Origin of the sequence: Stieleria varia (assembly GCF_038443385.1) — a bacterium.
GTDB lineage: Bacteria > Planctomycetota > Planctomycetia > Pirellulales > Pirellulaceae > Stieleria > Stieleria varia.
The window spans coordinates 7,843,009-7,958,351 of the sequence record NZ_CP151726.1; the positions used below are offsets into that span (position 1 = coordinate 7,843,009).

The following is a 115,343-nucleotide window of genomic DNA, read 5'->3' on the forward strand; positions in this document are numbered from 1 at the left end:
GCTGTTCGGACACGTCAAAGGTGCCTTTACCGGCGCGAATCATGATCGCGAGGGCAAGTTCCAATTGGCCGACGGAGGGACGCTGTTCCTCGACGAGATCGCAACGGCATCCCAAGCCATGCAGGTCAAACTGCTGCGTGTGCTGCAAGAGTTGCAGTTCGAGCAATTGGGCGGAACCAAAACACACACCGTCGACACACGCGTGATCTTGGCGACGAACGAAGACCTGACGCGTGCGGTCGCCAAGGGAACCTTCCGACAAGACCTGTACTATCGCGTCAACGTCGTCAACATCGTCTTACCCGCGCTGCGAGAACGTGCGGGAGACATTCCTCTGTTGGTGAATCACTTCCTACGCGAAGCCGCCCAGACTTGCGGACGCGACGTCTCTGGTTTTGATCATCAAGCCATCCGTCTCATGCAAGCCTATCACTGGCCGGGCAATGTTCGCCAACTACAAAACGTGGTCGAGCGCGCGGTCCTGCTCTCGCGTGACGGGCGATTGACGGTGGAGGATTTGCCGCCAGAGCTGACAGGCAAGTCAGACGGCTTCACGGACTTCGGCGCCATGCCGCTTCAGTCCACCGCCGGCTCCGCTACCCCGGCAGCCCAACACTCAACGAGTCATCACATCCCGTGTGTCTTCAACGGCAAGAGTTTGCGAGAAGCGTTGGAAGCCCCCGAGCGTGAAATCATCCTGCAAGCGCTCCGGCAGTACAACTGGAACCGCGCTGCAACGGCCGACGTTCTGGAAATCAACCGGACGACGCTCTACAAAAAAATGAAGCGTCTGGGGCTGGACGACCCACGACTGCAGTTCTCCGGCGAAACGCTGTAGCCAGCGCATCGTCCAGAATTAGAACGAGGGTTCGATGAACCAGCCGCCACGCGATAGCGTCCGGTTCTCCGCCTGTAATCAGGAACCGGACGCTATGCCGTGCCGGCTGATGAATAACCCGGCCGCTCACGCGTCGCGGCTCACGGCGTTTGGTGGTGTCTATCGATCTGGACGACCGAACGACCAGTAACCTGCCGGTCCGAAAGACGCGGATGGGTTAAACTAGGGTCGGTCGAAATCCGGTCTGGCAAAAAACGGAACTTGCCAGCCATCTTCGATGCACCCATTCACCCGCCCGCTGACTGACAATCGCTCATGAAATACCCTTTCTTTGGTATTGGCCCGCTCGCGGAGCCACTCGATGCTGAAATCGTCCAATGGAGAACATCACGGACACTGCTCAGCGGTGCCTTGTTAGCGATCGTTATCTTCGCGTGCCTTCTCGCACCGACAGCGTTCTCACAATCGCTCGAGTCACGATTGAATGCACGCTCGCTGGAGCAACTCGTCCAACAGTCGTTGACGCAGGGCGACGCGGTTCGTGGCGCGGTGGTTTTCCATCAAGCCAATGTCGGGTGCGCCAAGTGTCATAGTGTCGATGACCGTCGCGATGAATCGCTCGGTCCCAATCTCGCCAAGTTGATCACCGCACAACCTCACGATGATCGACACGTGGTTCAATCCATCCTGGATCCCTCCGCGATGATCCGGGACGGCTACCAAACGATGTCTGTCCTGCGAACCAACGGCACGGTAGTTGCCGGCTTGCTGATCAGTCAAACCGATGAAGCGGTCGTCGTCAGAGACGTGGCGACCGGTCAACCGATTCGAATCGGATCGCACGACATTGACGACGCGGTACTGAGCAAGACATCTGTCATGCCCGGGGGAATCATCAATACGTTCGCGAGCGAGCAGTCGTTTTTTGATTTGGTACGGTACGTGCTCGAAATCCGAGACGGCGGGACTCAACGCGCTCGCGAATTGCAACCGTCACCCGAACTGATCCAGTTTCGCTTGCCCGACTATGAGTCCAAGGTGGATCACGCGGGACTGATTCGCTCGCTGGACAAGGACTCCTTTTCCAGAGGCAAGGACATCTACGATCGATTGTGCGTCAACTGTCATGGCACGGTGGATCAACCGGGATCTCTGCCCACCGCCATGCGTTTCGCTCAAGGAAACTTTCGCGTGGGTGGTGACCCGTTCTCGATGTACCACACGTTGACCCATGGTTTCGGTTTGATGGTGCCGCAAACTTGGATGGTTCCACGTCAAAAATACGACGTGGTGCACTACATCCGCGAAGCCTATGTCAAACCTCACAATCCCAAGCAGTACGAGGAGATCACCGAGACCTATCTTGAGTCTCTCCCCAAAGGCGACACGTTCGGCCCTGAACCGATCGAGTCCAAACCCTGGAGCGACATGGATTACGGACCGTGGATGTTCAACACCGTCGAGGTTGGCAATGACGGAACCAACATCGCCTACAAGGGGCTCTCCGTTCGCCTTGACCGCGGCCCCGGCGGAGTCGCTCGTGGCAATCAGTGGGTCGTTTTCGATCATGACACGATGCGACTTGCCGGCGCGTGGACTCACGACCCCAAGTCGCCCGCACGGTTCATCGATTGGCGTGGGATTCACTTCGACGGTCGACATCAAGCCCATCCGCGTGTCGCCGGAGATATCGTATTGGCCAACCCGACTGGCCCCGGCTGGGCCAATCCGGAAAACAACAGCTTTGCCGATGACGCCCGCGTGATCGGACGCGACGGCAAACGCTACGGACCTCTGCCTCAGTCATGGGCAAAGTATCACGGCGCCTACCAAAAGGGTGGCCGCATTGCAGTCGCCTATCGTATCGGACCCACCGAGATCCTGGAGTCCTTTGACACTCTGAACCAACAAGCCGACTCACCGGCGTTTGTCCGCTTGTTGCAAATCCAGCCGGGTCAAAAGAACCTTATCGTTTCGATCGCAACGGACACGACGGCCGGTGCAACTGTCCGTGTGATCGATTCCAACTCGGTCGCATTCAACAATGACTCAAATCGCCCGGCGAGACCCGAGACAGCCGCGGAGGTGATCTCCAAAGAGAGTACCGGCCGATTCGACGGTTCAGGGTGGCTACAGACGAACGACGACTCCGCTGCGTTGGATACCTTCGGCGATGACTTCACGATCACCGCCCGTGTTCGTACCAAGAGCGATGGCGTCATCTTTGCTCGCACCTCCGACGCTCCAAACTGGGTGCCAGATGGCACCGTTCTGTTCATACGCGGTGGACGACTGTGCTACGACGTTGGATGGGTCGGAGTCGTACAATCCGACAAACGCATCGCGGACAATCGATGGCATGACATCGCGATGGTTTGGAACAAAGACGCACAACGCGTTCGGTTCTTTGTCGACAACAAACCGGCTGGTGAAGGCAAACTCTCACCACGCAAAAGCATCGAGCGGCCGATCGTTCGAATCGGATACGGTGCGGCAAACTTTCCCAAGGAAACCGGGTTCAACGGTCAATTGGCGGACGTGCGTTTTTACCGCAAAGCATTTTCTGCTGGCGAGATCCAACAACCCGCGACAAACGATTCGGCTTTGATTGCCCGCTGGATCTCCGACGACGACACGGGCCCCAAACTTGAACTGCAACGGGATGCAACTGCCATAGAACCGAATTCCAATCGCTTGGTCGCGGGCATGGCCGGTGACACCGATGGCTGTGAGTTTTCTTCACAAGACGGTCGCCTGTGTCTTTCGATCCCCGGCTTGCAACACGTTCGTCGTCTGGCGATTTGGACGGCTCGGCAAGCCGACGGCGATGTGTCATCCGATCTGGCAAGCGCAAACCAACTTTCACAACGCAACCAGCTGGCCGCTGAACTCCTGGACAACGAAGACTGGTGTCAAGAGATCACCGATCAAGACAAACCGTTGTGGCCGAACGAATTGACGACAAATATTACCGTGAGCCCGGCGGATGCGTCGACGGATTCCAGCGGATTTGCCGTGGATGTGCTGACGGCGCCCGAAAGCAATCCCTGGCTGGCACGACTTCGTTTCTCGGGCCTGGACTTCTTTCCCGGCGGCGACGCGATGGCGATCAGCACATGGGATGGCGACGTCTATCACGTCACTGGACTGCGCGGAGGGGATCAAGCAAAAGAGGATCCGAAATCGCCCGCGATCCTGCGTTGGCGTCGAATCGCGTCCGGTTTGTTTCAACCACTGGGAGTCAAGATCGTGGACGAAACGATCTATGTCACCTGTCGCGATCAATTGGTGATTTTGCGAGACCGCAATCAAGATGGCAGCATCGATTTCTATGAGTGTTTTAATAACGACCATCAAGTCACCGAACACTTTCACGAATTTGCGATGGGGCTGCAACGCGACGACCAGGGCAATTTCTATTACGCCAAATCGGCTCGGCACGCATTGACCGCGTTGGTCCCCCATCACGGCACGCTGCTAAAGGTTACGCCGGACGGTAGTCGCACGGACATCCTTGCCACGGGCTTTCGCGCGGCCAACGGTGTCTGTTTGAACCACGACGGCAGCTTCATCGTCACTGATCAAGAAGGCCACTGGAATCCCAAGAATCGAATCAACTGGGTTCATGAAGGCGGCTTCTACGGCAACATGTACGGCTATCACGATGTCACCGACGAGTCGAACGATGCGATGGAGCAACCGCTCTGTTGGATCACCAACGCATTCGACCGTTCGCCGGCAGAACTGCTGTGGGTGGACAGTCCCAAGTGGGGCAATTTGAACGGCGTCCTGCTCAATCTTTCTTACGGCTACGGCAAGGTCTACACCGTGCCACATCAACACCTCGCCGACGGACGTGTTCAAGGCGGAATGTGCGTGTTGCCGATTCCCCAGTTTCCGACGGGAACGATGCGTGGCCGATTCAATCCTGCGGATGGGCAACTGTATGTCTGTGGACTGTTTGCCTGGGGCAGTAGTCAGCAAGCCAAGGAGGGCGGCCTGTACCGAATTCGATACACCGGCCAAGATGCGACGATGCCCGTCGATACCCAAGCCTCGGGAGACAAACTTTCTGTCATCTTCAGTGATCCGATCAAACTCGAATCGGCAACCGATTTGACGCGATACCAATTGAAAACATGGTCGCTGCGTCGAACCAAAAACTACGGCTCAGATCACCATGATGAAACCCAGCAGACGATCACCGATGTGGAAGTTTCCCCGGATGGACGCAGGGTCACGTTAACGGTACCCGATCTGAAACCGACGTGGTGCTATGAACTGAAGTGCGATATCGACCCCGCATCCGGCGGCCCGCCAACACAACGTGTGATCCACGGAACGCTCCACGAACTCTAGTGGGGGTTATTCATTCGCCGCAGATTTCTGTCACCTCTCCTGGCGCAGGTGACTGCTGATTTAGTGAGCCGCAAGGCGCCTAGAGCATCGTCCAGTCTTAGAACGTGGGTTCGGTAGATGAGCCGTTTTGGCGTTAGCCACGGTTTTCGTGACACAACCGTGGCTAACGCCAAAACGGCTAACCCCAAAATCAAGACCGGATGATGCACTAGCCCGGGACTGCTCAAAACTTGGTGTTGTTTCTTTTTGGGTTTGCGCAAGTTTTTGTCCCTACGGCCGGCGAAGCTGGCGACCCCCAGTGAGCCTCAGGCGCTAGCCGTGGGCCTGAGGCGGATTGCGGTGCCGGCCCACGGCTAGTGCCTGAGGCTCACTTTGGTTGCGATGCATGGAACAAAACATGGACTGTAAGAACAATGTCAACACCAAACTTTGAGCAGTCCAGTCGTTACCTACCTACCTACTGATCAGCCCAGCGATACCCACGATTCTCACTTCGCGTCGCATCTCTTGCCCCCAGATGCTTGACACCCCCCAACAAAGCCCCTTAGACTTACTCCCTGAATGAATCACATGTCTTTGAGATGGGGGGAAGTCTATGAAACGCAGGGATCTACTCAAGGGTGTCATCGCATCGACTGCTGCAGCGGGTCTGGCGTCGGCCCAGGAGATCGAGCTGAATGGGCCGGTCGGCGGGCCGTTTTCGTTGCCCACGACGACTTTTCAAAAAGGTCAGCAGCATCATCTCCCCGCGAAAGCGTTCACCGAGCCCCTCCAAATCCCACCGGTTGCGCTCCCGACGCGTGTGGGTCGATTCGAGGACTTGCATGGCAAACCTGTTTTCGGAAATCAGGATCCGCTGCCTTTGGGCGACAGCTTTCACGGCATTGCCAAAGAATGGGCAGAAACGCCGATGCATTGGCAGGCGTATGGATGCGTGCGCAGCACGGACCCGATGGCCAACTGGCAAGACAAGCGTGAGCATTTCGGCAAGATCGAGCACTACCTGGGTGAGCCACCGGTGGAAAACTGGAGTGGATTCAAGCCAAAGTGTTACAAGATCCCGATCGTGGAAACCTATGCAAAGCTTCATCCTGATGCAGAGCACCCAGCTCGGCTGTACAGCTATGCCGGGATGGTTCCGGGACCAACGATCAAGATGCGTCTCGGCGAACCGGTGGTGGTCCGCTTTGAGAATCATCTCGAAGCAGAAACGTCCGTTCATTTGCACGGCGGGCACAGCCCCTCGCACAGTGACGGCTTCCCGGTCTTTTATGTATTGCAAGGAAAGTCACGCGACTACTTTTACCCGAACATCTTGCCGCTCTTTCAAGACGCCGACGGGGAATACGTTCCGGATGTTGGTGAGTCACAATCCACCATGTGGTACCACGACCATGCGATGGATGCGACAGCCTACAACGTCTCCAAAGGCCTCGCCGGATTTGCGTTGTGCTACAGCGAACCGGAATTAAAGCTGATCCATGATCGAGTCTTGCCTGGATACGGCCCGCACTCTTGCATCGATCCCTCCGGCATGCGGTACACGGCGAGCGAAGACGTTTCGGAATCTGATCTGACGGCTCTCGAAGATCCTGAGAAACCGGGTTTTTATCATCCGTCCAAGGAACCCTATCGAAACCCCTTCGATATTCCACTGGTCCTGCAAGACAAGGTGATTGATCAACGGACGGGTCAAATCGCTTACGACCTGACATCCCACGACGGATACCTCGGGGACACCTTTCTGGTCAATGGCGTTGCCTGGCCCAAACTGAAGGTGCGGAATCGCAAATACCGATTCCGAATCCTGGACGGTTCCAATGCTCGCGTCTTTCGATTGCGATTGATGACGGCAGACGACTTTGAGCAAGCCAACAAGAACGGAATCGGCGCGGTGGGGCGAAATTTGACCAACGATGCACAGCCGACGGCGAATGACTCTGTTCCCACCGACGCTGGCTCGGATGACGCTGGCTCGGATGACGCTGACTCGGGTGACTTTGGCATTGACTACGACCGGTGTTCGTTGCCCTACCTGCGAATCGGGAAAGACAGTTGGCTGTGGAGCAAAGCGGTCCAGAAAAAGTCGATTGTCCTTGCGATGGCAAACCGGGCGGACATCGTGATCGACTTTGACGCGATCGCTGGCGGCTTGCAGCCGGGAGAATCCAAAGAGTTCATCTTGGTCAACACGATGCCCCAGTTTGATGGTCGCGGCCCCAAACCCAAATTGGAGGACGGCGGAGACCCACGAGTCTTGCCGGTCCCCTTTGATGTTCAAGGCGATGGTCAGCAAATCCCTAAAACTCCCTTGGTCGAACTCAATCGTCCGATCGGACTGATGAAGTTCGTCGTTTGCCACGCGCCGCCCGGCACGGCCCCCGATGACCCGGCGGGTGATTGCGATGCGTCGATTGAGCATGGCACTCCTCTGGTCCAACATCGTGAGATCCCGGACTCCGAAGTTTCCGCCGTCCGCGAATTCATTTTCGAAAGGGGAAAAGGTGCTTGGAAGATCAACGGTCGATTTTATGACCCATTCATTGCCAATGCGTCGCCACGCATCGATTCAACAGAAGAGTGGATCCTACGCAACGGTGGCGGAGGATGGTGGCATCCGATTCATATCCACCTGGAAAGCCATCAATTGATCTCATACGAAAAGGATTTCGAAGCGGATGAGGTGGTCGACCGCGCCGATCCGCCTGGCCCCAACCTTGTCTTGGGTGGAACAGGCGAGATCCCCGACATCATCGGGCAGATGGATCCGGTGGAAGCACACGGACTGCACGACACTCAAGTCTTAGGCCCCAACACCGTTGCCAGGATTCGAATCCGCACGCGAACTTGGAACGGCCCGTTTGTGTTCCACTGTCACAACCTGGAACACGAAGACATGCGAATGATGTTCAACTTTGAAACGGTGGCGGCTCCCGATCATGATCCAAACATCGCTCCCGATGCGAGGACGCATGGCAACGACTTGACCTTTCAAGGTTCGCGAGAACAACAACATCAATACGTCGGTGAACTGGAGTGGGAATACTCGCCGATCCCCAAGACGCCCGTCGAGGATGCAGGGCAGGATCAGATTCCGCCTCGGGACCCGACCGAGTGATCCGAGAGATCACCAAGATGGACGACAGCCGTTTGGCGGGCTGACAGACGACGAAACCAAATCAACACATCAAATTAGACAACGTGAGGGCATCGGAGATGGGCTTTGGACTGAAATATCTGCTCGACGGCTTGCTGTATCCCGACGATTCGTTGATTGATTCGGGAAGTCGGACAGCCGTCCCCCCGCATGCAAAGATTTCCGATTCGATTCCCAACATCCCCATGACCAATCAATTTGGTCAACGCATCCGTTTTCGAGACGAATTTGTTCGTGCCAGAAAGGCACTGATCATCAACACTGTCTACACCACTTGCAAAGGCTCTTGCCCTGGCACGAGTGCGACGATTGAGCAACTGAGAGAGAAACTGAGTCCTGCGTTTGGAAACTCATTGACCTTTCTGTCGTTCACCGTTGAACCCCATGTGGATACTCCTGAGGTGCTGAGATCGTATGCCGAGATCTACGGAGCAGGAGAGCCCAACCCAGAACTCAGCGACTGGTATTTCTTGCGTGCCAATAAACCGAACACCGATTCATTGAGACGATCCCTTGGCCTATTCGACTTGAACCCGCAAGTTGACCAGGATGTTTCAGAACATGCATCACTGCTTGTCGTTGGCAACCTGGACACCGATCGCTGGTGTTCTCTCCCCGCGGAATTGCGAACGTCCACGCTCATCGAGTCCATTCGGCGCATTGCCGGATTCAGCTTTGAACAACGCTATGGAATCACTCGTTGACCCCTATTCAAGTGTCTTGAACTAGTCCTTCACTCCTGGTGAGAATCGATCATGGTGGCCCCAAAAAACATGATGTTCTTGGTTGTTGTTTTGGTAATCGCCTGCCGCTTGCTGGTGCCTGCACAAGTATCATTCGCCGCCGATTCGACAGACGAGATCGTCACTCCGATCCACCTGGTTGGTCACGAAGACCACGAACTATTGGACCGAGTTCAAGATGTGATCGATGACTGGGATCCCCGCAAGCTGGTCAACCCGGTATTCAAGACAACCGATGTCATTGACTCGTCGGGCGACGCCGTGACAAGGCACCAACTGCTGCGTCCCGACTTGGCGGAGTTTATCGCTGATGTCGAAGCCGCCAACGTGCTCGGAAAAGCTTTCTTTTGGGACATGCAGGCGGGGAGTGATTTCGGCCGTCGAGACGACGGAACCTTTGTCGGCACGGCATGCGCAAGCTGTCACTATCGGCATGGTGCCGACGCGCGCGGTCGACACTCTCGACGTTTCCCCTACGTCGTATGGGACGAATATGAACTGCATCCCGAACACGACCTCGATCCAATGGCCTTCGGCGAAAAACAGTTGCCATTCCCGCTCGACACCGTTGCCACGCAACCGTATTCGTTTGACACAGACAAGTTTGGAAACCTTTCGTTCGTCAATGGCTCGGCGGGGGTGGAACCGCAGGTATTCAAGAAACTGGATGACGCCTATCAATCGGGTTCGCCCGTCGATCTGTCGTCATTGCCAAATGGTTGGCGATCGGAGAACTTTTCGATCCGTCATTTGGAACGCGTCAATCCTCAGTCCGGCACCCCTGAAACACTCGACCGTCTGCCCGAGTGGGCAATGTTCATTCGAGGCCACAACGACGCCGGGCAACGTCTTCGTCAAATCACAGGTCGCAATTCACCAAGCGTGATCAACAGTGGCTTCTCTGATCGTTTGTTCCATGACGGCAGAGCAGAATCCACGTTTAACGGGTATTCCATCTTTGGTGACCGAGACCACCGTCCGGTGCTTTTCCGCGGTGTACCTCTTCGAGACGCACTCGGCCGGATTGTCATTGGTACCGATGGTCGACCCAAATACGGCAAACCCGTCCAGGTCCACGTCGCGATCCCCAAAGCGGCACTGGCCAGCCAAGCAGTCGGTCCCATCGTCAACGATGTCGAAATGTCCTATGTCGGTCGGACGTTTCCCAATGTCGCATGCAAGTTACTGGATTCTCGTGTGCTTGCCGTGCAAACCGTCAAACACGATGACAGCGTACTGGGCAAATGGGCGGCCAAAGGCTTGATCGGTCCGAACGGAAGACTTACTTATCGTGACCTGATTAAAATGGCATTTCGACGCGAATGGTGGGAAACCGGTACAAGCCCACTGCTTGATCAGAACGGTGCCTCGGTACTGGACCAAGATGGCAACCCGAGGGAGAAAGAAAACGTGGTGCCCCTGGTCATGATGGGTTCACAGGAGGAAGACCGCAGAGCGCGAGGAAGCGTGATGGTGGCAAATTTCTCTCTGTATTGGGGACTGAGCATCATGCTCTATGAATCCACCCTCGTCAGCAACCAATCCCCGTTCGATGCCATGATGATGGGGAACCCCCAGTTGGTAAACCAACGCTGGGAGAAGGAAAAACAGAATCTGGGAACGATCCGTCTGGATCGCGGACGACATTTCAAACCTGAGTTGACCGAAGACCCACCGGCACACGAAACAGGAGCCTCCGTCTTTCAGCACGGACTTCGTGTGTTCTTGAGAAGCGACTGTGTGGAGTGTCATGGCGGGCCACTGTTCAGCGAGCTGTATGAGCGACGCCCCGAAGACGTGAAATTCCCCATACACAAACTCATCTCCCATACATTGCTGCCCAATTCTCGGGCCGACGCAATTGCGATTCAACTCTCGAAATTCAGAGAGTCAACGTTGAATGATATTGCCGAGATCCTTGTCAACGAGACCACGATTGACAAACCAACGGCAATCAAATGGGCCAGTGAACTGGACCTGCTGAGAGAGCAGTCGCAAGGCAACGCAAAGAATCTGAATTCACGAGTCAAATCTCGTCTGGAGCCACTGTCCAGCAGCGACTCTGTGTTGACGCGAATTGCCCAGCAAATCACGAACAAGTTGATCGGTTTTGAAAAACAGTTCCCGTCTCAACTCGGCGAACGCCACTTCTTTACCGAAAAAGAACGCGTCGAACTCGCTGCTGCCCTCACAGCGCCCGTGCTGGTTGAATCGATGGTGCTACGTGAAGATCAGGTTCAGCATCGACGACCGCTGCCGATCAAAGATGCCTTCACGACAGAGCCCTACGCGTTTTACGACACAGCGTTTTACGCACTGGGAGTTTCACCCGGTCGATACGACCGGGGCATCGGCGGACGCATCCCAAACGAAGCTCCGCCGGAGGAGGCCATTCAAGAGTCTTTTCAACAAATGAAGATGCTGGAATTCGTTTCCAATCTGCCGCAAGCGACCAAACAAGATGTTGAGGCGTTGGATATCGCTCAACAAACTTACCGTCGAGAGAATTTACCGCAGCAAATTAGCGAGTACCCCGAAGATGTGAAAACGGAATTCAAGCAGTTTCGGGAGAAACTACTTGCCATCGAAGCCTCAGCCGAAGTCAGTGTTGCTCGTGGACAAGCCTATCAGTTTCCAAAACAGTGGGGATCACTGAGCGAATACACGAAAGAACCTGTCGTTGATGCTCCCGAGGACGGCGATCCTGCCCCCGCACGCAAATGCCATGAAGGACCAAGCTACGATCCAGATGAGGCGCTATGGAACACAGAGTTCACCGACACCAGTTGGGACCGAGATGACATTCCAGAAAGCGTCCGGCGATCTTCACTGAGGTTTTTCTCTCGCGCCAGAACACTCGTGGTTGACGAAGACCCTTGGGGATACCGCAAACCCTTGTTGCACGACAATGAACTCGCTTTTTGGGGCTCATTCAAGACGCCTTCGTTGCGCAACGTGGAACTCACCGCTCCGTACATGCACAACGGTCGCTTGCAATCCCTCGGTGACGTGATCGAGTTTTACGACGATGGCGGATTCATCGAAATGGATCGCGAACTCTATCCGGACAAGCATCCCGAAATGCGTGAACTGCACCTTTCGAACAACGACCAAAAAGCGTTGCTGTTCTTCTTGCTGTGTCTAACGGACGAACGCGTGCGACTGGAGCAAGCACCCTTTGATCATCCGTCGTTGAATCTCGTCAATGGCTACCAAGACGGAACTTTTGCCGAATCGATTCAGTCCGTTCGCGCGGTCGGAGCAAGTGGATGGATCGTTGATGGGGAGCCCGACCCAAGTCAGATCCCCTCCCGATTTCCAGAAAACTAACCTCTCATCGATCTTTTTTTCAGGAGCACTTCTCTACCATGGCAATCATCGAATCGAGTGTCGAAGGTCCTATTTCATCAATCACTTTGGACCACTCGGTCTCACCGCCAGGTGTGCTGGTGCGTTGCATGAACATGACCGTTCGCTTCGCACCTGGACTCACCGCCAGCGGACGAGAAAAGGCGATCCGAACGCCAACCACGAAACTCACTCCCGCTCAATTGGCCGCCACATCTTTGTTTCCAGGGCGGAGCGAACAAGGATTCTTGGGCGGAACGTTGATCGCCGAAGGAACAGTGGACACAGCTCAGACGCCCACGATCCTTGAAGCCGACTTCATGGACGTGGAACCTGCCGAATCGGTCTTGCTGGGAACCGTCACCAAAAATGATCCGGGACCGCAACGACAACTGGAAATCAATGGTGTCCCGGTCGCCATGCTGACCGACTCGCGATTGTGCTCCAACGCGGATGACCCCGCATCACCCATCTTTCAGAATCAGTTCGGATTTCCAATCTCGCCGGATTCGATTCAATTGGGAACATCAGAGGCAGTGCCATCGAGCGCAGAAGGGTACTTTGCGTCCGCAACATTTCACGCGTTTCTCTTTGAGTATGGTGGAACGGGAACACTCGTTACCGATCCGGCAACGACTCCGCAGATCAGTATCGAGCGTGCGTCGTTTCGTGATGAAGGAACGCGTGTTCGCTACGAAGCCCGTGGTTTCGCCACCACCGCGCACTCGGCTGCCGGGACGGCACAGGACATCGAACTGTTTCGCCTCGATCTCAATCCCGCAACCGGTCAACTCGAGCCCATGCTCATCGATTCGGCCGACCTGGACGATGTGGAAACCGGTTTCGTCCGTTGGCGAGCGGAGGCACGCGGCAATAAACCGGGTGGCTTTCGAAGCGGAGCCCCACTGTTCCTGATGGTACGCAACAACAACGGTAATGCGACGGAGCAGACCGAACCGGATATCCGTGAGGAGTGATGGAATGTCGGCCCAGAGTGACCGACGTACGATTCGATCGACCACCGGCGAGACCAACAACACCGGCGCGACCAACAACACCGGCGAGGCCAACGTCGTCGGACGCTATCCACGTTTGGGACGAGGGATCTTGGCCCGGCCACTCGGCTTGATCCCCTTGCGTCCTTTGCGTTGCCGGCCCGTCGCGTTGGACGGTTTGGAGTCGATCTCGATTTCCGAAAGCGGCTTGCCGATGTTTTCCTTGAACTGCAACACTCGGTCACGCAATTGCGCGGCGCGTTCGAACTCCAGTCCTTCGGCAGCGGCCAGCATTTCTTGCTCCAGCTTTTCGACCAACTCGATCGTGATGTAAACCGCATCGGAGTTTTCGGCCGCTTGTGCTTCCGTGCGTTTTCGCTTTGCCGCATCGGCTTCGATTCCTGAGCGGATGGACTTGCGGATGGTCTCGGGCGTGATGCCGTGCTCTTCGTTGTACTTCATCTGAATCGCGCGGCGGCGTTCGGTTTCGTCGATCGCCATTCGCATCGAGTCGGTGACCTTGTCCGCGTACAGGATCACTTTGGAATTCGCATTCCGTGCCGCACGTCCGATCGTTTGGATCAAGCTTGTTTCGCTACGCAAGAAGCCTTCTTTATCGGCGTCCAGGATCGCCACCAAAGAAACCTCTGGCAAATCGAGCCCTTCCCGGAGCAAGTTCACGCCGACGAGGCAGTCGAAGTGACCCGCCCGCAGTTCTTGCAGCAGATCGACGCGCTCGAACGCGTTGAGTTCGCTGTGCAACCAACGGCAGCGTACGTTCTGTTCCTGAAAATACGTTGACAGGTCTTCCGCCAACCGTTTGGTCAGTGCCGTGACCAACACACGTTCGTCTTTCGCAGCCCGGATGCGGATCTCCTCCAGCAGATGGTTGACCTGACCACGCGCCGAGACGACGTCCACCTCGGGGTCCAGCAGCCCGGTGGGACGAATGATCTGTTCGACGACCTCGCCTCCGGTGCGTTCCAACTCGTAGTTACTCGGCGTGGCGCTGACGAAACAGATTTGCCCGGTGCGTTGCTCCCATTCCTCGAATTTGAGCGGACGATTGTCCAACGCACTGGGCAATCGAAAACCGTGATTGACCAAGGTTTCTTTGCGACTTCGGTCACCCGCGTACATGGCACGAACCTGCGGCACGGTGACGTGGGACTCATCGACAAAGGTGATGAAATCCTTGGGAAAGAATTCGTAGAGCGTGTCGGGCGAGGCACCCGGTGGCTTTCCAGCAAGCGGTCGCGAGTAGTTTTCAATGCCGGGGCAATGGCCGACTTCGGCAAGCATCTCCAGATCAAAGCGAGTCCGCGCGGACAATCGCTGCGCCTCCAACAGCTTGCCTTGTTTTTGAAATTCCTCCAGTTGCATTTTCAATTCTTCTTGGATCACAGCGATCGCGCGTCGGATCCGATCTTCGGGCATCACAAAGTGTTTGGCCGGGTAAATAAAGAACTGCTTGACCGTGCGGATCGTTTCTCCCGAAACGGGCTTGATGATCGACAACTGCTCGATCTCTTCGCCCCACATCTCGATGCGATAGGCAAACTCCTCGTAGCTGGGCCAGATCTCGATGCTATCGCCACGCACGCGAAACTTGCCGCGTTCGAATTGAATGTCGTTGCGTTGATAGAGGACATCGACCAGTTTCATCAACAGATGATCACGCCGCACGATATCGCCGACCGTCAATCCGACCACGAGTTGCTTGTAATCGTTGGGTGACCCCAGGCCGTAGATGCTGCTGACCGATGCGACGATGACAACGTCCCGCCGACTGACCAGTGAACTGGTGGTCGCCAATCTCAAACGATCGATCTCTTCGTTGATCGACGAATCTTTTTCGATGTAGACGTCACGCTGGGGGATGTAGGCCTCTGGCTGATAGTAGTCGTAGTAGCTAACGAAGTAGTGCACGGCGTTCTCGGGAAAGAACTCTTTGAACTCACCATACAGCTGTGCCGCCAATGTTTTGTTGTGGCTAAGGATCAGCGCCGGGCGACGCAGATTGGCAATCACGTTGGCCATCGTGAATGTCTTGCCGGTTCCGGTGGCACCGAGCAAAACTTGCGCCTCAGCCCCCGACTGAAACCCTTTCGTCAACGCCTCGATTGCGCTGGGTTGATCCCCGGCGGGCGGAAAGGGTTGATTGAGGTGAAAATCTGCCGGTGGCAGACTTTTTTCGGGCAGCGTTAGTTCGTCGCTCATCGCGTCTGGCTCAAAGGTCAAAATCGGGTGCGTTCTGGCTGGCTAGTGATGCACTAGAAAGACTGTAGTGATTCCCCATCGTCCTGGAAACGACAGAAACATCGGCGTCAGCCCCGAATCAGACTTCATCAGGGAACGGAGACCGTGCAATACGGCCGAATGCCCTCCAAAGTTTTTTCACCGATTCCGTGAACTCGGGTGAGATCCTCCAGAGACTCAAACGGCCCGTTTTGCTGTCTTTCCTCAACAATCCGCTTGGCCAAAACGGGACCGACCCGCGGCATCAATGCCCACTGACGCTCTGGAGCGGCATTGATGTCGATCAGCAGAATCGCTGCGTCATCGCCGCTGGGTTTCTGCGGAATCGCAAGGTCAGGTTCGCGTGGCAAATCACTGGAACAAAGAGTGAATGCAACCAGCCCGAGCACGACCAGCGTACAAGGGATCACGAGCACACCCAATGTGCTTCGGCGACAAATGGCGGGGACCGCCGCATCGACACGATTCCCCTCACGCGTGTCTTCGCTGGTTCCGGCCTCCCGTTTCGATTTGCTTGAGTCGGCTGCGATCACCATGCTGCCCGAGAAAGTGAACCACTACGACAGTTGCATCAGAAAACGGTATTATCGTGGCCGACGAACAACCCAATCAAGCCTCCTACGCGTTTTAAACCTGCCGACATGCCTGACTACGTGACCGTGACTGCGGATGAAGCCCTGGAGAGTGACCTGCGGTCGCTCGTCCGTTTGTCGATTGCAGAAGACTTGCTCGACGCCGTTGACTGGACCACGGTCTGCTTGATCGACGACAAGCGACGTGGGGGATGCGAAATCGTGCCGCGCCAATCCGGCGTTTGCGCCGGACTTGCAACATTGGCTTGGATCGTCGACGAGTTCGACGCGGATTTGAAAGTGGAACTGCTGAGCCAAGACGGCGATGAGCTGATGCCTGGTCAAGCCATCGCGAGGGTTCTGGGCAACGTTCGCGATATCCTGACCAGCGAACGCACGATCCTGAATATCTTGTCACGACTGTGCGGCGTGGCAACGTATACACGTGCGTTTGTGGACAAGGTCGCCGGAACCAAAGCACACGTGTATGACACTCGCAAAACAACACCGGGATGGCGTCTGTTGGAGAAGTATGCGGTGGCGTGTGGTGGTGGCCGCAATCACCGCCGTGGTTTGTACGACGGATTTCTGATCAAAGACAACCATCTGCAACTCGGTGGCGATGAAAACGGGCCGATGAAAGCAAGCGTGGGGGCGGAGAAAGCGATCGCGTGGCGTGGTGGCTCGGTCGATCGAATGACGGCACCGCAAATGGTGGAGATCGAAGTGGACTCGCTGGATCAGCTTCGGGATGTCTTGGTCGTCGGCCCCGACATCGTCCTGTTGGACAACTTTGATTTGGATCGAATCCGCCAAGCCGTGCAGATTCGCCAAGAACTAAATCCAGACGTGGAGCTGGAGGTTTCGGGAAACGTCACACTCGATACGATCGCTCAGATCGCGCAAACCGGAGTGGAACGCATCAGCAGTGGTGCCTTGACCCATCAAGCCACTTGGTTGGACCTGGGGCTGGACTGGTTTGACGCAAAGACGACCTAAGGTTGTTGGACATCAGGGCCGGACTGCTCAAAGTTTGGTGTTGACATTGTTTTTTCAGTCCATGTTTTTGTTCCATGCATCGCAATCAAAGTGAGCCTCAGGCGCTAGCCGTGGGCCGGCACCACAATCCGCCTCAGGCCCACGGCTAGCGCCTGAGGCTCACTGGGGGCCACCAGCTGCGCCGGCAGCTAGCCGTGGGCCGGCACCACAATCCGCCTCAGGCCCACGGCTAGCGCCTGAGGCTCACTGGAGGCCACCAGCTGCGCCGGCAGTAGGGACATAAACTTGCGCAAACCCAAAAAGACACAACACCAAACTTTGAGCAGTCCGGGCTCAGCCCCCCATCTCCAACGCCAATCGTCGCCCAAACCATGCAACCAAGTTCAACGATCAACTCCGACCGCCGCTGGTCTGATCTGCTGCAACCGACTCTGGACGCCATCGCGATCATGGGGTCCTTGTTCGTGGTCAAGTTCGCCGCCCGAGGATGGGTGGAGGACGCCGCGGTCGCGATGGGCTTGATCGCCGTCATCGCGTTCCTGATCACCTCACGCGTCACCGGTCTGGGCCGCAACCAGGACCGGGGAAATGCGGACAACGAGATCACGTCCATCGCGATCACCTGGGTACTGACCGTGTTGATCCTGACAGCGATCGGATTTGCCACACGATACAGCCAAAACTTCGCGCGATCCGTGATGCTGTCTTGGGTATTGTTGGCGCCTGCGATGATCGGTTTGGGTCGGATGACACTGCGGATCACTCAGCAGTTCTTGATCCAAAAGGGCATCGGGATCCGCCGGGTCGCCATCGCAGGCCTGAACGAACTGGGTCGCCAAACCGCCAGCAACATCGACGAAGACTCTGGCCTGGGACTCAAACTCATCGGATTCTTTGACGACCGTGTCGAAAAACGAGAACCGACCGATGCCGCCAATGTCGGCGACACAGAGGCTGGCAACACTCATGCTCAGAATTCAGCATACAGCTTGAGCGGCGACCTGCAAGAATTGGTCAATCGTTGCCAGGTCGGTGAAGTCGACACGGTATTGATCACGCTGCCGATGCGAGCGGAGGACCGCATCAAGTACCTGTTGGATCAATTGAGCGACTCGACGGCATCGGTCTACATCGTGCCGGACTTTTTCGTCTTTGAACTCTTGCACTCGCGATGGACCAGCATGGGCGGCTTGCCCGCGGTCAGCGTTTTTGAGAACCCACTATTCGGCGTCGATGGCGTGACCAAACGGATTGCCGACATCTTCCTGGCGTTCTGCGCTTTGTTGGTGGCCGCCGTTCCGATGATGCTCATCGCTACGATGGTCAAGCTCACATCGAAAGGGCCAGTCTTCTTTCGCCAACGCCGATACGGATTGGATGGACGGGAAATCCTGGTCTGGAAATTCCGCTCGATGCGGACTTGTGACAACGGCCCCGTGGTCAAACAAGCCACCAAGGACGATCCACGCATCACTCGCGTGGGAGCCATCCTTCGCAAGACCAGCCTTGATGAGTTGCCCCAGTTGTTCAACGTGCTGGAAGGATCCATGTCGTTGGTCGGCCCCCGACCGCACGCCTCGGCACACAACGAGCAGTACCGCAGCCTGATCCGTGGCTACATGTTGCGACACAAAGTCAAACCAGGAATCACCGGACTGGCCCAAGTCAATGGTTGCCGCGGTGAAACCGAAACGATCGACAAGATGGAACGTCGAATCCAATGGGACCACCAATACATCCGCCGCTGGTCCCTGTGGCTGGACCTCAAGATCCTGTTCAAGACCGTGATGGTCGTTTGGAAACAGGACACGGCGTACTGATTCGACGCGGCTACTTGGACTCACTTCACCGGCAAGTCGCTCGGCGGCATGTCAGGGGCGTCACCGGTGAGTTCCACATAGGATCTCAATTCGATGCCGCTGTTCTGTGTGTCGCCACCGGTGCTCAAGTAAAAATCGCTGCCGGATTGGCCCGCGTCGATGTTGGTGGCCGGATTGGAATCGCCCGTGAATCTTGCTTTGCGAACGGATTGCCATTGCCCCGCCGCATCACGGACCCAAACATTGCCGAACTTTGCCTTGCGAGGCTCCGTCGCTGAGACGCCATTGCGTCGGAAGTCTTCGACGAACGAGTAGTAGCCCTGCATCAATTTGCCACCCGTGATGGTCGAGAAGGTGACCAAGTGCTTCCACTCCTTTTGCTCGGGCAGATAGAAGTATCCTGAGTACTGCGTCCGCTCGCCATCGGCCTTGGCGGTCACCAAACATCGATACGTCTGGCCGGCTTGCCAGTCGAAATCGAACATGCTTTTTCCGCCGGTGCCTTCGCCTCCAAAACGACTGACCTGGACATCGCTGCCCTCGTGCAAGATCCCGACGCGACGATTCGGATCGACTTCGTTGGGATTATCGCCGCGAGAATTGTCCCAGACAGAAAAGATCACGACCTTCTTTCCGGGACGGATCTCTTGGATGCCGAAGTAACCGGTGTTCCAGCCACAGACCATGAAGTAGCTGCCTGCGGCGGATTGCTCCACCGTCGTCTCACAGTAAAACGCATCGCCCACCGGACCTGGATAACTCAAGTGGACCGATCGACAGGCTTTGCCGGCGAGTTTCTCATCGGCGGATACGAAAGACACGAAACCGGTTGCAAACACACAAACGAGGAACACTCGAAACATCAAACGAATCCAAAAACAGGGTAGGGCAGAGCAGGGGAGGGGAATGCAGTTTAACTCGACCGAGATACCGTGACAGCGATCCCTACTCAGTCGTCGAACAGCAGGCCTTGTCTTGGCGTGTCGTCGGGTGTCGCCGGTTGCACGCAACGTTCGTCGTCGATGCGGACACTGCCGACGGTCTTGGCGACGGGTCGGGCAACCAGCAAGTCGTCCGGGGCGGGTACCAGCCATTGTGTGAGCGTATCGGTATCGGCGAACCCTGGATCCAGCCATTGATCGTGTGCCGACTCGGGCAAGAAAACCGGCATGCGATCGTGAATCGATTGCGTGGTCTTGTTCGCGGCAGTGGTGATCACGGTGACACTGAATACCGGCTCACCGTCGCGTCCAAGTTTCTTGTTCAGCTGCCAGAGTCCCGCCATCACGAGCGGCTCGGAGCTGCTGGGTTCGATCAAAAATGGTTGTTTCGCCCCATTTCGAACCGACCACTCGTAGTAGCCGTCCATGGGAACGAGACACCGTTGACTTGCGAAAGCGGATTGAAACGAACGTTTTTGATCGAGCGTTTCCGACCTCGCATTGATCATCTTTGCTCCGATCGCCAAATCGTCCGCCCAAGGAGGCAGCAGCCCCCAGCGGAACAAAGTCAGTTGCCGCGGCCCGCCGATTTCGGAGCGATGGATGCAAGCGATCGACTGCGTCGGCGCGATGTTGAATCGTGGCTTCAGCCCCAGTGCTTCGGCCCGCTGCTTGATTTCATCGGCGCTCCATCCGGGGAGAAAGAGTTGTCCCCAGACCACAGGATTGGTTCGAAGCGTAAATCGACCACACAAGATTTCTGGCCCATCGAAAAGAAGCAGCAAGCGTTCAAGACTGCAGCAGTGTAGCAAATCGGTACAGCAAATTGCGGCGGTTGGTCGGTCACCTCTGGATGACTTTTTTCACGCAGACGAGCAGGAACGCCCCGCCTATTGCGACTCAATTTCCGTCACGAATTCAATCAACAAAGCGTTTATGAGGGCAAAAAACGCGTCCTGCGGACCGAGAGTGGCAAAAAGCGGGCGGCTGACACCGCCTCCAGTGTCAACCGCCCTGTGCCGTCGTCGACCCCTGGGGAAGGGCTTGATTCGGCAGCAGTCCGATATGCAAACTGAGTGCCGAATCGGTACGCTGTTCGACCAGCAGCCGGTTAACGTCTCGCTTCATTGGATTCTTGGGCTCCAGTTGTTTTGAATTATCCGCTTCTATTTCGCGTGCTCGGGATCGTTTGCCTGCTGATCGGCGGGTCGATGTCTTTCAGCCTACCGTTTGCTTTTCCCGCACTGGCCAAGCGGACGCATCTGCCGCCAGCCGAAGCGATCGAGAGCGTGGGGATTCGCGGGTTGGTCTACAGCATGCTGATCAGTGTCCTTGTCGGGGCATTGTTGTTCTTGTTCGGTCGTCGCGCTCGGACTCACGTGATTTACCAGAAAGAGGCGATGGCCATTGTCGGCTTGAGCTGGGTATTGGCGACCATTCTCGGTGCTTTACCGTACTACTTCAGCAACACCGATATCGCGGCGGGCCAACGGATCACTTTCATCGAAGCGATGTTCGAATCGCAGTCTGGGTTCAGCACCACCGGGGCAACCGTGCTGACCGACTTGGAGACTCCGACGGCTGTTCCACACTGCATTTTGTTTTGGCGTAGCTGGACACACTTTCTGGGCGGGCTGGGTATTGTCGTTTTGTTCGTTGCGATTTTAGGACAGGGCTCGGCAGGCAAAGCGATGGTGCGTGCGGAGATGCCGGGACCGACCAAAGAAGGCAGCATGCCGCGGATGCAACACACCGCGTTGGTCTTTGCCGGAATCTATGTCGGGCTCAATGCGTTGCTAACGGTGATCTACATGATCGAAGGCATGACGCTCTTTGACGGGCTGTGCCACGCTTTTGGCACGATGGCCACGGGAGGGTTCAGCACGTATAACCGCAGCCTGGGCGGGTTTGACAGCGCGTTGATCGAATACACGACGATCGTGTTCATGATCCTAGCCGGGACGAACTTCACCCTGCTGTATCTGACGCTCGTCAAAGGCCCGCGACCGCTCTTTGAGGACCTGGAATTCCGCACATTCGTGGGGATCATCGGCGCGGTCACCATCGCGGTGATCTTTTTCGGAATGCGAAACCAGGACGCGGGATTTCTGTCGTTGTCCGACAGCCTCCGCAACGGTCTGTTTCAAGTCGTCTCGGTGATCACGACCACGGGATACGGCACCACCGACTTTGACAAATGGAATCACTTCGGCCGCGGCATCCTGTTGCTGTTGATGTTCATCGGTGGATGCGCGGGCAGCACGGGTGGCGGATTGAAAGTGATTCGGCACATTCTGTTCGTTCGGATCTTGGCACGCGAAGTCGAACGGTCGCACCGACCACGAGTCGTGCGGTTCATCCGCATCGGCGGCAACCCGATCGACGACCAAGACATGCTGCATGGGATCGTCGTCTATTTTTGCTTGATCCTGACGATCTTTATCATTTCCTGGATCGGACTGGTCGCATTGGAACCCTCCAGCACATGGGGAGTTAACTCAGACACGGCGATGGCCGAAGGCACTCTGGATGAAAAGATCCTCGACTCCGCCAGCGCCGTCGCCGCAACACTGAACAACATCGGCCCCGGGCTCGGCGTTGTCGGTGCGACGCAGAACTATGCGGGATTCAGCCAAGGTGCCAAGCTGCTCTTTGTCTGGCTGATGCTGCTGGGACGCGTCGAAGTCTTCAGCGTCCTGGTGCTGACATTTCCGTCGTTCTGGCGTCGGCTGTGATTCTCATCGCCGACTCCCATCGTCATGGGATTCGCCAGAATTCCCGTACTCAACATGCGAAAGGGAATTCTGGCGAATCCCACTACAAAATGCGCTCGTTCTGATTCGAGATCGAGCCTTTGAGCCTCAGGGTTGCAACCTGCTAAAATAAAATCCGACAGAATCCTGCACCTTTCACTGCCCGAATTCGATCTCACGGCCAACCTAATGAATTTCGGAAATTCCGCACCCACCGTTTGGACGCTGATCGGCACGATGTTGATCGCATCGTGCCTCGGTTTCGTCAGCCCAACGCCCCACCTAGTCGCTCAAGATGACGCGTCTGCAGTCACTGCCGATGCCGACGCGGATGCTGTTGCGGCCAAACCTGCCAAGCCGCCGGCGACGCGCGACGCGGTGATCATCCCGCTGCACGAAGACATCAATCCGCTCAGTGGCGAGCTGCTCAAACGCAAGTTTGCACAGGCGGTCGAATCGGGTGTCGACGTGATCATCTTGGACATCTATAGCCCGGGCGGATTCACTTACGTGACGTTCGAATTGATGGACATGATCATGGACGCCAAGGATGTCGAGACCGTGGCCTTCATCCGCAAAGAAGCCATCAGCGGTGCGGCATTGGTTTCACTCGCGTGCGATAAAATCATCATGCTGCCCGACGCGCGGATGGGTGACGCGGGCGAAATCGTGATGGGAGCTGACGGTGCGTTTCGATACACGGAAGCCAAGAGTCGCAGCTACCTGGCCCAAAAAATCCGCGATACCGCGATGACGAATGATCGCCCAGTTAGCTTGGCCGAAAAGATGTGCGACAAAGACATGGTGGTGTTCAAAGCGACGAACAAGACCGATGGTCGCGTGCGTTACATCAGCGACAAAGAATGGGAGTCGATGGAAAACACCGACGACTGGGACAAAGGCAAACCGGTTCGCGAAGCGGGCAAGGAGATGTTCTTTACCGTCAACGGTCGCCGCGCGGTGGAACTGGGCATGGCCGACCATATCGTTGCCGATGAAGACGAATTGGCAGCGACGTTGGGTGTGAAGCAACCGATTCCGGTCAAGCATCGCACCGGAATGGACACCTTTATCCTCTTCCTCAACTCGGGCTTCGTCACGTTCTTGCTGATCGTGATCGGCTTGATCGCTCTGGTGATCGAGATGGGCGCACCGGGAATGGGGATCGGCGGCTTGATCTCGATTCTGTGTTTCGGCTTGTTCTTTTGGAGTCGCTTCCTGGGCGGGACCGCCGGTTGGCTGGAAGTCACGCTGTTTGTGCTCGGGATCATCTTCATCGCCTGTGAGATCTTTGTGATTCCCGGATTCGGGGTCGCGGGAATCGGCGGGCTGGCGCTCAGCGGCACCGCTTTGGTGATGGCATCACGGCGTTTCCTCGTGCCGATCAATTCCGAAGAAATGGCGAGCTTGGGATACGACGTGTTCACGGTGGTCGGTGCCTTTTGTGTTTTCATGGTGGCGATTCTGGTGTTGGCCAACTTCATCGGCGAGATACCCGGTCTGGGACGATTGACGCTCAAACCACAGGTGGCGATGGACGGCGTCGAGCCGACGAGCGCACTGACGGCATCGGACCCAACATTGCCCGGTTGGCAACGCGTCACCGTGGGCGACGTCGGTGAAACGATCTCACCGCTCAGACCAAGTGGCAAAATGCAAGTGGAAGACTACATGGTCGACGTGGTCACCGAAGGAGACTTTGTCGATCCTGGCCAGCGTGTGAAAGTGATCAGCAAGCAAGGTGCGCGAGTGGTCGTGCGGATCGAGAATGCCTGAGCCGGCCAACGACGCGGCGGAAGCCAGCGAACAACCGGCCGGCAATCAGCAGGTGATCAGCGAACAACGCCCCTCATTGATATGGTGGGTTCTGCTGTTCGTGGTGATGTTGGGATCGATCGGGATGTCGTTCGCTGCCAACCAGTTGATGACTCGGGCAGTTGCGCATGGAGATGTTCTCCTGTATGGATGCTCGGGAGCAAGCCAAGGCTTCAGCTATGCACCTGCGTTCGCATTGCTTGTGCTATTCGCGATTCACCATGCAAGTCTCACGCGGCGTTTAACCCTGCTGTTTTGCTTTCTGTTACCGCAAGCAGCCGTCATCGCATTGTACTGGATCATCACATCGCACGTAGACTATCGTGTTTCCACACTAGCGATCGTCGCGTTCACCGGTCCTGTCGTGAGCATCCTGGCATACTGCATGGCGACGTTCTTGAGTTTGATGCAGCGATGGACGATTCGCTCCGCCGGTGACGATCAGGAAACCGGCGGAATCGGGATTAGCAAGTTGTTTGAATCCACGCTGGTGGTCTCCGTCGGTTGTGTGATCGTGCTGAGAGCGGGATGGTTTAGCGATGTTGTCAACGTCATGTCAATGACTTACAGCATCGTGTACGACTGGTTTCCCGCGATCGGACTCTCGATCACCACCTGCTGCCTGTACGCATTGTTTTTGACGTCAATGAGCGCCCGCCGTCGGATTCGATTGGGACTCTTGGTCCTCGCAACGACGGGAACGATTGCCATGATTTCCGTCGGCGTTATTCACCGTTTGGAGGCCCCTTTTGTCAATCCGATTGTCATTCCTTGGCCTGTAGCTTCCTACTCTGTCGCATACATTACATCAGCCACACTCGCTCAGATCCCGATGCTGTGGTGCTTGCGGCGAGCCGGTCTGACGTTGGTCACCAGGCATTCGTAGTGGGATTCGCCAAAATTCCCTTCGCAACATTCCTTACACCATCAACACGTTTGAAAAGGTAGAGCGGTTGATGCCACGGACGCCATCGACGTGGAACGTCGAGCGACAATCGCCGGGCATCTTCCACGTAGTCGCGTCTCTCCGAGACGCGAAATTCCGAGCCTCGGAGAGGCTCGGCTACGTGAATGCAAACCTACTTCACCAATGCGGCAACCGGTTTGCCGTCGGCGGTCAGGTTGCCGGTGGACCAGAGGATGCCGCGGGTGACGAGGTCCAAGTAGCGGTCGTCGCCGACGGTTTCGTTGTTGTGGCCAAGCGTCGTGCAGAAGACTTTCGTTTTGTTCGGCCCGAACTCGTTGGTCCAGACGACAACGGCGTCTGCTTCGTTGGGCTTGGCGTCGGGGTTTTCTTTTAGCTGACGTTTGTTCGGCGGCGTCAGTTGTTTGCCGCTGGCCAGAACTTGCGTTTGACTGAACACGCGAACGTTGTTGTAGAGTTCTTCTTTGATCGTGGTCCAATTCTCAAGCCCCGCGGTGACCGGGTGCGATTGATCGCTGTAAACGATGTCGATCGGCGCCTGGGGGCCGTGACCGGTCGACTGAACGCCCAGCATCTCGTACCAGCCCGCGTTGTCCGCCCCCAACTCGACCGGACTGCGGAAATCACCCCAGCGATAGCTGTGCATCGCGCAATGCAAATTGACGGCGGGGACGCCATTGCGATGTGCGTTCAAGATGCGACCGACATAGGGTTGCTCGGTCACGTTGGCCGAGCACTCGTCGTGCAAGATCACGTCGTAGCCGTCGGCCCAGTTGTCTTTCTCATAGATTTCGAATCGCGTCTCGGTCGTCTTGCTGGGATTGAACTCAACCGTGACAACCGCGTTGATGCGTGCTTCGATTCCCTTTTTCAGCAATTGCGTCTGGGTCGCGTAATCGTGGCAACAACCTCCCGCGACCAGCAGGACCTTGAGGGGCTTGGCGGAGGCTGCCGATTTGTCTTGGCCATTGGTGACTCCAGCGACAGAAACGGTCAGGAACGCGGCGATGAGGGCGGTGCCAAGGACACGGCGGTTGAGGTGAGTTTTCATGGAGGCTTGGATCGAGGGCGTCGTGAATCGAGGAGGTTGTGGAACGTTTCGTCGAAGAAGGTTTGGGCGTCATCGGCTGAAATGGTGGTGTCAGCGCACGAGGATCAGACCTCGTAATGATATCACCCGGCATCACCAAGTGTCGCGGGCGGGGGCGTCTTTTCACCTAGAGTGGCATTAAGGCGCGTCGGCAGGTCACCACCCTAACGGTGCGATTGCTGGAAAAGCAGACGGGAGCTAGGATCTGCAAGAATTGCGTGGCCGGTCTACGCGAGAACCAATGGCCTGGGAATTCGGCCAGATCAGAGCCTTCGCTGGACGAGTTGTCCCCTTGCAATTGACAGAAACAAAAAAAGAAATCGTACGACGTCCCGACATCCGAAACGTTGTCATCATCGCGCACGTCGACCACGGCAAAACCACCCTCGTTGACTGCTTGCTCCGCCAAAGCGGACAGTTTCGTGACACGGAACTCAAGGGCGAGCGGATCCTGGACTCCAACGACTTGGAGCGAGAGCGTGGCATCACCATCTTGTCCAAGAACATCGCGATCCCCTATCGCGGCGTCAAAATCAACTTGATCGACACGCCCGGCCACGCCGATTTCGGCGGCGAAGTCGAGCGAGTGGTAACGATGGCCGACGGTTGCTTGCTGTTGGTCGACGCTGCAGAAGGCCCGATGCCGCAAACCCGGTTTGTGCTGGAAAAAGCGCTCGCGGCGGGCGTGAAACCGATCGTGGTGGTCAACAAAGTCGACCGTCCCGACGGACGCCCATCCGAGGCGCTCGACGAAGGACTTGAGTTGTTGGCGGAACTGGGCGGCGAAGACCAACTGGATAGCGTCGGATTTGTTTTCGCCAGTGCCAAAGAAGGCTACGCGACGACGGATCCGGCTGTCCGTACCGCCGACATGCGACCGCTGCTGGACTTGCTGGTGGACCACCTGCCTGGCCCGGCAATCGAAGCCGATGCGCCACTGCGGATGATGGTGACCACTCTGGATTGGAGCGAATACGTCGGCCGAATCGCGATCGGTCGCATCACCGGTGGTGAGATCCGTCCGGGGCAAGCCATCGATTTGTGGGGTCGCGACGGAAAACGCAAAACAAAGATCGCCGGCCTGCACGTCTTCGACAAGCTCGGCCGAGTGCCCACGGAGATGGCCAGCGCGGGCGATTTGGTGGCGATCGAAGGTCTTGATGACGTTGAGATCGGCGACACGATCTGCGCCCCCGATCAGGGCAAACCGTTCAAGAGACTGACGGTCGACGAACCGACCCTGGAAATGGTCTTCAGCGTCAATTCCTCACCAATGGCAGGACGCGAGGGCAAGTACGTCACGACGCGGCAGATCAAAGGGCGTCTGGAAAAAGAACTGGAACGCAACGTTGCTCTTCGCGTCGAGATGATCCCGGGCACAGAAGCCTATGCGGTGAAGGGCCGTGGCGTGCTGCACCTGGCGATCTTGATCGAAACGATGCGACGCGAAGGATACGAGCTGAGCGTCGGAAAGCCTCGCGTGATCTTCAAAAAAATCGATGGCAAGGACCACGAACCTTTCGAAACACTGCGTGTGGAAGTCCCCACCGAAGCGATGGGCCCCGTGATGGAACTGGTCGGGCACCGCCGAGGCCAACTCGAAGAATTGGCTCAGCGTGGCGAGTACAGCTTGCTCAAATTCCTGATCCCGTCGCGTGGCTTGATCGGATTGCGAACCCGCCTGCTCAATGCCACCCGCGGCACCGCGGTGATCCACCATCGATTTGAAAGCTATCGACCGGTGGAAGGCGATGTTCCCTGTCGTGCCAACGGCGTTTTGATCTCGATGCTCGGAGGCAAGACCATGCCCTTCGCACTTTTTGCCCTCCAGGACCGCAGCGATTTGTTCGTCCCGGCTGGCGTGGAAGTGTACGAAGGCATGATTGTGGGCGAAAACGTCCGGGACAATGACATGACCGTCAATCCCTGTCGCGAAAAGAAGCTCACCAACATGCGCGCGTCCGGCAGCGATGAAAACGTCATCCTGAAACCGCCGCGCGACATGTCCCTGGAGGCGGCCCTGGAGTACATCGAAGACGATGAGTTGGTCGAAGTGACCCCTCAGAGCATTCGGCTGCGAAAGATTCTGATGAAAGAAGCCGATCGCCGCCGAGTCGGCAGAAACCAACGCTAGCATTCGGCCGCTCGCCGAACCCTGAGGTCGTTCGCCCCGTACGCAAGAGTCACGGTGTTTCCTAAACGCAGTGACCTGCGATACTGTATAGGGATATCGCCGTGCGTTCGAGCGCCGTTGCCCACTTCCTCTTGCGTTTGCTGGTGCACTCGCAATTCGATTTGACCACGTGCCGCTGGAAACTTCTGTCGTATCACGATTTTGGCATTTCAGTGGTCGCTCACCTGACCTCAGCCCTTTCCCCATTCAATCCTGGAACCCAATCATGCGTTTCGTTTTTCATCCCCTGATGGCATGCGTGGTCGCTTTGAGCGTTTGTGCGTGGGTCGGATGTGACCAAAAAACCACAACAACGACCACCACATCCTCCCACGATGACGAGCACGAGCACGGCGCGGAGGATCACCACCACGACAGCTTGCCAGAAGCGATGACTGAACTGGCAACCTTGCGAGACCAGATCGCCAAAGCCTTCGCCGACGGTGAACCAAAGTCCGCAGACGACCAACTGCATCACGCGGGCGATCTGTTGACCGATGTCGAAGAGCTGGTGAAAAAATCCGAGTTGAGCGATGACGCAAAGAAAACAGCGTTGGCCAGCGTCGAGACCTTGTTCACGCAGTTCAAAGAAGTTGACAATAAAGTTCACGGTGACGGCGGGAAGGATTATTCCGAAGTCAGCGAAGCGATCGAAGCGGCAATGAAATCGCTCGGTGAGGCGATCAAGTAGCCACCCGCACGTCAGGCTTTCCAGCCTGACGCCTGCTTGTACGTCAGGCTTTCCAGCCTGACATCTGCGTGTACGTCAGGCTTTCTAGCCTGACATCTACGTGTACGTCAGGTTCTCCAGCCTGACACATCCACCCGTACGTCAGGCTTTCCAGCCTGACATCCCCAGCGCAGGTCAGGCTAGAAAGCCTGACGTACTTTCATCATGCAAATCACTCGCCCTTTCGGCTGCGTCCTGCTTGCCACGATCGCCTGCTTCGCCGGTTGTGACTCCAGTGGCGAACGCGGATCCACGTCGGCTTCGGCCGGCAAGCTGTCGGACCAGATGTTGGCGCAGCGAACTCGGTTTTGGTTGACCGAAGAACCCGCAGGCAAGATTCTTTCACCCACCGACATCAAGAATCTAGCGTCCGACGAGACGATCGCTGATCCACCTGGTGAAATCCCCGACGTGGTTGCCACGGAAGTCACGGAGTCGGAACCTGAGGCTGTGGACACAGCAGGCAGCGAGCCAACGAATGTCCAGGAGTCCAGCGACGAATCCGAACCCGCAGCCTCCGACGACGGCACCGTGCTGATTGCCGGCCGGATCAGCACCGGCGAGCTGGAGCCATTCGAACCGGGGCAAGCGTCGTTTGTGATGACTCAACTACCGGACGAAGGCCACGCGGCGGACGATCCGGAGCATGCCGACAACTGCCCGTTCTGCAAACGCGAGCTGAAGAATGCCCCGATGGCACTGGTTCGCTTCAATGACGAGCAGGGCGAAACGCTGCCCATCTCGGCCAAAGACCTGTTCGGCTTGGCTGCAGGCGACGTGGTCGTGATCCGTGGGACCGCTGATTATGTGGACGGCCCCAACATGGTCAACATTCAAGCCAACGGAATCTATCGCCGGAAATGAACGGGACTGGCTGCCTGCCGACCCACCCGGTTTATCAACAAATGGCTTTTTTTTGCCGTGTCAGACGGGGGTTGATTGCCTCAGCGGTGCACGAGTGATAGTCTATGTCGTCCCCCAAGGGTATTCGATGACCGAATGCTCTCTCCTGAAACTGATATCAAGCACTTAAATGTCGGCAATCACCACCCTGACCAACGGCGAGATTCTGGTTGTTGGTTTTTCAGACAGCAAGATTCTGGACAGTCAGCGGATCGAGCAAGTCGGCCGAGAGTTGCAGGAAGTCGTGCCTCAAGCGATCCACAAAAAGCTGTTGCTGAACTTCCGTGGGGTGTCATTCATGTCGTCCGCGATGATCACCAAGCTCGTGATGCTCAACAAGGGCTGCAAGGCACAGGGCGTGAACCTTAAATTCTGCGAGGTTTCGCCTAATGTCTTGGAGGTCTTTAAGATCACGAAGCTGAACAAGCTATTCGACATCCAAGCCACCGAAGAAAAGGCACTGGAAAGCTTTGACAAAAAAGGCTGGTTCAGTTGAACCGGTGACTGATGTGATCGACGCCGAGCGTGCACAAATCGGCCACGAGATCCACGACGCACTGCTGCCGCTGATCTTTGCAGCCAACGCGACGGTTGACCGTATACGCGAGGAGCTACCAGCGGATTCCACGCACGCATCGCGTCTGGAACAAGCATCGCAGTGGCTGGTCCAAGCGATGCAGGTGGGCCGACAGATGCTGACCTGCATTTACCCACCGGAGCTGGAGCAAATGGGCTGGCTCGGTGCAGCCCAGGATGTCGTCCGTCAACTTGCAGGCGAGGGGACGCGGGTCGACTTTGCCATTTCGGACGCTTTTCCGGGACTTCGGCCCAGCATTGATCATGCGGAACCGATGCCAGGAGGCCAACCAGCAGCATCTGACACGACGGGTTCCGCGTCAGCCGGCAATGTGACGCAGTGGAGCAAGCCTGTAGCGGCTGCCGCCTATCGGATTGTGGTCGAGGCCGTGCGAAACGCGATACGACACGGGCAGGCCAGCCAAATTGACGTGGTTTGCGGTCGCAATTCCATCGAGATCACCGACGACGGATCTGGGTTCGAGATATCAGATGTGCCTACCTCGCGATTTGGAATTCGCAGCATGAGGGGGCGGGCAGAGCTTGTCGGCGGACAACTGCAAGTCGAGTCACAGCCGGGAGGCCCCACGAGCGTACGATTTCGCTTTGGCAACAATAAAACCGAGTGATTTTCTAGATCACCCCTGTATCTCAGCCCTCAAATCGCACAAGATGGCCGGCCCTGGCGAACGTTTTTTGCCAAGAGTTTGACGCCCGTCACGCTCCACCAGCGAAAATGGCACGCCGATTGCTTATGGGTCTGACTTCCAGACCAAGCCTGCCAAGTGGGCACGGCGACCCAACGAACAACTATCCATCTTTTCCCTGCATCAGAAAAGGTTTGACCGAGATGGCGACTGCCACCAAGAAAAAGGCCAAAGTGAATTTGCAACCGATCGGCGAACGAATCGTTGTCGAGCGACAAGCAAGTGAAGAAACGACCGCCGGCGGCATCGTGCTGCCCGGATCCGCCCGGGAAAAACCCGCTCGCGGGACCGTGGTTGCGATCGGCAGTGGGCGACTATTGGAAGACGGCTCGCGCGCCGCCAGCCAACTGAAGGAAGGCGATTTCGTCCTGTTCAGCAGCTACGCCGGCGAGCAAGTCGAAATCAACGACGTCGAGTATCTGCTGATGCGAGAAGACGACGTTTTGGCAGTCGTCGAGTAGTCGACACCGAACCCCTGAATCGGCCAGATCGTTCAGGCCAGGTCGATCGTGCATATCGCTCTGGCCATTTTGGGCGTCCGCGTTCGCTCTCACGACAGCCCAGGGTGAATGAAACCTCTGGGCAGATTCGCCAGCGAGCGGATTTTCGGCGTGCTGCGACCAACTCACTGTGAAATACGCACTGTGAGATTCTCGCGGTGAAAAACTAGCCGGGGAAAACCTCGCCGGGGACGTTGCCTGAAACCTTAAAACAACCTCATACCTTTTGTAATCGGACTGAACATTCCATGTCAAAGATCATTGCTTTCGATCAAGAAGCACGCGAGGCGATCCGTCGCGGCGTGTCCAAGTTGGCCCGTGCTGTCAAAGTGACGCTCGGCCCCAAAGGACGTAACGTTATCCTTCAGAAAAGCTTCGGCAGCCCGACTGTCACCAAAGACGGTGTGACCGTGGCCAAGGAAATCGAACTCGAAGACGTCTTCGAGAACATGGGCGCCCGCATGGTCCGCGAAGTCGCCAGCAAGACCAGCGACGTTGCCGGTGACGGCACGACGACCGCGACCGTCATGGCCGAAGCCATCTTTAACGAAGGCCTCAAGGCCGTTGTCGCCGGTGTCAACCCGATTCAAATGAAGAGCGGGATCGAAGCCGCAGTGGCCGACATCACCAAGAAATTGCATGCGATGGCCACCAAGGTCAAAGACAAAGAAGCGATGGCCAACGTCGCAACGATCGCAAGCAACAACGATCGCGAAATCGGCGAACTGCTTGCCGACGCGATGAGCAAGGTCGGAAAAGACGGAGTGATCACGGTCGATGAAGGCAAGAGCCTGAAGACCGAGCAAGAGTGGGTGGAAGGGATGCAGTTCGATCGCGGCTACCTGTCGCCTTACTTCGTCAACGACCCCACCACCATGGAAGTGGTCCTGGAAGATTGCTACATCCTGGTGTTCGAAAAGAAGATCAGCAGCATCAAAGACATGGTGCCGATGCTGGAAAAAGTTGTCCAGCAAGGCAAGCCTCTGTTGATCATCGCCGAAGACGTCGATGGCGAAGCATTGGCGACCTTGGTCATCAACCGCTTGCGTGGAACCTTCAACGTCTGCGCCGTCAAGGCTCCCGGCTACGGCGATCGTCGCAAGGCGATGATGGAAGACATCGCGATCTTGACCGGCGGCCAAGCCATCTTTGAGGCACTGGGCATCAAGCTGGAAAGCGTCGACCTGCCACAACTGGGTCGTGCCAAGAAAGTGATCGTCGACAAGGACAACACGACCATCATCGAAGGCGCCGGCAAGAGCAGCGACATCAAAGCACGTATCGACCAAATCCGTCGCGAAATCGAGAACAGCTCCAGCGATTACGATCGTGAAAAGCTGGAAGAGCGATTGGCAAAGTTGGCCGGCGGTGTGGCCAAGGTCAACGTCGGTGCAGCGACCGAGAGCGAGATGAAAGAAAAGAAGGCTCGTGTCGAAGACGCTCTGCACGCCACCCGCGCCGCTGTGGAAGAAGGCATTCTGCCCGGTGGCGGTGTCGCCCTGTTGCGTGCCAGCAGCCAAGTCAAGCCAGATGCAAGCCTGACGGAAGACCAAGTGGTCGGCTACAACATCGTGCTGCGTGCCTGCCGTGCACCACTGCACATGATCGCAGAAAACGCCGGCCAAGATGGCGGGATCGTTTGCGAAAGAGTCGCCAGTGCTAAAGGCAACGAAGGCTACAATGCATTGACCGACACCTACGAGGACCTGGTCAAAGCAGGTGTCATCGACCCCACCAAAGTGACCCGCACCGCTTTGAGCAACGCTGCCAGTGTCTCGACACTGCTGTTGACCAGCGACGCGTTGATTGCCGAAAAGCCCAAAGAAGGCAAGGGTGGTCACGGCGGTGACCACGACATGTATTGATCCTCCAGTAGTCACTTTGACGAATCATCGCGACGGCCGAGAGTTTGCTCTCGGCCGTTTTTTGTTGCTACCTCCGCAATTCCATCTGGAATGATTTGCCCCAAGCCCTTTCCCCACTTAAACTCGTTGAGCCTGATCGGGGGATCTGCTGATCAGCACCATATGGAAACAGGCACCTGGAAAGGGAATTCTCGGGGCTCGCTGCGGTCCAGGAAATCCGATCAATTCTCCCAATCGGCACTTCGCTGCCCGTGACTCTCCTCGGCTGCCGACTCTTTGCTTGGCCAGATCGACGGTCAGATTAGCCTGGGATAGCGAAGACGAATGACCGCTAGAGGCCATCCCTCGGCTCGTCGTTTGCCAAGATTTGCTCCGAGTTACACACCCAAGCTCTAACGATCAAAGCGGCAACTCCGTGACCACGTCTGCTACCGACACCAATGAATCCTCGGTTGGCGCGAAATCATCGCTTGAGCAATCCATTCACCAGCGAGTGATTCGGTTTGCCGATCAAGCATCCGATCGCTCAGAGTTCCTAAAGCTATTGGCGACGGAACTTTCAGAATCGTTCGCAGTGGAGCTGGTGGCGGTGGCGTCCCATGAGTGGACCGCCCCCATGATGCTTGTTTCGGATCCTGCTGTGGCCCAGCGAATCAACCAGAATGCGATCGGTGGCTTGCTGAGATCGGCAACACAGCTGCCGATTGCCTGTGACGTTCCTTGTCGCAATGGTGACAATCACGCTCGCGGATTACGGGTCGAGATCACAGGGACGCCGGAGCAGTCCGCTTTACTGTTACTTTACGATGCCGAGGAAAGACCCACCGCGACGCGTCAGGTGCAAGACCTGAAACGACTCAGCGAATACGCAAACTCCAGCCGTGACGTGCTGGCGGACCTACCCGCAGGAAGGTCCGCCACGACGGCGGCATCCAAATCACAGGCTCCCAACGACAACGCAGCAACTTCGCTTGGACATCGCCACTCGCTGCAGTGGTTCCATCGCGATTTGGATCTTAATGCGACCGCGTATCGAATCGCCAATGAGACGCGACGCCTGATCGGCTGTGACCGCGTGTCTGTTTTATTTCGAACCGGACGACGCTATCGAGTCCGCGCGGTCAGCGGCGTCTCGGTGGTTGATCGACGCAGCAATTCGGTCACCGCCTTGGAAAGTCTCGCAGTCCGTAGCGCCGTGATGGAACGACCGCTGATCATGCCCGGCGTCGACCCCCTGCCCCCGCAGATCCAACAACCGCTGGACGAATACTTGGACGAGACCGGCGTGCTGTCGACCATCATGCTGCCGCTCCATCGCCCATCGGATGCAAACGACACCGACTCACCGGACTCTGCAGGGGAAGACTTCGGTCACCACGATCAAGAAATCCTGGCGTTGGTTTTCCTGGAGTACTTTTCGGGCGAAGCCCCGACCGCGATCACACCCGCGATGCGTACGATCAATCGCGAAGCGACCTTTGCGATCCGAAACTCGATGGAGCACCACAAGGTGTTCGGGCTCAGATTGTGGAAGCTCCTGGGCACACTGCTGGCCGGCAAACGCATGGCGTTCGCCGTGCTTGCATCACTGTTACTCATGACGGCATTGATCGCATCGCTCGTGATTCAAATCGAGCATGAAGTCATTGCCAGCGGGACCCTGGTGCCAGCGTCGCAACGTCAAGTGTTCGCGCAAGTCGATGGGATCGTCAAGGAAATCTTCGTCGCAGACGGGGACGTGGTCTCGGTCGGCGACCGGTTGTTTCGATTGGAAAACGCGGACCTGGAAACGCGTGCGGAAAACCTTGCTGGCGAGATCCAAACCGCCACCCGTCGCCTAGCATCCGTTCAATCGTTGCGTTTGAGCATGGCGGCCGATCCCAATCAAAGCAACCGACTGGCGATCGAAGAACGGCAACTTGCTAGTGAACTGAGCAACCTAAACGCACAGCAGGAATTGGTGCGACAACAGCAAGAACAACTGATCGTTCGCAGCCCGATCGATGGCACGATCGCCGGTTGGCAGCTTGAGCGACAGTTGTCTGACCGTCCGGTTTCACGAGGCAACCTGCTGGTCAGTGTGGTCGATCACAACGGACCCTGGTCGCTGCGATTAAAGGTACCCGATCAAGATGCCGGACCGGTGCTGGAATCTTTCCGTGAATCCGCGTCTCTGAACGTGCGGTTCGCTGTTGCGACACAGCCCGATTCAACTTATGCCGCCAGGCTGGAAACGATTTCGACCGCAGCACGCATGGCCGACGACGGTGAAAACGTTGTGGACGCCACTGCTGCAGTCATCGAGACCGACGACGAAAGCATTGACTACGCCCAAGCGTCATTCTCCGCCGACGGTGCACGTGTCGGGGCCGACGTGACCGCAAAGATCGCCTGTGGCAAACGAACGGTGCTGCGAAGTTGGTTCGGCGATGTATTCGATTTCGTCAATCGCAACGTGCTGTTCTACTTTCGCTAACGTGACGTCTCCAGTCTGAACCCGTACGTCAGCCTTTCCAGGCTGACACATCAACCCATGTCAGCCTTTCCAGGCTGACGTACCAATCCCATGTCAGCTTGGAAAGGCTGACGTACAATCATGCCCTTCCTGCCTATCCCCGCTCCACGCCGCAACCCTGCCGCCAGAACCGGCAGCAGCGATGCATTACGTGTGCGTTGCCGGCGTGATCTGGTGGTGGTCGCGACCAAGCACAAACATGAGTCCGCTGTAGTCGTCAAAGATCCCATCGCGATGCGTTACCACCGCATGCGCCCCGATGAATACTTTGTCTTGGAATTGCTCGACGGCACACGCTCCTTGACCCAGATTCGAGACGCCTACGAAAAACGCTGGGCACCTCAGAAGGTAAAACTTGCTGAGTTGAATCAACTCTTGTTTCGATTTCACCAAAGCGGTTTGACGGTGTCAGACGCTGCTGAGCAAGGAGACCGGCTTGCGGACCGCCGCGCGACGCAGCGACGACAAGAATGGATGCAGCACCTTTCTGGCATCCTGTTCATTCGCTTTCCCGGAGTCGATCCGGAGCCATTCTTGAAACGACTTTACCCACTGGTTCGACCGGCGATGGGATTGGTCGGTTCGGCGATCGCATTGGTGCTGTGCGTGATCGCTGCGATCACCTTTGTCGTGCACTGGGATCGGTTCCAACTTGAGTTTCCTGCGATGAGCCAATGGATCCGTCTTGATTCAGTGCTGATCCTGGCCGCTGTGATCGGTGGAACCAAGGTGCTGCATGAATTGGGACACGCTCTGATGTGCAAACGTTTCGGTGGCGAGTGCCATCAAATCGGCCCGATGCTGCTCGTGTTCACGCCCGCGTTGTATTGCGACACATCCGATTCATGGATGCTGCCCAGCCGCTGGCAACGCGCGGCGGTCGGACTGGCCGGGATTGGAACCGAAGTCATCTTGGCCGCGTTGGCAACATTTCTTTGGGCGTCGACCGGTCCTGGTCTCCCGCACTACATCGCAATGAACGTGATGCTGGTCTGTGGCGTCAGTACCATTCTCTTCAACGCAAACCCGTTGCTGCGTTACGACGGCTACTACGTCCTGTCGGATTTGTGCGATGTGCCAAACCTAGGAGAGCGATCACGCAAGCTGTTGGCTGGCAACATCAGTCGTTGGTTCTTCGGCGTCGACGAACCCAGCGGCGAAATCTATAGCCGCTTGGAACGATTCTGGATGACCAGCTATGCGGTTTCCGCCACCGCGTATCGATGGTTTTTGACCTTGGCAATTTTATGGTTCTTGTCTTTGATTCTCAGGCCCTACCGTTTGGAATCCGTGGGACGCATCCTGTGTGTCTTTGCGGCGGGCGGCTTGATCTTTACCTTATTGCGACAGCCGCTGACTTTCTTGCGAAATCCGGCACGTCGAAGGTTGATTCGAATGAAACGTTTTCTGCTCAGTGCCGGTGTTCTGGCTTTGTTGATGGTCGCCGCATTCATCAAGTTCCCCGCAGGCGAATCCGCAACGGGACGAGTGATCCCCAGGACGGAGACGTCGATCTATGTCGCGTCCGCCGGACACCTGCAAAAGTTGGTCGCCCAACCCGGCGATCGGGTCGAGAAAGACGATGTGGTGGCGATCCTGGAGAATCCTGATGTGCGACTGCAGTTGCTGCAAACTCAGGGACGCTACGAAACACAACGGGAGCTGGTCGCGGCGCTCAAACTCAGTCAAGTCGAGGATCCCGAGTCCGCCAATCAACTGCCTGCGGCCGAGTCGTTGCTGGCAGATTTGGAATCTCAACTCGCGACACGCCGTCGTCGGGTCGAAGCGCTATCGATCAAGTCACCTGTTGCGGGTACCCTGCTCGCCGCGCCGCGTCGTGACATGCCACCGGTGACGGACACCGAGATTGCGGCGCAATTGGTCAGTTGGTCGGGCGAACCGACGGGACCTGAGAACCAAGATTGTTTCCTGGAAACGGGAACGGAACTGATGAGCGTCGCGGAAAACGACTCCTGGGACGCTGAGTTGGTCATGAATCAAACGCAAGTCGATCGAATCGCGGTGGGCAACGAGGTTTCCATGGTGCTGGAGTCGATGCCCGAGATCGTGATCACGGGACAAGTCACCGATGTTTCTCGCAAACAGTGGTCGGCAAATGATAATGCTCATCGTCGTGACAATCCCGATGCCATTGCGCGAACCCAACCGGTGACGACATCCTACGTCGTGCGCGTTGAGTTGAATCCCACCAAAGCAACGTTGGTGACCGGCGCGGCCACATCCGCACGAGTCACCGCAACTCCAGTCTCCCTCGCCGGACGCATCACCCGTTTCCTAAACCGCTTACTGCGGTTTCGCTGAACACACGATGTTCGCTCAGAGGTCGTTGGACTCATCTTGCGGCAGTGAATCCACATCGATGCCGCAGAGAATGAATTCTCGGGATGGGCGTGCGTGACCCTCGCTCAGTACTTTGGATCGTCCAACGACAATTTCCTCCAGGATGCGTTGCGTGTCCGAATCCGTCGTGGACGAATTGCCTTGCGAATAACCAATCTGCACTCCGCGCCATCCCAATGCCTCCAACGGTCGATGTAACTGATTCAGCAAACCGATCAACTCCGTCAACGCGGCATCCTCACGCAATTCGGTAGATGCCATCTTGGCCCCCAGCACTTGAGTTCGTTCAATCAAGCTGGACCGATGCAAGACTCTTTCCGCGTCCTCGTTTGCCCCCAACTCAGCGAGCGACTGCCCCAACATGAGGTACGCTTGGTGATCGGTCTGATCAAGCAGGACGGATTCACAAAAGCATCGGACGGCACGATCATGTTCCCCCTGGTTGGCTGCGAAGACTCCCCTGGCAAACCAAGCATCTGGGTGCCCCTCATCGGAATCCGCTGCGTTGGCCACCCAAGCCTCCAACGCATCAAGATCATTCAAATTGGCTAGTGTTCGACCGAGCAATGCGGATTCAACAGCGTCAATCTCATTATGCGACTCAAGGCGTTCACGTACACTCTGCCACGCACCTGACGCGAGATCGCAACGTGACGCTCCGAGCACGCCGATTGGATCAATCTCATCTGCATCACCGGGAAAAGGAAATGCGATCATCAACAGAAATCGCAATTCTTCTTCTGTCACATCGCCCAACTCGCAAAGCGAAGCCAGGTGTTCAGCCGCATTGATGCGATGACCTTGCCGCGACAGTAAACCCGCCAAGTTGCGATGGACTTGAACCGACTCAGGCACAGCCACCATGACTTTGCGGTAACGACGCTCGGCCTCCTGCCACTGCCCAGACTGTACCATCCACTCTGCTGTCTGCCCCATCACGGGCAAACGCAGAGACGGTGTCGTTTCCGCCAGTTCATCGAGCATCTTGATCGCTTCGGGAAAACGATTGCGTTTGCCCAGCACCATCGCCATCAAGAAAATCACTTGAGGATCGTCTGGTCTCAGTCGCATCGCTTGACGGGCTTTTTCATAAGCGACCTGCACATCCCCTCGCTGCAACGCCAACAGTCCATCCATGTGCAATCCTGCGGGATCAGGTTCCACGACAGGTTCTGCGAGTCCCGTTGTCGGTGGCTCCAGGAGCACGTTCGCATCAGAGGCAAAATCGCTGCTACCTGCCCCGGACGCTGAGTCTGTTGACACATTCGGTGTCTTTTCAGAGAGTGAATTCGCAGACGCAATTTCAGACACCGCAGGAGAGGCTCCCTGCTGAGAGCATCCAACGACAAACGCAACGACGAACGCAACGACACAGTAAGAAAAGATGGCTCGCCAACGGATAAAGAGTTGGTTTTGGTCAATCAATCCAGTTCTCCTGTAAGATATGCCCCAGAGATACGCAACAGAACTGTGCATCAAGGCAATCGTATGTTTTGTGCACTGACGCTCGCTGGCCGTGTCATTATATCGCAGTAAGTGACATTCCCCCAACAACCTCGGTGGGTTGGTCCCTTCATTTTTTATTCACCGGAGCACCCCATGAATTGTGCCCAAGGCGTGACTGCAGTGTTCGCATTTGCAATCCTGGTTGTGGCCGCGCAATATGCCCCTCGACCCTCAGGCAAAGAAAACGACGGGCCGATCGCCTCGCAACCAGAGAGCCAACCGACATTCGTGGGCCGTGACACCTGTCGCGAGTGCCACGCCGAAAACCACGCGTTGCATTCCAAGCATGGACACGCTTCGACATTTCAACGCGCTGAAACATCGGACTTGGTCTCACTGTTTGCCGGCAAAAGCTTTGACTCTGGCGAAAGCCACGGGACTTACCAATATGACTCAGGTAGCAAGCAGAGGCTGTTTGCAACGCTGAAGTCGCAGTTCGGTGACTCTCCATTCCCGCTGCAATACGTGCTCGGATCGGGACAAAATGCTCAAACCATTCTCACACTTGCTCCCGGCGAAAACGGCCGAACCGAAGGCATCGAACATCGAGTCAGTCGTTACCCTGGCGATCGCCTTGGACTCACTCCGGGACACTCCCAGATGCTTCCTCGTAGCCCGCTTGAGTACTTTGGCTATTCGGTTCACGGAGAACCACTGGAAAGGTGCGTCTACTGCCATACCACCAGCGCCAAGATTGTCGGAGAATCCATCGTGGATCTCGTCCCGAATGTGAACTGCGAAAAATGCCACGGTCCGGGAAGCGAACATATCCGACTGGCAAGATCCAACACCAAACCGCCCGCTTACTCCGTGGGAAAAGACGAGTGGGATGCCGAGGCTGAGCTGCAACTTTGTGGTGACTGCCACCGTTTACCACGCAGTCTTAGTGAAAAGGAACTCCGAGAGTATCCCGATCTATTGACCCGTTTCCAACCGGTCGGAATGTTGAGAAGTCGCTGTTACCTGGAGTCTGACCTGCAACTGCGATGCACCACGTGCCACAACCCACACCGCACGATCGCCGAGATGCCGGCGGAATCTCATATCCAAAATTGCTTGAAATGCCACCAGCCTGAATCAACGACGCACGCCAGTTGCCCCGTTGAATCTGAGTCTGGCTGTATCGAGTGCCACATGCCAGCCATTGAGTTGGACGGTGGAATCATCTTTCACGATCACTGGATACGTGTCATCGAACCTTGATCACATGCGGGCAACAAAAAAACCCCGCCCTCCGTTGCGCAGAGGACAGGGCTTTGTATACCGTCAGATACACCATCATCAAAATGGTCGTGTCTTACTGGTTCAACGACTCCTGGATGACTTCGCTACTCGCCTTGGTACCGAGTGACCCCCACAATCCATAAGGGCTTGGTGCACCGGGCACTCGACCTGGAGGGTTACCAGGTGCGTTACGCCGAACCGCTCCTGCGCGGCGATCACCAGCCTCCACGGAATCCGACATGAAAATCACCGCTCCGTCGGCCATCAGAACATGAGCACCACCCTGGTGCCGACTACCGGCTGGCATGGTGCCCGCCGAATCAACCCACACACCGATGCATAGCTCGCTGTTGGGCGGCAAGATCGTGAACATGCCGGTGGTCGTGTAGCGGAAATTCGCCCAACTCATCCCTCGACCATCGTGCTGACTGGTATAGAGCTGGACGGGCGCCGTACAGCCCGCTTCACCGGCAGCACACCACTTCGTCGGCTTCGTCGGACTGATTTGACCAAGGTCGGCGCAATAGGAAGGACTATCGCTGACATCGTTAGTACCATCTTGCTCCCACGATGCAGCCGTACGAATATCGCGGTCGCCCAAGTCCGACGGGATCTCACCCATGGCAATTGTGTTGGACAAACCGTCCAAGATGTCACGGAACTTGCTCTCCTTTCTGACCATGAAGACGCCACGCGCAACGGCATTGAAGTTCTCTACGTTGCCAGCGTTGTTTGGCCGCAAGTCACCCGTTTTGAAATTGTTGTGCCAAGTACCAGGAGCATCACCCAAACACACTGCGTAGTTGGTTCGTCCCAAACCTGGCAAACCGACGCCGGGATCACTGGGACAACGCAAGGTCGGAATTTCAGTCGCCCAGGGAACGTACCCCGGGTTGCGAGAAAAGTTCCGCGGATTTGGTCCCATTGCCGGCCAACGAGCCGGCCCCGTCAAACCCGTGGTCGCAGGCGGAGCAGCACCGGTAACCGTTTGGGTACTGGGGTTGGAGATCTGTTCCCATAACCCTTGCTGTTCCATGAACGGAAGCATGGGAACGTGTGCACTCAAAGCTTCGTGACTGGCATCATTGCCCGTCTGCCACCAATTGGGACTCTGCAGCCCGATGCCCGTACCACAACCGTGTGTGGGCAACTGCTTGTAATTGGAATGATAATTTTGAATCGCCAAACCAATCTGCTTGAAATTATTACTGCAACTCATGCGTCGCGCTGCTTCACGCGCCGCCTGCACGGCTGGCAACAATAAGCCAACCAAAATTCCGATGATCGCAATCACCACCAACAGCTCCACCAACGTGAAACCGCTCGCTACGTTCCTACGTGACGTAGTCATGTGAAACCCCTTCTATAGAGGAGGACAAGAAAAAAACAACAGCCACGAGGCTATCAGATTGTCGCTGAAGATTCCACTAAGTCGTCGAAAGGTGACATGCGACGCCATTGCGATTTCACGAGCCCCTGCACGCCACCACGCAATGACATCCTGGCCTGACAGAAGGCCGCCATGCACGAGCGCCCAGCGGAAAGCCGGACGATAAAAAGACCCGCCAAATACTGCACCCTGAGATGCAGATTAGGCCGTGCTACTGAAGCTGCAGACGGGATCAGAGTGCTCGGACCACGTCTTTTTGTCAAAAATCGCCGTCATGAGGCGATTTCACGCCAGAACCCTGCTCATTGCCTCATGTCAGCTTCCATCGCCTTGTTGTACTCCTCATCGGTCATGCCCTCCATCGCGGGCTGGTCTTCAACCACTTCCGGAGGCGCTTCCACGACCGTGTTCCCGCTGCTGCCGCAGCCAGAGAACGACAGGACAAAACAGCAACTGGCCGTCATGAGCAGTAAAGAAATTTTTCTCATTTTTTTTCCTTTTTACCGGTCCGAATTGAAAGAACGTGAATCACAGCAGTCTAACACGTCGCGTTGCGCCAAGAAACGCAGCGTTAAGAAAGTCGTTGATGATTGAGATTCAGTTGACGCTGCGCAAGCAGTGCTCGCACACCTTGGCGGATCGTTCGATCCGCATGGTCGACCAAGTCCAACAGCGGCAATACGCCGGCGTCATCTTTTGACTGGGCTGATCAAAATTTGGCGTTGACTTGATGTTTCGGCGTTGATTTCGTTCCATGCATCGCAATCAAAGTGAGCCTCAGGCGCTAGCCGTGGGCCGGCACCACAATCCGCCTCAGGCCCACGGCTAGCGCCTGAGGCTCACTCAATCAACAGACCGCGAGCACCAAGAAGGTTTGCATTGCAAGTGCAAGTGCAAGTGCAAGTGCCGGCAGACTATTTTGCAAATGGATTTTCTTGATTCATTTACCGTGGGCCGTCCAAAGTCGTGGGCCGGAATGGGTGCGATACACTCAGTGCGAAAACGTTTCGCTGCAGAGTTTCGACAACATCAATATGCTTCATCGAATTTGAATTCCGGATCGATCGTTCTCGCTAACTCAACGATCTGATCTTCGCTGTCGGGACGATGGATCGCGCACAACCGAGCAGCGTCCATGTAGGGCAACGCCGTTTCGTTGTCGTCTGCCGTGGCCAGTTTCTGGCATGTCTGGGTAATGTCACCAACGCGGAACAGATTGCGAATCAGGTTGCTGGTTTCCTGGCTCGCAGCTTGATACCCATCAGCATTCAAGATGGGACCAAGATCCGGATTGATGAAACAACGGTTTCTGATCAAATTGCCTCTGCTTTGCCAATAGCCGCCGGAGTCTTTTTCCCGTCCTGACGAGTAATTGCTGAACAAGACCACCCCGATCTCGTTCGGATCGTCATATTGAGTTGGCAATTCGATTGCCAGCCCCCATGACTCCCGAGCCTCCAGGACTTTGCCGTCCCATTCCTCGGGCAACTCAAAGGGAAAACTCAAGTTACCGCCGGCCTCATCGAATGCGAACATCGACATCTCTGGCGGCGGCAACTTACTGTTTGAAATCACCCTCGCGATCTCGTCCAGATCGTCGCCTTCATAAGGGTGGCCGAACTCCAGAAAATCCTCAAGCGGCTTGAACACGCTGGTCGACACCAAGACCCAGCGTTCCTCACGGTGACTTTCTGGGCGACTCTCGTCGTGACTCTCGCTGCGGTGCCCGATCCGTTGGACCAAGGTCGCGGTGTGCACATTGTATCTGTCGAATTTCTCGATTTGCTTGAGCGAGACTCGTAGTTGACGTTGAGCGAATAGCACACGCGGCTCGCCGTCTTTCCGCTTCGCGATAGCGTCTGAGAAACCGTCTCGTCGCATCACCGTTCGCGTCACAAGACTCGTCAACGAATCGTCTCCAGAGTTCATCGACTCAAGACGTCCTTCGCGAGCAGCCTGCACGACAGACTTGAGCGTCGTTAGGAGCGAGTCGATTTGCGGAATCCCAGCTTTATCAATCTCCATCGGCCGCGATTCGACATGTCTGCCGCATCCAGCGAAAAAAAGCAGACAGATGGCGATAGCGACAACGCACCGGCTTACCGACTTGCGTTTCATGGGTTGGATCATCGTTGACTCACAGCGTTCAAACGTAGGAGAACAGTTACCTGTTCACACAAGAGTTTTCGTTTGTATCTTCGCCCAGCCATTCTCGACGTTTTTTGGCTGAATGTCAAAGATTTCCGTTCGCAGCAACTTGGTCAACGTCAGTACGAGCGAACTCAAGTTCCAGATTCGGCGCCGACGCTGTCTGGATCTGCTTGAGGATTCGACGACGGCCAACGTCCCTTTGCTGCAATCGAAATCGCACCCACGCACATCGCGACATAAAGACCTCGCCCCGTGCGTCCAACTTTGATTTCAGGATTGATGTACGACTGAATCAGAATCCAACCGACGACGAGGGCGGTGACTCCCCCAACCATTCGCAGCGCAACAGTACGCCATTTCTGACCCAGGCAGGCCAGTGCGACGAGCATCGGAAACACGCTCATTAATGCGAAGGAAAGCGGGCTCCCCGCAGTCGATTCGGTCAGGGCGAGAAACGCAGAAAGTGATAGTAGCACTCCGGCAAACAATGCGGAGATGATTCCTGCCGCAATCGCGAGGCTGGATCTTGACTTCATGGTACAAGGCTTCCGAGCTTAGGGGTATTTCTGACGAATGGTGCGTCATTCGCTGATGAGTCGTACATTGCCGATAGAAGGCCGTTGCAATTGACGTGCATTCAATGCTGGAACAGCGCCGCAAGATAGTTTGCAAACGCTCGCTGCTACGCGTATGCAAGAGATGGTCTTTGGGAGGTTTGAGTCCGGTTGGCTTCGGCGTTCGTCGTGCCCAAGCATTGCTCGGCCAACTTGGCGACTTCCGCCGGATCGGTGATTTCGCAGAGTGGTTGAACTCCTGCTTGCGTTTGGGCGACCACCAAAATCTTTCCTCCGCATTTCAGCAACAAGATCTTTGTTGCTGCGTCGATCTGAGTGCTGCCCAAATGCTGAACCACGGATCCCGGTGCGATTTTTGACATCGCTTGGTTTCCGCCGTAGCGCCGAGAGATCCAAACCAACCCGGCAAATAGCCCCAACACGACCACTAGACTGCTGACCGTACTGATCAAGGGTCCGGCAAGGATTGATTTGGATTCGATTTCGGCAGGGGCCTCCGACGCATCGGCCGGCCGCAGCGTCGGGAAACCATCTGCAGCAAGCGGGCGCGGTCGCTGCGTGGGGGCCGATGCCAAATCGGCTTGTGTGGCAACAGTATCCGACTCGGGGACTTGATAGAAACCTTGACCTGAAGCGGGCATCATCGTGACCAACAGCATCGCTGCGGCGACGCAATAACCGAGCGGTCGGTGGCAAAATCTCATCAGGCTGCTTTCACTCGTTGTGTGATTCGTAGCTTCAATTCATTATCCACCCACACGAGCTCGCCCAAGGCACTCAGCTCGTCGCCGACGAATATCTCCAGCGGCTCGTCAGCCCCGCAGTCAAGCTCGATCACGGATCCAGACGTCAACCTCAACGCATCGCTGCACCTCAGGCGTGTGCGTCCCAATACGATCCGAACGGTGTCGGCCGCATCCCGTGATCTGGGTGAGTCCAGCTCTGGTGATGTCGGCTCGCAGGGCGTCAACTCATCCAAGACGAAAGGACGCACAGACGCACGTGCTCCGGTGGTGAGATGATCCATGACAAAATCGAAAGGGGGGGAAACGTCGGTATGGGAAGATAACGTTTCCTGAAATTTGCTCGACTGATCAAGTCCAATTCGTGTGCTAGCAAAACGCTATGATCAAACTATCCGCGCAAGGGACGGTACAAATCCAGTTGTTCTCGGTCGGCAAGCTGCGAGTAGATCTGGACGATTTCTTTCCAACCGACGTGGAGGTCTCGCTCTGGATCGACCTTGGCAGACGGGGCGCCGGATCGGCCGAGTTCAAAATGAAAGACGGCCGGCAGAGAAAACGAACGCGAGATTTCGTCGGACTCGCCCGTCGCCACGATGACGGCTTCCACATCCAACGTCTCCGTGGTGCCGTCATCACGTTTAAACGTCAAACGAAAATCCGGCGGTGGTTCTTCGTCATCATCCTCCTCGCCCGTTTCTTCGTTCGTTTCATTTGACGGTTGTTCCGGCACGGGAACCCAGTCCATTGCGGTCACCACACAGCCCTCGCGAACTCGATCGCTGAGCAAGTCCGATTGAGTCAGGGGCAGCAGGGCGTTGTTGATCCACTGACCGATCGTCACGGGCAGCGTCATCGGAGCATTATCGCCACGTTGGGCGTTGAGTGCGGAGATCGCAAGCGGCGTGAGGCATCGATCGGGCATCATCGGCAACGGCTCCTCTCGCCGTTGGTACATCGAGTATCCGACTCGGTGGGCTTCGATCACGGTGACGTCGTAGCCGAGGTAGCGGCCGTACAAAGCGGCTTCGATGCCGAGCGGTCCGGCACCGATGACTGCGATCGAGCCGGGGGGCTCCAAAACAAAGGGATGATTCATGATCGAGAACGTGATCAGACAGGAGAGGGTTGTTGCTGTTGCTTGCCGATCCGGAAAGCATCCAGATCGAGGCTGTTCTGGCAACCGGTGATCAAATCAGCCATTACGACTGCAGTGCCCGGCGAGAGATGGATACCACTACGATAGTGTCCGGCGGCGACAAAAACGCCAGGCTGATCGGGCACCGGACCGATCATGGGAAAGCCGTCGAAGGTCATGGGACGCAAGCCGGACCATGCTCGGAATTCCACCGCGTCGTCGAGCGCAGGGGCGAACTTGCGGATGAAGTCCCGCAATTGGGCAAGGCCGGCCGGAGTCGTCCCGTGCTGCAATCCGACTTCCTCCTCGTTGGAGCCCACCAACGTCAACCCATCGACGCGAGGGACAAAATATCGGTTGCCCAAGTTGATCACGCTGCGAAAAGGAGGATGCTCGCTTTTCAATTGCAAGACTTGTCCCCGCACAGGCACGATGCTTTGCGACAGACGCAGTTGACCCGCGATGCGTCCGAGTCCGACGCCGCCACAGAGAATGACGCGGTGACTGTCACAGCGAAATCGGCTTGTCGCCGGACCAGCCTTGGTAGGCTCGCCACAGGTCCCCAGCAATTCGACAGAACCGCTTGCACTGAGTACATCGTCCACACGATGGAACTCGCGAAATTGCACACCAAGTGATCGGCATGCAGCGACCAGAGCACGCGTGTAATCGGGGGTGCGAATTTGGTACTCGTCGGGAACCCACCAGGCGGCAGCGGATTCACCAGCACCAATGTTGCTGGCACCAGAATGATTCGCAGCCCAGCTCGCCAGGTTGGGCTCGCACTTGACGAGTTCTGCCAACGAGCGGCGATCGCACTCGATTCCCAAGTCGTGCCAGTATTGGGTCATGCCGACCATCGCGCCGATCTCACCGGGGGTGTCGGCGAGATACCAACCGCCACAACGCAGCAATTGGATATCGATGCCCGTCTGCTGCCGCAGTTTCTCTGCCCAGCGAGGAAACAACTGATGGCTCAGACCACGCAAACGATCGATGGGGTCTGAGGCGGTGTCCAAGCGTGCGGGCGGCAGGATCCCGGCGCCGGCCCATGACGTGCCGCGTCCCAGACGCCCGGCGTCCAGTACAGTCACTTCAACGGACCGCTGGGCCAGTTCCCAAGCGATCGCCAGTCCGATCACCCCCCCACCAACAATCGTCACGTCAGACTGGAAACGGGGCTCGTGGTTCGTCGTCGTCATCACGTCGTCAATCTTTTGCAGCAGTGGATGCAGGGAAGCATTTGGGGCAGGAGTATTTGGGGCATGTTTGCTCAGTTGGGTTTGCAGGTTTTGTAGTTCGGTGATGGTGTCGATGTCTTCCATCGTGGGCAGCAAGGCCAGAGAAAGCTCCGCGGCGCGAACGCGTTTCACCGTTTCGTCGAACACTTGATCACTGCTCCACGGCATTTCCTGCATCAAGGATTCATACCTTGGTGACCACTGTCCCGAGAAACCGATCAAGTAGTAACCGCCGTCGCGAGCCGGCCCCAACACGACATCGTGGGTGGCCAAGTGTTCAAACGCGAGTTGAATCGTACCGGCATCCAAAGTGGGACAATCCGCACCAATCAGTATGCACCGATTGGGCACACGTCGGGACGTTGCGGTTGAGCCCCCGTCATCATCATGCCTCTGGGAAACTTGCATTTGGGACCGAAACCAAGTCATCATTCGGTGCCCCAAGTCACCGTCGCTTTGCAAACAGGTTTCCCACGTGTCGGGCAGTTCTTGCCGAAACGCCGCCAGCCGCTCTGGCGGACTGACGACAAACCACCGGCTCTCACCGGACTGTCCAAGCTGATCGGCCAGATGAAGGCAGAAAAGACGATGCAAAGCCGCTGCGTTGGCGGAGCCGATGGCCGCGGCCAAGCGGGTTTTGACGGCACCGGCAGACCAGTATTTGGCCATCACCCCGAGACGAGTCGGCCAAGGCGTGTCGAATTCGGTATTTTTTCCCGTAACGGTCATGAGGCCAGTTTTTGTGCGTTGATCGAATGATTCTGCGTTCAATCGGGCTGGAGGTGTCCGAGGCCCTATCGAGCCGCCAATATCGTTCCAGACCCACAAATAGGACGTTCTGGGTTGTTGATGTTGGCCACAACCGCGAAAATGGAAGATAGCGGAGTTGATTGACGCGGTTAATATGGTGGATTGAAGCAGGTTCACTGAGGGATTCTTAACTTGTGGCGCCAACCTTGATATCCTTTTCCCTTGCTGATCCTTTCCATCACATCAAAATCCATGGGGTCACGGCCGGCAGCCCATGACAAAGCTCACGCCCGAAAAGTTCCTTGAGATCGTCGAAAAGAGCGGCTTGGTGGATGCCAAGCAGTCTGAGCGATTGGTCTCGAAAGTCCGAGAGCTCAACGGCGGCGAACTGCCCACCGAAACGAAAACACTGGCGCGATGTTTTCAGAAAAAGGGCCTGCTGACGGAGTGGCATCTCGAGAAATTGCTCAATGGAAAGTACAAGGGTTTCTTTCTGGGCAAGTACAAGCTGCTCGGTCACATCGGCACCGGCGGCATGAGCAGCGTGTACCTCGCCGAGCACACCAAGCTGCACGATCGCCGCGCGATCAAGGTCTTGCCAAAGAAACGGGTCAAGGATTCGTCTTACCTGGCTCGCTTTCAATTGGAAGCCAAAGCGATCGCATCGCTGAGTCACCCCAACATTGTGTTGGCCTACGACATCGACAACGAAGGTGACGTTCACTACATCGTGATGGAGTATGTGGACGGCCTGGACTTGCAAGCGTTGGTCAAGCGTGATGGGCCGTTGGATCCATCGACGGCGGCAGACACCATCGCTCAAGCCGCGCGGGGTTTGGCACACGCACATGAGAAAGGCGTCATCCACCGCGATGTCAAACCGGCCAACTTGTTGATCGACCAGAACGGTGTCGTTCGATTGCTCGACATGGGACTGGCGTTGGTCGGCGCGAACGATGATGAATCGTTAACCGTCGCCAACAACGAAAACGTGCTGGGCACCGCAGACTATTTGGCGCCCGAACAAGCACTGAACAGTCATTCGGTCGACCACCGTGCCGACCTCTACGCGCTCGGTTGTACCATGTATTTTCTGTTGACCGGCCAACCGCCGTTCAACGAAGGCACCCTGGCGCAACGAATTGCCAAGCATCAGTCGGAGATGCCCAAACCGATTCGTCAGATTCGCGCCGACTGCCCCGGCGAACTCGAGGGCATTTGTGTGAAAATGATGCAAAAGGATCCCGCCTACCGTTACCAAACCGGCTCCGACATCGCCGAAGTTTTGGAACGATACGTGGCCAAAGTTCCCAAAGGTGAAAAGGTTGCCATCGGGCTGGGCGACAAACCGACCTTTGATGACATCGGCTCGTCATCGATTTCGCTCGACGACAGCGAACTGCGCAAAGAAACCGGCGGTGGCGACACCGTGTCCAACAAAAACAACGACACGCTCGCCAGCAGTCGCTCCAAAGTGCTCAGGGGTGACGGACTGAGCCCGAGCGATAGCGGAAAGCTGGTGTCGATCAAACGACGTGAGATCGAGATACTCGACAACAGCTTCCTGGACTTGCAAGCAGAATCGGGGTACCGCCCGTCAAGTGGAATCGCCCGTCAGGTGAGGAACAACGCGCCCGTCAGTCCAACATCGTCTTGGCCGGAGTCCTCCGAAGGACGCTCCAGCGTGCACGTGGGAGACGAGTCCGACATTCACCTCCGCAGCGGTCGTCGACAAAAGAAACAAGGCATGGACACCGGACTGGTGATCGCCTTGCTGACTGCGTTCTTCATCGTCGCCCTGGCCATCGGTTTCTTCCTGGCCCGAGTCACGGGCTAGCGCTCGGCTGTTCAAAACTTGGGGTTGACTTGATGTTTCGGCGTTTTTCTATAAGCCGTTTCTTGTCCACTGTCACCTCCCCCAAGGAACTTGGGGGAGGTCGAGCAGAGCCGTTTAGGCGAATGCGAGGGAGGGGGCAATACGCACCTTTTGGGCATTTGAACACGGTTTGCCCAGTGTAGGCCCTCTCCCGGATCTTGCTTCGCTCGATCCGACCTCCCCCAGTGAGCCTCAGGCGCTAGCCGTGGGCCTGAGGCGGATTGTGGCGCCGGCCCACGGCTAGCGCCTGAGGCGGATTGTGGCGCCGGCCCACGGCTAGCGCCTGAGGCTCACTTTGATTGCGATGCATGGAACGAAAACATGGACTGAAAAAACAATGTCAACACAAAACTTTGAGCAGTCCAACTTTAGCCCCGTTTGACCCTGCGGGGCAATCCGGTTGGTAGCGTCTCCTGCGCCTTCGGCTACGGGTCAAACACGCCTGCGGCCACGGCGCAAATGTCAAACGTTGCCGGCGACTGCCAGCCCGCGAATAAACCGTCATGGTCGTCGATCGACGGGCTCTCTACAATCTCGGCTTTCGACGCATTCTTGACCCCCATCTGCAAGCGGCTCTATGTCCGTCGTTTTCCAACGACCCTACCAATTCGTTCCACCCGATCGAAACCCTCTGTGGCCCTGGCTGATTCAGCGACTGCGAATCGTCGACCGCTACCTCAAACGCAAGGATGGCGTGGTGGGCTACGAGTGCCGAAACCTGGATCGTGTTCGACAATCCGCTCAACGTGGCGACGGAATTCTGTGGGCACCCAATCACTGCCGATACGCGGACCCGCTGGTGCTCGGATGGCCTTCTCGCGAACTGGGCATCCATGTCCATGCGATGGCGTCGTGGCATTTGTTCAACGAAGGCGCTTTTGACCGATTTGCGATTCGCAAAATGGGCGGTTTCAGCATTCATCGGGAAGGAACGGATCGACAAGCGTTGGAGTCGGCCATTGATATCCTGGTCGACACCAAGCGTCCTCTGGTGCTGTTTCCTGAGGGGACCACCAGCCGCACCAACGACCTGATCATTCCATTGCTCGATGGCGTCTCGTTCATCGCCCGCACGGCGGCTCGACGACGCGCAAAATCAGGTAGCGGCGATGTGATGATCTTCCCCGTCGGAATCAAATACCTTTGTATCGACAAGATCGACGACTGGGCCAAAGATCAGCTCTCACGTCTCGAACGTTCCTTCGGCTGGAAACATCCTCCAGAAAATTCCATCCCAAAGCGAACGATTCGATTGTCCGAAACGATCCTGGCTCTGCACGAGATCCGCTGCTTTGGCGAAAGCAGTTCTGGCGACACATCGCAGCGACGTGCCGTGTTGATCCAACACTTGCTCAGCCATTGCGAGTCCGTGCTGCAGATCCAACCGAGTGATCGTGATGTTGCATCGGGAGACCTTCACACGTGGCAACGAAGCGTGCTCGATCGCGTTCGCCAGATACGCTCCGCCGTTGCGAGCAAGTACTTTGCCGAGCATTACCCGTCGCCACCTTGCTCGAAACTGGTTGCCTGCGTCGACGACGCGGACCTGGCACAAGAGCAGTTGTCCACGCCCGATGACTACTTGGGCAAGGACGTCGTGACGGACACTCGAATCGTCGAATCGATCCAGTTGATGCAAGAATCCCTGTTCGGTAAATCCGATGCGTCACTGCCGCTCAAAGCCGTGGTGGAATTCGGCGAACCGATTCCGGTACCGAGTGAGCGAGCACCTCGAGGCGAGGAAGATCCCTTGATGGGACAGCTGCGTGAGCGTCTGACGAACTTGGTAGGCAAGCTGAGCCATGAAGCCCGAAAGTGGTCGGACTGACTGTTACGTACGTCAGCCTTTCTAGGCTGACATATCTCCCAAAAGAATGCGAAGGAAGGGGCCGGTCAGCGCAAGCAAACGCTAGCCCGGATTATTCACGCGACTCACTACGGTCATCGCAACACGTTTGCGTGAAACGGCTTGTGCGGATTGGCACGAAAGCAGTCTGCGCATATCAGCCGCCACGCGATAGCGTCCGGTTCTTGCACCTATACTCAGGAACCGGACGCTATCGCGTTCCGACTGATGAATAATCCGAGCTAGGAATCGGAAAAACCCTCGACAGGGCACGCTATCGACTTGGAAAGTCGAGCGACGATTGTCGTTCGACTTTCCAAGTCGAAAACGAACACCAGCATTCGGTTTACACCGCAGGGTCCGACGTCGCCTGCGTCTGTCGGCTATGGGTCAAACGGGGGTGGCGTTTGACCGTGGCGACATCACTGGGTCATCGCCGCCACGACGGAGAGAACGGCAATCAATGCGACGACGATTGCGCCGGCCAAGGCAAACCGCTTCCAACTGATATCGACTGCGGGTGGTCGGAATCGTTTTTGGATTCGCTCCACCAATTGCTCCCTGCCGACGTGAAAGGAGTAGTCATCCTTGGCCTTTTCGGTTTCCGGTGCCTCGGCCGTCTCAGCGATCTCCAACATGGTGGCTTGAACCAGCCGTGCGTTGAAAGGACGATCGTCGGCTTTCTTGGCGAGCATTTCGAAGACGATTTGCTCAAGCGCCTCGGGGCATTGCGGTACGAGTGTCCGCAGCTTTGGCGGAGCTTGCTTTAAGTGTTGCTCGAACAACTGGGCATAGTTCTCACCAAGGAAGACTTTGCGGTCGGTCAGCATTTCAAAGATACAGCAGCCCAACGCGTACAGGTCGACTTTGCCCGACACAGACAGATCGCCTGTGATCTGCTCGGGTGCCATGTACGCGTGCGTGCCCACGGTCACGCCATCGCTGCTGAGGTCCGCGCGTGTGAGGTCGCGAGCGATTCCAAAGTCACCGAGCTTGACGACACCCTCGGGCGTCAAGAACAGGTTGCTCGGCTTGAGGTCACGGTGCACGATGCCATGATTGTGAGCGCACTGCAGTGCGCTGCAGATCTGGCGGCTGATCTCCACCACGGCTTGCCAGGGCAGGGGGCCGCCGGAATCGAGCAGGTTCTGGACGGTTCCGCCGTGGACGACTTCCATGACAAAGAACAGCGAGTCATCTTCTCTGCCTCCGCCGAGGTACGACACGATATTGGGGTGCCGCAGACGCTCCAGGATGGTCATCTCGCGTTTAAAGCGGGCACGAATCAGCGGATCTCGACTGACTCGCGGGTGCAGCTTCTTCACCGCGACTTGCTCGCCCGTGTGCAGGTCGGTGGCCAGATAAATGGTGCCAACGGTCCCTACGCCCAGGATGTCGCCGAATTCATAGTTCGACAACTCAAGGACGGACATAGACAGCACTTCTTCAGCGGGTCATTCCAGCGGCAGACGCCGCCGGGCGAGTGAAAGAATCCGGGCGAGAAGCCCACTGCTGACGAAACGCGGGCGATCAAACGCCAGCGATTTCTTCGATACGAACTCGGGTGTAGATTTGGCGATGCCCCGTACGACGCTTGCTGTTCTTGCGACGACGAAACTTCTGCACGTAAACCTTCTTGCCCTGTTTTGCACCCAAAATCGATGCCGTCACGGTGGCACCGTCGAGCGTAGGGGCGCCGAGCTTCAGCCCGTCATCGCCGCTGACAGCGAGGACTTTTTCAAAGGTGATGTTCTCGCCCGCGGGCACTTCGCGGAAATCCACATCGACTTCCATGCCGGGTTCAACGCGATATTGGCGACCGCCGTCAACGATAATGGCGTACATGTTGGGAATTGCTGGGAAAAATGGTTCAGTAAGGGTTCAATCGAGCCCCAGAAGATAGCGACTGCAGCGTTCGGCGTATAGTGGCAAAATTGGCAGCGTCGAAATTGCTCATTAGCGTTTCACGGCCGCCAAACGCAGGAAATCCGCCGCATCCATGGTGTTCGCCACGTCGGACCGCGTCAAACCGCCTCGACGAGCCTGCTTGATCCCGAATCTCATCACGTCCAACCCTCCGATATGGTGGGCATCTGTGCTGATCACGATCGGAATCTCGAGTTTCTTGGCGGCTGCCAAATGCACGTCATTGAGGTCCAACCTGGCCGGATTGGCATTGAGCTCCATCAACGTCCCATTGGCTTGGGCGGCCTTGAGCACCGCGTCCATGTCGACCTCATAGGGCTTGCGGCGGTTGATCAGCCGACCGGTGGGGTGCGCGATGCAGTTGACGTGTGGGTTTTCGATCGCGCCCAGGATTCGCTCGGTGATCTTTTCGCGGGGCTGCTTTTGACCGTAGTGAACGCTGGCCAACACCCAATCGGCTTCCGCCAAAACGTCATCGGGCAAGTCCATGCCGCCGGCCTCCAGGATGTCACACTCGATGCCCTTCAAGATCACCAGTCGACCTTCGTACTCGGGGCGAATCTCGTCGATCATCTGCCACTGGGCTCGCAACCGCTCCTCGTCTAACCCCATGGCCATCGAGACCCGCTTGCTGTGATCGGTGATGGCGATGTACTGCAACCCACGCTCGATGGCCGCGTCGGCCATTTCGCGAATCGTGTTCTCCCCGTCCGTGGCGGTGGTGTGCATGTGCAAGTCGCCACGCAGGTCGGACAACTCGATCAGCTTGGGCAAGCTGCCATACTCGGCCCATTGAAACTCCCGCCGGTCCTCTCGCAATTCAGGATCGATCCACGGCAGCCCGATGGACTCGTACACGCCCTCTTCCGTCGCGCCGGCAACTTGCGTGTCATCGTCCAAACGAAAGACTCCGTACTCGTTGATCTTCAGCCCCTTTTCTTTCGCCAACCGCCTCGTGTGAATGTTGTGTGCTTGCGAGCCGGTGAAATACTGCAGCGCCGCGCCGAACTGGTTGGCCTCGACGCAACGCATGTCGACCTGGAACGCTTTGCCCACGCGGATGGATACCTTGGTTTCACCACGCATGATCGTGGTGGACCGGTCGGGATAGGATTCCAAGTGATCCATCGCAGCATCGCGATCCTCGGTCACGATCAACAAATCGAGGTCACCGATCGTGTCGCGTCCACGACGATAGCTGCCCGCCCACCGCATCTGAGTGATACCGGAGCATTGCCGCATGTGTTCTTCAATTGAATGCGCCAACGCATCACCGTCGGCCCAACGCATCCGCTGGGCGGCTTGCTCTGCGATTTCCAAGCCCTCCAGAATCATCTGCTCGGTCTTGGCCCCGAATCCTTTCAGCTTTGCGACCAAGCCGGCTTGGCAAGCGGCTCGCAAGTCATCCAGCGTGTCGATGTCGAGGGACTCGCGGAGCTTGGCGGCTTTCTTGGCACCCAACCCAGGGATCCGCGACATCGAGATCAAGATTTCCGGAATGGCCTTTCGCAACTCGTCCAGTTGAGGCAGCCCGCCGGTCTCCAACAAGACTTGCGTTTTCTCCACCAGCGTTTTTCCGATGCCCGGCACATCTGCCAAATTGCGAGACGGATCGGCCAAGATATCGGCAACGGATTCATCAAGGTCCCGAATGGCTTTCGCGCCGTTTTGGTAAGCACGAATGCGGAACGGATTCTCGCCGCGGAACTCCAACAGCTCCGCCATCTCATCGAAAACATTCGCTATTGCCGCGTTGTCCACTGAACCGTGTCTCCTGCATCGTCGGGGCGACTGGGTGAAGGATGCCGTGCGCATCACCCAACACGATTAGACGCCAGAGACGGCGAAGCGGAAAGAGCGTCGCGGACAGAGCAACGCGGTGATCGATGGATCAGTTGCCCGGATAGGACTCAAATCGCCGACGGGCTGGTTTCCAACCGCCGGTGGAGCGACGCTCCTCGTCCGCAGGCCGGGCAACGGTTTGTCGACGTGAGTCATAATCACCACGGGTCTGCCATGCCGGCTGCTCGTGATTGACACGCTGAATCTCGCTTGCTTGGGCGGCCGACTGAACGATCGAGGGCTGCACAGCAGGTGGCTGCACGGCCAGCGGTTGGGCGGTCAACGTTCGGGCAGGCTGCGTGACGGCGGGACGTACCGGTACGCTCAAGCGAACCGTCGTGCTGCCGGAAGCCGGCTCTTGCGCGGGCAGACTCGGAGGCGGCAACAACGGCACATCTGACTCGTCTGCTCCGCTGGTGAACGGCGACTGAAAATCTTCCGGGGCACCGATCGGCCGGATGTCGCTGTAACCTTGACGCTCAGCGCTCGTCTCACGATCAAGCAACTCGGGCGCCGCCAGGCTGGGGCTCGCATCTGGACGCGAGACACTGAAGGAACCAACCGATCGACGCAGCGAAATCGGTGACTCCGGCTCACGCGACTGAGTTTCTTCATTGCCGCTGCCGCCGGCCTGAGGATCGATCGGCCATGCGGGCTCGCTGAATGAGCGATAGTAACCCGCGTCGGTGCGTGGCTGAGTTTCACTGTTGCCCGTCATCGGATCGCTCAAGACCGGCTTGTTGGATTGCAGCTCCGGCTTTGGAACATTCTGAGCGTCTTGCGGGTCAGCGGCGGACGGCCCAGTAAGTGGTCCAGTCACCGCACCGGGTCCGTAGTACGGCTGAGTGGTCGAAGGAATCGGAATCACGCCGGGGTCACCCTGTGACATGACCCCGCCGACTTGGCCGATCGCCGTGCCGGGCACGGTAACAGGCGACGAATACGGGTCAACGCCGACGCCACTGGCCGGATAAGACGACAAAGGCATCACCGTGGTGCTGGTCGTGTTGCAACCTGGATTGATCGTGGTGACGCCTGGACTGACCGGGGCAAGCTGAAAACTGTTGTAGGGCGTGCGTTGCAGTTGCTGAACGTAAGACGAACAGGCTTGTTGAGTCGTGACAGTCGTTCCCGTGACCGGATTGAACGTCGTCGCCGGGCGATAGTAAGTCACCGGCGCCGAATAGTACGAGCTGTAATAGTTGGGTTGGTTGCGACCGCCGAACAGCGAACTGAAGAACCGAGAGAGACCGCTTTGACTGGGAACGATCGGCAACACAGCCCCTGAATTAACCACCGGGGCTGCGTATTGCACCGGAGCGACACTGCCATAGTTGGCCTGATAGGGCGTGCTCGTCGTCGGGTAAAGGTTGCCCGTACCGTAAAACGGATTGCTGCTGGTCGACGCACCACGGAGCGTGGACGCGATCGGAACGGTGGGACGCAGCGAGCTATAGGCTGGCGAGCTGTAGGCAGGTGCGTTGTAGATGGGCGTGCCCGTCAGAGGCAACGCAGCCCCATACGTGTTTGTTCCGCTGGGTGTATACCCGGCGGAATACTGAGTGCCAGAGACCGTCCCGGAAAGAGGCACAGAGTTGAGCGGCACCGCTGTTCCCGTCACCGGCAGACTATACGACGTTTGCTGTAGCGGCGAGGTGCTGACCGGCAGACCCTTGCTGACCGGCAGACCCGTGTAGACCGATGGATTGTCGTAAGTCGTGACCGTCGTCGGATACGCGGGACGCTGAGCCTGGACGACTCCATTGGCAAGCGGTTGGCTGCTGATGATCGGGCGGCCCGCATAGACCGGGTTGGCCAAATTGGCAGTCTGAGTCGACAGCCCCGCCACCGGGACACCGCCATAATATGAAACCACAGGCGTCCCCGCGTAGCCGGCGGAGTACGCTCCACCGACAACCGGAGCCGGATAACCCGCGACGTAGGGAGCGGGATAACCCGCCGAATAAGCCACAGGACGGCCGAAAAGCCAATCGCACAAGCCGGCGTGGGACGTGCTGCAGGTTGCCAGCAGAACGAATGCGGTAACGCTGATTCGGCTGAGGAACATGATTTTGATTCTTTCCGTGCGGGACTTTGTTTTCTTCATTGCGGGCGGATCCACTGCGATCCGAGAAACCAGGCCTACCAGGGCGGTGCCGAGCAGGCATACCGATCGCGGACGCGGAATGATTCCAGCGGAAGTGGACGCTTCAGAAAGGGATTCGTCAACGTTTTGATCTGCCAACATTTCCACTTGGCAGGCCTTTCGGGCAACCCCCTGCCGGTTCGCAACGATTCGGCAGGTTTTGACGGCCCAGGGAAGACACTTTGCCACTGGAAAATGCTGGTAAAAGTCGGTTTCCGCGAGAGTTGTTGACCATGGGGCTTATGCAAAACCGCCACGACGGGTACGATTCGCCGCTCGTGCAATTGGCCGCTGCAGAACCTGCGCCCCCTGCCGCTGATCACCATCGGCTCTCAGGACTCCGGATTTTTTTCGCAGCGAACGGATCAGTTGGCACGACGATTGCTTACGTGTCGCCGTCATCGATGGAGACTGCCATCGGTGCCCGCGTGAGCGAATCGACGGAACCTGGAGTGCTGCCCAACGCGGATTCGGAACATGGGTTCGGTTTGGGATTCACGGATTCTTAGGGATCAGATTCTTAGGGATCAGAAAATCCCGATCGAACAACAATCTCGAAAAACAATCTCGAGCAGCGAATCCACAGCGGCAGACCAGCGGTTCCGTACTACACACACATATTTGTCCCATTTCCCGAAACGCATGCGGTGTCCTTTCTCAGCGGTGGCGATCCACCGGAGGCACAGCAGCTTGAATTTCGAATCACAGGAGAGAGAACGTCGTGGCAAAGCAAATCGTTTTCGACGACGACGCACGTGGGCCGTTGTTGGCCGGCGTCAGCAAACTGGCCCGAGCGGTCCGCAGCACGTTGGGGCCTCGTGGTCGCAACGCCGTGCTGGACAAAGGCTGGGGATCCCCCAAAGTCACCAAGGACGGTGTGACCGTCGCTGAAGACATCGAACTGGATGACCCCTTCGAAAACTTGGGTGCCCAGCTTGTCAAAGAAGCCGCCAGCAAGACCAATGACGTCGCCGGCGACGGAACCACCACCGCAACCGTTCTCGCCGAAGCGATCTTTCGCGAAGGCCTGAAGATGGTCGCCTCTGGTGCCGACCCGATGGCCCTTTCTCGCGGGATGGCCAAAGCCGTCGACTGTGCCGTTGCTGAAATCAGCAAAATGGCCAAGCCGGTCAACGAAAAGAGCAAGAGCGAGATCAAGCAAGTCGCAACGATCGCCGGAAACAATGATCCAGAAATCGGCGACGTGCTCGCAAACGCGTTCACCCAAGTCGGCAAGAACGGTGTCATCACCGTCGAAGAAGGCCGCAGCAACTCGACCACCGTCGATGTGGTCGAAGGCATGCAGTTTGACCGCGGTTTCCTCTCGCCCCACTTTGTCACCGACCAAGACAACGTGGCAGTGGAACTGGAGGACTGCTACGTGCTGCTGTTCGAAGAAAAGATCAGCAACAACAAGAAGATGATCCCGCTGCTCGAAGCAGTTAGCAAGGCCAAGAGGCCGCTGTTGGTGATCGCCGAAGACGTCGAGGGCGAAGCCCTGGCCACTTTGGTCGTCAACAAAATGCGAGGCATCCTGTCGGCTTGTGCCGTCAAAGCACCCGGCTACGGCGATCGACGCAAAGCCATCCTTGGTGACATCGCGGTCCTCACCGCTGGCAAAGCGATCTTCAAGGACCTTGGCATCGATCTGGAAAGCGTCAAGCTCAGCGACTTGGGCGTTGCCAAAAAGATCCGCATCACCAGCGAAGCCACCACGATCGTCGGCGGCAAAGGATCTAAGAGCGACATCGAAGGTCGTGTGCAGCAGATCCGTCGCGAAATCGAACAGACCGACAGCGATTACGACAAAGAAAAACTGCAAGAACGCTTGGCTAAACTTGCCGGTGGCGTTGCTCAAATCAACGTCGGTGCGGTCACCGAAACGGAAATGAAAGAACGCAAGGCCTTGATCGACGACGCTCGTGCGGCAACGCAAGCGGCGTTGGAGGAAGGCATCGTTCCCGGCGGCGGAACCACCTTGCTGCGTTGTCGCCCCGCGGTCGAGAAACTCGAAAAAGCTTCCTCGGGTGACGAGCAATTGGGCATCCGTATCATCCGCAACATCCTCGACCAACCGTTGCGAGCGATCGCAAACAACGCCGGCTTGGATGGAGCCGTTGTCGTCAACCGCGTGCTGCAGATGAAGGGCAAGACCGAAGGTTACGACGCCAACGCGGAGAAGTACTGCGACCTTGTCGAAGCCGGCATCGTCGATCCCGCCAAAGTCGTTCGCACGTCACTGACCAACGCTGCCAGCGTGGCAGCCCTGTTGCTGACCACCGAATCGCTTGTCGCTGACATTCCCGTGGAAGAAGAGGAAGGCGGCGGCGACCACCACCACGACCACGGCATGGGCGGCGGAATGCCGGGCATGGGTGGCATGGGCGGAATGGGCGGCATGGGCGGCATGATGTAAGCCGTTGCCCTGTCGACGGTGCAAACTGTCGACGGTGCAAACTGTCGACGGTGCAAACTGTGCGACTGTCCAATTTCGGTCGCATCACTCAATCTTGCGGATGAATCTTTCCCCTGAGCGATGCGACCTCCTCAACCAAATCAAAAACAACTCAACCCACTTTCAAAAAAAGAACTTCCCATCATGGCAAAACTGAATTTGCGTCCATTGGATGATCGTGTCGTTGTCCAGCCCGTTGAAGCAGAAACCACGACGGCTGGCGGAATCGTGCTCCCCGACTCGGCCAAGGAAAAACCGCAGCGCGGAACGATCGTTGCCGTCGGGCCCGGCAAACTGCTCGACAACGGAAACCGCGGCGAATTGAGCGTTGCTGTTGGCGACACCGTGATCTATGGCAAGTACGGCGGCAGCGACATCGAAGTCGATGGCCAGGAAATGAAGATCCTTCGCGAAAGCGATATTCTGGCAAAGGTGCTCTAAGGCACTTCCACCCCGTCCAGAAACCAACAAATCACCGTTTTTCAATAGAGGAATCCTCTCGTGGCAAAACAATTGCTTTTTGACGACCAAGCTCGGTCGCGAATGCTCGCCGGCATCGACAAGCTGGCCGATGCCGTCGCCGTGACCATGGGCCCCACGGGTCGCAACGTCATCATCGACAAGTCGTTCGGCGGCCCCACGGTCACCAAAGACGGTGTGACAGTGGCCAAAGAAATCGAACTGGAAGACCGATTCGAGAACATGGGCGCCAAGCTCGTGATCGAAGTCGCCCAGAAGACCAGCGACCTGGCAGGTGACGGAACCACAACCGCAACCGTCCTGGCACGTGCGATCTTCAAAGAAGGCTTGCGCAACATCGTTGCCGGCAGCAATCCCGCCGCGATCCGTCGCGGAATCGAAAAGGCCGTCGCAGCAGCCAGCGATCACCTTGTCGAGATGGGACGCCCCGTCAAGAACAAGGAAGAAATCGCTAACGTCGGTGCGATCAGCGCCAACAACGATTCCACCATCGGCAACCTGCTGGCCGATGCCCTGGAACGAGTAGGGAAAGACGGCGTCATCACGGTGGAAGAAGGCAAGAGCCGCGACACCGAAGTCAGCTATGTCGACGGAATGCAATTCGACAAAGGCTACGTGTCGCCTTACTTCATCACCGATGCCGGAACGATGGAAGCCAACTTGGAAAACGCGTTGGTGCTGCTGTACGAAAAGAAAATCAGCAACATCCGCGACCTGATTCCTTTGCTGGAAAAATCAGCTCAGACCGGACAACCTTTGCTGATCATCGCCGAAGACGTCGACGCGGAAGCGTTGACCCTGTTGGTGGTCAACAAGCTACGCGGAACGCTGAACGTCTGTGCCGTCAAGGCTCCCGGATTCGGCGACCGTCGCAAAGCCATGCTGGGTGACATCGCTACCCTGACCGGCGGAACGCTGATCAGCGAAGACCTCGGCATCCAACTCGAGAACGTGACGCTGGAACAACTCGGCCGCGCTAAGAGCGTGACCGTGGACAAGAGCAGCACGACGATCATCGAAGGCGGCGGAAAGCGTGCCGACATCGATCAACGTGTCGCTCAGATTCGTGCCCAGATCGAGCAAACCGATAGCGATTACGACAAAGAAAAGTACCAGGAACGCTTGGCCAAGCTGGCCGGTGGTGTTGCGGTCATCAGCGTCGGTGCCGAAACCGAAGCCGAGATGAAGCAGACCAAGGCGCGCCTGGAAGACGCACTGCACGCCACCCGCGCGGCAGTGGAAGAAGGCATCCTGCCCGGCGGCGGTGTCGCTCTGGTTCGCTGCCGCGAAGCGGTCTTGGAAGCACAAAAGAAAGCCAAGGGCGACGAAAAGATCGGCGTCGGCATCGTCCTGGGTGCCCTCTCCGCTCCGATGCGTCAGATCGCCGACAACGGTGGAATCGACGGCAGTGTCGTGGTTGACGAAGTCAGCCAAAAGGGCAACACGATCGGCTACAACGCCCACACCGGCGAATACGTCGACATGCTCAAGGCAGGTGTGATCGACCCGGTCAAAGTTGTCCGTACCGCCTTGTCCAACGCCGGCAGCATCGCAGGTTTGCTGCTGACGACCGAAGCCTTGGTGACGAATTTCGACAAAGAAGACAAAAGTCGCGCTCCGATCGAAGGCGTCGTTGCCTGATCGGAACACTTTGTTGAAATGATTCACAAATCAAAGTCGGGTCGCGGTGCCGTAGTCGGCTCGCGACCCGTTTTTTTGAGTCATACACTACCATTCCGGTAACATCACCATTCCGGTAACATCACCATTCCGGTAACAACGCGCGAATGCATTGATGAGCGAAAAACGCTGTTATTACGAAGTGCTGGGCGTCGAACGTAGCGCCAATAAATCAGTCATCGATCGCGCCTATCGCAAACTGGCGATCAAGTACCACCCGGACAGCAATCGTGGCGAAGACGCCGTTGAATTGTTCAAGGAAGCGTCCGAGGCGTACGAGATCCTGAGCGATAGCGACAAACGCGCGCGATACGATCAGTACGGACACGCCGGCGTCAACGGCGCAGCACATCAGTTCAATGACGTCGAAGACATCTTCGAAGCCTTTGGCGATCTGTTCGGCGGTGGCATGTTCGGTGATCTGTTCGGCGGTCGTGGCGGCGGCGGACGCAGACGCCGGGCCAGACGTGGTGCGGACATCCGCTGTGATGTCACCCTGACCCTGGAAGAAGCCGCTCGCGGTGTCAGCAAAGACCTTTCGTTTCGACGACACGTCCGCTGTGACACTTGCAACGGCAGCGGTGCGGCCGAGGGCAGCAAGCCGGAGACCTGCACGACGTGCGGCGGACAAGGCCAAGTCATCCAATCAGCGGGTATCCTGCGAGTCCAAACCGCGTGCCCTCACTGCAACGGTGCGGGCCACAAGATCAGCCAGCCCTGTAACGATTGCCACGGCAGCGGCTTGCAAAAACAAAAGGCCGAACTGACCGTCGAGATCCCCGCCGGTGTCGATGACGGTATCCGCGTTCGAGTTCAAGGCGAAGGCGAAGTCAGCCCCGACGGCGGACCTCCCGGTGACTGCTACTGCTTCATCTCCGTCCAACCCCATGACCTTTTCAAACGCGACGGCAACAACCTGATCCTGCGTCTGCCGATCTCCTACAGCCAAGCCGCCTTGGGCGCCGAAATCGATGTCCCGACGCTGGACGGTCCGCATCAGTTACGCATCGAACCCGGAACTCAGAACGGCGAAGTGTTCACGTTGCGTGGAAAAGGCGTCATCGACCCACGATCACGTCGCATCGGCAATTTGCTCGTTCAAGTGTTCATCGAAGTCCCCAAAAAACTCAGCGGAGAACAAGAACGACTGCTGAGGGAATTGGCCGACCTGGACCACGAAAGCGTCCTGCCTCAGCGGACCTCGTTTCTCGACAAGCTACGCAACTTTTTTGACCCCGACCCAGATCCCTCTGCAAAACAATGACACCAGAATCCGACGATCAATTCGATGATCAATTCGAAGGCCGCGTTTATGATCCTGATGAGGCCATCGACGAAGTGCTGCAGGATGAAGACGCCGTTCAAATCCCAGAGCAACCCGAAACCCGCGACGAAGAAATGGAACGCTTGCGCGGAGAAGTGGATGCCGCCGAGAAACGCGCCTTGATGGCTCAAGCGGAAGCGGAAAACTTCCGTAAACGCATGCGCCGTGACTTTGAAGGCCAACTCAAATTCGCAACGACCAACATTGTCACCGATCTACTCGAAGTACGCGACAACTTGGTCCGTGCTATCGAGGCCGCTGCGGCGGGCGAACAAAACTCAGGCCTACGTGAAGGCGTTGAAATGGTCGCCAAACAATTCGACGACGCCTTGGCCAAACATGGCGTTCGTCAGATTCCAGCCGAAGGTGAATTGTTTGACCCCAATTTCCACGAAGCGATCTCGCAAATGCCCAGCGCTGATCACCCCAGCGGCACCGTTGCGCACGTTGCGGTCACCGGTTTTCAATTGCACGACCGCGTCGTACGCCCCAGCCAAGTCGTGGTCAGCACCGGACCGCCTCAATAGCCATAAAACCCAATAGCGTTGCGATAGATTCTTGGTTTCGGAACTCAACTTTTTTACCGATCGATTACTCCAACCATGCCGACCTACGACTACGAATGCGATGCTTGCGGACACACCATGGAGTTGTTCCAAGGCATCAATGAGCCCGTGAAGAAAAAATGCCCGGAGTGTGGCAAGTCCAAGCTCCGACGGCTGTTTGGTAGCGGTGCCGCGATCGTCTTCAAGGGCAGCGGTTTTTATCAAACCGACTATCGCAGCGAAGGCTACAAAAAGGCCGCCAAAGAGGACAGCAAGTCAAAGGGCGATTCCAAATCAAGCGATTCCAAGTCCTCTGACTCCGGTTCATCGTCCAAGAAAGATTCCGGCAGCGCAAAGAAGAAGGACGGTGGTGGCAGCAGCAAAAAGGCGAGTGACTGAGCATGCCACACATTCGCTCCTCCGCCTGCCTGTCGATCGAGCGTAGCGCGATCCTCGTGATCGACCTACAGGAAAAACTCGTCCCTGCCGTCCCCTCGGGACGCCATGTCGCGGAGGTCACCGAGCGACTCTTGCACGCCGCAGATTTGCTGGGCGTGCCGTCTGCGGCAACCGTGCAATACCCCAAAGGGCTCGGCCCATTGGTCGGACGGCTCGCTGAGCGATTCCCTGACCCAGAGGAAAAGCTCGACTTCTCGGCCGCTGTTTGCCGTCGAGAATTGGAACTTTGGCTACAAGCCGGACGTGATCAGATTGTGATCACCGGAATTGAAACCCACGTCTGTGTTCTGCAAACCGTCCTGGATCTACTCGCCGAAGGACTCTCGGTCTTTGTGGTAAGCGAAGCCGTCGCGGCGAGAGGCGGTCGAGAACACGAAACCGCGCTGGACCAGATGCGCGACGCAGGAGCAACGATCACAACAATCGAGTCTGTCCTCTTCCAATGGCTCCAAACAGCCGACCGCCCCGAATTCAAATCCATCAGCGCCCTCATCAAACAACCCCGCCGATAATCACGTACGTCAGCCCCACGTACGTCAGCCTTTCCAGGCTGACATACCCCAACCTTCAGGCCCCTCGGCAACACAACTCACAACGCCAACGTTCACCCTTCTTCCAAAAAGTAGCGATTGAGAAACTCCTTACGGTCTCCTTCCTCGGCCGCCAATTGGACCATCGCGTAAAGCCGTTGTTGGTCCCGACGCTTCTTTTCCGACAACCGTTCATCGTCCTGCAACATTACCGGCAGACTCTCCAGGACCTCAAAACATTCCGGCGGACGTGGACCTCCGATCACGCCGTGGCGATCCAAGATTGAGATGGCGGTGGTCATGCGGTGGTCATGACGACTTCGCCGTTGAATCTGTTCATTCATCCAATCCAAACCGAACGCGCGGCACTGCTCGTTGTGCTCGACCAACAACTGATACAGCCGTGTGTAAAACGCGGCATCCGGGTTGGACCACTCGATGAACTGCATCTGCGTCATCAAGTCACTTTGGTCGTAGAGCCAAACACAGCGACTGGGCTTGCCGTCGCGTCCAGCACGACCAATCTCTTGATAATACGACTCGATCGACCCAGGCGTCTCGGCATGGATCACCATCCGGATGTCTTCTTTGTCGATCCCCATGCCGAACGCATTGGTCGCCAAAACAACATCCGCATCTCCGTTCATGAATTCATCCTGCAAACGACGCCGCAAGCCCCGCCCAAGATCTCCGTGATAACAGACGTGGTCCAGGCCGTCGGAGGTGAGATGCTCACTGAAGCGTTGCAGTGTCTTGATCAGTGAAAAATAAACGATGACGCTGCCGCTGGAGTAGTCGGGATCTTGGAGCAGATCACCGAGCGCTGCAATCTTTTCGCTTTCGTCCCAAACAGGCTGAACATCGAGCGTCAAGTTCGGACGATCAATCCCTTCGTGAAACAGTCGGATATCGTTTTCCGGAATCTGCAACTGACGATAGATATCCCGCCGACACTCGGCGGTCGCCGTCGCGGTCAACGCAATCGTTGTCGGATTTCCGAGCAACTGCCGGATTTCACCAACCCGTGTGTAGTCCGGGCGAAAGTCGTGTCCCCACTGACTGACACAGTGGGCTTCATCGACCGCCAGCAGGCTGACCGTTCGCTTTGAAATCACATCACAGAAATCAGGCTTCCGGAATCGTTCGGGAGTAACGAACAACAATCGGTAGCGACCATCGGCAACGTCCTCATACCGCCGCATCCTCGTCTCGCGGTCCAACGACGAGTTGATGAACGTGGCCTCAATCCCTCGCTGCTGCATCGAGTCCACTTGATCCTGCATCAACGCGATCAAAGGCGACAAGACCAAAACCAGTTGGCCAGAACTGGCCGGAAAGCTCAACGCGGGAATCTGGTAGCACAACGACTTCCCCATCCCCGTGGGCATCACCACCATGGCATGTTTTCCCGCCAGGACATGATCGATAACGGCTGATTGACTGGTCCGAAACTGATCGAACCCGAAATATCGTTTCAGCAATTGGCTGGGGGCGTAACGGTCAGGCAAATCATTCATTCTCGAAATCCTGCCCCAAGCCAGCCGATCAGGCAACCCTCCCTACACACAGCATCCCGCACCCTTCACGTAGAAGCGTCTCTCCGAGACGCTAACCCCAGCGAGCAAAGCGAGGAGTCAACCGTGCCGCTGGCACACAAGCACCGTCTCCATGACAAGCCCCGACACCCTAACGCTAAGAAGCATTCATACAGTCCGTAACACCAGCCCGGCTATTCATCAGCCGCCACGCGATAGCGTCCGGTTCTCACGCCTAAACAAGCATAAAGCGTGGGGCGTCAGCCCCACGTCCGACCGGCAATCGTCCCATCAAGCTGCGGACGCAGCGACAGATGCTGCTCAATCCGTTAGATGGGACTCCACACCTCGGGCGGCCAAATCACTAAGCCCATAACCCTCTTCCATACCCGCGCGTTCGATCACATCCAAACGCTTGGCTGCCTTGAGAAACATGCAGACCTGAGCGACAGACACTTCCTCAGTACTGTACGCAAGTTGATTCGCTCGGATCACACTTCGATACTCTTGCAGCACGAGTGATTCCTTGGAGTCAATGTGTCCACTATCCCGTGCTCTCTGATCTACTCATTGCGTGCCCCTGGAATCGAAAATCCAAATGCACAAACTGGCAGTGCCGTCAAAACGCAGGGCCTGCCAAGCGGTGTCAGCCCCACCCAAGGCCGCATTCGAGGCTGCAACTGCCTATAATGCCAAACGTTCTTATTGGCAAACTGCTGTGAAGCCTGGCAAAACCAGTCAACTGCCAATAAGTCCGGAAAAAAATCGAGCGGCAACCGCCCATAAGCCGTCAAATAGCCAACCGCCAAGTCCTAACTCCCCTTAATTACAAGTTCGTCCGACTATAATGGGACAGACCTTTACACGAAGTCCAGCAATGTCTGACACCGCAACACAACTGCTAGAAACATTCGAGTCACTTCCCGAGAAGGAGCGGCACGAATTGCTCATCGCCATGCTCCGAAGAAGCGGCGAATTACCTGACACAAAGCTTTCGGACGAGCAACTCGTGGTGATCGCCGACGACCTTTTCCAATCGTTGGATGCTGAGGAATCGAATGGCAACGATGCCGACCCGGGCTGATGTGTGGCTTGTCGATCTCGGAATGGTTGCCAAGGTTCGCCCCTGTTTGATTCTCAGCGTACCTGCTGATGACGACAACGATCGCGTATTGACCACGATCGTGCCGCACACCACAAGCACACGAGACTCACGATTCGAGGTCCGCTCGAGTGTCCGATTTCACAAGCCGGGTGCGTTTGACGCGCAAAAAGTCGTTACGATACCTACCGTCAAGCTGATTCGCCGAATCGGCACCTTGCCCCAGGATCAGATGACGGATGTCGAGGACGCGGTCAAACTTTGGCTTGGGTTTGAGACCGCTTCATAGAAAACGTGGACGAACCATGGGTATCGAGATAGGGGCCCGGTTACCCGGGACCCTCTAACAACACCTAGCATGCGGGTCCGCCCAGGATCGATGAATACCGTGCGTTTCGCCTCAAGGATGCAAGCGATAGCCAGCACTCTTCAAGAATAAACAAGCCCTCGGCGGCTAGGTACTCGCTGGATAAAGCTCGCTGGACACCAGACGTCGCGGAAAGACGCTCTGTCTCCCAAACAACGCGGCCCCTTGCCACTCATCGCAAAGCCGCAAGCGACACGATAGGACACGCATCAAACCCATCCGTTCCATTTGACCAGACTCCAACCGGCCTTGTGCCGGTGGTGAATCCGACTGACTGGCTACGACACCGCAGGTCAATCGCAACCCATCTCCCCACTGGCCTCGTGCCAGTGGCAAAGGGACGAACGCGACGTGAGATGGCCAGTGATCGTCCTTGCTTCCACCGGCACGAGGCCGGAGGGGAGCCAAGAGGATCGACCGCTTCTTTGTAGCTCATCAGTCTTGCTTCCACCGGGCCAAGCCCGGATGGAGAGCGTGGAATCATGTCATTCATGGGGACTGTCCCCATTCGTTCGGCTCGGGAAAATTGGCGCGCGCTGGTGCGTTCGATATGATTGACAATAGCTATGGCCATCGAAATCTTAAAAGCAGATCTTTCTAATCCTGACCATCAATGCGCGGTCCTTGCAATGATGGAAGCGTATTCGTGCGACCCAATGGGTGATGGCCATGGTCTTTCGGACTACGCCAAAGAGAACTTGATTTCAGGATTGTCCGAGCATCCGACAACGATTGTCTTTCTTGCTCTGGACAACAAGACTCCTTGCGGAATTGCTACGTGTTTCCGTGGCTTCTCTACATTTGCTGCCAAACCGCTCATCAACATCAGCGATTTCTTCGTAGAACCTCGTTTACGAGGCAAAGGGATCGGAAACCAATTGTTGTTCGCCATCGAAAATGAAGCGAGACGTATCGGCTGCTGCAAACTGTCCCTGGAAGTGCAGGAGAACAATCCGGTCGCCCGCGGCATCTACACAAGATTCGGGTTTCAGCAGGCAGTTTACGCAGCAGATTCAGACGGTGGAGGATCGCAATACATGGTAAAACAACTCACCTGATGAATTCCAACGAGCCATGTGGTGAACCGCAGGGGCCATCCCGATACTTTCGCCAAAACAAGAATTCGTTTCGTGCGTCAGCCTCACGCCCCCGAAAACGCACAGGACGCACTAAAACTACAAGGTGTGTTCGGGCTCAGCCAGCTTTCCGAAATAGAAATGCAGCGTGCTATTGTCTTGCAATGGCTGTCTTAGATCGAAGCTCAAAATCAGTCGTTGAAGCACTAGACTATGTCTGGAACGATACAGAAAGAAAGACAGTGAGCATGATCGATCTGTGGGTGGTATGAGCGACTGTGAACGGGAAACGGTCCGAAATTGGTACCTGTTTATCCCATTCCGGAGACCTTAGTGCCGGAACTTTGTACGTGTTCCAAGCCGATCAAATGGAACAAGGTCAAGTGGTATTGATCGCGACTTCTGGCTGGCGGATCGACTTGAAACGCATCGGCAGGAAGAGATAGGGCAAAAAAATGGAGGGGCAAAAAAATGTTCATGCTCATTCTGCCCGCAACTTTTGCCCGCACACTATGTGCCCTTGTGGTGGGTGCCCTCGCGGTGGGCGCCCTGACGTAGCGTTCATCAGGCAAGGCATGCTTTGCGTGGCGGCAACCGTCCGTCGCAAACCGGTAGCGTGGGACCTCAGCAGGTGTCTCCCCGAATCCACGCTGCAAACGTGAAGATGAGCGGACCGTCTTTTGTCATGCAAAGCATGACCTACCGTTCCGCTTCGCTTGACGGACCCGATGGCGATGTCGGGGCAACAAAAAAGGTCTGGGGACGAGAAAAAGGGTCGAAGTCGCAAAGAAAATGGGACCGAAACCGGCAAAAGCGATCCGGATGTACTGGCTTGGTCTGACACGGGCCCCGCTCTGACACCGAGAGTGTGGATTGAGATAGAATCTCTTTTGGGCGGATTGGACATCCCGACTCAAGTCCCACGGTCCATGTCATTGGTGCTGGCAACCTCCAACAAAGTTCAACGCACGATGGATGCATGCACGTCCTGTGCCTGCATCCATCGCAGTTCGTTCTCACCCATCACACTTAGATTTTCACGCAGGAATTAGATGGATGTTCGGCCATTCACGAAACGGGCCGTGGAGACGATCCGACAATCACTGGATTACGTTGCCGCTCACAAACATGATTACGTCGGCATTGAACACATTCTGCTAGTATTAACCGCTCCCGATACGGACATCGCGGTGGCAAAGCATTCCGACCTTGCCGTTTCATGCGCCAGAGTTCGTGAACTTGTGAACAAGCAAATCACGTCCGGAAATGGCGATGGATCGACGAACGTTCCGCAGACTCCGCAGGCAAAACAGTTGCTTGTAAATTCCATACACATTGCCAAAGCACTTGGTCACCTTGGCGTCAATCCCGAACACATGTTCCTGGCCTTTCTTGATCTTGAATCCGAACCGATGGTTCAACTGATTTCGGACGACGCAATGGTTGACGTGAACACGATGCGCAGGCAGTTAACATCGGCATCAGAATTGGACAAATACACGCTACCTTTTCCGCCAGGGATCGACTGGTAACAATCAGATTCACGACTAGTGCATCGTCCGGTCTTGATTTTGGGGTTAGCCGTTTTGGCGTTAGCCACGATTGTGTCACGAAAACCGTGGCTAACGCCAAAACGGCTCATCTACCGAACCCACGTTCTAAGACTGGACGATGCACTAGTTGCCCAGTCGTGCTTATTGAATTAGAGGGTCACTCAGGGCGACCGCGTGATCCGTGCCGTTACCGGAAGAACATCCATCGCAACCAACGGTGCCTACAGATGAGTGTGGCAAAAGCGGTCACAATCGCGACCAAGGGCTTGACGTTCGATATCGTCCGGCAGTCTGGATTGTTCCCTCCCATCCACTTGTTGAATTCGTTCCTGCGATGCGGGGTAGACGACGCTGGCTCCGAGATCATACTCCAGTGGGAACCGTTTACCCTCAACGCGTCCGAGTACGATGAGTTTTATGAAACATGTAAGACACTGATGGGCAACCTTGCAGTAGATGGCCTTGGTTGTGATGCATACGCTGGTTGGTTCTCCGCCGCAACTGTCCTACACAAAAATGGCTAGGTGGCGAAGCGCACGATAATCATGCGATGATAAGGATCAGTAGTGGTCGCCATTCTTGAGAGCGTTGGATCTCTCGCCGCCGCCCGTATATCGTTACCGTTCTGCCATTTGACTAGGACGAAGTACAAACGTTGAACCCTTAGTCATCGCCATCGAACTCCAATTCGGACTCTGCGGTAGCCCAACACCGCGGACCCGCTCCGTCATTGCTCTACTCGATTCAAACCGCGTGGATCGCGACGGGAATCTCACTTCTGTTGCTGGCTGTCATCGCTGCATTGACGATCGAAGAATCTTTAACGGGGCTGATAACATCCGACAATTCTTACGTCGCATCGATTTCTGCATCCGTTCCAGTCGCCGCATTCTTTGCGATGGGATGCTTAGCCGGATGGTGGTTTCAATCATCACGCATTTCCTGGCTTGCGACAGCGGTTCCCCTAATTTGCTTCGCTACCGTTCTTTGGGTTTCTGACTACGTACATGATTTTGGCGAGGGTGATGAGATAGTTGGCTACCTCGGACTTGGCGTATTTCTTGGTGGTACACCGGGTCTGCTTGCTTTCGCAGTGCACAATTCTCACCTTCGGATTGCATTGTCAATCGTTCCGCAACTATCATTTGGAGTCGGCTATGCCACAGCTCTCAACTCCATATCGTAGTTCTCTGCGACCCCCGTCGGGGTCGGTCAGGCCAAGATTCTAATGACCGTCGGTGCGCTGCCGCGACCGACGGCTACCATCTGCGACCGGCTTCGCGGTCAGAGGGAGGCTTTTCGGTGGGACGATGCTTTGGTTGCAGTGATGCGGAGGGTACGTGCGACGCATGACGTGTTTGGATGATTGTGACTGGTAGTTCGAAATGCGGGTGCCAGTCGCAGGAAAAGACGAATTGCCCGCCTTCTCATTTGCAGCTTCAATCTATGTGCGATGTACTCAGCAACCCGCCGTATGACGTCATGCAGAGCATGACCTACGGCTATCACGGTTCCGGATTTTTTTGCCCACACATTTTTTTGCCCCATCTGTCTGTGCTTTGATGCAGCGTTCATCCAATGGTGTGCTGTGCGTGCCCCCACTCCCTTCATTGCAAACCGGTAACAAGGCGCGTCCGGATCTACGAGGGGCGGACAGGACTCACGGGACACAGCGACAATGCTGAATGCCTCTGCCGAGTGAAGTGACTTTTGCTTTCATAGCTGGCATCCGTCATAATCTGGCCACCGGCTGATTCGAGCCGACCTTCCGACGCCCTCAGAACCAACGGACTAACCGTGACGAGCCAAAATGGGATTGATTTCCAAGAGATGGAGCACCTGGAAGCAGAAACGGAATTGATGCCGCCAGAACTCTACACCGCAAATCTGATCGAGTGGGCATTGGAACGCCACGCAAGTGATTTGTTCGTCTCAGATTCTGAGAACAGCGTCACCGTCTCGATTCGCCAGATGGGCCGCATACGCTTGGTGCGACGCTTGGCCAAGGATTATGGTCGACGACTGCAAGGGCACCTCAAGATTCTCGCCAGTGCCGATGCAGGGGACCACATACGTCCGGTCGAAGGTCGCGGGGTGATCACGACGCCAGACGGTTCCGTCGCCGACATGCGACTCAGCGCCGTGCCCACCCTGTTCGGCCAAGACGTCGCAATTCGTTTGTTCGACCCCGTCCGTGGCTCGCGACAACTGGAACAGCTCGGACTGGATGACACCGATCGCAAAATGATTGAATCTCTCTTGAATCACACCAGCGGTATGATCTTGGTAACGGGCCCCGTCGCCAGCGGCAAGTCCAGCACGCTGTATGCGATGTTGGATCATTTGAACGATGGCACGCGAAAGATTCATACGATCGAGGACCCCGTCGAGCATTCGCTCGTTGGTGTCATGCAGTCACAAGTCAATCTCAGGGCTGGCCTCGATTTTTCAGACTTGCTCACCGTCGTGCTGCGGCACAGCCCCGACGTGATCATGATCGGCGAGATCCGTGATCACCGCACGGCGGAAACCGCGGTCCGCGCAGGTGCCAGCGGTCAGTTGGTGTTGGCAACGATCCATTCGACATCATCAGCCGAAGCCATCGACATGATGTTGCAGTACAACATCAATCGAAAATTCATGGCCAGCGCTTTGATCGGCGTCATCAACCAGCGTTTGATTCGGCGTCTCTGCTCTCAATGCCGCAGTCCCATTGAGTTGTTCCAACCGATTGAGGTCTCCGATCGGACCGTGGGCAGAATGACGGACGGCGAAAAACCGATCCTGTATCGACCTCAGGGCTGCTCGACATGTCATGAAATTGGATTCGACAGTTTGTGTCCCGTCGCCGAAGTCATGCAGGTCGACCAGGGACTCAAGGATGCCATAGCCGATGGTGCCGCAGCGATGGAACTGGAACGATTGGCAACTCAACGCGGCATGTTGACGTTGGGTGAGTCCGCACAACTGGCCGTACTGACTGGCAAGACAAGCCCACTAGAAGCCTGCCGCTCGGTCAACGACCCGCACCTAGCAGAACTTTGCCAAATGATCCCCACGTGACTGGTTTTAGCCGTAGGTCATGCTGTGCATGACGCAATACGGCAGGCCCAAGGTTACGCGTGGTGGCCGCGTTGCGATGTACGGACGGTGTCATGCAATTGTGGGGCAGGTTTTCAACCTGCCGAGCAGGCGAGCAGTCTGGCAGGTTGTAAACCTGCCCCACATGATTATGCGGATCGGAGGTCATGCAAAGCATGACCTACACGAACGATACGCATTGCCTCAAGAACAGTCAGGCGTTTTGAGCCACTGAGTCGTCCAACCACACGTGACCGTCGGGTGTCCAGCGAACGGACTCCACGGCTCGCTTGCACGACACACGGCCTTTTTCTCGGTTAAATAATCGTGCGGCCAAGTTGCCTTTGATCATCCACCTCAGCCCGACGTATGACGTGGTCAGCCGTGGATTGATCTCGATGACACAATCCTCGCTGGGACACTTCCCAAGAATCAGATCCAGCCCCACGAATCCTCGCACCGTCGGCGGCATGGCGGAGATCGCACGCGAAGCGAGTGCCGTGGCGCGGCGCTGCGCGTCGTCATCCAACGGCCCACATCCTCCGGCGTAGTGACAACTCTCGTCCGTGATCTCCTGAGCGACCGCGGGCAAATAAGTCTGAGACCTGCCTGAAGCCACCAGTGCGATGCTGATCGAACGCCCCGGCATCCATCCCTGTAAGATCCCATCGTCCGTCAACGCGTCGACCGCATCGTCATACCGATCAAAGGTGCGAATCTGCTGAGTTCCACACCCATCTCTCGGCTTGACCACAAACCGATCGAAATCGAGCAGTTGCGATTCATAGCGTGTGTCGGCTGTCGCCAAGTACAGCGGATGTGCCACCCCCGCAGCGTGCAAACGTTTGGCCGTCAACAGCTTGTCGCTGGCCACACGCAAAAAATCACCGCTGCACGCGATCACGTCGATCCCTGCTGCGCGCAGCATCGCGACGCCCTTGGCCAGCATCCCATCGCTCTCGGGTGCAACGATCAACGCCGCATCACACTTGGACGCTGCATCGATCCACTGACTCCACAACGGCTGAGCGGGATCATGCTTGACCACCTCGACGCCCGGGATCGAAATCTTCAAACGCCCGTCCAGAGGCACCACTGCCTCGGCAAACTCAGCGATGTCACCGGCGATCGCCTGTAGCATCGCGACGCCTTCACGCCGCAAACTGCTCGGGATCTCACTGATGGGATGATCAGAAAGCCCTCCGCCAGAAACGAATTCACCGACAAAGATTCGCAAGTGATCTTCTAGTGGGTTGGAGTGGTCGGAGGAGATAGCCAACTGCGGGTACTGCGCCGTCCTTGCAAAAACCGTCCTTGCAAAAACCGTCCTTGCAAAAACCGTCCTTGCAAAAACCGTGTTCTCGTCTGGACAGGCCACCGCTGAACGACCCACTATTTTACGGGAACCACGAGGCCACGTCCAATCGGCAATCCAGTTTGGCAAAGCGGGAGCTTTGGGGCTTTTGTGCCGCCCGTGTGATTGGGAGTACGTCAGCCTTTCCAGGCTGACATTGGGGGTAGGTCAGCCTGGAAAGGCTGACGAACTTGAGTCTCAGCCGGCCTGAGCCAGGTTTTGCTCGCGGAGCCCTTGGATGTACTCCGCAGTGATGCTCAGTACCTCCTTGTTGTAGAACGTGTCGGCAAACACCTTCTTCTCGTTGACTTCCTGCTCAAGCTCTTTTTCTTCGTCTTCTTTCTGGGCATCCAGCTCTTTGCGACGCGCGAAGAACTCGTCTTCCTTCAGCGGCACCGAGTTTTCTTCTTTTTGCTTGACGTACAAGTTCACGCGACGAATCAAATCGACGAACTCTTGGTTGTTTTCCACACGCTTGGCCGAGCTGGATCGTAGCTGGGCGAGCAGATTCGCTGGGACCATGCCGTACACATCGTGCGGTGCCGCCGAAACTTGATCGCTCTCCAAAGCGTACTTGAGATCACTCTCGGCGACATCCATTTTTTGGGTCAAGCTTGGCAACACGAGGTCAGCGGCGACGCCTTCCCGTTGCGTGCTCCGTCCATCGGGCAAGTAAAACTGTTGCAGCGTGACCTTCAACGCCCCGTACTGCTTGCGTTGAACGGAGAAAATACGCTGGCCGACGTCCATCAATGTTTGCACAGTGCCTTTTCCGTGGGTCGCAGGATCACCGACGATAATCCCGCGTCCGTAATCCTTGATCGCTCCGGCAAAAATCTCGCTGGCACTCGCGCTGAACTTGCTCGTCAACACGACGAGCGGTCCGTTCCAATCCGTGCCACTTTCTTCGTCGGCATACTGTGTGACTTGGCCATCGGAATCTTTGACCTGGACCACAGGTCCTCGGTTGATGAACAGTCCGGTCAAGTTGATCGCTTCGGTCAGACTGCCACCACCGTTGCGGCTCAGATCCAACACGACGCCCTCAACTCCTTGGCGGCGAAAGTCCGCAAGAATGCGACGGACGTCACGGGTGCTGCTGCGGAAATCGGCTCGTTGTAACCGAGCGGCTTCCATGTCCATGTAAAAACTGGGCAGATTGATGAAGCCGATCTTCTTGGTTGTTCCATCAGGTGCGTTGTGCTCGATGACTTTGCCACGTGCCGCGGACTCTTCCAATTCAACTTTGGCGCGGGTGATTTTGTAAGTCTCCATCGTGCCCTTGCCGCCAACCTTGACGCCCAGGCGAACGGTGGTGCCCGCGTTGCCGCGGATCAAATCGACGACGTCTTTCAGAGGCATCTCGACGATGTCGACCATTTCACCTTCCTCACCTTGGCCGACCATGATGATGACATCGTCTGGTTTTAGCTTGCCGTCTTGATCGGCAGCGCCGCCGGGGATGACGTCCATCACGACGGTGTTGCCATCTTTTTCACGCAACGCCGCGCCGATGCCTTCCAGCTCCAGATTCATGCTGATCTGAAAGTCGTGGTAGGTCGATGGCGACATGTAGGTCGAGTGAGGATCGTAGCCCATGGTGACGGCCGTCAAATACATTTCCAACAGGTCGTCGCTGTCGGTCGACTTCCAACGACGGGCATAGCGAGAGTATCGACGTCGCAGCAGATCCAGAGCCTCTTCGCCCGTCTTGTCGTCATCTTTCAAGTCCAACAGGGCGTACTTGATCTGGCGGCGCCATCGCTCGTCGGCTTCCTGATCCGTCTTTGCATAAGTCGTCTTCTCGGGGTCGATGATCAGCACTTCCTCTTTGTTGAAATCAATATTCTCCTTCAACAATTTCATCGCTACCTCAACCCGTTCGCTGACGCGTTGGTTGAAACGCCCAAAGATCTTATAAGCCAACGACAGATCGCCTTCACGCACCATGTCGTCGATCTGCGTGGAGTACTGACGGAACTCATCGACGTCGGATTGACGGAAATAGAGCTTCAAAGGATCGAACTGATCCAAGTACAGATCCAAGGCCCGTTTGCTGATCGAATCGTCCAACTCCGAACCAGAAACGTGATACTCGGGCATCAACCGAGCGATCAGCCGGGCGACCGTACGGTCTTTCGGCCCGGCTCCGGGCAACTCCTGTGCTTCCGCCAGGACAGCAGTGCACAGAAACGAAAGGGCCAGTAACGATGCCAGAAAACGGTGACTCACTCGATGATCCATAACGAATACCTGTTCGGGTTTTGATCTCATTGTGTATCTCTCTCGGGGCAGTAACCACATCGCGTCGGGTTTGACGCGGCAAGCGTGATGACTGCGCCGGGATTGAAGGTAGGGAATCGTAGGAAAGTGACAAAAATGGGGCAATGTTGGTTTTGGCCGCCAACACCCCCTATTCCATACGAACTGTGCCGTCGATCGGTTTTCCCATCGCCCCCTATCTTACCCGATCTCAAGTCCATCCTGCTTGCCACTACTGGCCAGAAGTTCCTTCTTGAGTCTCCTGCTGGGCCCCGCCTTGAGTCTCCTGCTGGTCACCACCCAGGGTCGGATCCTCCGCCGGAGCCAGTTCGACCTCCAGGATCATTTCCTTTCCATCTCGCTGAATTTTGACCTTTTCGAACGATCCGATGGGGGTCCGCTCGATCGCCTCTTGCAAACTCGTCAAATCACGCACCCTTTGGTCACCAAATTCTAGGATCACGTCCAGTTGCTTGAATCCCGCCCGCTCAGCGACCGAATCTTTGATGATTTGATAGACCAGAACACCCAAGTTCGGGGGCAGCTTGAATTTTTCCGCAATTCTTGGTTTCAGCTCGACAAGCGTGGTCCCGATGGCGGCACGGCGGACACGGCCATGCTGATCCAACTCGTCGGCGATCCATTTGGCTTGGTTGATCGGGACTGCGAATCCGACCCCTTGATAGAATCCGCTCCGCGTGGCGATTGCCGTGTTGATGCCGATCACCTTGCCGTCCAAATCCACCAGAGGGCCACCGGAATTTCCCGGATTGATCGCCGCGTCGGTCTGCAACAGTCGACCGCGTTTGATTCGACTCAGCCGCCGATTCTTGCCGCTGATGATGCCCGCACTGACCGTGGCCTCAAGTTTGAATGGGCTACCAATGGCCAGGACCCAATCGCCGATCTCCAACGCATCGGAGTCGCCCACCGCGACGGCGGACAACGGACGGCTGGTATCAAGCCGCAGAATCGCGATGTCGCTCTCCGGATCGCTCATCACTTTGATCACCGCGACCTTGGTTTCGTCTGAAAGCTGAACTTCGACGCGTTTGGCTCGGGCGATCACGTGGTGATTGGTGATCACCAAACCATCGTCGCTGACAATCACTCCGCTGCCCAAACCGGTCAGCTCCTGATCTGTCTTTTCAGGTGCCGGAGGCGTGGGGGTCTCCGCACGCTTGAGCAACGGCAGCCCACCATCCTCCTCCGCCTCATCGGCATCCGGTTCGGCGATGTCCTCCTCGTCCTCGGACTGGTTTTGGCCGTAGGTGTAAACGACAACGACCGATGGCGAAGCACGCTTTGCCGCCAGCCGAAACGCACGCGAGAGAGCTTTCGGTCCGGCTTGCACCGCAGCGGCTTCGATCGCCGCCGCCTGGATCTCGGCAGCTTCCTGTAATGTCACCGCAGGCTTTTCCTCGTCGCCATCCGGTTCCACTTGCGTGCCGCCGGCCCCATCTTCGGAAAGTCCACCCGGTGCCGGATTCAAGGCACTCTCCTGCGCCGAAACACACCCCGTGTTGGTGTACCCGGCCAATGCTGTGACAAAAACGATCCAAGCGAGCAGAAACTGGACGGAATGAAACATCGAAGGAACATACTCGTGTTTTGAGAAAACAACCCAACAAGATCCATGCAGGCCAGTCGCTGAGAAAGAGCTTGACCGTGACAAGGGTCATTTTCCACCCAAACGCCTGCATACAATCACTGCTTGGAATATAACCGAGGTCCCTGATCACGGGCATCCTGATTCCACCATCGACACGTTTGACCACAGGTTTGACGGCGTATCGGGCCGCAAATGAACTCCGCAAGCCAACTCCGCAAGCGAACATTGCATATGAACGTTGCACAACTGCTCAGCAAGAAACGCCACGGCGGCGAACTGACCGATGCCGAGATCTCTCTGTTGATCCAAGGATACTGTGACGGTCGAGTCGCGGATTACCAGATGTCGGCTTTGGCGATGGCCATTTGCCTGCAAGGCATGACGCCACGCGAAGTCGCCACGCTGACCAAGGCGATGTTGGAAAGCGGTGAGCGTCTGCCGCGTGAAAGTTCGGACCGCCGCGGGCGACCACGTGTGGACAAGCACAGCACCGGCGGCCTGGGCGACAAGATTTCCCTTGTCTTGGCACCGCTGTTGGCCGCTTGCGATGTCGACGTGCCGATGATCAGCGGGCGTGGTCTCGGCCTGACCGGCGGAACATTGGACAAACTGGAGTCCGCCGCCGGATTTCGTAGCGATCTGACGATCCAACAAATGGACGCGCAACTGCAACAACTGGGTACCTTCATCGCCGGTGCATCGGAAAAAATTGCCCCGGCGGATCGACGACTCTATGCGCTTCGTGACGTCACGGGCACCGTCGATTCCGTTGCGTTGATCACCGCCAGCATTCTGTCCAAAAAACTGGCCGCCAACCTGGACGCACTGGTGATGGATGTCAAAGTCGGCTCGGGCGCGTTCATGCAACGAATGGACGATGCCGTCGAATTGTCACAGTCGCTGGTTCGCGTCGGGGCCGGAGCCGGACTGCCGACATCCGTGCTGATCACCGACATGGACCAACCCCTGGGCGAAACCTTGGGCAACGCGATGGAGTTCAACGAAGCCGTCGAGGTGCTCAGCGGCGAAGGCCCCCCGGCAGTTCGCGAGCTGACCGTCGAGTTGGCGGCCAATCTGCTTTGCCAAGTCAACGTCACCCCGGATCGCGACACCGCGATGGATCTACTCTCACGCAAACTCGATGACGGCTCGGCTCGCCAAAGATTCGAGGAAATGATCCGTGCACAAGGCGGTTCCTGGACGAAGCCGCTGAAAATTGCCCCTGAATTCTCCAAAATCGATGCGCATTGCGACGGATACATTTCGCGTTTCGATTGCCGGGTCTTGGGTCAGTGCGTCGTCGATATCGGCGGCGGGCGACGTCAGCTCGGCGACACGATCGATCACTCCGTGGGCATCCGAGTCCACGCGAGAGTGGGGCAACGTGTGAACAAAGGAGACAGGCTTTTGACGCTGCATTGCCACCGAGAGCCCGCGACAGACTATTCTAGTGCTCTGCGAGGGGCCATTGAAATCGTTGATGTACCGGTCGAGTGCCGTCCGTTGATCATCCAGCGGATCGATTCCTTATCTACCACTTATCGCTAATTGATCGATGCCCGAACTGAAATCACGTGAGATCGAACGCCTGATTCGATGCGCCTGCGACGCACGAGACCATGCCTACGCGCCGCACAGCCACTTCTACGTCGGCGCTGCTGTCCTCTTGGATGATGGAGAAATCATCACCGGTTGCAATGTCGAAAACGCCAGCTACTCCCTGTCCCTATGCGCCGAACGGGTTGCTGCGTCAGCAGCCGTCGCCAAAGGATACCGGTCTTGGCGTGGCATCGCGATCGCCAGCCTCGGTGGCGTGACCCCGTGTGGTGCCTGCCGCCAATTCTTGTCAGAGTTTGGTACCGACCTGCCGGTTGTCATGACCAACGTGCTGGACGGCAGCCGTCGTATTCGCAAACTCAGCGAACTGCTGCCCGACGCTTTCGACGCGTCGAATTTGCCATCACACGCGTGACCTCGCACGCAACCTGCTAGCCCGGATTATTCACGCTGGCTCACTGCAGTATTCACAATACGTTTGCACGAAACGGTTTGCGCGGATCGGTGCGAAAACAGTCTGCGCATATCAGCCGCCACGCGTCTCGATACGCGTTTTCTAATGACGCGGTAAAACGCTTGGCATCGACGATCGTGGACTGAACGTCTGTCCGCAGTCTCGCTCGCGATGCTTGCAGTGCATTCCAATCCGATGCCAGCTTCGCCGCCAGTTGAACATACTGGGCCGTTGATCGAGCAACCCAAGCGCCGTGCCCGACATTCTCGACGATCGCTGCTGTACTGCGAGCACTGCGGCGATCACCATACATCGCCAATACCGGCACCCCCATCCACAACGCTTCCAACGTTGTTGTGCCGCCCGCCCAAGGAAACACGTCCAGAGCGATGTCGATTTCGTGATAGGTTTCCAGGTAGCTGGCTCCATCGTACCGACTGCGTATCTCCATCCGCTCCGCCGAAACACCACGGGCAATCAATCCGTCACGCAAATCACTGGCGGCCGATTGCGTAAACCGGGTATTGAACACCAACAGTTTGGAACCAGGCACGGCATGCATGACCGCCGCCCAAAGATCACGCACCGAATCGGTGATCTTGATCGGACGATGCAACGCTCCAAACGTGACGTGCCCCGCATTCATCGCTGGCGTGGGGTGGACGGCGGGTGCATTCTCCGGAACAGAAAAACAAAATGACCCGCCCGGCAAACGCAACAGTTGCTCCACGTGCCAAGTTTCCTCTCCCTCGGGATCTTGGGTCTGACACGTCAAACGATAATCAATCGCTTTGAGCCCCGTGGTGTTCGGATATCCCAGCCAAGTCATCTGCACTGGCGCAGGACGGCGGGCGAAAACCAACAACCGATTCTTGGACGTGTGACCGGCCAAATCCACCAAGATGTCGATGCCGTCCTCGACCACCTGCTGTGCGACTTGATCATCCGACAAGCCGTTGGTAAACCGCCAGTGGTCCGCATGCCGCATCAGTTGCTCTGTGACATGATCCGGCGACGCGACTTCGGCATAACAATACACTTCGACGCACTCCCCGTCGTGTGATTTCATCACCGGCATGATGTACGAGGCAATTGCGTGGTTGCGAAAATCGGGCGAGACATATCCGATTTTCAGTCGTCGGTCCGCTCGCATGTCTCGCTCGCCGATCGACACCTTGGGCCATTCGCCGTAACGTTGTCCCCACTGGCAATGCTGATGAAACAACTCCGCAGGCTCCACGCCGGGATCGGTACTACGTAGATACAGCAACGTTCCTGCGGCTTCACTGAGATCGGGATTCAACTCGATGGCTCTGGAGAAACACTCCGCCGCTTCGTCTCGCTGCCCCATCTCCAACCGAACAAACCCCAACGTGCATACAGCAAAAGCGTCGCGTGGGTCCAGCTCCAACGCGTGACGGATCTCTGCCTGGGCAGCCTCCGCGTCTCCCGCGTCCAACAACGTCTTGCCGAGATAGTGGTAGGCCTTGGCATAGTCGCCACGCTGACGAATGACTTGACGAAAGATCGATTCGGATTCCGCTAGACGTCTTGCAGCTTGCAACGTCCTGCCCAAACCGACGGCAGCTTGAACCAACATCGGATTGACCCGCAACGCGCCGGTCAACATCTCGATCGCTAAATCCCATTTGCCCTGCTGACGCAATGCCTCTCCCAGATTCATCATCACCAGGGAATCACCAGGGTTGCGAGATAGCACTTCTCGGTACAGTTGCTCGGCATCGCGCGATCGGCCTTGTGACTGACGCAGATTGCCGAGGTTCATCAAGGCAACACAATGGCCGGGATCAATCGCCAACGCCGCCTGGTACTGCTGCTCGGCGTCATCCACCTGCCCCAGCTCGGAAAAAACCGCTCCCAGCGAACATCTCGCCGGCACGGAACTCGGATCTGCCTTGATCGCCCGCTCCAAAACATCACAGGCCGGCTCGTATCGCCCCAGCGAACGATAGACCCATCCCAAATTCGCCAACAGTTCTGGATGCCCAGGAACCAAAGCATCGGCCTGTGCCAAACACTCCAGAGCCTGCTCATCTTCTCCGCCCGCATGCAGCGTCATGCCCAACAGATGCCAAGCGTCCGCATTGGTCGGCTCTCGTTGAATGACCTCACAATAGATCGCTTTCGCGCCGCCCAGGTCTCCCGCCCGATGCAGTTGCAGCGCTCCCTCGACAGAACACTGTCCGACAGAACACTGTCCGACAGAACACTGTCCGACAGAACATTTACCAGTCGAGGAAACACCGCCGGCGGCTGGGCGGCGCACTTTGCGTTTTTTCTTCTTTGCCTTGGACACAGATCCATCTCACCAAAGGAGGCAGTACAACCAGAACATCGGGTATCGAGGGCTCCGCCAGTATTCTCTGACGGAAAGTCGTTTCTAAACAGCGCGTCGAATGACCGACCGTTTCGCATCCGCCAGGCTTCGGATCGCCGCACACACACGATCGACATCACTCTCCCGCAACGCACTGCCCGTCGGCAAGCACAGCACGCTGTCACACAGCCTCTCGGTAACGGGCAACCGATCGATACGCTCTCGATACAGCGTGCGGTACGGCTCCATACGATGACACCCGGGATAAAAATATCGTCTGGCCAGCACGCCGACATCGTGCAATGATCGCATGACATCATCTCGCGAACATCCAAACTCAGATTCATCAATCTCGACGACGATGTACTGCCAGTTGCAATGCTCTAAATGATCCAAAGAAAACAGCCGAACTCCGTCGATGCCCGCCAGTCCATCTCGATAGTTCAAGTAGTGACGACGATTGCATTGCAGGATCGATTCGAGATCGGCAAACATGGACAACCCCATTGCCCCGCAGACTTCGTTCATCTTGGCGTTGGTTCCGATTCCCACCACGTGATCAACTCCGGCAAAACCAAAACTTCGCATCCGACGAATCTTTGCAGCCAATGCGTCATCGTTCGTCGCGATCGCCCCACCCTCAAACGTGTTGAAAAACTTGGTCGCGTGAAAACTGAACACCTCACACTCACCGCTCTGGCCGACCATTTTTCCATGATTCCCACAACCAAACGCGTGAGCAGCGTCGAAGAACAACCGCAAGCCATGATCCGATGCAAGCTGAGCCAGCTCGGTTGGGTTGCACGGGCTGCCCCAAAGATGTACTCCCAAGATCCCCGTCGTACGGCTTGTCACCAAACGAGCAACGTGATCGGGATCGATCGTGTGGCGGATCGGATCGACATCAGCAAACACAGGCGTGACGCCCTCCCACTGCAGCGCGTGTGCGGATGCGACGAAGGTAAACGAAGGCACGATGACTTCGCCCGTCAAATCCAATGCCCGACAGGCGAGCTGTAAACCCAACGTTGCGTTGCACACTGTGACGCAGTGCCTGACGCCCAGGTACTCGCACAACTTTGATTCCAATTCGGCCACCACAGGACCGTCGTTGGTCAACCGTCTGCTGCTAAAGATCTCGTCAACCAGCCGGTGAAACAGATCGCGGTCACCGACATTGGGACACCCGACATGCAGAGTAGGCGGCAACTCGATGCAGTCGGAAAACTCGCTGCTGAAATCCATTGGCCGATCACTTCCATGCATGACACGTCGGCGTACAATCGCCCCACTGTTAACCTTGTTCGGTTAGACAATGGATAACGCTTGAACGGAACATCACGTGCCAAGCCGCCAGTGGCTCACGCAAGTTCGATGATGGCGTCGGCAACCTGCGTCGCGATGCGTTGGCTCTGCTCGCTATTTTCGTACGAATCTCGGGCGACCGGCAGCAACATCAACTCTCTCTGCAGTCGATCCGTCAGGGGAAAGGTGCCGCATGAGGGTTTTACGACATGCACGGGAAAGCCGCGTTCCGTGAGTCGTCGCACCAGCTCATTTCGCGTGACCGAAAAGTCGCCACTGACAATCACGGGGCAACACTGATGGTTTGGCGCAACCGTTCCTGGAAATCCATATAAACTCAATCCCTTCACATCGCCAAGCTTGGCTTGATAGATCTCTGCGACCGCCTGATTCCGCACCAATGTGTCCAACAAGCGAGACAACGACCGCAGCCCGACTCCCGCTTGAAACTCCGAAAACCGACCATTACAAGTCGCAATCACATCCACCTTTTGTCGCGTTCCGTAGCTGCTACGAATGTTGCGAAAGACTTCGCCCAATGCATCGTCGCTGGTCGCAATCAGACCTCCCTGCAAAGACGAAACGATCCGCTCAGGTCCAAGCCCAAACACGGTGACCACATGCGGTGATTGACACACGTGCCCCTCCTCCGATCGACTGGCAAACGAATCCAATGCCTGGATCACAACCGCAATCCCTTGTTCACCCAGCCACTGCAGGATCGCGGGATCACAACGATTGCCCCAGGTCTCAACCAAACAGACGGCGGCCACTTGCTTGTCGATCACCCGACGCAGTGAATCCAGACTCGGTTGATGAGTCAGTGGGTCCACATCACATTGCCGAACGGGCAGTTTCAACCAAGCACAGGTTTCCACCGCTGCTTGCCCACAAAACGCAGGCACGACAACGTCACCGCTGACTTGAAATCCGGCCAACGCGATCAGCAACGCCAGGGATTCGTTTCCGACCGCAATCACGTTGCCCACGCCCAGCAACTCCTCCAGTCTCGACTCTAATCTCTGTGCCAGCGGCCCGTGGTTCGTGAAGTAGCGGTTTTCGTAGATCTGCTCCAAGACACGGCGGCAGTCTTGCAGCGAAGCTGAGCTTTCCCAGGATACAGAATGATGATTCATGGCCCTTGCGCATCCTGTCGCTCCAGCGTTGCGACACACTTGATGAAGGCACAGGTCTTTCGCACATCATCCACACTGACCATATCACCACACGGCAAGTTCAGATAATGCTTCATGACCTGATCGGCAACCTGCGTCTTGGTATACCGTACGGGATACTCGTAGCCGCGGTCGTGCAACGCGGGATAGTAATGGGGACGTGCCAGGATATGCTGCTGGTTGAGTCGCTCCATCAAAACATCACGTGACAAGACAAACTCCTCCGTCACCTCAACGACAACGTTCTTTTGCGAGGTCTGCTGAGAATCATCAAACGTCAGTAAGCGTATTCCAGCGACGCTGGCAAGCTCTGCTCGATAGGTTTCGTAGACTTCGCGGTTGTGCGCCACGATCAAATCGATTTCTTGCAAGCTGGCCAATGCGAATGCAGCGTGTGGATCGCACAGCTCCGCGTTGATCGACAAGGGTGCCTCCGCTGACCTTGCGGAGTCCCCCGAGCGAAAATCCATCAACTGGTCACGAAAGACTGAGTCGTCTGTACAAACATAACCACCCTCCAGTCCGTTGATCAGCTTGCTCGCGTGCAACGAGAAAACTTCACCCACACCAAAGGATCCGATCCGCCGACCACGATACGTCTCATGAACCGACTCGACCGCATCGAACACGATGGGAACCTGAAACGTGTTGCTGATCGACATCAACCGATCCACGTCACAACAATTGACGATCGGATGAACAGCCAATATCAATGCCGTCTCGGCCGTCAATGCATCGATGACGGCGTCACAATCGATTGCCAAACCGTCTGGCTCGTTGTCGACAATCACAGGAATCTTGTCCGCCCAATAGACGACGTCAGCCAAACGCCGGTAGGTCATCGACGGAATGATCACTTCCGTCTTATCGGGTGCCGCACGCAATCGAATCGCTGCGACCAAAGCCCAGAAACCGGTCGAGAATGCGACACAGTATTTGGCATGGTGGTACTCACAAAGTTGGTTCTCCAACTGACCAACCACCTTGCCTCGTTCAAGATGCCCGCTGGAATCGTGAGCTTGCTGGAGGATGCCCAGTACGCGATCGAAATCCGGCAGGTACAGATTCGATGTCGAGATCGGCGACTGGAAAAGTTTGCTCATCCGCGTTCCGCCGATTCAACGTGATGGGTGGTGGATCACAAGATCAAAACGATAACGACTGGAGTAAAAGTCACTTGGCATTTCAGTCACCTCGGCATGATAACCGACGGCCTGACAAGTTTGAATCAACGCCTTTCGATTCCACCAAACCCCGATTGCCGACTGAGGATCGTCGAGATCAAAGTCGTCGATGCCACGTGCGGCGAAGAACTCTCCCGCCTTATCACGGTCTGCGATGTTACCGATGAATAGTGTTTTCAAGCTCGGCAGCCCCGATTTTAATTCTGCAATCAGCCGTAAAAAGTCATCCGGCTGCAGATACCCCATGCATCCATAGATAAGCACTTTGGTCGCCCCGCTCGCTGCTGACAAGTATCTATCTGTCCAGCGGATGTCGGATTGAATGTAACAGATCGCCTCGCTGGGCTGGAAATAGTCGCCTGCAATTTCCAGCAGGTAGCTTGAGAAATCAACGCCCGTGTATCGATCGATGCCGTCAAAAAACTCAGACGCCAAGGCTCCGTTTCCGCACCCCAAATCCAATAAATGATCATCTCCGCACAGTGCCAGATGACGGCCAACTTGGGCTACGATCTGCTCAATATCACGCTCCGAAACCGGCTGCCCGTTCACGGTACGCTTGATCTGACGCCAGAAATCCGTCCGCGAAAACCGCTTGGGATACTCCTTGTGCAACGCTTCGCCAATTGATGAGTCCTGGTCCATGCTCAAGCCGCCTTGATTCGTTGACGGGGAACGGCGTGTTCATCATACAACTGAACATCGTGCAAAATTTTCGCACGCGTTACCTTCAATCCGTTGAACATCAGTACATCCAAAATGGACAGGGCTGGCGAGAAAGACTCATTGAATTGTGAGTAGGGTGCCAGGTCATTGGACAGAAACGTCAACCGCACACCCGCAGCAGCAAACTCTGCCGCGTGAAAAATATCGCGTCCATTGACTGGGTTGATGTACTCCGATGCGCCCATTGCCTTGGAGATCTCAACTGCCCACCGCCCCGGATGCTCTGCCTCGCTCATCTCGGGCAAGAGTTCATTGAACGCGATCGGCTGGAAACTGATTTGCAGCGCGTCGCAGACGACGTGCAGGCTGTGAACGTTCAGTTCAACGATGCTCGTGGCCGGGCAACCAAGGCAGTCACGCAACACCGTCATGGCTTGATCAAAAAACGGTGCCCTTCGCCGATAGTGCGCGACTTGGCCCAAAATCTTGGATCGCCAATCCGTTTGATCAGAGATCTGGATGTCGCGAATCGGCGTGCTGCGGCAGTGTTTCGCAACGGGCACGGTGATGAATTGTGGCTCACCGCTGGTTGGATGCAGGATTCGATTTCGATTGATCCATCCATGGCGGATGTACTGCACGGGATCAAAAACGACGAACCGATCGGTAGCCGCGATCAGACTAAAGTACCCCAGGTACGGCAAGAAATAAGGCTGCATCGCAGCAATTCGCATCGGTATGCCCCTCACACCCATCAATAGTACGATTGACGAATCCAGCGAGTCCATTCGAGCTGGCGGTCAACTTGTAGGAAATGACAATCCCCGCCTCTGGTGTCAAGAGAGATCTGGCCACAGGAATGCAATCGACAACGCCTATCAAGCCCTCCATATCGGTTAGAATCGGACGTGAGTCGCTAGGAACAAGCCCCAGGAACAAGATCGTTCAACTCATTTCCAGCCACTATGTCTACTGGTGAACCGTCATGAAAACGTTGCTGACACTCGCACTGCTGACCTGCGTCTGGGTCTCGTGCACCAACTTGGTCTCTGCCGAATTTCCACCTGGATTTCAAGAACTATCGATCGGAGACGACGCACCGGAGTTCAAACTCCCCGGTATCGATGGTCGCGATTGGACCTTAAAGGATTTCAGTGAAGGCAAGGTGTTGGTGGTTTACTTCACGTCCAACCACTGCCCGGTCTGTCATGCGCATGACCCGCGATTCGTGGAGATGCTACGAGAACTCAAGGGACAAGAAACCAAGGGACAGAGCATTGCGGTCGTTGCGATCAATCCCAATTCGGGCGACGGACTGCGGCCTGACGAATTGGGCTACTCGAAATACAACGATAGCTTCGAAGACATGACGCCGTACGCCAAAGAGCACGGCTTCACGTTTCCTTACTTGTACGATGGCGCCACCCAAGCAACCGCGAAACGCTACGGCTGCTTGGCAACGCCTCACGTTTTCGTTTTCGATGCGCAGCGAAAGCTTCAGTACAAAGGCCGCTTGGACAATTCGCGATACCCCGATCCATCGACCGTCAAAGAGCAAGATGCAAAGAACGCGATCGTTGCCCTGCTGGCCGATCAACCTGTTCCCGTGCAGGTGACGAAACCCTTCGGTTGCTCGACGAAGTGGCGTGAAAAGATTGCCGACGTCAAACGAGACGAACAAGAATGGCAGAATACCCCGGTGACCTTGGACGACATTGACGCGGCAGGACTCGCCAAGCTGGTGGCGAACGACACCGAGAAGTACCGATTGTTCAACGTCTGGTCGACCAGTTGCCTGCCCTGCCTGGAGGAGTTCCCCGGACTGATCGCCGTCTCACGAAGAATGGGGCTGCGGCCCTTTGAACTCATCACCCTGAGCACGGACTTGCCAGACGATCGCGAGCGGGTCAGGAAATTTCTCTCGGGCTACCGCGCCGCACTGCCCAAACGATTGGAGCCATCGTTGAAACAGGAAGGCCGAACGTCGAACAACTATCTTTTCACCGACCCGGACGCGGACAGCCTGATCAATACGTTGGACCCAGAATGGGAGGGGCCACAACCGCACACCGTCCTGGTTGCCCCCGGCGGCAAAGTCGTCTTCCGACACAACGGCAAGATCTCAGAAGAAAAACTGCTGACAGAAATCTTGCAGGTGATGACAGAAACCTATCAACCGTAACGGGCGTGATGACCTCGTCCACTACGAAATCCGTCACTTATTGATTTCACGTCTCGGAGAGACGTGCAATTTAATAAGTTACCGCTTGCGGATTGTCGTTCGACTCTCCGAGTCGACAACGTACAGCCGAGAACGCCATCGACTTGGAAAGTCGAGCGACAATTGTTTACCTTCGCGTCCCGGAGAGACGCGGCTACGTGAAACCTCCACGAAACAATACCTGGGACCAAATATGCTGCGTCTACTGCACACCGTTGTCATCACTGGATGCCTCTGCATGACGGTGATCGCTCAAGACAAGGCCGCCGACCTCGCTGCGACGATGGGGCGGCATGTCACCGACGTCAAAACGGAATCCTTTCACGAGTTCAAAATGCTGGTGGGCGAGTTCGACGGGGTGACTTGTCGAATCGTTCAGCCGATGACAGCCGCGCCGGGAAACCCTTGGGTTTGGCGAGCCCGGTTCTGGGGGCACCAACCCGCTTTTGATCTCGCAATGCTGCGTCGCGGTTGGCACGTGGCGTACTGTGACGTCGCGGATCTGTTCGGCAGCGACCAAGCAGTCCGACGTTGGAATGACTTCTACAAACTCACGACACAAATGGGACTCAGTGACAAACCGTTGTTGGAGGGCATGAGTCGAGGCGGATTGATTGTCATGCGTTGGGCATCAGCGAATCCGACAAAAGTATCTGGTATCTACGTCGACAACGCGGTGATGGACTTCCGTTCGTGGCCGGGCGGCAAAGGAACCGGGCCTGGCGCGGCGCCGTCTTGGCAGAAATGCCTCGCCGCCTATGGCATGACCGATGCCCAAAGCGAAACCTACGACTCCGGTCCACTGGATCGCCTTGAACCACTCGCCAAAGCCGGTGTGCCGATCTATGCGTTGATCAACGAAGCCGACGAGGTGGTCCCACCGGCCGAGAACGGTGACATTTTGGTGCAACGTTATCAAAAGCTGGGCGGCAAAATCACCCAACACCGCCGCCCCGGCCTCGGCCACCATCCCCACGGCCTGACCGACCCAACGCCCATCGTGAACTTCGCATTGGAATCATTCAGCATCACGTCCGATCGTTAGTGCCGTGGCACAGGGATGCCAGCTGCGCTGGGAGAGGTGACACGCACAGACACCTCCACCAAGGAACTTGGGGGAGGTCGAGCAGAGCCGTTTAGGCGAATGCGAGGGAGGGGGTATGGGTGAAGCAATAGGTTCACCAACGCGGTTTGCGGCGCGTAGGCCCCCGCCCGGATCTTGCTTCGCTTGATCCGACCTCCCCCGGTTGCGGAGACTGCTGATTTAATCGTGTTGCATTGTGTCTGTGAGCCGATGGCGCTAGCCACGGGCCTCGAAGGGTTCCGTCAACACCATTAGGCCCGCGGCTAGCGGGCCGTTGATTTAGTGAGCCGCGACGCGTAAGCGGCCGGGCCTACCGCATTGCCCGGTGCCTTACGGCCCACGGCTCAACCTTGCGTTCCCAATTTCGATTAAATCAACAGCCCGCTAGCGCCTTGCGGCTCACTAAATCAGCAGTCTCCTGCGCCGGTGGAGGTGACAGAAAACTTGCGCAAACCATAAAAGACACAACACCAAATTTTGAGCAGTCCAGGCTTGCCCCGGTTCGGAGCAATAACTGGCAGCTACCGCCAACACAAGCGCATTCAGCATCCCACTGCCCCAACAGCTCATCGTATCAAGCGGATGACGGCGAGCGTCTCAGGGCGTATGACACCATCGAACGCTTGATAACACAACAACGCGAACGCCATCGACTTGGAAAGTCGAGCGACTATTTTTCCCTAGCGGCTCGGAGAGCCGATCGGAGATCACGAGACCGGCTCTGGCGGCAAAGCCTTTTCGACCACGGCGGCACCGATGCTGTCGCCGAATACGTTGACTGCGGTTCGAAATCGGTCCAGCAACCAGTCGACCGTCAGGATCAAGCCGATGTACTCCAGCGGCAATCCGACCGCGTTGAGCACGATCAGCATCGTCACTAAACCGGCTTCCGGGATCCCCGCTGCTCCGATAGCCGCCAAGGTGGCGGTCACCGCAATGATCATCTGCGTCGTGAAGGACAAATCGAAACCGGGGATCGTTTGCGCGATGAAGATCGCCGCGGCGGCTTCGTACAACGCGGTGCCGTCCATGTTGATGGTCGCACCGAGCGGGACCACAAACTCGGTTGATTTCTCCGACACACCGGCTTCTTCGCAACACTCCAACGTCACGGGCAGTGTCGCCGACGAACTGGCGGTCGAAAACGCCATTAACAGTGCTTTGGACATGCGATACATGAACACGTAAGGGTTTTCACGTCGCACGATGTAGAAAATCAGCGGCAGAGTGATGAACGCGTGCAAACCCAGACCGACCAGCACGGTCGAAAAGTACCAGCCGATCTGCATCAATTCGGCCCAGATCCCACCGGTTCCGTCTTCGATGGCCTCTACCTGCGCTTTCCCGAATCGGGCAGCGACCAAACAAAAAATCCCCAGCGGCGCCGCTTTCATCAGTAACAGCACAAACTTCATCAACAGTTCGTTTGATTGCTCGATGAAGGTCTGCACCGTCGCCACCTCTTTGCCCATCGTGGTCATCAGCGCGGCGAGGATGATGGCGAAAACGATGATGGGCAGCAATTGTGTGTTGGCCGCCGAAACGAACAGATTGTCCGTGACGAGCATCAGAGCAAGGTTCTTGATGATCGTACCGACCCCCGGCTGCTCGGCTTCGCCATCGGGCAATCCTTGCAAGACACCGGACACCTCGTTTTGACTCAGCCCGCTGTCTTCACTGATCGACTTGATGATCTTTGACTTCGGCGTCCCCATGCCTCCTTCGCCCAGCTTGTCGATCGCTGCTTGATCAACCGTCCCCACGCCGGGACGCATGATGTTGACCACGATCAAACCGACGATCACGGCGAGCACCGTGGTGGCTAGGTAATAACCGATTGCGGCAGCGCCAGGTCGCCCGAGTTTGCGGACGTCTCCCATGCCCATGATTCCGCACATGACGGAGGTAAACACTAGGGGCACCACGATCATCTTCAACGTGCGCAGGAAGAGTTCGCCGCCGATATCCAGCGACTCCGCGAAATGCGGCGCCACCAGGGCCAAAATGATCGCCGCGATGATGGCGACACAGATGTACAACGTGAGTCGAGATCCGTGACCCGATTTTGCTGATTCCGTGTCCGACATGAAATGATTCCGTGTGAATGAAAAGCAGTGTCGTTTGCGGCAGTCTAACCGATTGCGTGTCTGATGGGCGTGGAAGCGTATGAAAATGGTCGCTCGCAACCGGCTCGAAGAGCCGGACTATTGTCGCTCGACTTTCCAAGTCGTTAGCGTGCCCCGCCGATGATTCCAACATCACCGCAACCGCGTTCGCAACCCAGGCGGTCGTCCAATGCCATCACGTCAATCTTACGGTCTCGCCGACTGAAACGCTTCGACTACGCTATCGACTTGGAAAGTCGAGCGACAAACCTACTGCACATAAGCGTCGGCGGCGTATTGGTTGGACAATCGGCTGCTGCTGTCACATGGCAACGTACGGTACTGGTATCCCGATTCGACCAAGGCATCCTTGAGTGGATTGAATTCGGTAAAGGAATCGTCCCAAACGGCGATGACCACGTGATACTGTTGGTTGGAAAAGTTTGCTTTGAGAAACATCGTCAACTGGGACAACGACGCGTCGTTCACCGGATGCCCGCGATGGGGTTTCGGCGTCACACGCGTGACGCCGCCGCTATCTCGCAGCAGGAAGAAATCCTCGCGGTTCAGACTGCCTGGGTCTTCACTGGTCAACAGCGAATACCAACGACCGTATCGCAGCAAAAGGACGGCCTCTCCGGTTTGGCTGCGTGTCAGCGGTCGAAACTGGACGGTACGTTCCGATTGAGAACGCATTTGTTTGGCCTGATTCTCTTGCTCCGCGATCTCCTTTTCCAAAGCCTCGATCTGGCCTTCCAAATCACTCTCGGCCGCCTGCTGGTCAAGCCTGGCTTGCTCCTGCGAGTCCAACTTGCCATCCGCGCGTCGGGCGTGTCGCCGAGCCAACATCAACGTGCTTTCCAGTGAGCTCAGACGCTGGACTTTTTCACTCAGCGAACCGTCCGGGTCCAATCTTTCCAGCATGCGTTTCTGAGTCTCCAGCGCGACTGCGGTTCGCCTAGCCTCCGCTTCCAACAGGGTCGTATTGACAGGCTTGGTGGTCTCGATCGACTGCTCGGACTCGGGCTCATCCACACTGCTGCTGCCGCGGGCAAGGATCAGCAGGGCGGCGAGCAACGTCAGAAACATCACGCCGCCGAACACGTTGGAAACAGTGTCCAACAGCAAGTCCAGCGAATCCTGCTGATCGTCGTCTGATCGGCTACGTTTCATGGCAAGGACGGCTCCGTCACCAAAGTATCCTCGTCCAATAGCTCCAACGCGACGTTGAAACCCACCGCGCGAAACGCTTCCATGTACAGAACCCCGGCACCGGCGACGGAGGGACGCAGCAACAGGATGATGTTGCGCGACTTGGTCTTTTCCTTCAGTTTTGATGCAACCTGCGTCATCACGACGCCCGGCGGATCCTTGCGTTCAAAGTCCAGTGATGTCACGGTGCTGGGATCGGTCACGTCGAACAGATCCGCGTGCAAATCCCGCAAGTCCACGACCCACATGGGAACGTTCTGATTGGAGGCCGTTCGAAAAGCGACGAGCTTTCCCTTGGCGTGTCGTTGTCGCTCCGCCTCCAGTGTTTCAAGCTTCTTTTGCAACTCACCGCGTCGTTCCAAGATCGACTCACGCTGCTCGCTGACTTCTTGCGCCGCGATATCCGCCGCCAATTGTTCCGCTTGACGCTTCTGCTCGTCGGCCAAGCGAATCAACTCGTCGATCTCCGCCTGCGTCTGAGCGATCTTATCGTCCAAGTTGCTCTCGGCGGCGTGCAACAATGCTTCACTCTGTTGTCGCAGTTCGTCGAGCTGAGTCTTCATCTCCTGCAAACTCTGCTCCAACTCCTCGTACCTGGCCTCGGCGATTTCCGTTTCAGAAACAGGCGGCTCGGGAACGACCACGGCATCGTCATCCTGTTTTGCCGCTGCGGCGGCGGTACGGATCGTCAGTTGAACCACCAACAGCAGTAGAACAAACAACATCACGCCGGCGACACCGGTGATGATGTCTTGAAAAGAAAACAGGGTGATCGTTTGCTCTCGTTTGCGGCGACGCATGGCGATCAATCCCAAATCACGTCTGCGTCAATGGGCTCCGCCTCGATCGGCTGCGTCGCGGAACCATTTTCATCGTCCAAAGAGATTATTTCGGCATCGACGGGCTCAGGTGCAGAGGAGACTGGTGGCTCCGTTGCGGCGACGGGAGTGACTGCGGGCAAGGTTTGCCCCGCCTGTTGGGGAAGCTTGGTTTCCGGAACCCTTGCGCGCGACGCGGACTTAGGGCTGGGCTTTGGCAATGCAACCGCCGCTGAACTAGAACCATCGGTTCGCAGCCGACTGGAGATCTCACGCTGGCAATACTCGGTGCATTCATCCAAAAACTCTTCTTCGCGTTTCTTTTGGAACGTCATCGCCATTTGGACCAACAGGGCGGCGATCAAAGCCAATAAGGTCGTTTCGAACGCGGTCGCGAGTCCTCCGGTGACTCCCTTGAGCGCATCGATCAATTGTGCCGGATCATCGGTTTGACTGAGCACGCGACCGAAGCCCCCGATGGCGGAGGAGAGCCCAGAAACCGTCCCGATGAAACCGAGAATCGGGATCGCCCAGACCAACCCACGGATCAAGTTGAAACTCGTTTCCATCACTGATTCATCGTGCTCGGATTGCGTTCGCAGGATCTCGCCCAAGTCTCCGACGTGACTGAGACTGCGAACATTAGACAAGCCGACTTCGATGCGATGCAGCAGGACGAAGTGCTTCGGATCGTCGCTGACTTGATAGAGCCGATGCAGCACTTGTTCGGCCGTTTCGACCGACAACGCGAATTGCTCGTGTTCGATGTGATCGGGAATGACGTTCAGTCGCAGCGCGCGTCGTTGCAAACCGAGCTTGGACCGTTTGAGCCACAGGATCATTGCCGACCACAGGGCAAAGAAAACAATGACAAAGGGAGTCCAGCCGCGTCGAGTGAACATGTCCACCCAGGGATTTGAACCGATGGCAAATAAACCGCCAAAGAACCCGACGGTGACGGCGATCGCGATCAATGCGGGCAACAGACTGCCCACTCGCGTGAATCTAGATCCGCTGAAACCGAACTGTCGCTCGATATCACGACGCATCCAAACCAAGCGGTCTTTGCTGACGAGTGATGTTTCCATGAAATGACTCGTCCCCTAATCCCACTGTGTCATGCTGTAGACCATCGAACCGCAACGCACGCCATTGTCGATGCGAATCACACTGTCTGCAGCAGAGGAATCAATCGACACCAACTGCGATTCGTTGGACTCGCCGCCATGGGAAACAACAACCAAACCGTCACTCGGTGCATCGCCGACTAGCATTGCCACACGACTGCGATCTTGCATCGCGACCCAGCCTACCCAACGAGGTGCCTTGGGACGCGGCTGCTGAAATCGCTTGAAACCGGCCAACATGTCCTGCACACGCGAATCCCAGTCGGGAGGCGATTGCAGCAAGGCTCTCGCCGTGCGCGTGGCATCGAGGACTGCCGCTTGATTTCTCTGCTGCGGTGAAATCCAGTCCACGGTCGCGTCCAGCGTCGCATCAGACAATTTGGCTTGCCAATCGCCGAAGGCTGACCGCAGTGGTACGCTGCCGTCACTCGCAATCCGCATCAGCTTGCGCATCCAAATCACGCGATACACCGGATCAAATTCGGGCTCGCCCTGAAAGACCCTCAAGCCGTTGATCAGCCGGTACATGCTGGGGGTAAAATTTTCCGGACTCAGTCCCGAGAGCGTTGCCGCCGACTCGGCCGCGTAACGGCTGTGGCCTGCCATCCGAACACGTGGAGCGACTTGTTGACGAAACTGCAAACCGTAGTTCTTGGTCTCGCGAGAGAGCGTGAGGTCGGCAAAGTAAGGGACGACGTGGGCACGGTCCGATTTCGTTGACGGGTCCTGCTCGCTGTAAAAAAATTCCTGGTCGTCACCCGGATAAACATACATCGGCTTCATCAAATCCGACGCAAACTCTTGCCGTAGCTCCGCGATCAATCCTTTACGACGTTGAACGGCAATCAAGTGCTCTTCGAGCGGCGCACTGAGCTTAGAAAACGGGTGCTGCGGCGCAACACGCTCAGCCTCTCTGAGCACTTGAAACCACTGCTCGATCGTTGCAGAATCGACATCAATGTCCTGGAACCCCGGATGCTCCAAGACACGGATCCAAGTCAACGTGGCGCTGAGTTCGTCTGGCGAGTCAAGCGTTTGCCCTAAGTCACTCGACATGGCGTCGCCAGGCAAATCAGCGACGAAGTTCTTGATGCGTCCGAGATAGGTTTCCAAGTTCCCGACGGCGTCCGTGATCGCGGCCATTCGCTGCTCCCGCTTGGCCATCTGTTGATCACGCGATCCGTCTTGGGACAGCATCGCCACGGTCTGCTTTGCCGTGGCGGCCAGCTCGGGATTCGCCAAGTGGTGCGACGCGACAAACTCGTTGAGCTCCTTTTGCAACTCATACCGTCGCAATTGCCGCTCATCCTCGGTCATCGATTGTTGTTCTTGCGTCAGAAAACGATCCACCTGGTCCTGCAGTGACTGAAACTGGCTGGTTTGACCATCGGTGCGAGAGGCTTCGCGACGCAAACGTTGCTCTTCGAATTGCTCGTTGATCTCGGTCGCCGTCTCCTGCTCCTCCGCAGTCTTGGCCAAGTCCGTGATCTGCTGGACTTTGACGGGATCGAAATCGTCTGCCGGACCGGCTCGCAGTTGAGCGACCAAGCGTTTGAACTCACGAGCACGCTCTTCCTCGCGAGCCAAGGCTTCGGTGACCGTCCGCTGCCCCTCCACAAACACAGGGTTGGAGCGCGTCGTGTCGTCCAGTCCTTGCAAGAAACGCGAGGCCTCGTCCCATTGCTCGGTCCTCACCAGCTCGGCAAAGATGCTCTCGGACTGATTGAGCGACCGCATGCGATTGAGCGTCGTCAGTCCAAATCCGCCGACGACGGTGGCGAAGATCACGATCATGCTGCCGACGGCAAACAGGATGCGGCGTCGTTCCAACATCCGCTCTGCAGCCACTCGTTCGTTGGCTCGAAAGAGGAGCAACTCGGGGAGCCCACTCGCCGATGCTTGGGCACTTTCCAACGCCTCGACGATTTCGTGGCGCGACGCACTCGAATCGAGCACGCGTTGCAAGCGATAGACGGCCGGCGACGGTGAATGATCGATCACGTCACTCGATCTCAATGATGTCGTGATCCAAACTCAAGTCCGCCTTGGTTGCGCCCACGCGACCATCCAACGATTCGAGCAACTCACTGAGTGAGTCTCGCAACTGCTGGACTTCCTCATTACTCAAACCCTGATTCGTTTCTGCATCGGAATCACCTGCCTCGGCCGCTGCTTGGCTGCCGTCTGACTCGCCGTCACCGGACTCACCGTCACCTTGACCGGACGAACTCAGTTGCGGCAGTTCAAAATCTTTGCCCGGTGGAGGCATCAAGCGGGCGGCGTCGAGTGCTTTCTCCAAGGCGGCCGTTTTGTTTCCCCAGCGTTTTTCCGATTGGGCTTCCTCCAAAGCCTCCTTGGCGGCCTCTAATCGAGCCCGCCAATCCGTGTTGCCTTCTTCGTCTTGGAACTTCAATTCTTCGGCACGCTCGGCGTCCGCCAAGTCCTGCCTTGCTTGGGCCGAGCGAGTGGACGCGGTCTGTTTCGGTTTGGTGCACCCTGGACCGAACACGAAAACGATGCACAAGTAGCACATCGCTGCGATGCGTTGAATTGGAATGCGATGATTCACTCGATGGCTCCTGCCGCGATCAGGACTCGACTCAGTTCCAGACGTAGGTTGGAACCAAAGCTTTTACTCCAGCAACAACAATTGGACAGCCGTGGGGCAGCCCCCGATAGAGAACCATCATACACCAGAGCGGTGCGACACGTGAAATCAGGCCGGGGTGGCGTCGAGTTGAACCAAAACGGGCTCCCCTGCGGCTGCCTTTGTCGGTCCGCTGCCGCCGTTGGCATCGATCGCTTTCTGTTCCAACTCGGGTGAGACGAGCTGATAATGCACGTCGCGCTGCCGTGCCTGGAATCCGAGTTCTTCGATCGCTTCACGCATCTGTCGCAGAGACAAGAAGTGTACTGTTCCGGCTTCCGCGACCACGTTTTCTTCGATCATCAGGCTGCCCATGTCGTTTGCGCCGAACAGCAACGCGAGCTGCCCCATCTTTAACCCCTGAGTCACCCAACTGCTTTGGATATTGGGCACGTTGTCCAAGAACAACCGCGACACGGCTTGGGTCTTGAGGTACTCGAATGAGCCCGTTGCAGGGATGTGTGCCATCTCGGTGTTGTCGGGCTGGAATGTCCAGCAGATGAACGCGGTAAAACCGCCGGTCTCGTCTTGCAGGTCACGAATGCGCTGCAAGTGTTCGACTCGTTCGGCAAGCGTTTCGACGTGTCCGAACATCATGGTCGCGGAACTGATGCCGCCCAATTGGTGCCAGACGCGCATCACGTTCAACCAGTCGTCACTCATGACTTTGCCACGAGTCAAAACATGACGCACACGATCGACCAAGATCTCCGCACCGCCGCCTGGGATACTGCCGAGCCCTGCCGCTTTGAGCCGCGTCAGGACTTCCTCGATCCCCATGTTGTTGACTTTGGTGAAATGATGCAGCTCTGGCGGGCTGAAGCCGTGGATGTTCACCTCCGGGTACGCCGACTTGATATCCCGCAGCAGTTCCTCGTACCATTCCAGCTTGAACTTCGGATGCAATCCGCCTTGCATCAAAATCTGATTGCCGCCCAGCTCGACCGTCTCGCCGACCTTTGCCAACAGTTCCTCACGGGGCAACACGTAGCCTTCGTCGCTCTTGGGGCCGCGGTAAAACGCGCAGAAGTGACAAACTGCGGTACAGATGTTGGTGTAGTTGATGTTTCGATCGACGTTGTACGTCCGGAAAGGCTCCGGATGCATGCGCCGCGATACCTTGTCGGCGGCGGCACCGATGGCGGCCAAGTCGTGCGACTGCAGCAACTGTAGGGCTTCGTCGCCGCTGATACGCTGGCCGGCGACGGATTTTTCCAGGATGTCTTTGATCATTCGTTTTCAGCTCCTGCAGCGGTCGTTTCGTCTGCGATCAGCCCCAAGTGTGAGCAACGGGATCGGAACAACTCCAGTCCGCTTTGTTCGCGAGGGCCGAGGTGATAGTGAAGGTTATCGGCAAAGTAATGATGGAGGTCTTCGTTAGTCAGACCATGCGGTGCTGCATACTGCCCGGCAATGGATTCGAGATTCGCAACCCCTTCGTCACGGCTCTGCTGCAAAAGTTCGGCAAGCCGATCGATGTCGACTCCGCGACGAGCCACCCACATCGCGAAAACGAACGGCAGCTCGCTCCACCTGCACCAGCGGTCACCCAGGTCCCAGATCTCACTGTAAACGCCCGGCTCGGGGTGCATCGCGCGGTCGCCGATCACCAAAACGGCATCGGCATCGACCGCTTCCGGCGTTTGCTCCATCGTCAAGGGAACCGTTTCCGGTCGCAGAGCATACATCTCCCACAACAAGACCTTGGTCAGCGCCACGCTGGTGCGGCTTCCCTCGTCCAATGCCAGCCGTTTGATTTTCCTTACCGGCACGCGACTAAGCAACCGGACACTCCACACCGGCCCCCGGCAGGCGATCGCCGCGTCAGAGACGATCTGGTAGTCCGACTGCCCGCGAAAGTACTCCACGGATGGAATCAAAGCGACGTCCAGCTCGCCGACACGCAACTGCGTGGCGAGACGGCTGGGCAAATTCAGCGACAATTGGCCGCACACGCCTGACTGGTTGGATTCCAGTCGCTCACGCAGCCCATAAATCAAGGGCTTGGTGTTCAGATAGGAGACGGCACCGATCCGGAGCATGAAAACGCAATCTTGTGGAGGAGTGAAACTTGGTACGTGCTGAGGGCTTGTCCGCATTGGGAACGCAATTCAGACGAGTGATTTTTCGCGAAATACAAGCACAACGCGCAAGCAAGTGAATACTAGCACGACGCGCAAGCGAGTGTATCCAAGAACGGATTGACACTTCACTCGCTTGCGCGTCGTGCTGGTAAAAACACGCGATACCGATCACACGATGAAAAACCAAACGTTGTCCACCGAAACAGGGAATCAACCGCACAACAACTCGTCGGTTAACCGCCCCATTCAGTCCTCAAATTCTACCGGGTGGCTGCCAGATCGTCGATCCAGATCAAACCGCTCATCCGCAGCGCAGCTCACCGTCACTCGTTTGCCCGTTTTGGGATGGTGAAATGTGATTTCGCACGCGTGCAAGTGAATTCGAGTATCGCTGTCGCCACCCTCTGGCACTTCGGTGGCATAAATGGAATCACCCAAAATCGCATGACCTCGTGAGGCGGCTTGAATTCGGAGTTGATGCATCCGTCCCGTGATCGGGCGCAGAACAAGCCGCGAACAATCGCCAGCCTTGGACGGCGACACGGCCTCCAGGTGAGTCTCCGCGAGCTTTGCTCCCAGTGCGTTTTCGTCACACAACTCCACGCGAGCCACCCCATCGATCTTGCGCAAGTGATCGCGCCAGACGTTATCGCTCTGTTCCCCTGAGACCGACGTCGACGCCGAAGATTGGAACTCAGGAACTCCAGCCACCAACGCGACGTAGCGTTTTTCGGTCTTGCGAGACGCAAACTGATCGGAGAGCAATCGTGCCACTTTCTTCGATGTCGCTGCCAAAATCACGCCGCTGACACCTCGATCCAGTCGATGGGGAAACTCAAGGTACTCGTGTTCCCTCTCCAGCTCCTCTCGCAGTCGGCTCTGCAGACTTTCGATCCCCTCTGCTGCCTGGGTGGGCAACTCGGCAGGCTTGTTGACCGCGATTACACCACCATCGCGATAAAGTACTTCGATTGGCATGGTCATCGATCGGGAAAGCGACTTTCAACGCATACGATAGAGCGAATCCAAAATGCGTTTCCAATTCGGCGCATAAAAAACGAGAGATCCCGGCCACGACGACAAGCAATCAAGTTGCTTGCCGATCGACGGATCTCTCGCTAATTCAAGTTGTACGGCGCAACGCAACGAAGTCAAGACCGTGTGCAGCAGACAGAAACACGCTCGGTATCGCAAGCGAATATAATCTCACGCATCGTCCAACCCTGAACTCCTACCTCTGTTCTCCTTCATGCAAACCCTGATTTATACGCTGCGTTTCGCCCTGCTTGGCATCGTCGTACTCGACACAACCGATTTGTTTGCCCAAGCAAACGTTGAGCCCACCTCCAACGACCAACCGGTGCGTCCGAACATCTTGTGGATCATCGTCGATGACATGTCCGCGGAATTCTCGTGCTACGGTGAGAAACTAATCCAAACCCCCAACGTGGACGCTCTTGCCGGGCGAGGCATACAATTCAATCACGCTTACGTCACCGCCCCGGTCTGCTCAACGTGCCGCTCCGCGTTCATCACGGGGATGTACCAAACCAGCATCGGAGCGCATCACCACCGCAGTGGCCGCGGCGAGTTGAAGATTGAGTTGCCCGCGGACGTCCAACTGGTTCCCAAACTGTTTCAGGACGCAGGCTACTACACATCCATCAGCGGTTGGCCCAACAAGAAAGGCCGTCTTGGAAAAACCGATTACAACTTTGAGTGGGATCCATCGATTTACAACTCATCGGATTGGACACAGCGTGCTCCAGGGCAACCCTTCTTTGCACAGATCCAAACCCCCGGCGGAAAGCTGCGTGGCGCGTCTCCAGAAGCAGCCGAGAAACTGGCCGCGCAAGCCAAGCAGGTTCTCGGTTCGGCGACCGATCCCGCTGATGTGACCTTGCCACCGTACTACCCGAACGATCCGGTGCTGCTGCAAGACTGGGCTGCGTACCTCGACTCGATTCGCTTGACCGATCACATGGTGGGCGAAGTCATTGAGAAACTCAGACAGGACGGTGACCTTGAGAACACGGTCGTCCTCTTCATGACCGATCATGGCATCAGTCACGCCCGTGGAAAACAATTCTTGTACGATGAAGGAATCCATGTGCCGTTGGTGATCGCCGGTCCCGGAATCGAACACGCAACCCGCAACGATCTCGTCGAGCACATTGACATCGCTGCGTTGTCACTTGGATTGGCTGGCATCGAAATCCCAAAATCCATGCAAGCCCAAGACATTCTGTCGCCCGAGTACGTTGCACGCGATGCGGTGTTCTCGGCACGTGATCGATGCGATGAAACGGTCGAGCATCTGCGCAGCGTGCGCACTGCGAACCTCAAGTACATCCGCAATTACCTCAACCAGCGCCCTCACATGCAACCGTGTGCGTACAAAGACGGTAAAGCGATCGTTCAAGCCATGCGTCGACTGCACGACGAGGGAAAGCTGACCGAGCTGCAGGACCGAATCTTTCAGCCCACTCGACCGACGGAAGAACTCTACGATCTGGCCAACGATCCTTTCGAAACACGAAATCTGGCGGGGAACCCCGAGTGGGCGAGACAACTGGAACAGATGCGGCAACGCTTGGCCCAGTGGGAAGAAACCACGGGCGACATGGGTCGACAGCCGGAATCGCCCGAAATGTATGACAGCGACATGCAAGTTTACGTTGATGGGATTGCCAAGCGAAACAAATCTCCAGAGCACGCCCAGCGAATCCAGGACAACATCGCCCAGATGAAGCTTTGGGCAAAAGAGGGCAAATAGCCATTTTTCGCTGCTCCAGGCCGCAATTATGTGGCGGCGGCGTTTGCCGTTCGTTATATCTGTTACTTGTTCGAATCGGGCAAAATGCCGGGTTCTGTTTTTCGTTTCGATGAAGCCCCTGTGAGAGAACTCAAACCATGCGAAAGATGCTAGTTGCGGCCGCAGCCTGTTTCTGCGCCGCCGCACTTCTGTGCCTGCCCGCCGGAGCGGCGGAAGAGGAAGAAGCAAAGAAGTACAAGACCAAAGAAGTCATGAAAGAAGCCTTCAAAGGCCCACTGCTGAAGAAAGTCGCAGGCGGTGAAGCTTCTGACGAAGATAAGAAGAAGCTGCACGACATGCTCGTCGCGATGAGCAAGAACGAAGCCCCCAAGGGTGACGCAGAGTCTTGGAAGAAACTGACGAGCGCTCTGGTCAAGGCCAGCAAGGCAGCCGTCGATGGCGACGAAGGTGCCGGCGACATGCTCAAGAAAGCCGCCAACTGCAAAGCCTGCCACAGCGCCCACAAGCCCTAGTGCCCGGCAACGCAATTTGCAAACCAACGAAACCGATTCGGAAACGAGTCGGTTTTTTTTGTTGACCTCACGTACGTCAGGCTTTCCAGCCTGACTTCCCCCTGCATGTCAGGCTAGAAAGCCTGACGTACAAGCCCCCTGCATGTCAGGCTAGAAAGCCTGACGTACGGGTCATTGATCACTCCGGGCCACCGTCGCATCCAAGTGTACCTTCAACAAAGCTTTGAGCTTTCTGCTGCGTGGCTGGCCGAGCTTGTTGAAGCGGATCTTGACGATCGCGCGATCTTGCGAACCGTCCACTTGCTCGATCTCTGCACCAGCAACCGTCAACGTCTTCAAATCGTCCGGCTTGATCACATCTGATGGTCCTGCGAGGCGAAGCGTGACCACATCGGCCGCCTTGGTCTCGATCTCGGCCCAAGCTTGCTCGCCATCGGCCAGCCTCACTTGAACTTTGTCAGGCTCGTCAAAGGCCAAAGATTCGTCGCCGGCGACTTGTTCCATCATTGTCATCACGCGGTCGGCCAACTCCAGCGGCCAAGACGGCGTTTCCCCCTCCGGAAAACCCTTTGCCGTCGTATGCCAACGCCTGCCCAAAACACGCCAAGGCGAGGACGCGTCCAACGGCTGTGCGGCGTCGATACGCAACTCGGCGGACGACTCCGCAGCGACCGCTCGTGGCGTGTTCTTTGACGGACTGAGCGTCTTGGCACTCCGCTTGCTCGGTTTCGCAGAGGCAGCCGAAGTCGCCGTCTCGCCAATCGGTTTTAGTGCGTCGGCCAAAAATGGTGCCGTGACCGAGATCGATGACTCCTGGCCACGCTTGGATTTTGTTGCCGTCGCGGCCAACTGTTCGGGTGTGCCCGTGAAAACGATCTTCCCGCCGTCAACACCCGCCCCAGGCCCCATGTCGATGACCCAGTCGGCACACTTGATCACATCCAGGTTGTGTTCAATCACCACCACCGTGTTGCCGTGATCGACTAACCGCTGCATCACCGTGACCAGTTTTGCGATGTCGTCGAAATGCAATCCGGTGGTCGGCTCGTCGAGCAAATACAACGTGCTGCCCGTTCCCGGTCGCGCCAACTCGGATGCCAACTTCACCCGCTGAGCTTCGCCGCCTGAAAGCGTGGGCGCGGATTGGCCCAGCGTGACGTAATCCAATCCGACATCGCAAAGCGTTTGCAAAACACGCGTGATCCGCGGTTCCGATGCGAACAACTCGACGGCTTCGCCAATTTGCATGGCCAGAATATCGGCGATCGATCGACCGTGATATTTGACTTCCAAGACATCGTCGTTGTAGCGACGTGAATCACATTCTTCGCAAGCAACCCAAACGTCCGGCAAAAAGTGCATTTCGATACGACGCTGACCGCTGCCTTCACAGGTTTCACAACGGCCACCGGGGACGTTGAAGCTGAATGTCCGCGCTGTGAACTTTCGCTCACGAGACTCGGGCAGCTCCGCGAAAAGCTGTCGAACGTGATCGAACACACCGGTGTACGTCGCCGGATTGCTCGAGGGCGTGTTGCCCAATGGCGACTGATCGACGCGGATGACCTTGTCGACATGCCGAATCCCTTCGAACTTTTCATGTCGCCCAGGCTTGACATTCTGTCGATGCAAACGCTTGGCCAGAATCGCGAACAATGTCCCTTCAATCAACGTGCTCTTGCCACTACCGCTCGGCCCCGTGACGACCGTCATCACACCCAACGGCACTTCCAAATCAACGTCGATCAGATTGTTTTCTCGGCATCCGGTCAGCTTCAAATAGTTGACGTAGTCCTGACCTCCGACACCTTTGACCGGTCGACGATTCTGCGGAATCGGAATCTGTTTGCGGTTGGTGATGTAGCCTGCGGTCACCGACTGATCCAACGGACGGATGTCCAGCGGTGGACCTTCCGCAACGATACGTCCGCCGCGACGACCGGCCTCCGGTCCAAAATCACACAAGTAATCGCTGCCCGCGATCACGTCGCGATCGTGCTCAACGACCAACAGCGTGTTGCCCAAGTCCCGCAATCGATGCAGCGCCGAGAGCAGCCGCAGATTGTCTCGGGGATGCAGACCGATGGTCGGTTCGTCCAACACATAGAGCACGCCGCACAAGCCGCTGCCAAGTTGTGCGGCCAAGCGAATCCGTTGTGCTTCGCCACCCGACAACGTCGCCGCGCCGCGATGCAGCGTCAAGTAGTTCAGCCCGACGTCGAGCAAGAAACTGATGCGTGCACGGATTTCACGAAACAACTCACCGGCAATCTTGCTTTCTCGTCGATCAAATTTCCACGACTTGACGGTTTCCGACAAGCGATCCAGCGGCATATGTACCAAGTCCGCGATCGTATGCCCGCGGAATCGACACGCAGCAGCTTCTTCGCGGAGTCGTGAACCGGCACAAGCGACGCAGTCAATTTCGTCGACAAACTGCTCCAGCTTGCCACGCAAACCAGGTGTCAATCGCGATGCTTCCTCCAACGCAGGATAAAAACCCTTGAATTGGAATCGGAAGACGACGGTCGATCCCGTGCTGCCTGGCTTGATGTCGCTCTGGCGGACTTCGATCCACTCCTCGCGGTTTCCGTGGAACAGAACGCGTCGCTGCGATACGGTGAGCTTCTCATATGACACATCAATCGGAATGCCGGTGTGACGCGACAGAGCTCGCAGCATCCACTGCGAGACCGTTTCATCGACGTTGGGCCACAGCAACGAGACGCCTTCCTGCAAGGATTTCGTCGGTGAATCGAGTAGGGCAGCGGGATTGGTCCCGGTCTGGTTTCCCAGGCCTTCGCATTGTGGACACCATCCGACACCAGAGTTAAATGAGAAATGGTGCGGCGTGAGCGTCGGGAACGAACGACCACAGGAACCACACACTAGGTGCTGACTGTGCGTGATGACGTCCCATCGATGTTCATCGCGATCGGGATCCGAGATCGCCACCTGAACGACACCGACGCCGAGCGACAAAGCCTGTTCGACACTGTCACTGATGCGTGATTTATCCGAAGGTTGCACGACGATGCGGTCCACGACCACCTGAACGCTTTGTCGTTTTCTCGGGTCCAAAGCGGGGGCGTCGTCCAGCGACATCGTGACGCCGTCGACACGGACACGTTGAAAACCTTGGCTTCTCAATGATTGCCACGTGTCCTTGGACGCATCACCGGCAACAACTTCGATCGGTGCCAAGATCAACGCCTTGGTGCCCTCGGTCATCGCCATGACCTTGTCGACGATCTCGTCCGGTGTCTGTGTTCCGACCACACAATCACAATCCGGACAGTGTCGCGTGCCCAACCGGGCCATCAAGATCCGAATGTAATCGTAAACTTCGGTGACCGTCCCCACGGTACTGCGTGGCGAGTGCCCGAGATTCTTTTGCTCGAGCGCCACAGCGGGCGAGAGTCCTTCGATGCGTTCCACCTTGGGCTTCTGCGCTTGGCCGATGAACTGTCTGGCGTACGACGAAAGCGACTCGACGTACCGCCGTTGTCCCTCGGCGTAAATCGTATCCATCGCGAGCGAACTCTTGCCGCTGCCGCTGGGTCCGCAGAACACAGTCATCGCATCACGTGGAATTGCCACGTTGACGCTCTTGAGGTTGTGTTCGCTGGCATTTTGGACCACCACGTGCGTGCGTGCTTTGTCGTCGATAGGCGGCAGGGCAGGCTGGGTGCGTTTGTCGATCGCACCGGCGCGTTTGCCGGTTCGCTTGATGCCCAACGTCTTGGCAAGCGCCGCACCGGTATAGCTTTCGGGACAGCGCGCGATCACATCAGGCGTCCCCTCCGCGATGACGCGCCCTCCTCCGGCGCCGCCTTCGGGGCCCAGATCGATCACGTGATCCGCAGTCTTGATGACGTCCAGATTGTGTTCGACGATGACAACGGTGTTGCCACGATCGGCCAAGCCGTGAATGACTTTCAGCAACAATTCGATGTCGGCAAAATGCAACCCCGTTGTCGGTTCGTCCAGCACGTACAACGTTCGGCCCGTCTCCTTCTTGCTCAGCTCGCGTGACAGTTTGATCCGCTGAGCTTCGCCACCGGACAATGTCGGTGACGGTTGACCGAGCTTGAGATACTCCAGTCCGACGTCGACCAGAGTTTGCAGTTTCTCCGCGACTTTGGGGACATTCTGAAACAACTCCAGAGCTTGCGAGATGTCCATCTCCAAAACGTCCGCGATCGATGCGCCCTTGAACTCGACCGACAACGTCTCGCGGTTGTAACGCTTGCCTTGGCAGACCGGACAGGTCACCCAGATGTCGGCCAAGAAATCCATTTCCAGTTTCGATGCACCATTGCCGTCACACGCGGCGCAACGGCCACCATCGACGTTGAAACTAAACCTGCTGGCGGTGTAGCCTCGCGTCTTGGCCTCGGACAATTTGGCGTACAAGTTTCGAATCTCGTCGAACACTTTCACGTACGTGGCTGGATTACTACGTGGTGTCCGCCCGATCGGCGATTGATCGATCGCAATGGTCTTGTCCAAGTGCTCCAGTCCGCTGATCGAATCGTGTTCGCCGGGCGTCAGTTCCGCACCATTGAGCGCATTTCGCAGCGCGGGCTCGACGATGCCCGAGATCAACGAACTCTTGCCGCTGCCAGAAACACCGGTGACGCAGGTCACCGTTCCCAGCGGAATGGAGACATCCACATTCTTGAGATTATGAAATCGAGCGCCGTGCACGGTCAGCTGAACGTCGGGATCGATCTTGCGTGGGTTCTCCGGAGGTTGAATCGAACGCGTGCCCGAAAGAAACTGTCCCGTCACGCTCTTAGCTTGTTTTCCGACCGCCTCCGCGTTTCCTTCGGCGACGATCATGCCACCTTTGATTCCCGGACCGGGACCGAAGTCCACGATACGATCGGCTGCCCGCATGGTGTCTTCATCGTGCTCGACGACGATCAACGTGTTGCCTGCGTCTCGTAGACGCACAAGCGTTTCGATCAGTCGATCGTTGTCACGCGGATGCAAACCGATCGACGGCTCATCCAAGATGTACAACACCCCGACCAGTCCGCTGCCGATCTGACCGGCCAGCCGGATCCGCTGAGACTCACCGCCCGACAACGTGGGTGCGGTTCGCCCCAGCGAAAGGTAGTTCAACCCCACGCCCAACAAGAAACCCAACCGCGTGCGGATCTCTTTGAGCGCCTCGGCCGCGATCTTGGCATCGGTCGCTCCCAGTTCGATGTCCGAAAAGAAATCGCTGAGACGATCGATGGAAAGTTCACTGAGTTGCGGCAGCGAAAAGTCCGGTGCATCGGCAAAGTCTGGGTGCCGAGTCCGCAAGGTGGCCGCTCTGGCTTGCGGATTGAGTCGGCCGCCATTGCAGTCCAAGCAGTCCAGCGTGTTCATGAACTTCTCAAGATGCCGCAACTGCATCTTGTTCTTGGTCGTCCGATAGCGGTCCAGCAATTCGGGAATGAAACCTTCGAAACTACCCGTGTACTTGCGCCGACTCCGGCCACCCCGCCAAGTGAACTCGAGTGACTTTTCGGTTCCCCACAACCAAACCTGCTGAGCTTCCTCGGGCAAATCTCGCCACTTCTCGCTCAGCATCGTGCCGTCTTCTAGCTCGAACGCTTTGTCCATCGCCGAAGCGACGTTCTTGTAAACGTGTCGGCGATAACGTCCGATGTCACCCCATTTGCCCAACAACGTGATGGCGCCCGTGCGAATGGATTTCTTGTCATCGGGAATCAACAACTCGGGCACAAACGTGTATAGCTCACCCAATCCGTCACAGGACTGACACATCCCTTGGGGACTGTTGAAGCTAAACAGTTGCGGCGACGGCGGCTTGAAACTCTCACCACAGGTCGGGCAAGAATAACGCGACGAAAATAAAATGTCTTGCTTGGGATCAGACGCCGATTCCGAGTTTGCCTCGGACAGCGACGTGATGATCGTCCAGTCGCCCAGCTTGAGCGCAATCTCAACGGCTTCGATCACACGTCCTCGATCACGACTGTCCGGTGGCAATCGATCGACGACGACCTCGACATCGTGTCGATGCTGACGATCCAACGGTGGCGGCTCGGCCAACCGGACCGTTTCACCATCGACGCGGGCACGCGTAAAACCTTGCTTACGCAGGTCCTCGAACAGATCCTTGAACTCACCCTTTTGGCCACGCACCAGCGGAGCCATCACCCACAGCGTGGCCTCCGGATCCAGCTCCATCATCCGTGATGCGATGGCGTCGGAGGGCTGGGCAGCGATCGGCGTGGTGCACGCCGGGCAACGTGAGGTGCTGACGCGTGCGTACAAGACTCGCAGGAAGTCATGGATTTCCGTGATCGTCCCGACGGTACTGCGCGGATTGTTGCCCGTCGATTTCTGACTGATCGAAATCGATGGACTCAGTCCACTGACCAAATCCACATCCGGTTTGGGCATCTGCCCCATGAACTGTCGCGCGTAATTGCTCAACGACTCGACGTAGCGACGCTGGCCTTCCGCGTACAAGGTGTCAAACGCCAGAGAACTCTTGCCGCTACCGGAGACCCCGGAGAAGCAAATCAACTCGCCCCGTGGCAGCGAAAGATTGACATTGCGGAGATTGTGCTCACGAGCTCCTTTGACTTTGATTTCCGTTGTCGTCATTCGTCTTTGGCGTAGCTGGGGGCGGTCCGTCACTGGATGGGAGGGTGGTGCGTCGAAAGTCTGCCCAGCCGATTCAAGCTGCCCATACGTCCGAGTCGTCCACACACCGGTCATTGTGACGACCGATCAACGATTCGACGACCGGAGGCGACCAGATTCCCTCCGATTCGCCCCCACAGCGTCCGTGTCCGCCGCCTCAAGATTCGATATCATTCGTGTCCCGCATCCATTTCCCCCTGCTCTTGATGATGAGAATATCGATGGAATCCTGGCCAATTGGTGTGTTCGCGTCCGTGGACGCTGGTTTGGGCGTCGCCTGGGACGTGATCGAGCAACTCGGTGTCCCCACGATTCAGCTACACGCCCCCCACGGCGACAAACGCACACAGCAGACCGCTCAGACTCTCCGCAGCCAACTGGACGCCATGGGAGTCCAGTGCACGGCGGTTTTTGGAGGTTTTGACGGCGAAAGCTATGCGGATATCCCCACGGTCGTCCGCACCGTCGGGCTGGTCCCCCCAGAGACCCGCGAGAGCCGGTTGGCCGAAATGATGCAGATCTCGGATTTTGCTCACTGGCTCGGCTGCGATACCGTGGCATTGCATTTGGGATTCATCCCCCACGACCCGACAGACCCCGACTACGCCCCCATCGTGGACGTGACGCGACGACTGTGCGACCACTGCCAAAGCCACGGCCAGTTCTTACACCTGGAGACCGGTCAAGAAACCGCGGACGGCTTGCTGGAGTTCATCGCCCAAGTCGACCGAGAAAATCTGAAAATCAATTTCGATCCGGCCAACATGATCCTGTACGGCACGGGCGAACCAATCGAAGCTCTGCAGAGCGTGGCCGAGCACGTCCGCAGCATTCACTGCAAGGACGGCACCTGGAGCGATCACCCCGGAGACACCTGGGGCGCCGAAGTCCCCTTGGGTGAAGGCGACGTGAATATCCGCAAGTACCTCGAAACGTTGAAGGAAATCGGCTACACCGGTCCGCTGACCATCGAGCGCGAGATCCCTCAAGATCCCGAGCGACAAAAAGCAGAAATCAGTCACGCGATCCAACTACTGACGCAACTGAGGTCAGAAATCCTTTAGGATCCCAGGCCATTAGGAACCCAGACCGTGTTTCAAGAACGCGTCGTCCGCGAACAACGCGTCGACGTCTCTCTGTGACAAGGACTCGGCATTCTCTCCTCCTCCACTCACCTCGACGGCCGTTGCCTGACCAACCGCCGTCGCATGGTCCATGGCAAAGTCCGACGTGATGGACTCCTCTGCGATGCTCAACGAGCCGTCCGTTTCGATCACGTCCGTTGACGATTGCTCCTTGCGGACCGTCTCTACACGAACCGATTGAGCCGGCAGCGTCATCACCACCCGCTCACCTTCACCTCCGGCCAACAGCAACCGGGCGTCGCGTATTTCGTTGATGACCCCCAACGCATCCAAGGCAGAGAATCGGCCGTCATCGTTCTGGTCGTAGTACTCGCCCGGCCAAATTGTGGCACTGGCAGCCGGGATAGAATTCCCGTTCGGTGCGGAATACAACCGACTGCGTAACTCGTTGACGATCACCAGGGCATCCAGCGAAGTCACCACACCGTCATTGTTGACATCGCTTTCACGCAGAAAATTATGCCAGCCATTGGCGACTTCGGCGTCGATGGCCCCACCACTAGCGCCTTGATGTTCAGCACGCAGATAAAATCGTCCGCCTTCCATGACAGGTGTCGATAGACGCCATTGGTCAGCGCCCGGGATGACAATCTGATCCCCCGCCCCCGACCGCACGCGGACGTGGTTGTCCACGGGGCTCATTTGAGCAATCGTCGCGGCATCAATGACCACGGTGTTGAGATCAATACTGGAGATATCGATGATGTTGATGTCCTGGATTTGGAAACGAGTGTCGGTCAAATCGATCGTCCCGTCCGCACCAAAGAAACGCAGCGTGTTGGCCCCACCACCACCGTCAACAGCGATCCCGCCTGCTGGCAAAGGATCACCGCCGCGACCATCCACGACGATGATGTCATCGCCATCGGTGCCGCTAAGCTGAATCGCATTCACTCCATCTGCGGGAACCCGCAAACGCTCGGTCTGCCCCTCACGAATCACCAGTTCGTCGGATTCCCGGGAAACCAGCAACGCGTTGCCGACCAGGTCCACCGAGACATCCGTCACCGCCGAAGTATCGACCAGGTCGATCATGTAGTCTTCGACTTCGCCCCCAGTCGCTGCCCCCGAGGGCAACAAACCACCGACATCATTGAGCCGGAATCGGGCCGCCGTCAAACCTGCCAGTGCGCCGGCCGGGATTTGGAAACTCTTCAAATTCATTCCAGGCAAGACTGCGAGGTCAACGAAAATCTGCTCTCCCGCATCCTCCCAGTCGCCGTCCCGATTGAAATCGATCCAACCATTCAACTTACCGGCACCAGAGACCTCAATGGACACGCTGCTCGTCGTCTCCGACGGAGCAACGAGCAATGAAGTCACCACGCCGATTCCATCTTCGTCCGCTCCGTCGCCATCAGCATTGACCGTCGGCGTCCCATCTCTTTCTGAGTCGACGCTTTGCCCCAATACCAGCGTACTACGCGAATGCCTCGCCCCATCATCGCTCAACAAGACGGGATAGCTACCAGCAAACCCCGACTGTGCGGAACTGGGTGCGTCACCAAAGTCCAAATCGGCAGCGACGTTAAACGAGATCGGACTGAC

General features: G+C 56.7%; 83 protein-coding genes (2 of these 83 only partly in view). 43 read left to right on the plus strand and 40 right to left on the minus strand.

Going from position 1 to position 115,343, the window contains the following annotated elements:
• From Pla52nx_RS26395 to Pla52nx_RS26420, 6 genes are all read left to right on the plus strand, one after another.
• Positions 1 to 838, plus strand: the 3' portion of a protein-coding gene (locus Pla52nx_RS26395) for a sigma-54-dependent transcriptional regulator (RefSeq protein ID WP_146518891.1). The gene continues 638 nt to the left of window position 1, outside the view; only the last 838 of its 1,476 coding nucleotides appear in the window; its start codon lies off the left edge, out of view; it ends in the stop codon at positions 836 to 838.
• A 315-nt stretch (positions 839 to 1,153) separates the two neighbouring features.
• On the plus strand, positions 1,154 to 5,197 hold the full coding sequence (locus tag Pla52nx_RS26400) for a DUF6797 domain-containing protein (RefSeq protein ID WP_146518892.1): 4,044 nt from the start codon (positions 1,154 to 1,156) through the stop codon (positions 5,195 to 5,197).
• A gap of 595 nt (positions 5,198 to 5,792) precedes the next feature.
• Positions 5,793 to 8,315, plus strand: a complete 2,523-nt coding sequence (locus Pla52nx_RS26405) for a multicopper oxidase family protein (protein ID WP_146518893.1) — start codon at positions 5,793 to 5,795, stop codon at positions 8,313 to 8,315.
• 224 nt (positions 8,316 to 8,539) lie between these two features.
• Positions 8,540 to 9,058 carry an SCO family protein gene (locus Pla52nx_RS26410; RefSeq protein WP_231741806.1) on the plus strand — a complete coding sequence of 173 codons (519 nt, stop codon included), beginning with the start codon at positions 8,540 to 8,542 and terminating at the stop codon, positions 9,056 to 9,058.
• Positions 9,059 to 9,109: 51 nt separating this feature from the next.
• On the plus strand, positions 9,110 to 12,427 hold the full coding sequence (locus tag Pla52nx_RS26415; RefSeq protein ID WP_146518895.1) for a cytochrome c peroxidase: 3,318 nt from the start codon (positions 9,110 to 9,112) through the stop codon (positions 12,425 to 12,427).
• Positions 12,428 to 12,465: 38 nt separating this feature from the next.
• On the plus strand, positions 12,466 to 13,422 hold the full coding sequence (locus Pla52nx_RS26420) for a hypothetical protein (RefSeq protein WP_146518896.1): 957 nt from the start codon (positions 12,466 to 12,468) through the stop codon (positions 13,420 to 13,422).
• A gap of 105 nt (positions 13,423 to 13,527) precedes the next feature.
• Here the strand turns inward: Pla52nx_RS26420 and uvrB are convergent, their stop codons facing one another.
• Complete coding sequence (uvrB, locus tag Pla52nx_RS26425) at positions 13,528 to 15,660, minus strand: excinuclease ABC subunit UvrB (RefSeq protein WP_146518897.1); 2,133 nt, start codon at positions 15,658 to 15,660, stop codon at positions 13,528 to 13,530.
• A gap of 128 nt (positions 15,661 to 15,788) precedes the next feature.
• Positions 15,789 to 16,235, minus strand: a complete 447-nt coding sequence (locus Pla52nx_RS26430; RefSeq protein ID WP_146518898.1) for a ComEA family DNA-binding protein — start codon at positions 16,233 to 16,235, stop codon at positions 15,789 to 15,791.
• A gap of 105 nt (positions 16,236 to 16,340) precedes the next feature.
• Between Pla52nx_RS26430 and nadC the strand changes: the two genes are divergently transcribed.
• The gene (nadC, locus tag Pla52nx_RS26435; protein ID WP_146518899.1) at positions 16,341 to 17,270 is read left to right on the plus strand and encodes a carboxylating nicotinate-nucleotide diphosphorylase; all 930 of its coding nucleotides are present in this window, start codon (positions 16,341 to 16,343) and stop codon (positions 17,268 to 17,270) included.
• Between the two features lie 371 nt (positions 17,271 to 17,641).
• Positions 17,642 to 19,090 carry an undecaprenyl-phosphate glucose phosphotransferase gene (locus tag Pla52nx_RS26440; RefSeq protein ID WP_197454360.1) on the plus strand — a complete coding sequence of 483 codons (1,449 nt, stop codon included), beginning with the start codon at positions 17,642 to 17,644 and terminating at the stop codon, positions 19,088 to 19,090.
• A 20-nt stretch (positions 19,091 to 19,110) separates the two neighbouring features.
• Here the strand turns inward: Pla52nx_RS26440 and Pla52nx_RS26445 are convergent, their stop codons facing one another.
• The 3 genes from Pla52nx_RS26445 to Pla52nx_RS26455 all read right to left on the minus strand — a co-directional run bounded on the left by Pla52nx_RS26445 (position 19,111) and on the right by Pla52nx_RS26455 (position 21,159).
• Positions 19,111 to 19,953: a DUF3472 domain-containing protein gene (locus Pla52nx_RS26445; RefSeq protein WP_146518900.1), complete on the minus strand. Its 843-nt coding sequence runs from the start codon at positions 19,951 to 19,953 to the stop codon at positions 19,111 to 19,113.
• 86 nt (positions 19,954 to 20,039) lie between these two features.
• A complete protein-coding gene (locus tag Pla52nx_RS26450; protein ID WP_197454361.1) occupies positions 20,040 to 20,816 on the minus strand; it encodes an SOS response-associated peptidase family protein in 777 nt (258 codons plus the stop codon).
• A 220-nt stretch (positions 20,817 to 21,036) separates the two neighbouring features.
• Complete coding sequence (locus Pla52nx_RS26455) at positions 21,037 to 21,159, minus strand: hypothetical protein (RefSeq protein ID WP_261344237.1); 123 nt, start codon at positions 21,157 to 21,159, stop codon at positions 21,037 to 21,039.
• A gap of 83 nt (positions 21,160 to 21,242) precedes the next feature.
• Here Pla52nx_RS26455 and Pla52nx_RS26460 point away from each other — a divergent pair, with 83 nt between their 5' ends.
• The 3 genes from Pla52nx_RS26460 to Pla52nx_RS26470 all read left to right on the plus strand — a co-directional run bounded on the left by Pla52nx_RS26460 (position 21,243) and on the right by Pla52nx_RS26470 (position 25,485).
• Positions 21,243 to 22,766 carry a TrkH family potassium uptake protein gene (locus tag Pla52nx_RS26460; protein ID WP_146518902.1) on the plus strand — a complete coding sequence of 508 codons (1,524 nt, stop codon included), beginning with the start codon at positions 21,243 to 21,245 and terminating at the stop codon, positions 22,764 to 22,766.
• 207 nt (positions 22,767 to 22,973) lie between these two features.
• The gene (locus tag Pla52nx_RS26465) at positions 22,974 to 24,560 is read left to right on the plus strand and encodes an NfeD family protein (protein ID WP_231741808.1); all 1,587 of its coding nucleotides are present in this window, start codon (positions 22,974 to 22,976) and stop codon (positions 24,558 to 24,560) included.
• Complete coding sequence (locus tag Pla52nx_RS26470) at positions 24,553 to 25,485, plus strand: hypothetical protein (RefSeq protein WP_146518903.1); 933 nt, start codon at positions 24,553 to 24,555, stop codon at positions 25,483 to 25,485. The genes Pla52nx_RS26465 and Pla52nx_RS26470 overlap by 8 nt, the downstream gene beginning before the upstream one ends.
• Positions 25,486 to 25,678: 193 nt before the next feature.
• Here Pla52nx_RS26470 and Pla52nx_RS26475 read toward each other — a convergent pair whose 3' ends face one another.
• Positions 25,679 to 26,575: a ThuA domain-containing protein gene (locus Pla52nx_RS26475; RefSeq protein WP_146518904.1), complete on the minus strand. Its 897-nt coding sequence runs from the start codon at positions 26,573 to 26,575 to the stop codon at positions 25,679 to 25,681.
• A 331-nt stretch (positions 26,576 to 26,906) separates the two neighbouring features.
• Between Pla52nx_RS26475 and typA the strand changes: the two genes are divergently transcribed.
• The 9 genes from typA (at position 26,907) to Pla52nx_RS26520 (ending at position 38,905) form a co-directional block, all read left to right on the plus strand.
• Complete coding sequence (gene typA, locus Pla52nx_RS26480) at positions 26,907 to 28,748, plus strand: translational GTPase TypA (RefSeq protein ID WP_231741809.1); 1,842 nt, start codon at positions 26,907 to 26,909, stop codon at positions 28,746 to 28,748.
• A gap of 265 nt (positions 28,749 to 29,013) precedes the next feature.
• Entirely contained in the window at positions 29,014 to 29,478 is a 465-nt protein-coding gene (locus tag Pla52nx_RS26485) for a hypothetical protein (RefSeq protein ID WP_146518906.1), read from the plus strand.
• Between the two features lie 204 nt (positions 29,479 to 29,682).
• Positions 29,683 to 30,381 carry a hypothetical protein gene (locus Pla52nx_RS26490; RefSeq protein WP_146518907.1) on the plus strand — a complete coding sequence of 233 codons (699 nt, stop codon included), beginning with the start codon at positions 29,683 to 29,685 and terminating at the stop codon, positions 30,379 to 30,381.
• A 169-nt stretch (positions 30,382 to 30,550) separates the two neighbouring features.
• Complete coding sequence (locus Pla52nx_RS26495) at positions 30,551 to 30,916, plus strand: STAS domain-containing protein (protein WP_146518908.1); 366 nt, start codon at positions 30,551 to 30,553, stop codon at positions 30,914 to 30,916.
• 4 nt (positions 30,917 to 30,920) lie between these two features.
• The gene (locus Pla52nx_RS26500) at positions 30,921 to 31,625 is read left to right on the plus strand and encodes a sensor histidine kinase (protein ID WP_197454362.1); all 705 of its coding nucleotides are present in this window, start codon (positions 30,921 to 30,923) and stop codon (positions 31,623 to 31,625) included.
• A 221-nt stretch (positions 31,626 to 31,846) separates the two neighbouring features.
• Complete coding sequence (locus Pla52nx_RS26505; RefSeq protein WP_146518910.1) at positions 31,847 to 32,164, plus strand: co-chaperone GroES; 318 nt, start codon at positions 31,847 to 31,849, stop codon at positions 32,162 to 32,164.
• Positions 32,165 to 32,451: 287 nt separating this feature from the next.
• Positions 32,452 to 34,068, plus strand: coding sequence for a chaperonin GroEL (groL, locus tag Pla52nx_RS26510; protein ID WP_146518911.1), 1,617 nt, complete (start codon positions 32,452 to 32,454; stop codon positions 34,066 to 34,068).
• 415 nt (positions 34,069 to 34,483) lie between these two features.
• Positions 34,484 to 36,544: an efflux RND transporter periplasmic adaptor subunit gene (locus Pla52nx_RS26515; RefSeq protein ID WP_146518912.1), complete on the plus strand. Its 2,061-nt coding sequence runs from the start codon at positions 34,484 to 34,486 to the stop codon at positions 36,542 to 36,544.
• A 120-nt stretch (positions 36,545 to 36,664) separates the two neighbouring features.
• The gene (locus Pla52nx_RS26520) at positions 36,665 to 38,905 is read left to right on the plus strand and encodes a site-2 protease family protein (protein ID WP_146518913.1); all 2,241 of its coding nucleotides are present in this window, start codon (positions 36,665 to 36,667) and stop codon (positions 38,903 to 38,905) included.
• A gap of 15 nt (positions 38,906 to 38,920) precedes the next feature.
• Here Pla52nx_RS26520 and Pla52nx_RS26525 read toward each other — a convergent pair whose 3' ends face one another.
• Complete coding sequence (locus Pla52nx_RS26525; RefSeq protein WP_197454363.1) at positions 38,921 to 40,369, minus strand: tetratricopeptide repeat protein; 1,449 nt, start codon at positions 40,367 to 40,369, stop codon at positions 38,921 to 38,923.
• Positions 40,370 to 40,543: 174 nt separating this feature from the next.
• On the opposite strand from Pla52nx_RS26525, the gene Pla52nx_RS26530 reads away from it, so the two are divergent.
• Positions 40,544 to 41,653, plus strand: a complete 1,110-nt coding sequence (locus Pla52nx_RS26530) for a multiheme c-type cytochrome (RefSeq protein WP_146518915.1) — start codon at positions 40,544 to 40,546, stop codon at positions 41,651 to 41,653.
• A 94-nt stretch (positions 41,654 to 41,747) separates the two neighbouring features.
• Here the strand turns inward: Pla52nx_RS26530 and Pla52nx_RS26535 are convergent, their stop codons facing one another.
• Positions 41,748 to 43,025: a DUF1559 domain-containing protein gene (locus tag Pla52nx_RS26535; RefSeq protein WP_146518916.1), complete on the minus strand. Its 1,278-nt coding sequence runs from the start codon at positions 43,023 to 43,025 to the stop codon at positions 41,748 to 41,750.
• A 351-nt stretch (positions 43,026 to 43,376) separates the two neighbouring features.
• On the opposite strand from Pla52nx_RS26535, the gene Pla52nx_RS26540 reads away from it, so the two are divergent.
• The gene (locus Pla52nx_RS26540) at positions 43,377 to 43,658 is read left to right on the plus strand and encodes a hypothetical protein (RefSeq protein WP_231741810.1); all 282 of its coding nucleotides are present in this window, start codon (positions 43,377 to 43,379) and stop codon (positions 43,656 to 43,658) included.
• Positions 43,659 to 44,093: 435 nt separating this feature from the next.
• Here Pla52nx_RS26540 and Pla52nx_RS26545 read toward each other — a convergent pair whose 3' ends face one another.
• The 6 genes from Pla52nx_RS26545 to Pla52nx_RS26570 form a co-directional block, all read right to left on the minus strand.
• Entirely contained in the window at positions 44,094 to 45,089 is a 996-nt protein-coding gene (locus Pla52nx_RS26545) for a hypothetical protein (protein WP_146518918.1), read from the minus strand.
• 257 nt (positions 45,090 to 45,346) lie between these two features.
• Positions 45,347 to 45,751: a hypothetical protein gene (locus tag Pla52nx_RS26550; protein ID WP_146518919.1), complete on the minus strand. Its 405-nt coding sequence runs from the start codon at positions 45,749 to 45,751 to the stop codon at positions 45,347 to 45,349.
• A gap of 146 nt (positions 45,752 to 45,897) precedes the next feature.
• Positions 45,898 to 46,494, minus strand: coding sequence for a FliO/MopB family protein (locus tag Pla52nx_RS26555; protein WP_146518920.1), 597 nt, complete (start codon positions 46,492 to 46,494; stop codon positions 45,898 to 45,900).
• Complete coding sequence (locus Pla52nx_RS26560) at positions 46,494 to 46,817, minus strand: FliM/FliN family flagellar motor switch protein (protein WP_146518921.1); 324 nt, start codon at positions 46,815 to 46,817, stop codon at positions 46,494 to 46,496. The genes Pla52nx_RS26555 and Pla52nx_RS26560 overlap by 1 nt, the downstream gene beginning before the upstream one ends.
• A gap of 107 nt (positions 46,818 to 46,924) precedes the next feature.
• Positions 46,925 to 47,632, minus strand: coding sequence for an NAD-binding protein (locus Pla52nx_RS26565; protein ID WP_146518922.1), 708 nt, complete (start codon positions 47,630 to 47,632; stop codon positions 46,925 to 46,927).
• A gap of 14 nt (positions 47,633 to 47,646) precedes the next feature.
• Positions 47,647 to 49,641: an FAD-dependent oxidoreductase gene (locus Pla52nx_RS26570; protein WP_146518923.1), complete on the minus strand. Its 1,995-nt coding sequence runs from the start codon at positions 49,639 to 49,641 to the stop codon at positions 47,647 to 47,649.
• A gap of 295 nt (positions 49,642 to 49,936) precedes the next feature.
• Here Pla52nx_RS26570 and Pla52nx_RS26575 point away from each other — a divergent pair, with 295 nt between their 5' ends.
• A complete protein-coding gene (locus Pla52nx_RS26575) occupies positions 49,937 to 51,499 on the plus strand; it encodes a serine/threonine protein kinase (RefSeq protein WP_146518924.1) in 1,563 nt (520 codons plus the stop codon).
• A gap of 616 nt (positions 51,500 to 52,115) precedes the next feature.
• Positions 52,116 to 53,366, plus strand: coding sequence for a 1-acyl-sn-glycerol-3-phosphate acyltransferase (locus tag Pla52nx_RS26580; RefSeq protein ID WP_146518925.1), 1,251 nt, complete (start codon positions 52,116 to 52,118; stop codon positions 53,364 to 53,366).
• 440 nt (positions 53,367 to 53,806) lie between these two features.
• Here the strand turns inward: Pla52nx_RS26580 and Pla52nx_RS26585 are convergent, their stop codons facing one another.
• From Pla52nx_RS26585 to Pla52nx_RS26600, 4 genes are all read right to left on the minus strand, one after another.
• Entirely contained in the window at positions 53,807 to 54,817 is a 1,011-nt protein-coding gene (locus Pla52nx_RS26585; RefSeq protein WP_146518926.1) for a serine/threonine protein kinase, read from the minus strand.
• 97 nt (positions 54,818 to 54,914) lie between these two features.
• Complete coding sequence (gene rplU / locus Pla52nx_RS26590; protein ID WP_146518927.1) at positions 54,915 to 55,229, minus strand: 50S ribosomal protein L21; 315 nt, start codon at positions 55,227 to 55,229, stop codon at positions 54,915 to 54,917.
• 111 nt (positions 55,230 to 55,340) lie between these two features.
• Positions 55,341 to 57,071: a DNA polymerase/3'-5' exonuclease PolX gene (gene polX / locus Pla52nx_RS26595; RefSeq protein WP_231741812.1), complete on the minus strand. Its 1,731-nt coding sequence runs from the start codon at positions 57,069 to 57,071 to the stop codon at positions 55,341 to 55,343.
• 130 nt (positions 57,072 to 57,201) lie between these two features.
• Positions 57,202 to 59,220 carry a hypothetical protein gene (locus Pla52nx_RS26600; protein ID WP_146518929.1) on the minus strand — a complete coding sequence of 673 codons (2,019 nt, stop codon included), beginning with the start codon at positions 59,218 to 59,220 and terminating at the stop codon, positions 57,202 to 57,204.
• A 799-nt stretch (positions 59,221 to 60,019) separates the two neighbouring features.
• On the opposite strand from Pla52nx_RS26600, the gene groL (Pla52nx_RS26605) reads away from it, so the two are divergent.
• The 7 genes from groL (Pla52nx_RS26605) (at position 60,020) to Pla52nx_RS26635 (ending at position 66,753) form a co-directional block, all read left to right on the plus strand.
• Entirely contained in the window at positions 60,020 to 61,714 is a 1,695-nt protein-coding gene (groL, locus tag Pla52nx_RS26605; protein ID WP_146518930.1) for a chaperonin GroEL, read from the plus strand.
• Between the two features lie 183 nt (positions 61,715 to 61,897).
• Positions 61,898 to 62,194, plus strand: coding sequence for a co-chaperone GroES (gene groES, locus Pla52nx_RS26610; protein ID WP_146518931.1), 297 nt, complete (start codon positions 61,898 to 61,900; stop codon positions 62,192 to 62,194).
• Between the two features lie 60 nt (positions 62,195 to 62,254).
• A complete protein-coding gene (gene groL / locus Pla52nx_RS26615; protein ID WP_146518932.1) occupies positions 62,255 to 63,874 on the plus strand; it encodes a chaperonin GroEL in 1,620 nt (539 codons plus the stop codon).
• A gap of 154 nt (positions 63,875 to 64,028) precedes the next feature.
• Positions 64,029 to 65,177: a molecular chaperone DnaJ gene (dnaJ, locus tag Pla52nx_RS26620; protein ID WP_146518933.1), complete on the plus strand. Its 1,149-nt coding sequence runs from the start codon at positions 64,029 to 64,031 to the stop codon at positions 65,175 to 65,177.
• Positions 65,174 to 65,764, plus strand: a complete 591-nt coding sequence (gene grpE, locus Pla52nx_RS26625; protein ID WP_146518934.1) for a nucleotide exchange factor GrpE — start codon at positions 65,174 to 65,176, stop codon at positions 65,762 to 65,764. Before dnaJ ends, grpE begins: the two co-directional genes overlap by 4 nt.
• A 75-nt stretch (positions 65,765 to 65,839) precedes the next feature.
• The gene (locus Pla52nx_RS26630) at positions 65,840 to 66,181 is read left to right on the plus strand and encodes an FmdB family zinc ribbon protein (protein WP_146518935.1); all 342 of its coding nucleotides are present in this window, start codon (positions 65,840 to 65,842) and stop codon (positions 66,179 to 66,181) included.
• A gap of 2 nt (positions 66,182 to 66,183) precedes the next feature.
• Positions 66,184 to 66,753 (plus strand): isochorismatase family protein, encoded by a 570-nt coding sequence (locus Pla52nx_RS26635; RefSeq protein WP_146518936.1) that lies wholly within the window; start codon positions 66,184 to 66,186, stop codon positions 66,751 to 66,753.
• Between the two features lie 92 nt (positions 66,754 to 66,845).
• On the opposite strand, the gene Pla52nx_RS26640 is transcribed toward Pla52nx_RS26635, so the two are convergent.
• Both Pla52nx_RS26640 and Pla52nx_RS26645 read right to left on the minus strand, forming a co-directional pair.
• A complete protein-coding gene (locus Pla52nx_RS26640) occupies positions 66,846 to 68,288 on the minus strand; it encodes a RecQ family ATP-dependent DNA helicase (protein ID WP_146518937.1) in 1,443 nt (480 codons plus the stop codon).
• 339 nt (positions 68,289 to 68,627) lie between these two features.
• On the minus strand, positions 68,628 to 68,822 hold the full coding sequence (locus Pla52nx_RS26645) for a hypothetical protein (protein WP_146518938.1): 195 nt from the start codon (positions 68,820 to 68,822) through the stop codon (positions 68,628 to 68,630).
• A 361-nt stretch (positions 68,823 to 69,183) separates the two neighbouring features.
• Between Pla52nx_RS26645 and Pla52nx_RS26650 the strand changes: the two genes are divergently transcribed.
• From Pla52nx_RS26650 to Pla52nx_RS26670, 5 genes are all read left to right on the plus strand, one after another.
• Positions 69,184 to 69,390 (plus strand): hypothetical protein, encoded by a 207-nt coding sequence (locus tag Pla52nx_RS26650; protein ID WP_146518939.1) that lies wholly within the window; start codon positions 69,184 to 69,186, stop codon positions 69,388 to 69,390.
• Complete coding sequence (locus Pla52nx_RS26655; protein WP_146518940.1) at positions 69,365 to 69,697, plus strand: type II toxin-antitoxin system PemK/MazF family toxin; 333 nt, start codon at positions 69,365 to 69,367, stop codon at positions 69,695 to 69,697. Before Pla52nx_RS26650 ends, Pla52nx_RS26655 begins: the two co-directional genes overlap by 26 nt.
• A gap of 644 nt (positions 69,698 to 70,341) precedes the next feature.
• Positions 70,342 to 70,833: a GNAT family N-acetyltransferase gene (locus Pla52nx_RS26660; protein WP_146518941.1), complete on the plus strand. Its 492-nt coding sequence runs from the start codon at positions 70,342 to 70,344 to the stop codon at positions 70,831 to 70,833.
• A 1,100-nt stretch (positions 70,834 to 71,933) separates the two neighbouring features.
• A complete protein-coding gene (locus tag Pla52nx_RS26665) occupies positions 71,934 to 72,383 on the plus strand; it encodes a Clp protease N-terminal domain-containing protein (RefSeq protein WP_197454364.1) in 450 nt (149 codons plus the stop codon).
• Positions 72,384 to 74,201: 1,818 nt separating this feature from the next.
• Positions 74,202 to 75,467 (plus strand): GspE/PulE family protein, encoded by a 1,266-nt coding sequence (locus tag Pla52nx_RS26670; RefSeq protein WP_146518943.1) that lies wholly within the window; start codon positions 74,202 to 74,204, stop codon positions 75,465 to 75,467.
• Positions 75,468 to 75,699: 232 nt separating this feature from the next.
• Here the strand turns inward: Pla52nx_RS26670 and Pla52nx_RS26675 are convergent, their stop codons facing one another.
• The 3 genes from Pla52nx_RS26675 to Pla52nx_RS26685 form a co-directional block, all read right to left on the minus strand.
• Positions 75,700 to 76,764: an ATP-grasp domain-containing protein gene (locus Pla52nx_RS26675; protein ID WP_146518944.1), complete on the minus strand. Its 1,065-nt coding sequence runs from the start codon at positions 76,762 to 76,764 to the stop codon at positions 75,700 to 75,702.
• Between the two features lie 273 nt (positions 76,765 to 77,037).
• The gene (locus tag Pla52nx_RS26680; RefSeq protein WP_231741815.1) at positions 77,038 to 79,113 is read right to left on the minus strand and encodes a carboxy terminal-processing peptidase; all 2,076 of its coding nucleotides are present in this window, start codon (positions 79,111 to 79,113) and stop codon (positions 77,038 to 77,040) included.
• Positions 79,114 to 79,333: 220 nt separating this feature from the next.
• Positions 79,334 to 80,692, minus strand: coding sequence for a S1C family serine protease (locus tag Pla52nx_RS26685; RefSeq protein ID WP_146518945.1), 1,359 nt, complete (start codon positions 80,690 to 80,692; stop codon positions 79,334 to 79,336).
• A gap of 252 nt (positions 80,693 to 80,944) precedes the next feature.
• Here Pla52nx_RS26685 and Pla52nx_RS26690 point away from each other — a divergent pair, with 252 nt between their 5' ends.
• On the plus strand, positions 80,945 to 82,261 hold the full coding sequence (locus Pla52nx_RS26690; protein WP_146518946.1) for a thymidine phosphorylase: 1,317 nt from the start codon (positions 80,945 to 80,947) through the stop codon (positions 82,259 to 82,261).
• 7 nt (positions 82,262 to 82,268) lie between these two features.
• Positions 82,269 to 82,685, plus strand: a complete 417-nt coding sequence (locus Pla52nx_RS26695; protein ID WP_146518947.1) for a cytidine deaminase — start codon at positions 82,269 to 82,271, stop codon at positions 82,683 to 82,685.
• 52 nt (positions 82,686 to 82,737) lie between these two features.
• On the opposite strand, the gene Pla52nx_RS26700 is transcribed toward Pla52nx_RS26695, so the two are convergent.
• The 6 genes from Pla52nx_RS26700 to Pla52nx_RS26725 form a co-directional block, all read right to left on the minus strand.
• Positions 82,738 to 85,041 carry a tetratricopeptide repeat protein gene (locus Pla52nx_RS26700; RefSeq protein WP_146518948.1) on the minus strand — a complete coding sequence of 768 codons (2,304 nt, stop codon included), beginning with the start codon at positions 85,039 to 85,041 and terminating at the stop codon, positions 82,738 to 82,740.
• Between the two features lie 84 nt (positions 85,042 to 85,125).
• The gene (locus Pla52nx_RS26705) at positions 85,126 to 86,307 is read right to left on the minus strand and encodes a DegT/DnrJ/EryC1/StrS family aminotransferase (RefSeq protein ID WP_146518949.1); all 1,182 of its coding nucleotides are present in this window, start codon (positions 86,305 to 86,307) and stop codon (positions 85,126 to 85,128) included.
• Between the two features lie 116 nt (positions 86,308 to 86,423).
• Positions 86,424 to 87,503 (minus strand): DegT/DnrJ/EryC1/StrS family aminotransferase, encoded by a 1,080-nt coding sequence (locus tag Pla52nx_RS26710; protein WP_146518950.1) that lies wholly within the window; start codon positions 87,501 to 87,503, stop codon positions 86,424 to 86,426.
• Complete coding sequence (locus tag Pla52nx_RS26715) at positions 87,500 to 88,645, minus strand: aminotransferase class I/II-fold pyridoxal phosphate-dependent enzyme (protein WP_146518951.1); 1,146 nt, start codon at positions 88,643 to 88,645, stop codon at positions 87,500 to 87,502. Before Pla52nx_RS26715 ends, Pla52nx_RS26710 begins: the two co-directional genes overlap by 4 nt.
• Positions 88,646 to 88,660: 15 nt before the next feature.
• Entirely contained in the window at positions 88,661 to 89,371 is a 711-nt protein-coding gene (locus Pla52nx_RS26720; RefSeq protein ID WP_146518952.1) for a class I SAM-dependent methyltransferase, read from the minus strand.
• A gap of 2 nt (positions 89,372 to 89,373) precedes the next feature.
• On the minus strand, positions 89,374 to 90,126 hold the full coding sequence (locus tag Pla52nx_RS26725) for a WbqC family protein (RefSeq protein WP_197454367.1): 753 nt from the start codon (positions 90,124 to 90,126) through the stop codon (positions 89,374 to 89,376).
• Between the two features lie 251 nt (positions 90,127 to 90,377).
• Here Pla52nx_RS26725 and Pla52nx_RS26730 point away from each other — a divergent pair, with 251 nt between their 5' ends.
• Both Pla52nx_RS26730 and Pla52nx_RS26735 read left to right on the plus strand, forming a co-directional pair.
• Positions 90,378 to 91,574 carry a redoxin domain-containing protein gene (locus tag Pla52nx_RS26730; protein ID WP_146518954.1) on the plus strand — a complete coding sequence of 399 codons (1,197 nt, stop codon included), beginning with the start codon at positions 90,378 to 90,380 and terminating at the stop codon, positions 91,572 to 91,574.
• A gap of 232 nt (positions 91,575 to 91,806) precedes the next feature.
• The gene (locus tag Pla52nx_RS26735) at positions 91,807 to 92,658 is read left to right on the plus strand and encodes an alpha/beta fold hydrolase (protein ID WP_231741816.1); all 852 of its coding nucleotides are present in this window, start codon (positions 91,807 to 91,809) and stop codon (positions 92,656 to 92,658) included.
• A gap of 746 nt (positions 92,659 to 93,404) precedes the next feature.
• Here the strand turns inward: Pla52nx_RS26735 and Pla52nx_RS26740 are convergent.
• From Pla52nx_RS26740 to Pla52nx_RS26780, 9 genes are all read right to left on the minus strand, one after another.
• On the minus strand, positions 93,405 to 94,784 hold the full coding sequence (locus tag Pla52nx_RS26740; protein ID WP_146518955.1) for a dicarboxylate/amino acid:cation symporter: 1,380 nt from the start codon (positions 94,782 to 94,784) through the stop codon (positions 93,405 to 93,407).
• Positions 94,785 to 95,072: 288 nt separating this feature from the next.
• Entirely contained in the window at positions 95,073 to 95,975 is a 903-nt protein-coding gene (locus Pla52nx_RS26745; protein WP_146518956.1) for a hypothetical protein, read from the minus strand.
• The gene (locus Pla52nx_RS26750; protein WP_146518957.1) at positions 95,972 to 96,814 is read right to left on the minus strand and encodes a hypothetical protein; all 843 of its coding nucleotides are present in this window, start codon (positions 96,812 to 96,814) and stop codon (positions 95,972 to 95,974) included. Before Pla52nx_RS26750 ends, Pla52nx_RS26745 begins: the two co-directional genes overlap by 4 nt.
• A 5-nt stretch (positions 96,815 to 96,819) precedes the next feature.
• The gene (locus Pla52nx_RS26755) at positions 96,820 to 97,920 is read right to left on the minus strand and encodes a MotA/TolQ/ExbB proton channel family protein (RefSeq protein WP_146518958.1); all 1,101 of its coding nucleotides are present in this window, start codon (positions 97,918 to 97,920) and stop codon (positions 96,820 to 96,822) included.
• 15 nt (positions 97,921 to 97,935) lie between these two features.
• Positions 97,936 to 99,960, minus strand: a complete 2,025-nt coding sequence (locus Pla52nx_RS26760) for a hypothetical protein (RefSeq protein ID WP_146518959.1) — start codon at positions 99,958 to 99,960, stop codon at positions 97,936 to 97,938.
• Position 99,961: 1 nt separating this feature from the next.
• Positions 99,962 to 100,528, minus strand: a complete 567-nt coding sequence (locus Pla52nx_RS26765; RefSeq protein ID WP_146518960.1) for a hypothetical protein — start codon at positions 100,526 to 100,528, stop codon at positions 99,962 to 99,964.
• A gap of 147 nt (positions 100,529 to 100,675) precedes the next feature.
• On the minus strand, positions 100,676 to 101,839 hold the full coding sequence (gene mqnC, locus Pla52nx_RS26770) for a cyclic dehypoxanthinyl futalosine synthase (RefSeq protein ID WP_146518961.1): 1,164 nt from the start codon (positions 101,837 to 101,839) through the stop codon (positions 100,676 to 100,678).
• Positions 101,836 to 102,648, minus strand: a complete 813-nt coding sequence (locus Pla52nx_RS26775) for a menaquinone biosynthetic enzyme MqnA/MqnD family protein (protein ID WP_146518962.1) — start codon at positions 102,646 to 102,648, stop codon at positions 101,836 to 101,838. The genes mqnC and Pla52nx_RS26775 overlap by 4 nt, the downstream gene beginning before the upstream one ends.
• A gap of 288 nt (positions 102,649 to 102,936) precedes the next feature.
• Entirely contained in the window at positions 102,937 to 103,668 is a 732-nt protein-coding gene (locus Pla52nx_RS26780) for an RluA family pseudouridine synthase (protein ID WP_146518963.1), read from the minus strand.
• Positions 103,669 to 103,939: 271 nt separating this feature from the next.
• Between Pla52nx_RS26780 and Pla52nx_RS26785 the strand changes: the two genes are divergently transcribed.
• Together Pla52nx_RS26785 and Pla52nx_RS26790 are read left to right on the plus strand one after the other, a co-directional pair.
• Positions 103,940 to 105,466 carry a sulfatase family protein gene (locus tag Pla52nx_RS26785; protein WP_146518964.1) on the plus strand — a complete coding sequence of 509 codons (1,527 nt, stop codon included), beginning with the start codon at positions 103,940 to 103,942 and terminating at the stop codon, positions 105,464 to 105,466.
• 137 nt (positions 105,467 to 105,603) lie between these two features.
• Positions 105,604 to 105,978, plus strand: coding sequence for a hypothetical protein (locus Pla52nx_RS26790; RefSeq protein WP_146518965.1), 375 nt, complete (start codon positions 105,604 to 105,606; stop codon positions 105,976 to 105,978).
• Between the two features lie 171 nt (positions 105,979 to 106,149).
• Here the strand turns inward: Pla52nx_RS26790 and uvrA are convergent, their stop codons facing one another.
• Positions 106,150 to 112,611, minus strand: a complete 6,462-nt coding sequence (gene uvrA, locus Pla52nx_RS26795; protein ID WP_146518966.1) for an excinuclease ABC subunit UvrA — start codon at positions 112,609 to 112,611, stop codon at positions 106,150 to 106,152.
• Between the two features lie 260 nt (positions 112,612 to 112,871).
• Here uvrA and Pla52nx_RS26800 point away from each other — a divergent pair, with 260 nt between their 5' ends.
• A complete protein-coding gene (locus tag Pla52nx_RS26800; RefSeq protein WP_146518967.1) occupies positions 112,872 to 113,714 on the plus strand; it encodes a sugar phosphate isomerase/epimerase family protein in 843 nt (280 codons plus the stop codon).
• A 12-nt stretch (positions 113,715 to 113,726) separates the two neighbouring features.
• Here the strand turns inward: Pla52nx_RS26800 and Pla52nx_RS26805 are convergent, their stop codons facing one another.
• On the minus strand, positions 113,727 to 115,343 hold the end of the coding sequence (locus Pla52nx_RS26805; protein ID WP_197454368.1) for an Ig-like domain-containing protein. Its footprint extends 11,436 nt past the window's final position; only the last 1,617 of its 13,053 coding nucleotides appear in the window; its start codon lies beyond the right edge, outside the window; it ends in the stop codon at positions 113,727 to 113,729.

Coding starts and splice junctions, on each gene's coding strand:
- nadC (WP_146518899.1), top strand. CDS start 16,341: ATGCCTGACTACGTGACCGTGACTGCGGATGAAGCCCTGGAGAGTGAC.
- Pla52nx_RS26540 (WP_231741810.1), top strand. CDS start 43,377: ATGTCAGCTTCCATCGCCTTGTTGTACTCCTCATCGGTCATGCCCTCC.
- Pla52nx_RS26685 (WP_146518945.1), bottom strand. CDS start 80,692: ATGTTTCATTCCGTCCAGTTTCTGCTCGCTTGGATCGTTTTTGTCACA.
- groES (WP_146518931.1), top strand. CDS start 61,898: ATGGCAAAACTGAATTTGCGTCCATTGGATGATCGTGTCGTTGTCCAG.
- Pla52nx_RS26440 (WP_197454360.1), top strand. CDS start 17,642: ATGCAACCAAGTTCAACGATCAACTCCGACCGCCGCTGGTCTGATCTG.
- Pla52nx_RS26555 (WP_146518920.1), bottom strand. CDS start 46,494: ATGAGATTTTGCCACCGACCGCTCGGTTATTGCGTCGCCGCAGCGATG.
- Pla52nx_RS26680 (WP_231741815.1), bottom strand. CDS start 79,113: ATGAGATCAAAACCCGAACAGGTATTCGTTATGGATCATCGAGTGAGT.
- Pla52nx_RS26720 (WP_146518952.1), bottom strand. CDS start 89,371: ATGGACCAGGACTCATCAATTGGCGAAGCGTTGCACAAGGAGTATCCC.
- Pla52nx_RS26660 (WP_146518941.1), top strand. CDS start 70,342: ATGGCCATCGAAATCTTAAAAGCAGATCTTTCTAATCCTGACCATCAA.
- Pla52nx_RS26800 (WP_146518967.1), top strand. CDS start 112,872: ATGGAATCCTGGCCAATTGGTGTGTTCGCGTCCGTGGACGCTGGTTTG.
- Pla52nx_RS26565 (WP_146518922.1), bottom strand. CDS start 47,632: ATGAATCATCCCTTTGTTTTGGAGCCCCCCGGCTCGATCGCAGTCATC.
- Pla52nx_RS26465 (WP_231741808.1), top strand. CDS start 22,974: ATGAATTTCGGAAATTCCGCACCCACCGTTTGGACGCTGATCGGCACG.
- Pla52nx_RS26790 (WP_146518965.1), top strand. CDS start 105,604: ATGCGAAAGATGCTAGTTGCGGCCGCAGCCTGTTTCTGCGCCGCCGCA.
- Pla52nx_RS26575 (WP_146518924.1), top strand. CDS start 49,937: ATGACAAAGCTCACGCCCGAAAAGTTCCTTGAGATCGTCGAAAAGAGC.
- Pla52nx_RS26690 (WP_146518946.1), top strand. CDS start 80,945: ATGAACGTTGCACAACTGCTCAGCAAGAAACGCCACGGCGGCGAACTG.
- Pla52nx_RS26475 (WP_146518904.1), bottom strand. CDS start 26,575: ATGAAAACTCACCTCAACCGCCGTGTCCTTGGCACCGCCCTCATCGCC.
- Pla52nx_RS26445 (WP_146518900.1), bottom strand. CDS start 19,953: ATGTTTCGAGTGTTCCTCGTTTGTGTGTTTGCAACCGGTTTCGTGTCT.
- Pla52nx_RS26535 (WP_146518916.1), bottom strand. CDS start 43,025: ATGACTACGTCACGTAGGAACGTAGCGAGCGGTTTCACGTTGGTGGAG.
- mqnC (WP_146518961.1), bottom strand. CDS start 101,839: ATGATCAAAGACATCCTGGAAAAATCCGTCGCCGGCCAGCGTATCAGC.
- Pla52nx_RS26490 (WP_146518907.1), top strand. CDS start 29,683: ATGCAAATCACTCGCCCTTTCGGCTGCGTCCTGCTTGCCACGATCGCC.
- Pla52nx_RS26485 (WP_146518906.1), top strand. CDS start 29,014: ATGCGTTTCGTTTTTCATCCCCTGATGGCATGCGTGGTCGCTTTGAGC.
- Pla52nx_RS26755 (WP_146518958.1), bottom strand. CDS start 97,920: ATGGAAACATCACTCGTCAGCAAAGACCGCTTGGTTTGGATGCGTCGT.
- dnaJ (WP_146518933.1), top strand. CDS start 64,029: ATGAGCGAAAAACGCTGTTATTACGAAGTGCTGGGCGTCGAACGTAGC.
- grpE (WP_146518934.1), top strand. CDS start 65,174: ATGACACCAGAATCCGACGATCAATTCGATGATCAATTCGAAGGCCGC.
- Pla52nx_RS26695 (WP_146518947.1), top strand. CDS start 82,269: ATGCCCGAACTGAAATCACGTGAGATCGAACGCCTGATTCGATGCGCC.
- Pla52nx_RS26455 (WP_261344237.1), bottom strand. CDS start 21,159: ATGAAGCGAGACGTTAACCGGCTGCTGGTCGAACAGCGTACCGATTCG.
- Pla52nx_RS26710 (WP_146518950.1), bottom strand. CDS start 87,503: ATGAATCATCATTCTGTATCCTGGGAAAGCTCAGCTTCGCTGCAAGAC.
- Pla52nx_RS26635 (WP_146518936.1), top strand. CDS start 66,184: ATGCCACACATTCGCTCCTCCGCCTGCCTGTCGATCGAGCGTAGCGCG.
- Pla52nx_RS26785 (WP_146518964.1), top strand. CDS start 103,940: ATGCAAACCCTGATTTATACGCTGCGTTTCGCCCTGCTTGGCATCGTC.
- uvrA (WP_146518966.1), bottom strand. CDS start 112,611: ATGACGACAACGGAAATCAAAGTCAAAGGAGCTCGTGAGCACAATCTC.
- Pla52nx_RS26750 (WP_146518957.1), bottom strand. CDS start 96,814: ATGCGTCGCCGCAAACGAGAGCAAACGATCACCCTGTTTTCTTTTCAA.
- Pla52nx_RS26520 (WP_146518913.1), top strand. CDS start 36,665: ATGCCCTTCCTGCCTATCCCCGCTCCACGCCGCAACCCTGCCGCCAGA.
- Pla52nx_RS26415 (WP_146518895.1), top strand. CDS start 9,110: ATGGTGGCCCCAAAAAACATGATGTTCTTGGTTGTTGTTTTGGTAATC.
- Pla52nx_RS26630 (WP_146518935.1), top strand. CDS start 65,840: ATGCCGACCTACGACTACGAATGCGATGCTTGCGGACACACCATGGAG.
- Pla52nx_RS26730 (WP_146518954.1), top strand. CDS start 90,378: ATGAAAACGTTGCTGACACTCGCACTGCTGACCTGCGTCTGGGTCTCG.
- Pla52nx_RS26570 (WP_146518923.1), bottom strand. CDS start 49,641: ATGACCGTTACGGGAAAAAATACCGAATTCGACACGCCTTGGCCGACT.
- Pla52nx_RS26580 (WP_146518925.1), top strand. CDS start 52,116: ATGTCCGTCGTTTTCCAACGACCCTACCAATTCGTTCCACCCGATCGA.
- Pla52nx_RS26745 (WP_146518956.1), bottom strand. CDS start 95,975: ATGAAACGTAGCCGATCAGACGACGATCAGCAGGATTCGCTGGACTTG.
- Pla52nx_RS26405 (WP_146518893.1), top strand. CDS start 5,793: ATGAAACGCAGGGATCTACTCAAGGGTGTCATCGCATCGACTGCTGCA.
- Pla52nx_RS26410 (WP_231741806.1), top strand. CDS start 8,540: ATGACCAATCAATTTGGTCAACGCATCCGTTTTCGAGACGAATTTGTT.
- Pla52nx_RS26460 (WP_146518902.1), top strand. CDS start 21,243: ATGTCTTTCAGCCTACCGTTTGCTTTTCCCGCACTGGCCAAGCGGACG.
- Pla52nx_RS26775 (WP_146518962.1), bottom strand. CDS start 102,648: ATGCTCCGGATCGGTGCCGTCTCCTATCTGAACACCAAGCCCTTGATT.
- Pla52nx_RS26655 (WP_146518940.1), top strand. CDS start 69,365: ATGGCAACGATGCCGACCCGGGCTGATGTGTGGCTTGTCGATCTCGGA.
- Pla52nx_RS26780 (WP_146518963.1), bottom strand. CDS start 103,668: ATGCCAATCGAAGTACTTTATCGCGATGGTGGTGTAATCGCGGTCAAC.
- groL (WP_146518911.1), top strand. CDS start 32,452: ATGTCAAAGATCATTGCTTTCGATCAAGAAGCACGCGAGGCGATCCGT.
- Pla52nx_RS26735 (WP_231741816.1), top strand. CDS start 91,807: ATGCTGCGTCTACTGCACACCGTTGTCATCACTGGATGCCTCTGCATG.
- Pla52nx_RS26585 (WP_146518926.1), bottom strand. CDS start 54,817: ATGTCCGTCCTTGAGTTGTCGAACTATGAATTCGGCGACATCCTGGGC.
- Pla52nx_RS26550 (WP_146518919.1), bottom strand. CDS start 45,751: ATGAAGTCAAGATCCAGCCTCGCGATTGCGGCAGGAATCATCTCCGCA.
- Pla52nx_RS26505 (WP_146518910.1), top strand. CDS start 31,847: ATGGCGACTGCCACCAAGAAAAAGGCCAAAGTGAATTTGCAACCGATC.
- Pla52nx_RS26705 (WP_146518949.1), bottom strand. CDS start 86,307: ATGGATTTCAGCAGCGAGTTTTCCGACTGCATCGAGTTGCCGCCTACT.
- Pla52nx_RS26430 (WP_146518898.1), bottom strand. CDS start 16,235: ATGGTGATCGCAGCCGACTCAAGCAAATCGAAACGGGAGGCCGGAACC.
- Pla52nx_RS26495 (WP_146518908.1), top strand. CDS start 30,551: ATGTCGGCAATCACCACCCTGACCAACGGCGAGATTCTGGTTGTTGGT.
- Pla52nx_RS26640 (WP_146518937.1), bottom strand. CDS start 68,288: ATGAATGATTTGCCTGACCGTTACGCCCCCAGCCAATTGCTGAAACGA.
- Pla52nx_RS26400 (WP_146518892.1), top strand. CDS start 1,154: ATGAAATACCCTTTCTTTGGTATTGGCCCGCTCGCGGAGCCACTCGAT.
- Pla52nx_RS26470 (WP_146518903.1), top strand. CDS start 24,553: ATGCCTGAGCCGGCCAACGACGCGGCGGAAGCCAGCGAACAACCGGCC.
- Pla52nx_RS26545 (WP_146518918.1), bottom strand. CDS start 45,089: ATGGAGATTGATAAAGCTGGGATTCCGCAAATCGACTCGCTCCTAACG.
- uvrB (WP_146518897.1), bottom strand. CDS start 15,660: ATGAGCGACGAACTAACGCTGCCCGAAAAAAGTCTGCCACCGGCAGAT.
- Pla52nx_RS26715 (WP_146518951.1), bottom strand. CDS start 88,645: ATGAGCAAACTTTTCCAGTCGCCGATCTCGACATCGAATCTGTACCTG.
- Pla52nx_RS26600 (WP_146518929.1), bottom strand. CDS start 59,220: ATGTTCCTCAGCCGAATCAGCGTTACCGCATTCGTTCTGCTGGCAACC.
- Pla52nx_RS26420 (WP_146518896.1), top strand. CDS start 12,466: ATGGCAATCATCGAATCGAGTGTCGAAGGTCCTATTTCATCAATCACT.
- Pla52nx_RS26530 (WP_146518915.1), top strand. CDS start 40,544: ATGAATTGTGCCCAAGGCGTGACTGCAGTGTTCGCATTTGCAATCCTG.
- Pla52nx_RS26740 (WP_146518955.1), bottom strand. CDS start 94,784: ATGTCGGACACGGAATCAGCAAAATCGGGTCACGGATCTCGACTCACG.
- Pla52nx_RS26560 (WP_146518921.1), bottom strand. CDS start 46,817: ATGGATCATCTCACCACCGGAGCACGTGCGTCTGTGCGTCCTTTCGTC.
- Pla52nx_RS26650 (WP_146518939.1), top strand. CDS start 69,184: ATGTCTGACACCGCAACACAACTGCTAGAAACATTCGAGTCACTTCCC.
- Pla52nx_RS26725 (WP_197454367.1), bottom strand. CDS start 90,126: ATGCGAATTGCTGCGATGCAGCCTTATTTCTTGCCGTACCTGGGGTAC.
- rplU (WP_146518927.1), bottom strand. CDS start 55,229: ATGTACGCCATTATCGTTGACGGCGGTCGCCAATATCGCGTTGAACCC.